Genomic DNA, 115343 nt, shown 5'->3' on the forward strand with positions numbered 1-115343 from the left:
TAGCTTTGCTTTATTTGCATATTCGTCTTGATTTTGACCAACGTATTTTTGCCAATAGTCAAAATTTCAACGAATTTGATCGTACTTTGGTCACATTGGGCTTGCTCAAACAGACCAAGACCCGTAGTGTCACAGAACGCGCTAAAGGTGCGATTCACTTGTGGTATAGGGCTTTCTTTCCAACCTTAGCTCAGCTGGGATTGTGGCTTATTTAGGAGATCGTCTTGAGGATTACAGAGTTCTACGTTCAGCTTATGAAATGAATAGGTTTTAGTGTTTTAAAAATATCATAAAAAAAGTGCGGTCAAATTTAACGGTATTATGTAGCAGTTGCACAAAGCCCCAAATTTAAACAAAATCGCACAAAAAATTATTATAATCTAAATTTTAGAGATGTGGATATAAACAATATCTTGATAAGATAAATCTCAGTGAGTTTAGACTCTAAATAGTTTTTGTTCATTCTATCAGTATGGAAAGGTGTATTATGAAAATCAAGGTGATTTTATTAGGTGTGATGGGGTTATTGCTATCTAACATTGTGCTAGCTAATCATGAAATTAAATTTGATGATATTTGGAATTTTAAAATTTCCGTTACTGAAATGAAAGGGAATAGAAAAATTCACTTAACTGGTTTATTAGGAAATAGTGCAATGGGAATATCAGATAGCAAAATAACAATTCATGATGATGAATTAAATATTGTTTTGTTTGAGGCATTAGCAAAGGGTAAGTATTCAGGTGATTTGAATAAAGAAATTATCATTGAAAAACCTATTAAGAAAATTACTTTTGGTTCTGATAATAAAGTTATATGGCAAAATTAAGCGGGTTTCTTACTTTTGAATCATTATAAATCAATAATAGTTTCTGAGTTAGACTTGATTTTCGAACTGCTTAAAGTAAAAGTGACTTAACTAAGATAGAGAATATATAATAATGAACGAATTAATTAACATTTACATGAATAATGGATTCAGCTTATTTAAACAGGGAGAAAATACAGTCATCATTCCAATAAAATTATCTATTAGGGTTTTAGCTATTCTTGATGGCTTGAATCTTTTTATTCTAGGTGGTGACATATATCGAAAAGCAGATGATAATTTTGAACATACATACGATAATTGGTATTACGATGGCAATGTTCAAAATGAAAGTGTCATGACTGCTAGAAAATATTTGGATAGTCTAAGAAATCAGGAACTGTACGTATCATTTGTTTTAAAATAAATAAAACTAATAAGATACTAAAAATTTCTTAGTGTAGAACAAACGACCTTTACTTCAAGTGTAGTTTAGACTCGAAGTTTTGAATAGCTTTAATGTTAGATTTAGTGCCACCAAGTGCAAATGAACTTTGCCAAGCAGCCCGTAAATTAGACCGCTTGCAAACAGAAAATAAACAGGTACTCGTAGCTTGTGAATTAGGTTATGGGCGCAGTGCTGCGGTCGTGCTGACATGGTTGTTAGCGACTAATAGAGCAACTAACCTCGAACAAGCGATAAATACAGTCCGAATGGCTCACCCTAAAATGGCTATTTCTCATAGGGGTTTGCGAGCGGATTGAGCTGGCAAGTCAGCAATTTCATCTAGAGACAAAAAATGGAATTTGAACAAACTACAATTAAAACAACGGTATATTTTTTGGCAACCGCACGTTATATGGCACTACTAAATTTAGTTTTGTTGATAGCAAGCCTAATTAAAGAGCATTGTATTGTTTTCAATCTGTTATTAGCGGTAGCTTTGCTTTATTTGCATATTCGTCTTGATTTTGACCAACGTATTTTTGCCAATAGCCAAAATTTCAACGAATTTGATCGTACGTTGGTCATATTGGGCTTGCTAAAACAGACCAAGGCACGTAGTGTCACAGAACGTGCTAAAGGCGCGATTCGCTTGTGGTATAGAGCTTTGTTTGCCACCTTGGCTCAGCTTGGGTTATGGCTTATTTAGGAGGAAGTATGCAATTTTTCTCACGTTTATTCGCACGGCTAATTGATAGCGGATTATGTTTTTTCGTATCTTTCCTCACAGGAATTCGCCCGCAATCAGAAAAACAATTTCCTTTCACCCCTAATAAAAAAGTTTATTACGCCAATCATAGTAGCCATGGAGATTTTATGCTGGTGTGGGTATCCCTTCCGCAAGCATGCCGAATGGTTACTCGCCCAGTGGCTGCACAGGAGTATTGGCAGAAAAATGCTTTACGCCGTTTTATTATTCATCAAGTTTTTAATGGTGTGCTGATTCCTCGCCAGAGTGAACATCCTGAGCAGGCTGTTCAAACGATGAGTGATGCTTTGAAGCAGCATTCGTTAATTCTGTTTCCAGAAGGCACTCGAAATACCGATGAGTCCCAGCAATTGTTACCCTTTAAATCCGGCATTTATCATCTTGCTCAGCAAAATCCAGATGTTGAGTTTGTACCAATTTGGATAGATAACATTAATCGCGTGTTACCTAAAGGTAAGTGGTTGCCGATTCCGTTATTGTGCGACATACATGTTGGCGAATCGTTAAAATTAGCTGAAAATGAAGAGAAGCAGGCATTTCTCGAACGTACGCGTAATGCGTTGTTAGCGTTAGATCCAAATGCTAAAAAGGAGAGTGAAAAATGTTAGCTCAAGCCAATTTTATTTTTGTTGTCGTATTCGGTTTGTTAATTATTGCCAGCGCTATCGGTAAATTACTTACTCGAAAATATGGCGAAGAAAATAGCACGATTACTAACCTAGTCGCGCGCATTAACGCTTGGTGGGTGATGACAGGCGTATTATTTATCGCTTTCCTATTTGGCAGAATTGGCGCGACCATTCTGTTTTTCTTAATTTCTTTTATTGCATTGCGGGAATTTATGACTGTGATTTATCGCAAAAGCTGTGACTATTACAGTATGGTGACTTGCTTTTATCTATTATTGCCGATTCAGTATTATTTCGTGATTGAGCAGTGGTATGGCATGTTCTCTATCTTTATTCCGGTTTATGGCTTTTTGTTGTTGCCGATTGTGGGTAGTTTTAGCGGTAATACAGAACAATTTCTGGCGCGTATGGCTAAAACACAATGGATGGCGATGAGTTGTATTTTCTGTATTTCGCATGTACCAGCACTGTTGTTTCTTAATTTAGAGAATTTCTCCCCTGAAAATAACATTTTATTAGTGATTTTTATGATTGCGACCGTGCAATCTAGCGACGTATTGCAATACATTTGGGGAAAATTAGTCGGTGGACCAAAAATTATGCCAAGGCTTTCTCCTTCTAAAACGATTTCTGGTACAGTTGGAGGCATCCTTTCTGCAACGTTGGTTGCAATGCTCATGGCGCCGATAACCCCATTTACTTATTGGCAAGCTGGATTGATTGGGTTGATCGTCTGTATCATGGGCTTTTTAGGCGGGTTAGTCATGTCTGCTATTAAACGCGATCACGGGGTAAAAGACTGGGGTAAAATGATCAACGGACATGGTGGCATGCTTGACAGAATGGACTCTGTTTGTTTCTCAGCACCAATTTTCTTCCATATCATTCGCTATTTCTGGAATGGATAGATGTGGTTCAAATCATTTTTTTAATCAGGCAAAGAGGGAAATGCGCAAACATTTCCCTCTTTCGTTTAACCGCTGATTATCAGTGCAATGAGTAAAAGTAGATAAGTTAAAAATTCAAACATACCGATTTGTTTTACATTCCAACTTAGGCTTGGCACGATAATACTGCGCCCGAGCGCAAATAAGTAAACCGCAAAAAGTGCGATAAAGCCGATTTCCCAATAAAGGTATGCGAATACTAAATGTAGTGCAATGCTAAGCTCCATATATAGCGGATTTTTCCGTTCTCTTACCATACTTTTAATATAAAAAGTTGTGGCAATAAAAAATAGGCTAGGATGGAGTAGATAGTGAAAATTCAGCGTATCGCTAGCTAAAAAGCCATTTGCAATACCAATAATGCCAAAAGTCAGGATGCCGGCAATATCATTGAGTAAATTTCGTTCATCTCGCTTTTTCGCAAAATAAAATTGAATGAGTCCTAGTGGCAGCATTGGCAGAATAAAATAGAGGAGTCGAGGTTGATAGAAAAGGGCAGGTAATGCACTTATTAGGCTTAACGCAAAATAAATAATTGTCCATTGACGGTTTCTAGCGGTCGGTTTTTTACTAATATTTGCAAAAAAAGGATAAGAGAATAAATAAAGTAAAAACCAAGAAAGACCGAAGGAAAGATGGTAAAAACCAGCCTGGTGATGTTCAGCAAATTGTGCGTATAAAAATGGTAAGAGAGCCATGACCAACGCACCGTGTTGGTTGGAAATAACCGGTTTAGAATACTGCATAATGAGAATGATGATTGATAATATTAGTCGGAATTATGCGTAAAAAAAAGCGGTTTTTCAACCGCTTGTGATAAGTTTTTAAGATTAGAATAATTTGCGAGATGCTTCAAATAGCTCTTCTTTAAATGGACGACGCATATTTTTGATAGCGTCAACGATATCATGGTGAACCAATTTCTCATTTTGGATGCCCACACAACGACCGCCGTAACCTTGTAGTAATAATTCCACCGCATAAACGCCCATGCGAGAAGCTAAAATACGGTCGAAAGCACAAGGTGAACCACCACGTTGGGTGTGACCTAATACGGTTGCACGAGTCTCGTGTCCAAAGCGTTCTTCGATTTCGCGTGCTAATTGGTGCACATCAGTCATCAACTCAGTAATTGCAATGATAGAGTGGCGTTTACCTTTTTTAAAGCCATTATCAATGTTACGCATGAGCGATTCTTTATCTAACCCTTTCTCTGGTACGACAATGTATTCACAACCGCCGGCAAGCGCTGCACTAATAGTTAAATCGCCACAATGACGACCCATGATTTCAACAATAGAAATACGTTGGTGCGAGCTTGATGTATCACGTAAACGGTCGATTGCTTCAAGCGCGGTTTCTAATGCGGTTTGGTAACCGATAGTGTAATCAGTTCCCACAATGTCGTTATCAATCGTGCCTGGTAATCCAATGCAAGGATAACCAAATTCTTCAGTTAATAATTTTGCGCCCATGTAAGAACCATCGCCGCCGATAACTACTAATGCATCAATATTATGTTTTTTTAGTGTTTCTACCGCTTGTTTACGAACTTCGTATTCTCTAAATTGTGGAAAACGTGCTGAACCTAAGAACGTACCGCCGCGGTTGATGGTTTCTGATACTGAGCGACGGTCAAGTGGAATAACATGCCCTTCACATAAACCATAATAGCCGTCTTGTATGCCACAAACTTCTAAACCTTCGTTTAGAGCAGCACGAACAACACCGCGAATAGCAGCGTTCATGCCAGGTGCATCACCGCCGCTAGTAAGTACGGCAATCTTTTTAATTTCTTTAGCCATGGGAATATCCTCAAAATTTAATTTTCAAAATATTAGTAAATTGGTGCAATCAATACCTTGTTCGTATTAGGCATTTTAGCATATTTTCGGCTTTTTTTAACTTAAGACGCTAAAATATCCAAGGCCTGATCTAAGGCATTAAAAAAGGCATTGAGATCAGCTTCATTATTGTAATGTGCCAAAGAAAGTCGTAGCGTGCCACTTTGTTTTAAGTAATGTAGATACGGTTTGGCGCAATGTTCTCCTACACGAATCGCAATCTGCTGTTCAGCGAGAATGGCAGCAATATCTGCATGATGCTGATGTTTAAAAATAAAGCTGATAGTCGGGCTATGTTGTGAGCCAATGATTTGCAAATCAGCATAATTTTTTAACCGCTTGTAAGCTTGCTCAACTAGCATATAAAGCGATTGATTGAGCATTTCAAAATCCCACTCATTGAGCCAAGCAAGTACGGCGCCAAAGCCAATGATTCCAGCAATATTCGGCGTGCCAGCTTCTAATCGATAAGGTAATTCTGCTAAGGTGAGCTGTTCAGTTGAAACAGAGGTCAGCATTTTTCCGCCATAAAAAAGCGGTCGTAATTGATTTAAACTTTGCCATTTGCCTGTAAGCACGCCCACTCCGTTTGGGCCATACATTTTATGTGCCGAGAACGCATAAAAGTCGGCATCTAATCGCTGTACATCGACTTTTTCCGAACAGACGGCTTGAGCAATATCAAGTAAAATTTTTGCTTTTGAATTAGCGCGAATAATCGGAATAAGCTGTTCAACAGGTTGGCGCACACCAGTAATGTTCGACACTAAATTAAAGGCAACCAATTTAGTTTTCTCAGAAAGGGCTGCTTGTAGCGTGCTTTCATCAATTTGATAGGCGGCATTAAGTGGTAACACAATCAATTTTGCTTGTTTGCGTAAACAAAGTTGCTGCCAAGGAATGAAGTTAGCATGGTGTTCGGCAACAGAAATAATAATTTCATCGCCAGCGTGAATATTCTCTTCTAAGCCTTGAGCAACAAGATTAATTGCATGCGTGGTACCACTTGTCCAAATCACTGCCTCACGTTTTTCTACGTTAAAACGTTGTGCGACTAAGTCGCGCGCGTGTTCATATTGTTGGGTTTGAGTATAGTCGTATTGGCTGCGATGTACCGAACCAGCAGATGCATAAAACGCAGCGGTGCTATCAATTAACACTTGTGGTTTTAAGGTTGTCGCAGCTGAGTCTAAATAAGTCCAATGAGCTGATTGACTAAAAAAAGGAAAATGTTGGCGAAATGTTGTGTTCATAATGCCTCTCTATGGGCGTTGCTGTTTGCGATAAAGTCGATTGCAAGGAATACCATCGCGATTGCCATCCATATCTTTTGCATGACAAGCTTGGAAATACCGATTCGCGCTGTCAAAATCACGAAAATCATTACAACTTAATTTAGCTTGGCAGTTGATGGCTTGTGGACGCGTATTGATTGTTGAAAGGCTATTTTCTAAAGTAGGTTGAGCTCTTTGTTGTTTACGCCAATCGCTAGGTGAAATAGGATTTGCATCTTGCCATAAGCCGATTCTATTTTGCCGAGCATTGGCTTCTGCTTGTTCATAAATGGGTAGGCTTTTTGAATAAGCCCAAGCCATTCCTTTTTCAACTAAAATAAGGTTGATATTTTGGTTACTCTCGTAAACTTCCGCTAACAAGCGGTCATATTTATCGTAACCTTTGCTAATGACTTTTACATGCTTTTTAAAGACAAGTTCTGCGAGCGTTTGTTTTGCTCGATTTCCGAAAGCTTGACGAGATTCAGGGGCATCAATATGTAGAAGTCGAATTTTAATAGGTTTCCGTTCAAAAAGACAAGTGAGGGTATCGCCATCACTAATGCCAACGACTTTACATTCAAAACTTCGACTAGGCGCTTGAGCAGCACAATGTGTAGAAAAAAATAAACTGAATAATAGAATAAAGGTGTGTAATTTTCTCATAATGGTATGCAGAAAAAATGTGGGCAAATGCGCCCACATTTTAATGGATATTGCCAAATTAGGCGATTTCTCCTTTTTTCAAGCGTTGGAAATAATCGCGGGTTTCACCAATAATCACTTTACGTAATGCTACTAAAGCAATGAGGTTCGGGAATGCCATTAAGCCATTAACAATGTCAGCAATCGCCCAAATGGTTTCAAGTTGTAAAAATGGTGCGAAGGCAATCAGTAAAATAAAGAGCATACGATAGAATTTAATCCCTTTAGTGCGACCGCCTGTGAGGTAAACTAAGCAACGTTCGCCGTAATAACACCAACCTAAAATGGTGGTAAATGCGAAGAAGACTAAGCCAATACTAACAATCGAGCCACCTAATTGGCTGCCAAGCCCTTGATTAAAGGCAATGTTCGTGAGTTCTACACCTTTTGCAGTACCTTGCCATGCACCAGTAATAACAATCACTAAACCGGTTACGCTACACACAATAATGGTGTCTAAGAATGTTCCAGTCATCGAGATTAAGCCTTGGCGTACTGGTTCTTTCGTTTGTGCTGCAGCTGCTGCAATTGGGGCAGAACCTAAACCGGCTTCATTAGAGAAGATACCGCGCGCGACCCCAAGTTGAATCGCTTTCATCATAGTAAAACCAAAGGCGCCACCTAATGCGGCTTGTGGATCAAATGCCGCTTGTACGATAAGCGAAATTGCACTTGGAATTTTTTCTGCATTGAGCGCAAGAATAGTAATACCAATCACCACATAAGCTACCGCCATAAATGGCACCACAACCATCGCAATTTTAGAAATTCGTTTTACCCCACCTAGAATAATGGCTGCGACAACTAGCGTCAGGACGATAGAAATCAGTGGAATAGGTAAATGAAAGGTCATTGAGATAGATTCGGTAATCCCGTTGACTTGTGGGAAAGTTCCGATACCGACTAATGCTACCATCACACCAAAAAAGGCAAACATTTTTGCTAGCCAACGCCATTTTTTACCCATGCCCATTTCAATGTAATACATTGGGCCACCCGCAATATAACCAGCACGATCTTTGCCACGGTATTTAATGGCGAGTACACCTTCAGCATATTTCGTTGCCATGCCAAATACGGCAATTAGCCACATCCAAAAAAGCGCACCCGGGCCACCTTGATAAATGGCTGTTGCTACCCCAACGATGTTACCTGTGCCAATAGTGGCTGCAAGCGCGGTAGAAAGGGCAGCAAAAGCGGAAATATCGCCACTTTGTCCTTCGCCTTTTTCTGGCTTAAACATATAAATGAAAGCTCTAACAAGCTGAGTGATCTGAATGCCGCGTAGCGCGAAAGTCAAATAAATTCCAACACAGGAAATTAAAATGAGTAATGGTGCACCCCAAATAAAACTGCTGATGGCGCTAAGCGTATCATGCAATGACATGTAGTAAGTTCCTCGTAATGATGGGTAATCCCTTTTATACAAGGAAAGAAAAGCGACGCAAAGCGGTCGATTTTTGCAAAAAATTTGCAAAATCTTACCGCTTGCAAGTGAATGGTACTTTTCTCCCCTGTCCTTTTGCCTGAGCGTTTCATTCAAAGCCATGAATTTGCGCCTTCGGCGTCCATTTTCGCTCTATGTTTTGATTAAAATGAGCGATTGGATCTCTCCAAGGGTTCGTCCAGTAACTGTCCTTACATATTGCTATGCACCTGAAAGATTTTACCTCGTCGGTTAAGCGTTGATTCGCTTATCTCCAGCTACCTTCATCCGAACGTGCTTTTTCAATAAAAAAGCGTTGCTTATTTTAGCAACGCTTTGTTAATCGTCAAGCGGTTAATGCATTTTGTTTTGTATCTCTTCGGTATCACTTAACAAAATGGCATAACGGCGAGTAGTTGGATTAGATTCAAGCCCCATTTTTAGCGCCATAGTCAGTGGAACGGAAAGTAGCATACCCACCGTACCCAGTAGCCAGCCCCAGAAGAGTAAAGAGAGGAAGACCACTAAAATTGAAAGCCCAAGTCGTTTACCCATGATTTTAGGCTCAATGATATTCCCGATGAGCACGTTAATAACTACAAGACCAACTAGCACAATAATTCCTTCAGTAAAGCCATTAAGTAGTAAGGCTTGAAGAATAATAGGAATGGCAGCCAAAATAGAACCAATACTTGGAATATAATTTAATAAGAAGCCCAGCACCGCCCACAAGACTGCATATTGCACGCCGACAATAGTGAGCAACAACCAAATACAAATAGCGGTGAGTAAACTCATGGTAGTTTTTACGCCTAAATAACCTATCACGCCGTTAAGTACCTGATCGATATAAAATTTTTCATTGGAAAGATCATCATCCGGACTCATTGCCACTGCAATTTTATATTTTGAATTAGGTGAGTCAATCAGCATAAAAATGACTACCAACAAAATAATAAAAATGTTTGAAAGTGCACTAGAAAAACCGAGTAATAAGCGGCTGACCCAGTTCATCACATTGCTTGGATCGAAATGTTGAGCAATGTCGTTAGGATGAATATTGAATGGAATATTAAAACGTTCTGCCAGTTCGGCTACGCTTTGTAAGCGGGTAAGCAATAACGTTTTATATTGCGGAATAGAGGCAGTAAATTCTGTAATAGCTGCGTTAATCATGCCTGCTAAGAAAAAGAAAATCAGAATAATTAAGCCTAAAAGTAAGCCGATGGCAATACCAAGCGGGATGCCGCGTTTGGTCATTTGCTTGATAATTGGCGAACAGATAATCGCAATAAAAAGCGATAATAAAAACGGGATGATAATTTCTCCTGAGAGTTTAACCCCCGCAAGAATGATAATAATAGCGGCAATTGCCACTAAAATGTTTGTGAAAGAAGTTTGCTGTTCCATAATGTTTAGCAAGGTAAAAAGGGAACATCATTATAGCAGAGCGTTTTCAACAAGCGGTTAGATTTTAAGAACATTTTGCAAAAAAAACAGCGCCCGAAGGCGCTGCGATAGAGAGAGATTATTCGGCTTTTTGTTTGATAGTGGCATACACTACGCCAGTTATTAAAGAGCCAATTGCAATGGCTGCTAAATACATCAGTGGTTGCGAAACAAATGGAATCACAAATAAACCACCGTGCGGCGCTTGTAGTGTAATCCCTAAACTCATCGAAAGTGCACCTGCGGTTGCGCCCCCTAAAATAGAAGAGATAATAACGCGTACTGGATCTGCTGCCACAAACGGTAACGCCCCTTCTGAGATAAAGCATAACCCTAACACGAATGAAGCTTTACCCGCATCTTGTTGGTTCGTATTGAATTTTTTGCGTGCAAGTAAAGTGGCAATCGCCATTCCGATTGGTGGCACCATACCTGCGGCCATTACGGCTGCCATTGGCATATATTGTTGAGAAGCAATTAATCCCACACCGAATGTATAAGCGGCTTTATTAACTGGGCCACCCATATCAGCACACATCATCGTCCCTAAAATGATACCGAGAATGATTGCGTTAGTTTGTCCCATGGTATTTAACCAGTGTACTAACGCATCCATTAACGATTTAACTGGCGGATTGATGAGGTATATCATAGCTAAACCGACAATTGCAGAGCCTAATAATGGCAGAATTAAAATCGGTTTAAGCGAAGTTAAGCTTGGTGGAAGTTGGATAATTTGGTTAAGGAATTTCACTGTGTAGCCTGCAAGGAAGCCCGCTACGATACCGCCTAAAATCCCTGCGCCTGCAGTTGTTGCCAGCATACCGCCAATTAAACCAACCGCTAAACCTGGACGGTCTGCAATGGAGAACGCAACATAGCCAGCAAAAACCGCAATCATTAAGTGGAAAGCAGCGCCGCCACCAATATCCATTAAGGCTTTTGGTAAACCAGCAAAGTCGTCAGTTTTGAATGCCTCAATACCAAACATAAATGAGATAGCAATTAACAAACCACCTGCCACGACTAATGGCAACATGTGCGATACACCCGTCATTAAGTGTTTGTACACGCCTTTTTTCTCTTCGGTTTTGCTTTCAGCTGCCGCTTGTTGGCTTTCACCTTCGTAGATTTTGGCTTCTTTAAAGGCTTTATCAAACTCTTGTGCAGTTTTTTTCAACGCTAAACCGGTTGAAGTGCGATACATTAATTTGCCTTTAAATTTATCTAATGGCACATCAATATCTGCTGCAACAAAAACTAAATCTGCTGCTGCAACTTCTTCTGGGCTGATTGGGTTACCCGCACCCACTTGTCCGCGGGTTTCCACTTTTACCGTCCAACCTTGCGCTTTCGCATAGTGTTCAATCGCTTCTGCAGACATAAACGTATGCGCCACACCTGTTGGGCAAGCTGTCACGGCTACAATATTTTTTGTGCCACTTGCAGAAAGCGTATTGTTGCTTGTGGCATTAGCAAAAGTTTGCGGATTTTCGACCGCTTGTTTTAAGGCTTGTTCAGGATTTGCAAAAGCCGTATTGAGATCTAACACCGCACCTTGTTTGCCTGCAGCTTGGGCAGGAATATGTTCATCAAATAGCACCACGAAATCAGCTTGTTGGCTTTCAACAACCTGATGACCTTGTTGCTTCGCTGCCGCTGATAAGACTTCAGTTGCTAAGAAGCGGCGAGCTTGTCCTAATGATTGAGGGAAAATAAATGAAAGATTCATTCTGTGTTCCTTGCTTTAAAATTTAAATATTTTTTGAAATAACGGTGATTTCAGTTTGCGCAAAAATAGTATCAAGCGCTTTACGATCTGAAATGCCCACATTACTTTGTGAAACGGCAAGCGCTGAGGTTGCGCTGGCAAAGCGTAAGGTTTTCTCTTTATCCCAACCTTGGGCTAAACCATAAATAAGCCCTGCAACCATCGAATCTCCCGCGCCTACTGTGCTGACAACATTTTCACAGCGTGGCGGTTTGGCTTGCAGTACTCCTTCGTGATTTAACCAAAGTGAGCCTTGTTCACCCATAGAGATAATCACATTTTCAATGCCGTGCTGGCGTAGTTGTTCGGCGGCTTCAATAATTTCTTTACGGCTATTGAGTGGGCGACCGACCCAAACTTCTAATTCACGACGATTAGGTTTCACTAACCACGGATGCGCTTTTAAGCCTTCAGTTAATGCAGCGTTAGAGCTATCTAGCACCACTTTTAAACCTTGCTGATGTAAAGATTCTAACCATTGTGCAAATTGTTGTGGACTAATTCCACGAGGTAGAGAGCCGCACACCGCAACTAAATCAAATTGATCTTTCCATGTAGCAGATTGTTCGATGAATTTCTGCCAATCTTGGGCGCTTACTTCAAAACCGAGGAAGTTTAAATCAGTCACATCAGCTTCAGTTTCGGTAATTTTGACGTTAATACGGGTTTTCCCGCCAATGCGATAGAAATGATCTGTTAATCCATTTTGTGCAAAATTTTGCACGAAATCGCCTTGATTCTCTTCACCTAAAAAACCTGTCACAGTAGGCGGTGTACCTAAATCAGCTAATACTTTTGCTACGTTAATCCCTTTTCCAGCAGGATAAAGCCCAAGGGTTTCCACGGTATTCACTTCGCCAATTTCAATACGTGTTAGTCGACCAACCAAGTCAAAAGCAGGGTTTAGCGTTACGGTTGCAATACGTTGTGTCATACACGACTCCTTATTCACCTAAGCCAGCGTCGATTGCTGCACCAATGCCATCAAGTGCCGCTTGCGCATCTTCACCGGTAGCTACAAAGCGAAGGGTAGTGCCTTTTGTTGCGCCAAGTGCGACGATTTTCATTAAGCTTTTGGCACTAACAAGCGGTGAGTTTTTATCAAGATTTTGCACTTCGATTTTGGCTTGATATTTTTTCACTTCATTTACTAATACCGCACTTGGACGAGCGTGTAAACCGTGTTCATTTTTAATCACGAAGCTTGCATCCAGGCTATCGCTATTTGCATTTTGTACGTGATTTTCGACCGCTTGTGTGGCGACAGGTGCTGCGCTTACTGCTGCTGCACCACCTTCAATGCTATCTGGTGTTTCAGGTACATAAGAAACGCTTTCGCCTAAACCACTTTCAAAGGCTTTTGCAAGGGCTTCAATTGCTTGTTGAGCGTCTTCGCCTTCAGCAACAAAGCGTAAGCGAGCACCTTTTGAGGCACCTAATGCGACGACTTTCATTGTGCTTTTTGCGTTTGCAGGAGTAGTGCCACGGTCAAGATTTTCTACATTGATTTTAGCAGTGAACGGTTTTAATGTTTGAACTAACACCGCACTTGGGCGAGCGTGTAAGCCGTTTTCATTGCGTACAGTAAAGGTGCCAATAACTTGTCCGCTAGCTTGTGCAGGCGTAGCAACTTCAACAGATTGTCCATTAAAAATCGCGATGATTTGTTCAGCATTTGCTTGCGTTAATTGTTGGCGTACTTCTGGTTTTAGCAATAGGGCGATGGTGCTTTCTAAGCTATTATCTACTGCAGCTACGCTAATTAAGGTTTTTCCGTTAGAGGCACGCGCTAGGGCAATACCGTTAGCTAAATTGCCTTTAGCACTATCAATAATGTAGAAGTTTTCTGCTAATGATAATGGTTCAGCCGCAATGGTGTCGCTGATATAGCTTGAGGCAACATAGCCTTGTTCTTGTAATTTGCCTGCGTTAATCGCAGCAAGGGTGAGTAAGCTGTTTGTTTCTACGTTTAAAGAAAGCGTTTGAGGGGAGAGAGTTGGTAAACTTTTTTTACCGCTTAGAATATCAGCAAAGGTTTGGATATCTTGGGTTTTGGCTAATTCAGCGGCGGCATCTTCGTCGCTTAATACAGTAGTCAGTTGGCGTAGTAAGGTTAAATGTTCATCTGATTTGGCTGCAATGCCGATGACAACATAAGCTGTATTTCCATCACCCCATTGTACCCCTTGCGGGAATTGAATGATTTGCACCCCAGTTTCTTGAACTAAATGACGAGTGTCTAAAGTTCCGTGCGGAATAGCAATACCGTTACCTAAGAAAGTGGAGGTTTGTTGTTCGCGTGCAAACATCCCATCCGCATAGCCTTCAGCAACATGGTTGTTAGCAACCAAACCTGCGGCAACTTGTTTAATCGCCTCTTCTTTATTGGCTGCACTGCCATTTAAACGGATATTTTTTGCCGATAAATTAAGCATTTTAGCTCCTTATTTAAGCGTAGGTTTAAAAATAATCACTACGGGGGATTGTACCTCATTTTAGCTAAACCGTTCTAGCAAAATAAAAAAAGATTCTCCTTATTTACATTAAATGCTTAAAGGAGAATCTTCTTTGTAAAATTTCAGTGAATGGTGTGTTAAAGAATTTCGTTTGGACTGAAGAAATAGGCAATTTCGCGTTTTGCAGAGGCTTCAGAATCAGAACCATGCACACTATTTTCTCGTCCGCTAATAGCATACAGTGCACGGATAGTTCCCGCTTGGCGTTTTTCAGGATCGGTTGCACCCATCAATTCACGATAATGGCTGATTGCATTTTCCCCTTCAAGTACGACTGCAACAATAGGGGCAGAAATCATAAATTCGATCAGGGGTTCAAAAAATGGTTTCCCTTGATGTTCGGCATAGAAACCTTCTGCTTGAGCTTGATTCAATTGCACTTTTTTCAGGGCTTTAATGGTTAAACCGTTCTCTTCCAAATGGCTTAAAATTTTGCCGATTAAGTGACGTTTTGTGGCATCTGGTTTAATTAAACATAGTGTTTGTTGAATCATAAACTTTCCTTTTAAAAATATGAGATAAAAAACGGCTCATTTTTCGTCATTTGCAAAAATGCCGAAAAAATGAACCGCTTGTTAATTTTACTGAATCGCTGTTTTCGCTTTGGCAGCTTTTTTCACTTTCACTGCTTTATGAGGCAGAATTTCGATCCCCATTGGTGGTTGTTCAAGTGCAATAGCAAGCACTTCATCGATAGTTTCAACCGGATGAATGCTGAGTGCGGCTTTCGCATTGTCTGGGATTTCTTCCAAATCTTTTTCATTTTCTTTTGGAATAATCACCGTAGTAATGCCTCCACGATGCGCGGCTAATAATTTCTCTTTTAGCCCGCCAATTGGTAGGACTTTACCACGTAAGCTAATTTCGCCAGTCATTGCCACTTCTTTACGCACAGGGTTACCTGTTAAGCTAGAAATAAGCGCGGTACACATTGCAATACCTGCACTTGGGCCATCTTTAGGTGTCGCACCGTCTGGTACATGAACGTGAATATCGCGTTTTTCGTAGAAGTCTTCAGCAATGCCTAGTTTATCTGCTCTTGCGCGAACGACTGTCATTGCAGCTTGGATAGACTCTTTCATCACATCGCCTAATGAGCCTGTGTAAGAAAGTTTACCTTTACCTGGTACAGAGGCGGTTTCAATAGTTAATAAATCTCCCCCAACTTCTGTCCAAGCTAAGCCTGTCACTTCACCAACGCGATTTTGGTTGTCCATTTTGCCGTAATCAAAACGTTTTACGCCCAAGTAATCGCCAACGTTATTTTCGTTAACCGTAATTGATTTTAATGTTTTATCTAACACTAATGCTTTTACCGCTTTACGACAAATTTTGGCAATTTCACGCTCTAAATTACGTACGCCTGCTTCACGCGTGTAATAACGAATAATGCTTAAAATGGCGCTATCTTCAATCTTGAGTTCGCCTTTTTTCAAGCCGTTATTCTCTCGCTGTTTTGCAATTAAGTGATCGCGTGCAATATGCATTTTTTCATCTTCGGTATAACCTGAAAGACGAATCACTTCCATACGATCTAATAATGCTGGTGGAATGTTCATTGAGTTAGACGTTGCCACGAACATAACATCAGATAAATCGTAATCCACTTCTAAATAGTGATCATTAAAGGCTTTATTTTGCTCTGGGTCTAACACCTCTAATAAAGCAGAAGCAGGGTCGCCACGCATATCTTGTGCCATTTTGTCGATTTCATCGAGTAAAAATAGCGGGTTTTTCACGCCAACTTTTGCCATTTTGCTCATCAAAGAACCCGGCATAGAACCGATATAAGTACGGCGATGACCGCGAATTTCAGCTTCATCGCGCACGCCACCCAGTGCCATACGTACATATTTACGGCCGGTTGCATTCGCAATAGATTGTCCTAATGAAGTTTTCCCCACTCCTGGTGGGCCAACTAAGCAAAGAATTGGGCCTTTTAATTTATTTAAACGGCTTTGTACTGCAAGGTATTCTACGATGCGTTCTTTTACACGTTCTAAACCATAGTGGTCTTGATCTAACACAGCTTGTGCTTTAGTTAAATCTTTTTTCACTACTGATTTTTTATGCCACGGCATTTGTAAAATCCAGTCGATATAACCACGAATAACTGCCGCCTCTGAAGAGCTTTGAGGCATCGCTTTTAGTTTTTTGAATTCGTTATCGACTTTTTCAAATACTTCTGCCGGCAATTTAGCTTCATCAATTTTTGCTTTAAGTTTATCTAGTTCACTTTGTTCAACATCTTCGCCATTGCCAAGTTCTTTTTGAATCGCTTTAATTTGCTCATTCAAATAGTAGTCGCGCTGATTTTTTTCCATTTGTTGTTTTACGCGATTACGGATACGACTTTCGGTTTCCAATGAATCCATTTCAGTCGCCATGGCGACTAATAGCTGTTCGAAACGTTTACCTAATTCCGTTTCTTCTAAAAGCTGTTGTTTTTTCTTCACCGGTGCAATTAAGTTAGCAGAAATAGTGTCTGCCAAGCGGTCATTTTCGGTAATTTTTTGCAATTTCGGCAAAATTTCCGCTGGGATTTTTTTATTGGATTTAATGTAGCTTTCAAACTCACTTAAGGTGGCTTTTGCTAAGGCGTTGATTTCGTCTTCTTCTAAGTTAATTTCAGTATTAAGTGGTTGAACCTCTGCCCATAAACCATTTTCATCATCGTGACCTTTCACAATTTTGGCGCGAGTTTGACCTTCAACTAACACTTTAACCGTGCCATCTGGTAGGTTGAGCATTTGAATAATGTTAGCCACCACGCCTACAGTATAAATATCATCTGTTGTTGGGTCTTCAGTTTGAGCATCTTGTTGAGATACCAAAAAAAGTTGTTTGTTAGCATCCATCGCTGAGCGAAGAGCTAAAATAGATTTTTCTCGTCCGACAAATAGCGGCATCACCATATAAGGAAATACCACCACATCCCGCAAAGGAAGAAGCGGTAATTCAATTGTTTTTTTCTTTCTTGGTGCCATAAATTTGCTCTCTTATTTCTATATTCCAAAATGATAATTTTCCAATTATGGGGCTTAAAATTGGAAATACAAGGGAAAATTACGATATTTATTTTATTGCAATAAATCCGATTTTTACACTTGACTTTAATAGAGTTTGGTCGCAGAATTTAACAAAATTTTAATCTTCAGGGCAGGGTGAAATTCCCGATCGGCGGTAAAGTCCGCGAGCTAATAAAACGTTAGCAGGAACTGGTGAAATTCCAGTACCGACAGTATAGTCTGGATGGAAGAAGATAAAAGCACCGCGCAAGCGGTGGTTTTCTATGTCTTTTTTGCAAGCCTTGAGATCGTTTGATTTCAAGGCTTTTTATTTAAGCATCTCTTTTTTAGGGCGTGCAATACACGCTCGATCCTGCCTTGAAAATAAAGGGTGTATTTCTTATGCCTAATCAACATATTTCACGTTTAAGAGAATAAGAAAATCTATGACTGACGCTGAATATATGCGACGCGCCATCAGCTTAGCTGAAAAAGGACGTGGCTGGACAAATCCTAATCCATTAGTAGGCTGTGTGATTGTTAAAAATGGCGAGATTGTTGCACAAGGGTATCACGAAAAAATTGGTGGTTGGCACGCAGAGCGTAATGCGATTTTAAACAGCCAAGCTGATTTAACGGATGCAACGGCATACGTGACTCTTGAGCCTTGTTGCCATCACGGGCGCACGCCACCTTGTTCAGATTTGTTGATTGAGCTTGGCATTAAAAAGGTTTTTATTGGTTCTCAAGATCCTAATCCGCTTGTTTCCGGCAAAGGTGCAAAACAGTTACGTGCAGCGGGCGTTGAGGTGATTGAAGATTTTCTTCGAGAAGAGTGTGATCAGTTAAATCCTATTTTCTTTCACTACATTCAAACTAAACGTCCTTATGTTTTGTTGAAATACGCGATGACAGCTGATGGCAAAATTGCCACAAGTACAGGTGAATCAAAATGGATTACTGGTGAATTAGCCAGAGCTAAAGTACAAGAAACGCGCCATCAATACCGTGCGATCATGGTGGGTGTAGAAACGGTGCTGGCTGATAATCCAATGCTAAATAGCCGCATGCCAAATGCACGTCAACCTGTGCGAATTGTGTGTGATAGTCATTTACGTACGCCATTAGATTGTCAGCTAGTACAAACAGCAAAAGATTATCCAACGATTATTGCAACCATTTCGGATAATTTGCAAAAAATTGCAAAATTTGAACCGCTTGGTGTGGAAGTGCTTCTCTGTAAGGCAAAAAACAGGCGGGTAGATTTGTTGGATCTTTTGCAAAAGCTCGGTGAAAAACAAATTGATAGCTTGCTGATAGAAGGCGGTGCTAGCTTGAATTTCAGTGCGTTAGAAAGCGGTGTAGTTAATCGAGTGCATTGCTATATTGCGCCGAAATTAGTGGGCGGAAGAATAGCAAAAACGCCGATTGGTGGTGAGGGAATTAGCGATTTATCTCAGGCCGTGAAGTTAAAGATGAATTCAATCGAAATGGTAGGAGAAGATGTTTTGATTGATTATGAAGTTATTCACTCTCTTTAACAAAAAAGGACGGGAGATTTGGCAGAAATGAAAGCGAAGCTCATAAGAAAAATAAGCATCGTAATCAAATCTCCCCTAACCTCTCTTTTCTAAAGAGGGGGACTTGATAGGAGAATAAATGATGTTCACAGGCATTATTGAAGAAGTAGGAAAAATTGCCCAAATCAATAAACAGGGCGAATTTGCAGTAGTCACGATTAACGCAAGTAAAGTGCTTGGTGATGTGCATTTAGGCGATAGCATTGCAGTAAATGGCGTTTGCTTAACAGTCACGAGTTTTACGCAAAATCAATTTACGGCTGATGTGATGTCAGAAACGCTTAAGCGAACATCATTGGGCGAATTAAAACCTAATAGCCCAGTAAACCTTGAGCGGGCAATGGCAGCTAATGGACGTTTTGGTGGACATATTGTTTCAGGTCATATTGATGGCACGGGCGAGGTAGTGGAGATTATTCCTGCGCATAATTCCACTTGGTATCGCATTCAAACAAGCCCAAAATTGATGCGTTATATTATTGAAAAAGGTTCAATTACCATTGATGGAATTAGCTTAACGGTGGTGGATAGCGATGAAAATTCATTCCGCGTTTCCATTATTCCTCACACGATTGCGCAAACCAATTTAGGTAGTAAAAAAGTCGGCAGTATCGTGAATTTAGAAAATGATATTGTTGGCAAATATATTGAGCAGTTTTTAATGAAAAAAGAGCCAGAGAGCCCGCAAAGTAAAATTACAGCAGATTTCCTGAAAAATGCAGGGTTTTAGGAAAATAAAATGCAAGCCTTAATGTTGATTGATGTGCAAAATGCATTTTTAGATTCGAAATGGGGAAAGCGGAATAATCCGAATGCTGAACAAAAAATGCTACGATTGTTGCAACATTTTCGAGCAAAAAGACAAAAGATTATTCATATTCAACACATTTCAGATAATCCAAATTCGCTGTTTTATCAAGGTGAAACCCAAGCCTTTCAAACGGGGTTTGAACCACAAAATGATGAAGTAGTTTTTCAGAAAAAGGTAAATAGTGCCTTTATTGGTACTCATTTGTTGGATTATTTGAAAAGCCAAGGCATTACGGAGCTAGTCGTTGCGGGTTTAACTTTACCGCATTGCGTTTCTACAACGATCCGAATGGCAGCTAATTACGGCTTTTTAGTAAAACTGATTGAAAATGCGACCGCTTCCTTCCCGTTAAAAATGCCTGATGGTGAAGAAATTGATGCCGAGCAAATTCATAAAATCAATATTGCAACGCTAAATGAAGAGTTTGCGGTGATTTTATCCACTGATGAACTGATTGATTGCGTAGAATCACATAATATTTAAAGAAAGAGAGAAAAATTATGTTTCAATTTTCAACTGTAGAAGAAGCCTTGGAAGCAATGGCACAAGGTAAAATTATTTTAGTGACCGATGATGAAGATCGTGAAAATGAAGGCGATTTTATCTGTGCAGCAGAATTTGCGACACCGGAAAATATCAACTTTATGGCAACATACGGCAAAGGTTTGATTTGTACGCCAATTTCGCAAGAAATTGCGGATAAATTAGGGCTTCCGCCAATGGTCGCTAAAAATACGGATAATCATGAAACTGCATTTACGGTTGCCATTGACCATATTAGTACAGGGACAGGAATTTCTGCATTTGAGCGTTCCATTACCGCCTTAAAAATGGTCGAAGATGGTGCTAAACCTTCAGATTTCCGCCGTCCGGGTCATATGTTCCCACTGATCGCCAAAGAAGGTGGCGTATTAGTGCGCAATGGGCATACTGAAGCGACTGTTGATTTGGCTCGTTTAGCAGGGTTAAAACACGCAGGACTTTGCTGTGAAATTATGGCAGAAGATGGCACCATGATGACTATGCCAGATTTGCAAAAATTTGCGACAGAACACAATATACCGTTTATTACGATTGCGCAGTTACAAGAATATCGTCGTAAATATGATTGCCTTGTAAAGCAAGTTTCAGTCGTGAAAATGCCAACCAAATATGGCGAATTTATAGCGCATAGTTTTGTTGAAGTAATCTCAGGCAAAGAGCATATAGCTTTAGTCAAAGGTGATATTTCAAATGGCGAAAATGTATTAGCGCGTATTCATTCTGAGTGTTTAACGGGTGATGCTTTTGGTTCACAACGTTGTGATTGCGGTCAACAATTTGCTGCAGCGATGGCACAAATTGAACAAGAAGGTAGAGGTGTATTACTTTACTTACGCCAAGAAGGTCGTGGGATTGGGCTCGTCAATAAATTACGTGCCTATGAATTGCAAGATAAAGGCATGGATACCGTTGAAGCGAATTTAGCGTTAGGATTTAAAGAAGATGAGCGCGAATATTATATTGGCGCACAAATGTTCCAACAGCTTGGCGTAAATTCAATTCGTTTATTAACGAATAATCCAAGTAAAATTGACGGCTTAAAAGAGCAAGGTTTAAACATTGTTTCAAGAGAGCCAATTATCGTAGAACCAAACAAAAATGACATTGATTACCTGAAAGTAAAACAGGTAAAAATGGGACATATGTTTAACTTCTAAACAATAGCTTACTTAATTAAAGTGGCAAATAAACAAATTTTATTTCAATAAGGAAACTTTCAAAATGGCAAAAATTACAGGCAATTTAGTGGCAACTGGCTTAAAGTTCGGTATCGTAACGGCTCGTTTTAATGATTTTATTAACGATAAGTTATTAAGTGGTGCAGTCGATGCATTAGTGCGTCATGGCGCATCAGAAGATGATATCGATACTGTTTGGGTACCTGGTGCATTTGAAATTCCACTAGTGGCGAAAAAAATGGCAGAAAGTGGTAAGTATGATGCAGTGATCTGTTTAGGGACAGTTATTCGTGGTTCAACTACGCACTATGATTATGTTTGTAATGAAGCAGCAAAAGGCATTGGCGCAGTGGCATTACAAACTGGTGTGCCAGTGATGTTTGGTGTATTAACCACAGAAAGCATTGAACAAGCCATCGAACGTGCGGGTACCAAAGCGGGTAACAAAGGCGCAGAATGTGCATTAGGCGCGGTAGAAATGGTAAATGTGTTAAAAGCACTTTAATTAAGATGAACACAAAAGACAGGCTTGCCTGTCTTTTGTTTTTTTTGCGCATAAATTTGCAATTTTTTCGAAAAATTTGACCGCTTGTAGTTTGAAGGAAAAGCGCAATCAGTCAGTGGATTCATCAAAAAAAGAAACCCACGATATGTTTAATATCGTGGGTTTTGTTGTTTAAAAGACCGATGAAAATTTTATTCACATTTCCTTACTATGTAGCAAGATTTTTATTCATTATGCAGATAACTCATTATGCAGATAACCATCCTAAGTTTTTTTAGAAGAATCTTAGTCTTAAAAACGGCGCTAGAATACACTAAGGTCCAACCACTTTGGGTCAATTTGTGCAAAGAATGGTGAGTGAAAGTGTAAATGTTTGCGTAAGTTTTATGGTGTGTTTGGAGCTTATGTCAGTAATGTGGTCTTTTTTAACAATGCGGAGACAAAAGCGTGTATTTGTAAATGAGCAAAAATTTTTCCTTTCAAACAAAATTACCAAGAGAAATTTTCTGGCTTTAAGGATAAGGCACGCCATTTAATGGGATTTAGTATATAATAAGCCAATTTTGCAGTAGCAAACAGATTTAATGAAAGGACAGGATAAATGACTCCAGTAATTGCTCTAGTGGGCAGACCTAATGTGGGAAAATCCACATTATTTAACCGTTTAACCCGCACACGTGATGCGTTGGTAGCGGATTTTCCAGGGCTTACCCGAGATCGTAAATACGGACATGCCAATATTGCCGGCTTTGATTTTATTGTGATTGATACTGGCGGTATTGATGGTACAGAAGAAGGTGTAGAAGAAAAAATGGCAGAACAATCGCTACTAGCGATTGAAGAAGCGGATGTGGTACTTTTCTTAGTAGATGCTCGTGCCGGCTTATTGCCAGCTGATATTGGCATTGCGCAATATTTACGTCAACGTGATAAAACGACAGTTGTAGTCGCAAATAAAACTGATGGAATTGATGCGGACTCACACTGTGCGGAGTTTTATCAATTAGGTTTAGGCGAAGTAGAACAAATCGCAGCAGCGCAAGGCCGTGGTGTGACTCAGTTAATTGAGCAAGTGTTAGCGCCATTAGGCGAGAAATTAAATGCCGATCAAGCGGTCGAAAATGAAGAGGATTTTGCAAATGAAGAAGAAAATCCGACCGCTTCTTTAGACGAATGGGATAACGATTTTGACTTCGAAAACGAAGAAGATGCTGCATTATTAGATGAAGCGCTTGCCGAAGAGCAAGAAAGTGTGTTGGATAAAAACATCAAAATTGCCATCGTTGGACGTCCAAATGTAGGTAAATCTACGCTAACTAACCGTATTTTAGGTGAAGAGCGCGTGGTGGTTTATGATATGCCCGGCACCACACGAGATTCGATTTATATCCCAATGGAGCGCGATGGTCAGCAATATACGATTATTGATACCGCGGGTGTACGTAAAAGAGGGAAAGTAAACTTAGCGGTTGAAAAATTCTCAGTGATTAAAACGCTTCAAGCTATTCAAGATGCGAATGTGGTGTTGTTAACAATTGATGCGCGTGAAGGTATTTCTGATCAAGATTTATCACTACTTGGCTTTATTTTAAATGCAGGTCGCTCATTAGTGATTGTAGTGAATAAGTGGGATGGGTTATCGCAAGATATTAAAGATCAAGTGAAGTCTGAATTAGATCGCCGTTTAGATTTTATTGATTTTGCACGCGTGCATTTTATCTCTGCTTTACATGGTTCTGGCGTAGGGAATTTATTTGAGTCTGTACAAGAAGCTTATGCTTGTGCAACTCAGAAAACCTCAACCTCAATGTTAACGCGTATTTTAAGAATGGCTTCAGATGAGCATCAACCACCATTGGTTAATGGTCGCCGTGTGAAATTAAAATATGCACACCCAGGCGGTTATAATCCACCAATTATTGTGATTCACGGTAATCAGGTAGATAGATTAGCCGACTCTTACAAACGTTATTTATCGAACTATTTCCGTAAGAGTTTGAAAATTATTGGTAGCCCAATTCGTATTCAGTTCCAAGAAGGGAATAACCCATTTGCGGGCAAACGTAATAAATTAACACCAAGTCAGTTACGTAAGCGTAAACGTTTGATGAAATTTATTAAGAAGTCAAAAAGATAGTAGAAAGATGGGCTGTTAGCCCATCTCATAAATGCATAAAGAGAACATTATGATGATGCAATACTCTCCAAAATTTAATCATGCAAAAGTGTTGGTGTTAGGCGATGTGATGTTAGATCGCTACTGGTTTGGTGGTACGAATCGTATTTCGCCAGAAGCGCCAGTGCCAGTGGTAAAAGTACAAGAAATTGAAGAACGTGCAGGTGGTGCGGCAAACGTGGCAATGAATATTGCTGCGCTTAATGTGCCAGTAGCTTTACATGGAATTATTGGCCAAGATGATGCGGGACGGGCATTGGATACATTGTTAAACAACCATCATATCCAAAACCATTGTGTAGCGGTAAGTACCCATCCAACGATTACCAAATTACGTATTCTATCTCGCCACCAACAGCTTTTGCGTTTGGATTTTGAAGAAGGTTTTCATAATGTTGATAGCACAGATTTACTTGCAAAACTTTCGCAAGAAATTACCGCTTACGGTGCGTTGATTTTGTCAGATTATGGTAAAGGTACATTAGAAAGCGTACAACAAATGATTCAAATTGCACGCCAGGCGAATGTGCCAGTGTTGATCGATCCAAAAGGTACCGATTTTGAACGTTATCGTGGGGCAACACTTTTAACCCCAAATATGTCTGAATTTGAAGCGGTGGTAGGGCATTGCCAAAGTGAAGATGAGATTGTTGAAAAAGGCTTAAAAATGATTGCCGATTTTGACTTGTCAGCTTTATTGGTAACGCGTTCTGAAAAAGGGATGACACTTATTCGTCCAAATCAAACGCCATTTCATCTACCTACACAAGCTAAAGAAGTTTATGATGTGACCGGTGCAGGTGATACAGTAATCAGCGTATTAGCCACAGCAATTGCAGATGGCAGACCTTATGAAGAAGCGTGCTATTTAGCGAATGCCGCTGCAGGCGTGGTGGTAGGTAAATTAGGTACTTCAACAATTACCCCAACCGAGCTAGAAAATACTATTCATCATCGTGAAGAAACGGGTTTTGGTGTGATGGATGAAACTACGTTAAAAGCGATTATTGTTGAAGCAAAAGCGCGCGGTGAGAAAATTGTCATGACAAATGGCTGCTTTGATATTTTACATCCAGGTCATGTTTCATATCTTGAAAATGCGCGTAAATTAGGTGATCGCTTAATTGTAGCGGTAAATACAGATGAATCCGTTAAACGCTTAAAAGGCGAATCTCGTCCAATTAATGACTTGAACGCAAGAATGGCAGTATTAGCTGGTTTAGCTTCTGTTGATTGGGTCGTTCCATTTGCAGAAGATACTCCGCAACGCTTAATTGGTGAAATCTTGCCAGATTTATTGGTAAAAGGTGGCGATTATAAACCGGAAGAGATTGCAGGTAGCGAAGAAGTGTGGGCAAATGGTGGAGAGGTTAAAGTATTAAACTTTGAAAACGGTTGTTCAACTACCAATGTGATTAAGAAAATTCAATCTTTATAGAAAATTGAACCTTTTATTCTACAATGCTTCTAAACAAGCAAATATTTTAGGTCATTACAAAAGGAAACTAGCATGAAATTAACTTCAATCAAATCATTGATGATTGCGATGATTGCGACTTTAGGAACAGTACAATCAGCATCGGCAGAAAGCGTGATGGCGGTTGTAAATGGTAATATGATTATGGAAAGCCAAGTGCTTAAAGCATTAGGTAAGAAAGCCAATACAGAAGAAAACCGTAAAGCAGCATTAGAAACCATCATTGATGATACTCTAGTACAAGAAGCGATTAAAAAATCTGGTGTAAAAGTTGACTGGAAACGAGTTGACCAAGCCGTTGAAGAAGTTGCTGCGCGTAACGGGTTAACTTATGGTCAATTATTAGACGCATTAGATTATCAACGCATTAGTTTAAGCCAATTCAAAAATCAAATTGCACAGCAAATGATGATGGAAGCGGTACGTCATGATGCGATTGGTCAATCTATTCAAGTTGCACCTGAACAAGTTCAAGCGCAAGCACGCGATATGCTAGAAAAAGATAAAGCAGCGGGTAAAGTACAAAAAACCACAGGTCAAGAGTATCGTATTAGCCATATCTTGATTAAAACAACCCCAATTTTAGATGATGTTCAGGCTAAGGCAAAATTGACCCAATTAGTTGCAGACATCAATGCTGGAAAAATAAGTTTTGAAGATGCAGCGAAAGCAAATTCGGTTGACTATGCTTCAGCGGCAGATGGCGGTGATTTAGGTTTCAACTTCTTAGATATTTACGATCCAAATTTTGCGCAGGTTGCTGCAAAAACAAGTAAGTCACAAATCAGTGCACCATTTAAATCACAATTTGGTTGGCACGTATTAAAAGTAACGGATTTGCGTGAAGGTGACCGTACCGAAGATGCTTATGCGCAAAAAGCTTATGAGCAATTAGTAAATCAGCAAGCGCAAGAAGCTTCTAAAGACTGGGTAAAAGCCTTACGTAAAACGGCTGAAATCCAGTATGTTAACGGAAAATAATCATATATTTTGGCACAAATTCGTTTGTGCCTTTTATCATTTTAAATTAAGAAACACATAATGAGCCATTCTAATTCTAAAAAGCATTTAGGTCATACCGCCCGTAAACGTTTTGGGCAAAACTTCTTACATGATATGAACGTGATTCATAACATTGTTTCAGCTATCAACCCACAAAAAGGACAATTTTTATTAGAAATCGGCCCGGGTTTAGGGGCATTAACTGAGCCAGTGGCAGAACTTGTTGATAAACTTACGGTGGTGGAGCTAGACCGAGATTTAGCAGAACGTTTACGTCATCATCCATTTATCAATCAGAAATTAACCATTATTGAGCAAGATGCTTTACGTTTTAATTTCCGTGAGTATTTTGAGAGTTTAAATTTAGGTGAAAATGAAGGTGTACGTGTATTTGGTAACCTACCTTATAATATTTCAACGCCATTGATGTTTCATCTGTTTAAATTTCACGATTTAATTACCGATATGCACTTTATGTTGCAAAAAGAGGTAGTAAAACGTTTATGCGCAGCGCCGAATAGTAAAGCTTATGGCCGTTTAACCATTATGGCGCAATATTATTGCCAAGTGATGCCAGTTTTAGAGGTTCCACCAACGGCGTTTAAACCTGCGCCGAAAGTAGATTCTGCGGTAGTGAGATTGATGCCTTATAAGGAGTTACCACATCCAGTAAAAGATATTTATTGGTTAAATCGTGTGACCACACAGGCCTTTAACCAACGCCGTAAAACTTTACGCAATGCGCTTTCAACCTTATTTAGTGCAGAGCAGTTAGAGGGATTAGGCGTTTCATTAACAGCACGCGCAGAAAATCTCAGTATTGCTGATTATGCGCGTTTAGCAAATTGGTTGTGTGATAACCCACCTGAATCGTTAGAGGCTCTTGAGCCTATTGATGATTTGCAAGATGCTTAACATTTAGAATAAAAAATCGATCAAGCGGTGAAATTTGTAAACTTTTTTGCAAATTTCACCGCTTTTTTGTAAATCTCATGGATAATCTTCCGTCTAGGCAGGCTAAAAGCTGATTTTCTAGTAGAAATTGAATAAAATAATCTGATTATTATTTTGTTTTTGGAATAGGCTTCAATTATGCGCTGTACTTCTTTTTTTCGTCTTCTTTTAGGGATTATGTTGAGTGGCTTTATGCTTAATGTACAAGCTGAAGATCTTTCTCAAATTCAACAACGGATTAAACAGCAGCAATCTAAAATTAACGAAAACCGTCAAAAGCGCAATGTATTGCAATCTACGCTTAAAACCCAAGAAATTGAAATGGGTAAGGTGATCAATAAATTAAAAGATACAGAAACCTCACTAGCAGATATTCGTGCAGCCATTAAGCGTACAGAACAAGAAATTAAACGCCTCGAACAGCAAGAAAAAAAACAAAAAGAGAAATTAAAAGAGCAGCTAGACTCTGCTTATCGTTCTGGTATTCATCCTTCTGTTTTAGAACGATTGATGTCTGAGCCGGCAAAAGATGCGGATCGAATGGCTGCCTATTATGAGCATATCAACCAAGTGCGTATTGATGCCATTTATGAACTTCGTCGCACACAAGCAGAATTGAAAGCACGTCGAGATGAGTTACAAGGCCAGCAAAAAGGTCAACAAACTCAGTTAACAGAGCAGAAAAAACAAGAAAAAGATTTAAAGAAAGTACAAAACGAACGTGAGCTTACTTTAAAATCGATTGATAAAGTCCTTGAGCAAGACGAAAACCGTTTAGATAGCTTAAAAGCAAATGCCGAGTCTTTAAAACAACAAGTGGCTAATGCAGCAAGAGAAGCTGAGCGTCAAGAAAAACAAGATTTAGCGGCACTAGAGGCGAAGAAAAATAAAGAAGAAAACCGTAAAGCGACTGAGCAAGAAAAACAGCAAGTTCGTGCGGGTTCTGGCTTAAAAGGTGGATATAGCATGCCGGTTTCAGGCAAAGTCGTACAATCGTTTGGCAATGGTTGGACAGGTGTGGTGATTTCAGCCAATGCGGGTACGCCTGTAAAAGCGATTGCAAGCGGGCGAGTTATTATGTCTGACTGGTTGCAAGGTTATGGGAATATGGTTGCGATTGACCATGGAAATGGTGATATTTCACTTTATGGTTATAATCAGAATTTAAGCGTGCGTAAAGGAAGCCGTGTTGCTGCAGGCCAAACTATTGCAACGGTAGGCAATTCAGGCGGCCAAACTCGTTCAGGGCTTTATTTTGGGATTACCCGCAAAGGCAGTCCAGTTAACCCGATGAAATTGGTGAAATAATGGCGATATTTAAGGCTGACAAGCGGTCGTTTTTCGCGATAGTTTTGCTGATGTTTATTGGCTTTTCTACAGCGAGCTTCGCGCAATCTGTAGGGAAATTGGCGATTGTCATTGACGATATCGGTTATCATCCAAAAGAAGATGTCGCAATTTTGGCTTTACCAAAAGCAGTTAGTGTCGCAATTATTCCTAGCGCACCTTACGCACTCTCGCGCGCAAAAGAAGCGCATAGCCAACAGCGTGATATTTTGATTCATTTACCGATGCAGCCGCAAAATCCGAATATTCCAATTGAGGCTGGTGCATTAAAAGTTGGGGCAAGCTATGCAGAAGCAGAGCAGTTACTTAAGCAAGCAAGACAACAAGTGCCTTATGCGATTGGATTAAATAATCATATGGGTAGTGGCGCTACGGCAGACTTAGCAACGATGATACGCTTTATGCAAGCATTGAAAGCAGAGCAACTTTTCTTTTTAGATAGCAAAACTGGTAAAAGTGTGGCTTATCAAACCGCACAGAAACAAGGCATTTCAGCGTTAGAACGACACATTTTTTTAGATGATAGTAACGAATTAGCTGACGTTACGCAGCAATTTCAGCGAGCAATACAATATGCTCGTCAACACGGTGTGGCCATTATGATTGGGCATCCGCGCAAAAATAGTGTTGCCGTATTGCAAAAAGGCATTGCTGAACTGCCTTCAGATATTCAACTGGTCAGCATAGGGCATCTCTGGCGCCATGAAAAAATTGAACCGGTTAAACCTTTTATTGTCATTTTTGAGGGTGCGCCAGCACCAACCTCGATTGCGCCATTTAATAATGTTACGCCTTTATTACGCGGCATTCCAAAAGAATAATCCTTATAAGGAACAGAACGTGAATATGAAACTTCGTTTTTTAACTCTTTGTTGTTTGATGGCTTGGAATCAACTTAGTTATGCCGAGGAAGCCCCAGTATCTGAAGAGGATTCGGTCGCTTCCGCTGAATTGGAAGAAGAATCTGATGAATCAAGTGAAACGGAAGAGGCGTCTACGTCAGAAACTGAAGAGAGTCAGGAGCAAAATAATCAACAAAGTGATGAAGAGAAAATAGAAGCGCAAGTTGATGTAAGCGTTGAAGGTATTAAGAATAAAGATAAAGCTGCTTGGAATAACGTTAAGGTTTATCTTGGTCAAATTGCGAATGAATATGCTGATGGCTCAGAGCGTCATCAGTATTTGGTGCAAACAGCAGTAGATAAAGGCTTGCGTGCCTTGGGATATTACAATACACAATATCATTTTGAGCTAGTGCCGCGCGCGGGCAAAAAATCATTATTAAAATTGAATGTGATTTTAGATGATGAAAAAGTCAAACTTGATGAAGTAGATATTCAAATCCAAGGCCAAGCTAAAGAAGATTCAGAGTTTGTTAAGCTAGAACAAAATGCACCGAAAAAAGGTGCGGCGTTAAGTCATGAAGCTTATGATAGCTTTAAAAGTAATATAGAAAATCTCGCTTTTAGAAAAGGTTATTTTGATGGCCATTGGATTTACCATCGCCTAGAGGTTTATCCACAAGATCATCAAGCAGACTGGCGCTTAGGCTATGATAGTGGCGATCGTTATCATTATGGAGAAATCCGTTTTACAGATAATCAGATTCGAGAGGATTACTTACGTAATATTTTAAAAGTAAAAAGCGGTGATCCATACGATACCAATGATCTTTCTACAATGGCCAGCGACTATTCATCAAGTAACTGGTTCTCTTCTGTATTAGTAGAACCGACCATTCATGAAGAAAATAAAACTGTAGATTTAAACGTACTATTTTATCCGAAAAAGAAAAATAGTATGGAAATTGGGTTGGGTTTTGAAACTGATGTTGGCCCACGTTTACAATTTAACTGGAAAAAGCCATGGATTAACAGCCGTGGGCATAGTTTAGAAAGCAAAACCTATATATCTCAGCCAGAGCAACGTTTTGAGTTAGGTTATAACATTCCATTGCGTTCTGATCCGTTACATTACTACTATCAAATCTCTGGTGGGATTGAGCGCGAAGATGATAACGATACTAAAACAACGGCAGCTAATTTAGGGTTTCAACGTTTTTGGACGCGAGAAACTGGTTGGTCTTTCTCACTAGGTGTGAAAGCTCGTTATGATAGCTTTACGCAAGGTAATGATTCATTTAAAACGTTGCTCATTTATCCGACCGCTTCATTAAATCGTACTCGCAGCGATGGCAACCGTTTTCCATTATGGGGAGATAGCCAAAAACTCACCGTTAACTGGGGAACAAAAGCGTTAGCCTCAGATGTGAATTTTTATAGCTACAAAGCTTCAACGGCATGGGTAAGAACCTATGCTAAAAATCATCGCTTTTATTTAAGGGGTGAAGTTGGCTATATTCATTCAAACGATTTCCATCGCATTCCACCTGCATTACGTTATTTTGCCGGCGGTGATATGAGCGTACGTGGTTTTGGTTATAAAGATATTACACCAAAAGATCCTAGAAACGGTAAAAAAATTGGTGGTACTCACTTAGCAACTGGAACACTTGAATATCAATACCAAGTGATACCAAATTGGTGGGCTGCAATTTTCTATGATACTGGTTTAGCGGCAAATAATTTTAAACGTTCAAATTTACATTCTGGTGCAGGTGTTGGCGTACGTTGGGCTTCGCCAATTGGGGCAGTAAAATTTGATCTTGCGAGTCCGGTAAAATCACCTAATAACGAATCTGGTTTGAATTTTTATATCGGCTTAGGTTCGGAGCTTTAAGATATGAATCAAGAGAAAGAACAGAATCATGAAAACGCACCTGCTGTAACTGAAGAATCGAAAACGGCAGCATCTGGTGTGAAAAAAGGTCGGAAAAAACGTTGGTGTTGCCGTATTGGTAGCGCTTTGTTATTAGTTGTGCTTACCCCTATCGTTTTTTTAATGACGGGCTTTGGTCAGCGTACAGCTATTGAATGGGCTGATAAATCACTTGATGCTTTGAGTATTGGTGTTGTTGAGGGCAGTATTCAATCTGGGCTAACTTTATCTGATGCGCAATATGAAATGGATGGCGTCAATGCAAAATTAGGGCAGGCTAATTTACATATTGATTTTGGTTGCTTATTGTCAGGTAAGGTTTGTTTAGAAACGGTAGCGTTGAAAGATGCACATATTGCTGTTGATACCAGTAAACGTCCACCTGCTCAAGAAGAACCTGATAATAGTGAACCCTTTACTGAATTAAAGCTTCTATTACCGATTGCATTAAACCAGCTTTCGCTTGATAACATTCAAGTTGAGGTTGATGGCATGAATATGCAATTAGGACATTTTCATTCTGGTATTAGTGGCGAAGGACGTAAACTCAGTTTGCATCCTACCGCCTTAAACGATTTTGTTCTTTCGCTTCCACAAGTGAATGAAACACAAGTGGTTCAAAAAGAAGAAAAAATTGCAAAAGAGGCAGAAAATTCGACCGCTTCTCAAACGAAAACGGATTGGGAAGAGTTAAAAGCACAGCTCTCTAAACCGTTATTGACGAAAGCTAGTCAAATTCGTTTGCCATTAGATTTTGAAATTCCTCAACTTGAGGTTAACCAAGTTCGTATTGAGCAACAAACAAAAGCGGAAAAAGCAGAATCCCTTTTTGTGTTACATAGCTTGAAGTTACAAGCTAGTGCCAACGATCAAAATGTGACTTTACAGCAGCTTAGTGTTGATAGCGATCAGGGAAAAATTGAAGGGCAGGGAAAATTAACATTAGCGGATCAATATCCATTAGATATGCATCTTCATGCTGATGTCCCAACATTAAAGGCGTTTGGCATTCCAGCCAGCAAAGCTGATTTGGCATTAAGTGGCGCTTTGTTTGATGAAACGAAATTAAACCTCAGTACGCAAGGGGCGGCGGCTTTAACGCTTGATGGCGGTGTGAAGTTAGCTGAACCTCGTACACCATTGCACCTTACTTTAAAAAGTGAAGGCATGCAATATCCGTTCATGTCAGAAAAAGGACAAGAACCGCTTAAGTTACAAAATCTGAATGTATCGCTCTCTGGCGATTTATTGGATTATCAGCTCTCTACAGCGGTAAAAAGTAGTGGGATGAATTTACCTCCAGCGGTTTTGAACTTAAAAGGTAAGGGCACGCTAACACAATTTAATATTGAAGATTTGAATCTCAATGCGCTAGAAGGGAAAACTCAGCTGACAGGTTTAGTGGATTGGGCTGACGGCGTAAGTTGGCAAAGTCAGCTAAATCTTAACGGTGTAAACAGTAAATCTCTAGTGCCTGATTGGGCTGCGGTATTAAATGGTCAGCTAGAATCAAGTGGTTATGCTGGACGAGGTAAAAATGGTGAAGAGTGGCAGGTTGATGTTAAGAAAGTTGATCTGAATGGATTACTGAATCAGCGCCATTTACAGTTAAAGGGGCAGTTAAGTTCGCAAACGAATAACTTGTTTAATGTGCCTGGGTTAGATTTACAGTATGGTGAGAATCATATTGCAATGAGCGGTCACTTAGGGGATAAATCTGACTTTAATGCACAAATTAAAGCCCCTAATTTACAGGGGTTAGTGCCGAATCTAAAAGCTGAAATGAACGGTAATGTAAAACTTTCAGGCAAAATTGCAGAACCGAATGTCGATTTAGATTTAGTTGCTAAAAATGTAAGTTTTGATGCGATGAAATTGCAGAGTTTAACGGCTAAAGGGCAAGTTAAAACAGAAAAAAACATTCAAGGGGATGTCAATTTAGATCTTCGTCAATTTAGCTATAACGATATCAAATTAGATCAGGCACAACTTGCTGTTAAAGGAAGTGAAGGAAATCATCAGCTACAACTGACCTCTAAAGGGAATCCTGTTGGGGCGAATTTGCAAATTTCTGGAAAATTTGACCGCTTGCAAGAAACGTGGAGTGGGCAGTTAACTCAGGCACAAATTCAAACAACGGATTATGGTAATTTCCACGCGGATAAACCGGTTGCGATTACGTATCAAAATAAGTTGGTTAGTGCGAATATTTCAGCACATTGCTGGCAACACAATCAGTTAAATCTTTGCTTCCCAACGGCATTTACTGCAGGAGAAGAAGGCAAAGTGCCATTTGAACTACGCCGTTTTGATTTAGCTTTTGTGCAACAATTTTTAGATAAATCGAGTCAGATTACTGGTCTCGTGAATGCTAAAGGTGAAGCCGCATGGTTTAAAAATAAAGCGCCAGTCGTGGATGTCACTTTAAACAGCGAGAGTTTGAAATTTGTTCAGAAAATGGAGGGTGGTAGTGCTTTCCCATTAACGATTTCCCCACTGAAAGCGACAGTGAAATTGGCTGATAACAATCTGAATTTAAAAACAGATCTCAAATTAGAAAATAATGGTCGAATTGCGACTGATCTGGTCATGAAAGATTTAAGCAAAACCCGCGGATTATCGGGAACGGTTAATATTGATCAGATTTCGCTAAAATTGATTAAACCATTGCTTACAGGGGGCGAGCGAGTTGATGGGCTTATCAATGCGCGCTTAACTCTAGGCGGGTCGGCTACTGCACCGTTATTACATGGGCGATTAGGTTTAAGTGAGTTACGAGTTAAATCAGCAACCATGCCGTTTGATGTAACAGGCGGAAATTTAGATCTGAATTTCAATGGCACAAGTTCAACGCTGAATGGACGCGTACAAACGACAGAGAGTGAACTCTTTTTAACCGGTAATGCCAACTGGCAAGATCTTTCTGCTTGGCGTACTGAAGTTCATGCTAAGGCAAACCGTTTTAGAGTGAATGTGCCAAATATTGCTAAGGTAGAGTTTTCTCCAGATATTAGTGTGACTGCAACACCAAAAGAGCTTATTTTAGGTGGAGTCATTGATATTCCTTGGGCAAGAATCGAAGTGGAAGAATTGCCAGAAAGTGCTGTAGGAGTAAGCAGTGATGAAGTGATTATGGATGGCTCGGCAAAAACAAAAGTGCCATTCTCTCAACGTCAGTTACCGGAGCAAACTTCAAGTGGCATGGCAATTAAATCGGATTTAAAAATTAACATCGGAGATGATGTTAGCTTAAATGCTTATGGATTGAAAACCCATCTCAATGGGACAATTGCGGTTCGTCAAGGTAAACAAGGGCTGGGCTTATATGGCCAAGTGAATTTATTGAAAGGCCGTTTTGCTTCTTTTGGGCAGGATTTATTGATTCGTAAAGGTGTCATTCAATTTGCAGGCTTACCATCACAGCCAACGTTGAACTTTGAAGCGATTCGTAACCCAGAAGCGATGGAAGATCCAAGTGTAACAGCAGGGGTTAAAGTCACAGGTATTGCAGATAACTTGAATGTAAAAGTGTTCTCTGACCCGCAAACTTCGCAAGATCAGGCGCTTTCGTATTTACTGACAGGTCGCTCATTAGAAAATAGTGGTGAAGCCGGCTCAAGTAACTCAATGGCTGCTGCATTATTGAGCATGAGCCTTTCAAAAAGTGCGAAAACGGTGGGTAAAGTCGGCAGTACATTTGGCTTAAATGATTTAAGTGTAAGTACAGCAGGGATTGGCGATAATACCAAAGTTGAAGTAAGCGCTAGCTTAACACCGAAATTCCGAGTGAAATATGGCGTGGGTATCTTTGCACCATTGACGGAATTAACATTACGTTATACGCTTACGCCGAAGCTTTATTTACAGTGGGTTTCTAGCGTTAACCAAGCGGTAGATTTAATGTACCGTTTCGAATTTGATTAGTTTTTAGCACAAGTTCTAATGAGCTTGTGCTTTCTATTTTAATAATTATGGAAAAACAACGACAAAAGCAATTACAAAAATGGCTCAAGCTACAAAGCCGTATGATTAAAAAGTTTATTCATCTTAATGTTCTCTTTGGCTCACTTAGCGCCCTGCTAATGATTGGACAAATGTGGCTTTTAGCGACTATTTTGCAAAAAGTGATGTTAGAAAATATTGCTTCTAACACGTTAATGACAGAGCTAGGTTGCTTGATAGGCTGTTTTGCTGGTCGAGCTTTACTCATTTGGGCGCGTGAACGTGTCGGTTTCCATGCCGGAAAAACCTTACGGCATGCATTACGTCGCCAGATTATTGAAAAGCTTACTGATATTGGCCCAGTTGATATGCGCCAAAAACCAGCAGGAAGTTGGGCGGCACTTATGCTAGAACAGGTGAATAATTTGCATAATTTCTATGCGCGCTATTTGCCTCAGCAGTATCTTTCGTTAGTCGTGCCACTGGTGATTTTAGGCTTTGTTTTTCCGCTGAACTGGGCGGCTGGTTTAATTTTATTTGCTACCTTACCTTTGTTACCGGTGTTTATGGCGTTAGCGGGGATAAAAGCAGTGGAAGCGAATCAACGTAACATTGGTATTCTTTCTAAAATTAGCGGGCAGTTTTTAGATCGCTTAAAAGGGCTAGAAACGATTCGATTATTTGGTCAGGCCGAACAACAAGTTAAAGAAATTCACGAAAGCACAGAAGCCTTCCGATTAAGTACGATGGATGTGCTAAAAATGGCTTTCCTTTCTTCAGCCGTTTTAGAATTTTTCACCGCTATCTCCATTGCGGCTTCGGCGGTCTATTTCGGTTTTGTCTATTTAGGTGAGCTAGATTTTGGGGATTATGGATTAGGTGTGAGTCTTTTCACGGGCTTTTTCTGTTTAATGTTAGCGCCAGAATTTTATCAACCACTAAGAGAACTTGGCGTTTATTATCACGATAAAGCAGCTGCGATTGGGGCAGCAGATAGTATTGAGGCATTTTTATCCGCCCAATCGCCAATGAACAAGCGGTCAGATTTGCAAAAAGATTTACCAAATCAACCGCTTGAGATCCAAGCTCACGGTTGTGTGGTGCTTTCTCCGCAAGGCAAACCTTTAACGGCACCATTAGATTTTGAGCTGAAAGCAAATCAACATATTGCTTTAGTTGGGCAAAGTGGTGCGGGGAAAAGTTCGTTACTGAATATGCTGTTAGGTTTTTTACCTTATCAGGGATCGGTTAAAGTGAATGATGTGGAGTTGTCTGAACTGAATTTAGCGCAATATCGTATGCGTCTGGCTTGGGTTGGACAGAATCCACAATTGATTCAAGGCACACTTGAAGAGAATGTGTTGCTAGGTAATCAGAATGTAACTCCTGAACAATTTGAAGAAGCGTTGAAACTTTCTAAAGCAGATGAATTTGTTTATCGGTTGGGTTTAGATAAAGTAATTCAAGAAGAAAATAGTGGGATTTCTGGCGGGCAGGCTCAGCGAATTGCTATTGCGAGAGCATTATTACGTCAAGCAGATTTATTGTTGCTTGATGAACCAACCGCTAGCTTGGATATGCAATCTGAACAGCAGGTTTTAAGCGCACTGGCAAATTTAAGCGAACAGAAAACTACGCTAATGATTACTCACTGCATTGAAGATTTAAAACAATGTGATGAAATTTGGGTCATGAAGCAAGGGCAGATGGTACAAAAAGGCGATTATCAAAGCCTTGAGAATGCAGGTTATTTTGCGGAGTTATTAGCAGAGTAGAAGAAATGGGGCTAACAGATGTTAACCCCATTTCTTTATCGGATAATACCGCGAGTTGAGCGTTTGAAGAAATCCACAAAAGCTTTTGCTGCAGGTTCTTTTTCAGCAATTTGTTCGATTTCTGGTAAGGCTTCTTCAACCGTTTTGTTACTGCTATATAAAAGCTTATAAACTGCACGGATTGCATGCATTGCTGGTTTATCAAAACCACGGCGTTTTAGTCCTTCAAAGTTAATGCCAAAAGGGCGAGCATGGTTGCCTTGTGCCATCACGTAAGGAGGGACATCTTGGCTAACCATTGAACCACCACCAAGCATCACATGTGCGCCAATAACTGCAAATTGGTGAATAGCTGACATTCCGCCGACAATGACAAAATCATCAAGGGTAACATGGCCTGCAAGTGTTCCGTTATTTGCAATAATACAACGATTACCGATGCTACAGTCGTGAGCAATGTGGCTGTTAATCATAAAGAGGTTATCATCGCCAACACGGGTAATTCCACCACCTTGAACGGTACCACGGTGAATGGTCACGCTTTCCCGAATACGGTTACGGTTTCCAATAATTGTTTTAGTTGGTTCGCCTTGGTATTTTAAATCTTGGTTGATTTCACCAATGCTTGCGAATTGGAAGATATGGTTATCTTCACCAATTTCAGTAATACCATCGATGACAACGTGGCTATGGATTTTTGTTCTAGCGCCGATCTTGACATCTTTACCAATAACACAAAATGCCCCGATCTCTACTTTCGCGCCGATTTCAGCCCCATCTGCAACCATTGCAGTAGGGTGAATGATGGCAGTTGAATCAATTAAACGCATAATTTCCCCCTTATTGGGTTATTTTCTTGCACACATTAAATCAGCTTCACAAGCTAATTTGCCATCTACATAAGCTTTACCAGTAAATTTGGTAATGCCTCTTTTTTCTGTTAAAAATTCAACTTCAAGTACAAGTTGATCGCCAGGCACAACAGGGCGTTTAAAACGCGCATTGTCAATCGCAGCGAAGTAGTATAATTCGCCTTCTTTCATTTTTCCGTAGCTAGCAACAGCAAGAATACCGGTTGCTTGTGCCATTGCTTCTAAAATTAACACACCTGGGAAAATTGGTTTTGCAGGGAAGTGACCGGTAAAGCAAGGCTCGTTTACAGTCACATTTTTCACTGCTCTAAGCCATTTGCCTTCTTCGTAATCAGTCACGCGATCAACTAATAAAAATGGATAACGATGCGGAAGCATCTCCATAATTTCTGTAACTTCAATGATTTTTGGTTGACGGTTTTCTTGTACTTCAATAGTCATGTAGATTTAGACCTCACAATTTGTTTATTCACTTAAACGCTTTTCGAGAGCCTTTAAGCGTTTGTTCATTTCATCAATATTCAAGGTAAGCGCAGCCGTTTTACGCCATTCTTTATTGGTTTGTGCTGGAATACCAGAAGAATAAATTCCTTTTTCGGTAATTGGCTTCATCACCATACACATTCCCGTAATAATGGCGCCATCGCAAATTTCCATATGGCCGTTGATAACGCTTGCCCCACCAATTTGACAGAATTTGCCCACTTTAAGGCTACCAGCCATAATCACGCCACCAGCAACCGCGGTGCCGTAACCAATATGCACGTTATGGGCGATTTGGCAAAGGTTATCAATAATCACATTATCTTCAATGACAGTAGGATCAAGCGCGCCACGGTCGATACAAGTGCATGCACCAATTTCAACACGGTTGCCAATGATTACTCCACCTGTTTGTGGAATTTTGATCCATTGGCCTTTTTCATTGGCATAACCGAAGCCATCGCTACCGATGACGGCTGAAGATTGAATTAAACAGTCTTCACCTAATTGCACACCATGATAAATCGAAACATTTGCCCATAATTGTGTTCTTGCACCAATACGGCTTCCTTTACCAACAAAGCAGCCAGCACCAATGACAACATCATCTCCTAGCACAACACCGCTTTCAATCACTGTATTCGCACCAACAGAAACATTGTGACCTAATTTTGCATCGCTTGAAATAACTGCAGAAGGGTGGATTTGTGAAGCAGCTTTTGGCGTGCTATCCATATATTGAGCCAGTTTTGCATAAGCCACATAAGGATTATCTACGATAATCAAGTTTTGCTCTGGCGCACAAAATTCAGCATCTGCAGGGCTGACAATAATGGCGCCAGCTTGGCAAGCGGTCAAATTTTCACGATATTTTGCATTAGAAATAAAAGTGATTTGCGAAGACTGCGCTTTGTTTAAAGCTGCAATGCTATCAATAGCCAAATCGGCGTTACCTTTTAAAGTACCGCCGATATGCTCCGCTAATTCAATTAAACGGAATGTTGCCATTATTTTTTCGCTTCTTCTGTCGCTTGAGGTTTTGCTTCTTCAGCTGCTTTTGGCGCTTCTGCAGCAGGTTGTTCTTCAGCTTTAGGCTCAGGCAGTTTAATTTCTGGATGTTTTGCCTTAATAGCATCTAATACTGCTTCAGTGATGTCTTTGCTTTCATCTTCAGCATAAAGTGCAACTTGTGGTTGAAGTACTAGGGTGTAACCTTTCGCTTTTGCTACTTCTTTGATGGTCACATTAATTTCATCAACGGCTTGTTTTTGCGCTTCTTGTGGGTTTAGACCACCTGAGTTTTTATTAGCATCTTCGATTTTCTTTTGGAAAGCTTCAGCTTTTTGTTGGAAAGCTTCTGCTTTTTTCGCAAAAGCAGCTTCACGTTTTTGTAACGTTTCTACTTTATTTTGGAAACCTTTTTGGCTTGCCATAATTTTATCTTGGCGAGCTTGGATTTCTTTTGCACGTAAACGAGGTGCATCTTTTTCTAATTGTGCAACTTGTTTTTTCAATGATGCTTCTAAATTGCCTTGTTCAGCTTTTAATTTTTTCGCATCAGCTTCAATACCTGCGCGTTCTGCGGTTAAAGCTTTGTTTTCTTCCGCTAGTTTTTTATCTTCTTCAGCAAATTGTGTTTCATTGCTTTTCATGAAAGCGTCAAATTTTGCGGCTGCATCTAATAATACAGGGTGGTTTTGTAAAATATAACCAGGATCTGCAAAACCGATAGTGTCTGCTGCTTGTGCGATACCTGCTGTCATAAACGCAGCTGAAAGAGCCGCAACTTTAAATAATTTTTTCATATAATTATCCTCTAAAAAGTAAATAAGGGGCGGTTAAATTGTTTTTGCAAAAATTTTATCAAATTTAACCGCTTGAAAATTAGAATGTACTACCAATGCTAAATTGGAATTGCTCGATTTCATCTCCAGTATATTTTTTAATCGGTTTTGCATAAGAGAATGAAAGTGGACCGATTGGTGACTGCCATTGGAAGCCAATACCTGCAGAAGCACGAACACGTTTGTAATCGCTAAAGTCCGGTAAGTTTGGATATTTAGCGGCTTTCCATTTAGTTGTCCATACGCTAGCTGCATCTACGAATAATGAAGTACGAACATTATGTTGGAATTTCTCACTAATAAATGGCGTTGGTACAATAAGTTCAACACTTGCTAATGCCATTGCATTACCACCAACTACGTCTTCACTGTTTTCGGTAAAGGCACGCGTATTTTGTGAATAATAAATCGCTTTCGGGCCAATTGCGCCATAAGAGAAACCGCGTAATGAGCCAATGCCACCTGCAGAGAAGAGCTGGTAGAATGGTACTTTTTTACCGCCGTAACCGTTAGTATAAGATGCGCCTAATTTGGTTGAGATAACCCATTTATGCTCACGGTTAAGTGGATAGTAATTACGGAAATCTGCATTCACACGATAGTATTTATTGTCAGAACCTGGAATAGTAATTTTTCCACCAATACCTGCTGAGGTACCTTGTGTTGGGAAATAACCACGGTTTAAGCTGTTATAGTTCCAACCTAGTGAGAAATCGAAGTCATCTGCTTTAATTTTGCTGTAATAACTGGTGTTTTTATCGTACTTAAAGCCCATTGATTTAACATATTTCTCACGGGTATATTCACGACTTACGTTGTTTAATTTGTCATGTGTGTAACCTAAGCCTAAGTAGTAAGAGTTGTTTTCATCTACTGGGAAGCCAAGCGTACCATTGATACCATAAGTTTTACGTTTATAAGCTGCAGAAGTGCTACTATCTGAGTTATCGTAGTCTTCATAGAAAATGTTTCCACCAAGGCTTACACCATCTTTGGTAAAGTACGGTTCGGTATAACCTAAGTTCACGCTAGTGCCGTAGTCGTTACGTGTGCCACTTAAACTGATAGTTGAACCTAAGCCTAAGAAGTTGTCTTGTTTAATACCAGCTTGGTAGCTAAAGCCACTTTCTGTACCATAACCTACACCGAAGTTGATAGAACCTGTATTACGTTCTTTAATTTTATATACAACATCAACTTGGTCATTGGTTTCTGGCACATTCTGCATTTCCATTTCAACGCTATCATAGAAACCGGTACGTTCTAAACGGCTCTTACCAAGAGTTACGGCAGAAGTCGATAACCATGCCCCTTCTTGTTGACGCATTTCACGGCGTAAAGTTGAGTCAGCGGTTACATCATTGCCTTCAAAGCGAATTTTACGCACGTAAGTACGTTGACCCGCATCAACAACGAAGCTAATTGCGACAGTTTGGTTTTCATCATCAAATTTTGGATGAATATCCACTTTTGCAGCACCAAAACCGTTCTCACCAAGAATGTCTTTAATGCCATCTTGAATTGCAACTAATTCATCACGACGGAATAGATCGCCAGTTTTATAATCTTTTAATAACGCATTAAGTTTGTTATCAAGGTGCGCAGTGTTACCTACAATACGGATATTGCTCACTTTGTATTGAGCGCCTTCATGAATTTTATAGGTTAAATCAACCTCTTTTTTATCATCAGAGAATTTAACATCAGTATCCGTTAATGCAAATTTTGCATAACCGCGGTTAAGATAATAGTTGCGGATAGTTTCTAAATCTTTGTTGTAGGCTTGTTGTTCAAATTTGCTACTTTCGAAAATATTCCACCAAGAAACATCAGGCTGTACTTCAAGTGGCTCTGTTAATTCTTTTGAACTAAATGCTTGGTTGCCTTCGAAATTAATGTGCTTAACGTAAGCAACATCGCCTTCGTTGAATTTGAATTTAAGATTGATACCACCGTTTTCTGCTTGGGTGGTTTCAGTATCAATAGTAGCTTGATAACGGCCAATGGCGCGGTAATGATCTAATAATGCTTGTTTAAATTCATTGACTTTCTCAGCATCATAGACTTCGCCTTTCGTGATTAAGTTTGCTTTTAAGTTTTGCTCTAAAGCATCTTTAGGAATGGCACCGTTACCGTCTAAATCAACAGAATTTAAAATAGCACGCTCTGCCACTTTAATGACTAAAGTATTACCTTCACGTGTAGCTTGAACGTTTTGGAAACGATTTAAAGAGAACAATTGACGAACGACATTTGAAACGTCTGCATCTGTTGCAGTTTGTCCAACTTTTACTGGTAAAGAAGAGATAATCGCTTCACCCGTTGCAGGTTGAACGCCATCAACACGAATATCTTTTACAACAAAAGGCGCAGCAATAGCGACACCGTTAGCAAGTAAAAGTGAAGAAAGTAATAATTTTTTCATTGAAATTATCCTATAAACGATTTGCAAAATTACGCGCGGATTTGACCGCTTGTAACCTAAATTTAAAAGTGGATGACATCATTGATAAACGTAAATGCCATCAAACTTAATACCAAAACCATGCCAATTTGTTGATATGTTAATTGAACACGGCGGGAAAGCGGTTTACCTCTAATTGCTTCGCTGGCTAATAGAACCAATTGCCCACCATCTAAAGGTAAGATAGGGAAGAGATTCATAACACCAAGATTGACACTAATGAGTGCCATAAAACCTAAATAATAAATCCAGCCTGACTCAGCGCTCATACCTGCACCTTTGGCAATGGAAATTGCGCCGCCCATATTCTTTACAGAAATATCACCTGTGATTAAATTCCCAATAAAACTACAAATAGTTTTACTTAGCGAATAAACTTTCTCAAGGCTTTTGCTCAATGCTTCAAGAATACCATACTTTAATTCTGTACGATACTTGTCTGCAAGCAGTTCGTAGCTTGGGACAATGCCGATTAAGTAGCGTTCACCTTTTTTTTCTGGTTGGATGACAAACGTCATTTTTTCGGTTTCACGTTCAATTTCTAGTTCAACCGGTTCGCCAGTTTGAATTGCTTTAACCAATGTTTGCCACTCAAAAGGCTCATGGTTTATCGCCAAAATAGTATCATTAGCTTTAACCCCTGCTTTTTGCGCCGCAGAATCAGCTTGAACTTCTTTAATGACAGAGGTAATTTTGTTACCTTTTGGTCGAATCCCAATACTTGTAAGCGGATTTTCTTTGGTATTATCAATTTGCCAATGAGATAAATCCAATTCGAAATGCTGTAAATTAGCATCATCGATTAAGTGCCCAACTAGCGAAACTTTTTTGTGTCCAACTTCACTTAAAAGCGCTAAGGTCGCATCGTTCCAATCTCTTACAGGAGAACCAGCAATTTCTGTGATTTCAAGATCTTCCGGTAATTGCGCTGTAGCAGCAATACTGTTTGCAGAGACTTCAGCAATCACGGGTTTTACAGTTGGAAGACCATTTACAAAAATCAACCAATAGGCCATTAAAGCGAATAAAAAATTGGCTAATGGCCCGGCAAAAATAATGAATGCACGTTGAGCAATAGATTTTTGCGCTAAAGATTGATGCGCTTGCCCGTTAAATTCCGGCTCATCATTATACATTTGTACATAACCGCCTAGCGGAATAAGTGAAAATGCAAATTCAGTACCTTGTTTATCAGTTTTTTTGTAGAGCACTTTGCCAAAGCCGATGGAAAAGCGAATCACTTTGACACCACAGCGTCGGGCTGCCCAAAAGTGTCCGTATTCATGAACGAATACCAAGACACAAATTAAAATAAAAAATGCAATTATGGATGTCATTGAGCTTAAAGTACAAAGAAGAACATCGTTGCAAAGAATGGAATTGCAGCGGTTAGGCTATCAATTCTATCTAAAATTCCACCATGTCCTGGAATTAAATTACTACTGTCTTTAATGCCGGCTTGGCGTTTAAACATACTTTCTGCCAAATCACCTAAAATAGAAATCGCAACAGTTGCTACTGAAACTAAGATAAAGTAAGTTGTATTGAATTCACGCCCAAAAACATCAGTAGAGGCAAATTTTAAGAATGCAAAGGCAATAATAGAAGAAGTTAATAATCCGCCTAATGCACCTTCCCATGATTTACCTGGAGAGACTTTAGGGGCAAGTTTGCGTTTACCAAAAGCACGGCCGAAGAAATAAGCACCTGAATCAGCGCCCCAAACTAGCAAGCACACATAAAGCAATAAGTAAGTCCCTTGATATGGTGCTTGGTTGTAATGGTAGAAGCGTAAAGCTAAAAAGCCGATTAAAAACGGTAGTAAAGTGGCTAAGCCAAAAATAAATTTTGCGACAACAGATTTCATCCATAATGAAGCTGATTTTGGATACGAAACCACGAGAGCTAATGCAAAAATCCACCAAATACAGCCGATAAAGAGAACGGGTGCTGTTCCATCCGTAATAAATTTAGTGGCATTGATGTAATTGGTATTAGCCAAAATTAACAGTAATAAAATTGCCCCTGTTACTAAAGCAATCAACATACGTGAAACGGGGGTTTTAAACCCAACAAATTGAGCCCATTCCCACATACCTAATGATACGACCACTGTAACAATAATGGTTAATGGGAGTGGTGATAATAAGAAAATAGCGGCTAATACAGCAATTACCATAACGATGGCAGAAAGTATGCGTTCTTTTAGCATTTTTTAATATCCTTGTTAAAAATTAGCAGCCACCAAAACGGCGCTCGCGTTGTTGATAAGCAACAATCGCTTCGCTGAAGGTGTTGTCGTTAAAATCTGGCCAAAGCACAGGCGTAAAAAATAGTTCAGCATAAGCAATTTGCCAGAGCAAAAAGTTGCTAATACGTTGTTCACCACTAGTGCGAATCAATAAATCAACTTGCGGTTGGTTACCTGTTACCAACATTTGTTGAAAACGTTCAGGGGTAATCTCATCAGCATTGATTTCGCCTAGTTTCACTTTAATGGCAAGTTGCTGAGCTGCTTGAGTAATATCCCAATAGCTGCCGTAATTAGCCGCAATATTTAGTGTTAATCCGGTATTGTTGGCGGTTAAAGTCTCAGCTTCGTTAATGCGTTTTTGTAAACTTTCGCTGAACCCTTTTTTATCGCCTAGAATTTTTAATCGAATTTGATTTTTGTGCAGCTTTTTGACTTCGGAATCAAGCATTTTCATAAACAAGCTCATTAGTGCAGAAACCTCTGCAGCTGGTCGACTCCAGTTTTCACTACTGAAAGCGTATAAAGTTAACACTTCAATACCGTGTTTTGCTGCAAAACTTACGGCTGCACGAACGGCTTTCACGCCGTTTTGATGGCCGAAAACCCGCATTTTTCCTTGTTGTTTTGCCCAACGTCCGTTGCCATCCATAATAATGGCGACGTGTTTAGGCATATTTTGTGGGTCAAAATTCACCGTTTGCTCGCTTTGCTGACTATATCAAAAAATGGCTGTAACTATAACATAGGATAGCCAAAGAAGATAGAGAGGGCGGCAGATTCCTCAAGGTACCTGCCGAATGAAATGGGTTAAGCCTGATCTTTTTGTTGGCGAAGTGTAATAAATTGCGCTAAATCGACCGCTTGTAAGAATGGATTGATACTAAGCTCTTTTTCTAACGTAGTGGGTAACGTTGGTTGTTTTCGTGATTGTAGAATTTCCGCTCGCTCTTGTGCTTCAAATAATGCACAACTTGGTGGCATAACCTTTTCAGCAAAACGTAAATTGCTGATAGTGTATTCGTGTGCGGGAAAAATTTCGACAAAACTTGGTAGCGCTTTAAAGCGTTGAAGAGTATCAAATTGTGCTTGGTAATCGCCAGTAAAAACGCGTCCGCAACCGCCAGAGAACAGCGCATCCCCACAGAATAAATATTCGTTACCAAATAGATAGCTAATTTGTCCTTCAGTATGGCCAGCACTATCAATAATACGAACATCATAATCAAATAATGTTAAATGCGTTTCAGGTACCACGATTTCAGTTGCCCAGTTGGCACATTCTTCGGGGCCATAAATAGTTAAATGAGGATAATGAGCTTTGATTTCATCTACGCCACCCACGTGATCGCTGTGATGATGGGTAAGCAAACAAGCGGTCAAATTTAGTGAATGTTTTGCAAGGTAATCTAGCACAGGACGTGCTTCACTAGGGTCAACAATTATTGCTTGGTCGTTTTGCTGAATCAGCCAAATATAGTTATCACTGAGCGCTGGAATCGGAGTAATTTGTAACATAAATTTGCCTCGAAATAAGAAAAATCGCTTTATGGCAAGCCATAAAGCGATAGAGATTATTTTAAAAAGAGTGCAGCTGCACCGCGTGTGCCACCACTGTCGCCATGAATGGCTTTTTTAATCACAGGAACTTTAGCACTACGCATTAAATAAGGTGGCAGCACTTTTGGTAAAGCTTCATAAATATGGTCGAAGTTTGAAAGTCCACCACCGAATACAATCATATCTGGATCTAAAATGGTGATAAGCTGAGCAATAGAAATTGCCATCAGTTCAATGTATTTCTCAACAAATGCGACGACTTTTTCTTCTTTTTGGTAAAAACGCTCAATGATTTCTTTTGCTGAAATAGCTTCGCCAGCTAGATCTCTAAAGAGTAATTCAAAGCCACGCCCTGACATATAGGTATCTAAGCAAGCACGATTACCACAACCACATTCATAAATAGGGGCTTTATCCCAACCTAATAATTTTAGTGCATGGTAGCTTAATTGAGTATGGCCAACTTCTCCAGCCATGCCGATTCGTCCAGAATGAATTTTACCATCAAACACTAAGCCGCCGCCAAAACCAGTCCCAATAATTAACCCTAAAACGGTTGAATATTGTTGGTTATTTTCATCCCAAGCTTCAGAAAGGGCAAAGCAGTTAGCGTCGTTTTCAGCACGAACTTCACGACCTAAACGTTGGCTTAAATCTTTGAGAATAGGCTTACCATCAGCCACGCGAATATTGGTAATTTCAGCAATATCATTTTCACGGTTAACAAAACCAGGAATACCTAAGCCAACAGAACCTTTTTCTCCGAATTTTTCATCGGCATTACGCACGAGCTTTTCGATAGTAAATAGCCAATCTTCATAATTACTTTGTGGTGTAGGCACTCGTTCGCTATAAAGCTTCTCAAGCTGTTCGTTAAATACGGCTAGCTCAATTTTTGTGCCACCAATGTCAAGTCCGTAATAAATACTCATAATTCGCCTCGTTTTTTAAAAAGTGTGAATTTTTCTGCTAAAGGTATTCCCCATGTAAAGAGTACACAATGAAAGCCCCAAGCTAATAAAGTACTAATAAAAAGATCAATCGGGTAGTGCATACCAAATCGTACACGACTAATAAGCATTAGTGCTGACCAAACCACAATGATTCCCTGTGCTAAGCGAGCTGCTGGTGTTTTAATATTTAATAATAAGCCAACAAAAAGCAACATCCAAGAGACTGAAAAAATAGTATGACCAGAAGGGAAAGAATAACCGGTTTCGTTTTCTCGATGATGTACAATCAATGGGAAATCATGAGTTTGCTGTTGATAGTATTGAGTCACTAAATTAGCGCGTTCATCTCGAGTTAATTCATAAAATTGTTCAACGCGTTCAGGTGTTCCCATCATGCTGACAACGTAAGGTCTTGGTTCAGCAAATGTTGCTTTGGCGACCGTTTTAATGGCTTGCGTGCCAACCATAGAGGCTACACAAACTGAGCCAATTAACAGCCAGCTATAGCGTTTAGCAGAAAGCTTCATTAGCCAAAGTGTAAAAATCACGCAAGTAATTAACGCATAAGGCACAGATCCACTTTCAGTAAGAAAGTACATGAAGGTATCAAACCCTGCAATGAGATGGTTATCATTTTGCCAATGCCAGTCACTAAACCAAGTCGCAAGTGGAATACATAACATCAATGCAGTATAAAAAGAGAGTTTGTTAATCATAAGGATGTTAATAAAGTATAAAAAATGGGCGTAGATGCGATGCATTTGCCCATTTTATTGAAAATTAAATTGATTTTGTTGCTTTCGGAAGCGTGATTTTCTTCTCTTCGCTTTGGCGATAAAGGACTAAAATATGGCCGATAGTTTGTACATTGATGGCTTTGGTTTCACGCACAATCGCATCAATAATAAGCTGTTTAGTTTCGCGCTCAGCACCGGCAATTTTAACTTTGATTAGTTCATGGTGATCTAAAGCATTTTCAATTTCAGCTAATACGCCTTCAGTTAAACCGTTGCCACCCAGCATGACCACTGGGCTTAAATGATGTGCCAGTCCTTTTAAAAATTGTTTTTGTTTTGTAGTAAGTGTCATTGACATAAAGTTGCCTTTTAAATAAAGAAATTGTCATAGAAAATAGCACAAAGTCGCTATTTTTTAAAGTAGAATAGCAAAAATTCATTAGATGATAGGAAGATAAAATGCCGACATTAAGTGTTGCTATGATTGTAAAAAATGAAGCGCAAGATTTAGCGCAATGTCTTGAAACTGTAAAAGGTTGGGTAGATGAAATTGTAATTTTAGATAGCGGCAGTCAAGATAAAACAGCAGAAATTGCGGCACAATTTGGTGCAAAGTTTTATACCAATACAGATTGGCCTGGTTTTGGTAAACAACGCCAGCTTGCTCAGCAATATGTCACCAGTGATTATGTATTATGGCTAGATGCGGATGAGCGAGTCACGGAAACTTTAAAAGAGAGTATCTTACAAGCGGTCAAAAATAACAAACAAAATGCAGTTTATCGTCTTGCGCGTTTAAGTGAAGTGTTTGGACGGAAAATTTATCACAGTGGTTGGTATCCAGATTATGTTGTGCGTCTTTATCCAACAAATTTAGCTGGTTATGGTGATGAACTAGTGCATGAAAAAGTACATTATCCAAAAGGCACAGAAGTAATTAGCTTAAAAGGCGATTTGTTGCATTTCACTTATAAAAGCATTCATCACTATTTAGTGAAATCAGCGAATTATGCGCAAGCATGGTCAATTCAGCGTGCTAATCAAGGTAAGAAAGCCAGTCTTTTTGATGGCGTAACGCATGCGTTAGGATGTTTTATCAAAATGTATTTCCTTAAAGCAGGCTTTTTAGATGGGAAGCAAGGATTTCTGCTTGCAATCCTTTCCGCGCATTCCACCTTTGTAAAATATGCAGATTTATGGTTGCGTACGAAAAATAAGCGTTAGTCAAAAAGAAAGCCAATCAGGTTAAAAGCTGATTGGCTTTTGTATTATTTATATTCTTGATGATATTTCTTTTTCATCTCATCTAATACTGCAATGGTTTGTTTTGCTTCATCTAGCTTGCCTTGTTGGGCTTGAGAATCGGCTTTTTTAACAACATCAATCACTTCTTGAATGCCTGCTTGATAACCTTTTAAGCGGTTAGCATCCTCTTCAGCTGAAAGGCTAATTGGCGTTTTATTTTGCGCTTCTTGTGCTTGAGTCACAAAGATTTCTGCTGCTTGATGAAAAGCATCTGGGTTTTCAGCTTGAGTTAATGCGTTGAGTTGTTTTTTCATTTTAAACATTTCAGTCATCACGCCAGTTGCGAAGCTAAATGTAGATGCGCTCATTAACAGCGCAACGAGAAGAGTTTTGAATTTCATCATGTTTCCTATAGTTAAAGAGTGACATAAAATCGCATTTTAACCATCTATTGCTTGATAGAAAAGCCTATTTCTTAGAAAATAGACACTTTTACACTTTCCCACAAGGAAAGTCCTGACTTGTTATCAGAAGAGAACTCAAATGACTTTAAAATACGCTAAACCTGAACTGCTTTCACCGGCAGGAACATTAAAGAATATGCGCTATGCGTTTGCTTATGGGGCAGATGCGGTTTACGCAGGACAACCTCGTTACAGCTTACGTGTGCGTAACAATGAATTTAATCACGCTAACTTAAAAATTGCGATTGATGAAGCACATCAACTCGGTAAAAAATTCTATGTGGTTGTCAACATTGCACCACACAATTCAAAACTTAAAACTTTTATTAAAGATCTACAAGTTGTTGTAGATATGCAGCCGGATGCCCTAATTATGTCAGATCCGGGTTTGATTATGTTAGTGCGCGAACATTTTCCACAAATGGATATTCACCTTTCTGTGCAGGCGAACGCAGTAAACTGGGCAACGGTAAAATTTTGGAAACAAATGGGACTAACCCGCGTGATTTTATCGCGCGAGCTGTCATTAGAAGAAATTGAAGAAATTCGCCAACATGTACCAGATATTGAATTAGAAATTTTCGTTCATGGTGCATTATGCATGGCGTATTCTGGACGTTGTTTACTTTCAGGTTATATCAATAAGCGTGATCCAAACCAAGGCACCTGTACTAATGCGTGCCGTTGGGAATATAAAATGGAAGAAGGCACAACTGATGAAGTCGGCAATATTGTGCCAAAAGAGAGCGTGCAGAAATATGCGCCTGAAATTGAGGTGACGAATGTCGCACCAACCTTAGGTGAAGGCGCAACAACAGATAAAGTTTTCCTTTATACTGAACCGAATCGTCCTGATGAGCAAATGACTGCCTTTGAAGATGAACATGGCACTTATTTCATGAACTCAAAAGATTTGCGCGCGGTGCAACACGTTGAGCGTTTAACTCAAATGGGCGTCCATTCTTTAAAAATTGAAGGGCGTACAAAATCTTTCTACTACTGCGCGCGTACTGCGCAGGTTTATCGTAAAGCCATCGACGATGCGGCCGAAGGTAAACCGTTTGATACCTCTTTGTTAGATACTTTAGAATCTTTAGCGCATCGTGGTTATACCGAAGGTTTCTTACGTCGTCATACACATGATGAATATCAAAATTATGAATATGGTTATTCAATTTCAGAGCGTCAGCAATTTGTGGGCGAATTTACGGGTAAACGCAATGCAGAAGGCATGGCGGAAGTGGCAGTAAAAAACAAATTCCTTGTGGGTGATTCAGTTGAGATGATGACGCCAAAAGGCAATGTAGTATTTAAAATTGAACGAATGCTAAACCGTAAAAATGAATCCGTAGAAGCGGGCTTAGGGGATGGGCATTTCGTTTTCTTAGATGTGCCTGCGGATATTGAGTTAGATTTTGCACTATTGATGCGTAATTTAACTGACACCAATACGCGTAACCCGCATAAGGGCTAGATTTCAACAAGCGGTCGGATTTGTAAAATATTTTGCAAATTCGACCGCTTGCTGATGAGCCTTCCAACATCAAGTTATCATTTGATATTTTTAGTTATTTTACCTCACGGAGTTTTGTATGAGACGCTTTTTATTAGGATGTTTTTTAACCTTATTTTCCTCCACCATTTTTGCTCAGTTGAAAACGGATTTAGTCTTATTAAATTTGAAAGGGCCTGTCAAGAAATGGGAAACAAAATCGATCAATCCTAGTAACGCTTCGGTTTTGGAACATAAGATTACTTACTTTAATTCGCAGGGATTTAAAACGAAAGAAGAAACGCTCGGAAACTTTGCTCTGGTGCAGAGCTTTGTGTATGACGAGCAAGGACGTTTAGTCAAATCTTTTTGGAATGGAGATAGCGATGAGATCGAATATCTTTATCGCACTAATGCAGACGGAACATTAACGGTAACGCAGAAATGGAAAGCTAAAGATATTCCTAATGCAATCATCTCTGAAAATACCTATGATAAAAATGGCTTGTTAATCATTGAAAAAACGGCAGATGAATCTTGTGAAGAAAAGTGTGAGAAGCTTGAAAATGGTATGAATAAATATAGCCATCATTATGATGAACAGGGCAATCTTGTAGAAATTAAAAATGAGATTTTTGATAATGAATCCATCAAATTTACCAATAAATATGTTGATGGCAAATTAGTTGAACAAACCGAAACCAGCTATGGCAGCAAAGAAGTCAGGACTTTTGATGCCAATGGACATCTAATCAAACTTGAAGATTTTCCGCCTCATGGCTTTGGCGATGGTAGTTCGTCTTCTATAAAAGTTTGGAAAAATACCGTAGATAATTACGGTAATGTGCTAAAAATTGAGACGTTTGATGAGAGCAATAACTCTAGCAGCACAATTGTTGAAAATTCATATGAGTATTATTAGTTCAAAATAATCTGATAATGAATTTGGATAAAATTTCAGTATAATTGATCTTATTTTCTTTTATTTCGAGCGGCTTATGCTAAATCAACAATTTTCTCTTGATCGTATTTTATCTGGGCTAATTGCGCTCTTTTTTGTGTTGATCCTTCAAGCAAAATGGAGTTATAGCGTCTTACCCATCCTTTTAGCATTGGTTGGCGTGTATTTTTATGTTAAGCAACCTTCCAAGCGTCCAAACTTTGATCGAATGGATAAATGGTTGATTGGTAGCATCTTATTTTATTTTGCGCTATTTGTGGCTTCATTGTTGATTCATGGCGGCAAAGTGAGAGAGCTAGATTTAGCAAGCCGCACCTTGTTATGTGTGCCTATTATTATGTTGTGCTATCAACGTATATTAGCGCAGAAAATGATTGTACAAGGTATTGCAGTAGGTGGAATTTTTGCTGGGATCATTGCTAGTTGGCAAGTATTTGCACAAGACATTGAAAGACCATTTCCTTCTTTTATGCATATTCAAGCGGGTGATATTGCGATGTCGCTTGCGATTTTTGCTTTTGCCAGCTTATTTTATTTTCTCTCGCAAAAACAGAAAATTGGTATTGCACTTAGCCTTTTAGGCATGCTTGGTGCGTTATTAGCCAGCTTTTTAACTACTGCGCGTGGCGCTTGGATTGGCGCACCTGTCGTTATGCTATTGATATTTTGGTGGAACCGCAAAATGGTTTCTAAATGGATTTCAGTGGCAGTACTTGCGGTGGTATTAGTCTGTGGTGTTGCAGCAAATAATGTTATCCAGAAACGTTATGCTGAAGCAGAACAAGATATTGCCGCATATATTGAACGCAATGATGGCAATACTTCCTTAGGTGCGCGTTTTGATATGTGGAAGAGTGCTTGGCTTGGCATTCAAGAAAAACCGATTTTTGGTTGGGGGCTAGAGGGCGTAAAAGAGATGCGCCAACAGCACTTACAAGAAGGTCGAATTTCTGCCTATGCGGCGCAATTTGCGCATGCTCATAACCAATTTTTACATGATGCCTCAGTACGTGGCCTGTTTGGTTTTAGCGCATTATTACTTGTTTTCTTTATGCCATTGATTGCGTTTTGGCGTAACTTGAGAACGGCAGCGCAAGGTAGCCTGAAACAGCTTTGGAATATTCTAGGAGCGAGTCATATTTTATTAACGATGAGTTATTGTCTCTCACAAGCCTTTTTTATGCATAATTCTGGCACTATGTTTTATTTCACGACCTTAGCGCTCTTTTGGGGTTTGCAAAAAAATGCAGAAAATCGACCGCTTGCGGAGCGTCAGTAATGTTGCGCTATTGTTATACCTTACTGAGTTATCTTATTCAGCCACTCATTTTATTTTTTATGTGGCGAAAAAGCTGGAAACAACCGGAATATCGGGCGCGTTTAGCTGAGCGTTATGGTTTTTATGGCAATGTAATCCCGCCATCAGCGAAAGGGGTGGTTATTCATGCTGCTTCGGTAGGAGAAGTGATTGCCGCGACCCCTTTAATTAAAGCGGTTCAAGCAAAATATCCTCAGTTAGCGGTAACTATTACCACTGTTACACCAACGGGTTCAGAAAGGGTTAAAGCCGCATTTGGCAATTCAGTTTCGCATTTTTATTTACCTTATGATCTGCCAGGTGCGATAGAGCGTTTTATTACTTTTATCGATCCTAAATTGATGATCGTGATTGAAACAGAATTATGGCCGAATCTGATTCGTCGTTTGTATCAGCATCACATTCCATTTGTTTTGGCTAATGCCAGACTATCTCCTCGTTCAGCCAAACGTTATGGTTGGGTGAAATCGGGTATCCATAATATGCTGCATGAGATCTCATTACTCATGGCACAAGATAGCGTAAGCGCCGATCGTTATTTGGCATTAGGTTTCCCGCCTGAAAAATTGGTGACAACGGGTAATCTGAAATTTGATTTAGAAATCGATGAGGCACTGCGTAAAACAGTGATTGATACAGCACATGAACTAAACGTGCATTATCGTCCTATTTGGATTGCAGGCAGTACCCATGAAGGTGAGGAAAAAATTATTTTAGAAGCGCATCAAGCGTTGCTAGAAAAACATCCTAATCTTGTCTTGATTTTAGTTCCTCGTCATCCAGAACGGTTTGCTGATGTGGAAACGTTAATTCAAAAATCTGGTTTAGCTTATGTGAAACGCACTGAACAAACAGTCCTTTCAGGAAGCACCCAAGTACTTTTAGGCGATACAATGGGTGAGATGATGTTACTTTATGGTTTATCGAAAGTGGCTTTTGTTGGGGGCAGTTTAGTAAAACATGGTGGGCATAATCCACTTGAGCCGATTGCTTTCGAGTTGCCTGTGATTTCTGGTGTTTATACTTATAATTTTCCAGAAATTTTTGCCAAACTCGCTGAGGTAAAAGGATTTGTTGAAGTCAACAGTGATACGCAATCGCTCGTGCAAGCGGTTGAATTTTTATTAGAAAATCGTGACGCGCGTAAAACAATTGCCACGGCAGGCTTTAGTGTACTACAAGAAAACCAAGGGGCATTAGAGCGCCATTTAGCTTTACTTGCGCCTTATTTAGAGAAGAATAATGAAAGAAATTAGTATTTATGCGGGAACATTTGACCCAATTAGTCATGGGCATTTAAATATTATTGAGCGTGCAGCAAGATTGTTTGATCAGGTCATTGTGGCAGTGGCGAAAAATCCGAGCAAGCAGCCGCTGTTTAGTTTAGAAGAACGTGTTTCTCTTGTGGAGCAAAGTTGTGCACATTTAACAAATGTGCAAGCGGTCGGATTTAGTGGATTGCTTGCAGATTTTGCTAAGCAGCATCAAGCAAAAACCTTGATCCGAGGTATTCGTGGTAGTGATGATGTGGAATATGAAATTCAGCTGGCACAGCTAAATAATCAATTAGCAGGGGAATTAGAAACGATTTTTTTTCCACCTTCAGTCACTTGGCGCTATCTGTCATCAACGATGATTCGAGAAATTTACAAACATCATGGCGATATTGCTCCTTTTGTGCCAGAGGTAGTGATGCAAGCATTAGTGAATAAGGAAAAATTATGAGTCAAGATAAGCAAAATTTAATCTGGATCGATTTAGAAATGACAGGGCTTGATCCAGAAAAAGAACGTATTATTGAAATTGCGACTATTGTAACGGATAAAGATCTCAATATTTTGGCGGAAGGCCCTGTACTTGCCGTGAAGCAATCGGATGAATTATTAGCAAAAATGAGTGATTGGTGTGTAAAAACGCATACGGAAAATGGCTTAATTGAGCGCGTTAAAGCGAGTAAATTAACCGAACGCGCCGCTGAATTGCAAACGTTAGACTTCCTCAAACGCTGGGTACCTAAAGGGGCTTCCCCTATTTGTGGCAATAGTGTCGCGCAAGATAAACGCTTTTTGTTTAAATATATGCCCGACCTTGCAGACTATTTCCACTATCGCTATTTAGATGTGAGCACATTAAAAGAGTTAGCGAGTCGCTGGAAGCCGGAGATGTTAAAAGGCTTTAAAAAGCAGAATACGCACTTGGCGTTAGATGATATTCGAGAGTCAATTAACGAATTAAAATTTTATCGTGAACATTTTATTCGTTTAGATTAAACCAAATTAAGATATGATGGTCCAAAAGTCGATGCGTTGCTCTGTTATTGTGATGCATTCGGCTTTACCATGAACAAGAGAGATATAATGAAAGATTTTCTTTCTTTTTCTTTTCCGGAAGAAGCCCAATTACTTACCTTTGGCGAGCATTTAGCCGAAGTTTTTAAAGCCTATTTAGCAGAAGATAGTACGCACTCATTAGTAGTTTACTTAAACGGTGAATTAGGGGCGGGAAAAACGACACTGACGCGCCGTATTGTGCAAAGCTTTGGTCACCCAGGTAATGTGAAAAGCCCAACTTATACGCTGGTAGAAGAGTATGCGCTCCCACCATATCATTTGTACCATTTTGATTTATATCGCCTAGCCGATCCCGAAGAATTGGAGTTTATGGGCATTCGGGATTATTTCCGTGCGCAGACATTATGTTTATTAGAATGGGCAAGTAAAGGCGAGGGTATGATTCCATCGGCTGATTTGATTATTCAAATCGATTATGAAGGTGAAGGACGCCGAATTACACTTAATCCACAAACTGATGTGATTGCACAACTGCTTGCAAAATTATCACCAAATTAGACCGCTTGATCGTTAAGTTTTTATTAGGACATAGAATGAATAGTTTTAAAAACCGTTTTTTTATGATGTTATTTGCCTGCTTGATTAGCGGGCTAAGTATTGCCAAAACCGTAGTTGCAATTGATGCTGGGCATGGTGGAAAAGACCCAGGCGCAATTGGGAGTACGCTTGGGATTAAAGAAAAAACGGTAACACTTGCCATTGCTAAAGAATTAAAAGCGTTGTTAGATGCCGATCCCAATTTTAAAGCAGTAATGACGCGTAGTGGTGATTATTTCATTCAACTACCAGAACGTACTGAAATTGCGCGTAAACATAAAGCGAATTATCTAGTTTCTATTCATGCGGACTCATCTCCAACTTCTTCGAGTATGAAAGGTGCTTCAGTTTGGGTATTATCTAATCGTCGTGCGAGCGATGAGATGGGAAAATGGTTGGAAGAGAGTGAAAAACAATCGGAGCTATTAGGTGGCGCAGGCCGAATTTTATCTAACAATAATGAAAAATATTTTAATCAGACCGTGTTAGACCTTCAGTTCTCACACGCTCAACGTTCAGGTTATGAATTAGGGAAAACTGTCCTTTCTCGCTTGTCTCCATTTGTGAGTTTGGCTAAATCTTCTCCGCAGCATGCAAGCTTAAGCGTATTACGTTCGCCAGATATTACTTCTATTTTGGTGGAAACAGGTTTCTTATCAAATCCTGCGGAAGAACAAAAACTGGCTAGCCCAACTTATCGCAAGATGATTGCAAAATCAATTTATTATGGTTTAGTTGCATATCGTAACCGCCATTTAGGCATTTCGAATCCGAAAGGCGTTAATGTTTTGGATACGGAAAAAACTGAAAAATCAGAAAAAGCGGATAAAAAAGAGAAAGTAAAAGAAAAAGCTAGCGAAAAAGAAACAAGCAAAGATAAGAAAAATAATGAAAAATCTACTCGTGAAAAATCGACTGATAAAAATAGCAAAGTAGAAGATAAGAATGTAAAAGAAAAAGCCAAAGTAAATAAAGACGAGAAAAAAGAGGAAAAATTAGAGCGTAAAGAGATTAAAAAATCAACGAATGGTTACCATGTTGTTGCCCAAGATGAAACGCTTTACTCTATTGCTAGAGCTTATAACACGACACCAGAAAAGTTAAGCCAGCTCAATAATATAAAAAATAACCAAATTACCGTAGGCAAAAAACTGAAAGTAAAATAGTCGCTTGAGAATATTAGCCTAATGCGAAAAATTAGGGTAAAATACGACAATTTTTTTAATTCGGTATGCTTGCCGATAAGACCTTTAGGAATCAATTATGAGTGAAAAATACACTAATGAAAAATATGTGGTAACTTGGGACATGTTCCATATGCACGCCCGTAAATTAGCGGAGCGTCTTTTACCTGCAACGCAATGGAAAGGTATTATTGCGGTAAGCCGTGGCGGTTTATTCCCTGCAGCTGTTTTAGCGCGTGAATTAAGTTTACGTCACGTAGAAACTGTGTGTGTAGCAAGTTATGATCATGATAATCAAGGTGAATTAAACGTGTTGCACGCAGCCCAAACTGATGGTGAAGGTTTTATCGTAGTTGATGATTTAGTGGATACAGGTAACACTGCGCGTGAAATTCGTAAAATGTATCCAAAAGCTAAATTTGTAACAGTATTTGCAAAACCAGCTGGTGCACCATTAGTGGATGATTACGTTATTGATATTCCACAAGAAACTTGGATTGAACAGCCGTGGGATTTAGGTATTACCTTCGTTCCACCTCTTGCGAAAAAATAATCAATAAAAAGGTGAGGTGCAACTTGTTGCACCTTTGTTTTTAGTTGGCATACTACAAGTAGGTTTATATGCGTTTAGGTAATCTTTATATTCTTTCTGCCCCAAGTGGCGCCGGCAAATCTTCCCTTATTAACGCTTTACTTGCCGATTTGCCTCGTCATGAAGTCCAACTTTCTATTTCTCATACCACTCGCCAACCACGTCCAGCAGAAGAAGATGGCGTACATTATTATTTTACTTGCCATACAGAATTCGAATCACTTATTGAAAAAGGCCATTTTTTAGAGTGGGCAGAAGTTTTTGGGAATTATTATGGTACATCATTACCGATGATTGAGCGCTCGCTTGAACAAGGGATTGATGTCTTTTTAGATATTGATTGGCAAGGCGCGCGTCAAATTCGAGAAAAAGTGCCGAATGTCAAAACTATTTTTATTTTGCCTCCTTCTCGCGAAGAACTTGAACAACGTCTTATCGGGCGTGGCCAAGATTCTGCTGAAACTATCAGCAAACGTATGGCGGAAGCTGAGTCAGAAATGAGTCATTATGATGAGTTTGACTATGTCATTATCAATGATGATTTCAATCAAGCATTAAGTGAATTAAAAGCCATTTTAACCGCAGAACGTCTTAAATTAGTGCCACAAAAAATTCGTCATCAAGCGTTAATTAACCAATTATTGGCAAAGTAAGCGGTCGTTTTTCTGGCAAGATTTACAAAATTTTTAACAACAGTAGGGATAACATGAAATTATCAAAATTAGCTTTTTCTGTTGTGTTAGGGCTTGCTGTTTCTGCATGTTCTAACCAAATGAGCAAAGATGGTTCGTTAGAAGCTGCTCAACAAGATTATCAAAACTATGAAGAAATTACCAAGCAGTTCTCAATCAATGAACAATGGTGGCGTGGTTATAACGATAGCCAATTAAATAGCTTAGTCGATGAAGCCATTGCTAATAACTTGAATTTAGCGAAAAGTGCGATTGCAGTAAATAAAGCGTTATACAATGCGAATTTAGTGGGTGCAAATTTAATTCCAACCTTTAGCGGATCAGGTTCTGCTTCCGCAGCAAAAGGTTTGGGCAGCAGCTCAAATGAAAGATCGGTTGGCACTTCAACCATTACTAATACTGCAACCTTTAGCTTAAGTTATACTGTTGATTTATGGCGTCGTTTAGCTGATACAGCAAGCGCGGCTGAGTGGGAACATAAAGCGACGATCGAAGATTTAAAATCAACGCGTTTATCGTTAATCAATTCTGTGGTGGCAACCTATTATCAGATTGCGTACTACAAAGATGCGATTGCAGTGACAGAACGTACGATTAAGAACTACGAAAGCATTGCCAATATTTTAAACAATAAATTAGCCGCAGGTGCAATCGATCCATTAGCCGTAGAACAAGCACAGCAAGCAACGCTTAATGCGCGTAATAATGTGATTAGTTTACGTGCAAATTTAAAAATTGCAGAGCAAACCTTGCGTAACTTGTTGAATTTAAAACCAAATCAACCGTTACCAGCGAAATATCCAAGTATTTTGAGCGTGAAATTACAAGGTGTGGATACGAATGTGCCAGTATCGGTGATTGCAAATCGCCCTGATGTGACGGCGGCACTTCAACGTTTACAAAGCCAATTTAACACGCTAACTGCAACAGAGAAGAGTTGGTTCCCAACATTAACGTTAGGTGCTTCTTTATCAAGTAGTGCTTCAAAAGTGCGTGATGTGGGCGATAATCCAGTCGGCAGTGGTGTTATTTCATTAAGCCTACCATTCTTAGATTGGGCGCGTGTGCAAAATAACATTAAAGTATCAGAGCAAAATTATTTAACAACCCGTGCAAATTACGAGCAAACCGTAACAACTGCGTTAAATGAAATTGATCGTTACTACTACACTTATCAGCAATCACGCAATAGCTTAGCGACTTTACAAAAAGTACATGAGCATAATAAGAAAATTACTCAGTACTATAAAAATCGCTACGATGCGGGTTTATCAGAATTCCGTTTATGGATTGCGGCGATGAATACAGAGTTGAATTCACAACTTTCGATTTTGAACCAAAAATATACCATTTTAACGAACGAGAATTTAGTTTATCAGGCAATGGCTGGCAAATACGCTCGCTAAAGCGAAAAAAGAAGGCGAAAGCCTTCTTTTTATTTTTATGATTATTTAGATTTTGCTGCTTGTTCTTGTGCGCGTTGACGTCGAATTTCTTTTGGATCAGCAAGCAATGGTCGATAAATTTCAATACGGTCGCCATCATTTACCATATCAGTTAATTTAACCGAACGACTAAAAATCCCTACCTTGTTTTTCCGTAAATCAATCTCAGTATATTTCTCTAACACGCCTGATTGCAAAATGACATTTTGCACAGTAGTTGGTGCGCTAAGTGTGACTTTCTTTAAGAAATAACGATCAGGATAAGCGTAAATCACTTCTACAACACATTTTTCTTCCGACATCTTTTTCCCTCTTTACAAGCGGTCATATTTTACTGAGATTTTGCCAATCAACCAACAAGCTATAACGAAACTGTTTTAATTTGAATATAAACAGATTGCCCAATGGTTAATGCCATTTCATCAAACGACCAAAGGCTAATGCTTGCCCAAATCGTTTCTGAACCAATTTTTACTGCGATATCAACGCGATCTTGTTGTTCTTCAATCTCAACAATTTCACCTTTGAGAATGTTACGAATTGAGCTATATTGCGGTTTTTCTAAGACTATTGAAACGTCTTTACTTGCAATAGTCAGGCGAAGTTTTTCCCCGAATTGATAACGTGGCAATACGGGAATCCAAAGGTGTTGCTGCGCAATCGCTAAACCTAACATATGATATTCAGGCTGATGTTGGCTAATCGGTAATTCCAATAAGCTCATTTTTTGTGAATCGGGCTGCCAATCGGCAAAAATTGGGCTATGCCATACATGATTAACCGTGTCAAAAGCAACGATTTTACCACGTTCAATCAGAATCAGTCTGTCCGCTAAGCGAACGATCTCATCTAGGCTATGGGTAACATAGAGAATGGGGATTGCTACACTTTTAGCTAACGTCGCTAAATAGTCAAGTAACTCTTTTTTACGAGGCAGATCGAGTGCAGAAAGTGGTTCATCCATCAGTAGAATATCGGGCTGACTTAATAGCGCGCGACCAATGGCGACCCGCTGTTTTTCTCCACCGGATAAACCAGCAGGATAGCGAGCTAATAAAGATTCAATACCCAGCAACTGGATGATTTGCTTAAAGTGTGCATTATCTGCATACTTCACACCATACTTGAGATTTTTCTCAATGGTGTAATGGGGGAATAATCTTGGCTCTTGAAAAACATAGCCAATCTTACGTTTTTCAGGTGGCAAATTGATACCTGCTTGGCTATCAAATAACACTTTTTCACCAAGTGTAATACGGCCAGAATCTGGGTGACTAAGTCCGGCGACTAAATTGATTAAGCTAGATTTTCCTGCACCCGAACGCCCAAAAATTGCAGTCACACCTTGTGCAGGAATTTCAAGATTGGCTTCAAGCGATAATTCGCCTAATTGTTGGGTAAGATTAAGCTTGAGCATAGCGTTTTTGTCTCTGAGCAAGCCATTCTGAAGCGAATAAGGCTAATAGGGAAATACCGATCGCAACCAGACAAAGGCGAGCGGCTGCAAGTTCGCCATTCGGCGTTTCAATGAAGGTAAATAGCGCGGCTGGAATAGTTTGCGTTTGATTCGGTATGTTGGATACAAAGGTAATTGTTGCGCCAAATTCACCTAAAGAGCGAGCGAAACCAAGAACCGCACCTGCAATAATGCCAGAAAATGAAAGTGGTAAAGTTAGCGTAAAAAAGACCTTTAATGGGCTGGCACCTAGCGTTCTTGCTGCTTGTTCTAATTTAATATCTACGGCATCTAATGCTAAACGAATTGAGCGTACCATCAACGGAAACGCCATTACCATTGAGGCTAATACGGCACCTTTCCAAGAAAAGCTGAAAGAGAAATTGAACCACTCCCATAAGAATTGACCAATTACGCCGCGTTTTGCCATTGAAATAAGCAGTAAATAACCAATCACAACAGGCGGAAGAACTAATGGCAAATGGACAATGCCATTTAGTAAATTTTTACCCCAGAACTCTTTTCGAGAGAGTAACCACGCAATAGCAATGGCAAAAGGTAAAGAAAAAATGACCGCTATACTGGCAATTTTCAAGCTCAACCAAATTGCGGCAATTTCTTGTGGACTAAATTCAAACATAAGGTAAAAAGCCCTTGCAAGCTTGCAAGGGCATCTCAATTATGGCAATGGATAGAAACCAGCGGCTTCAAATTTTGCTTTTGCTGCTGGCGTTTTGAGGAAGTCTAAGAATTTTTTCGCTTCAGCTTTATCGCTCACCGTCGCTGCTGGATAAACCACTTCACCATAGCTTTCTTGTGGGAAGGTCGCGATAACTTTGACTTTATCTGCTGAAACTTTCGCATCTGTTGAATAAACAATACCTAATGGCGCTTCACCGCGTTCAACAAAAGAAAGTGCATCACGCACGTTTTTCGCACGCGCTAAGCGAGGTTCAACATCAGCCCAAAGTTTGTAGTGTTCTAATGCTTTTTTCGCATATTTACCTGCTGGAACGTGTTCTGGATCACCAACGGATAAATAGCTATCTTTTAAGATTGCTTTAAAATCTACGTTTTCAACTTTGGTATCGTTTAATTTACTAGACGCTGGTGCAATGAGAACCAAGTCATTTTTCACTAAATTTGCAACGTTTTTAGTTTTTGCAGGTTGTTTTTCTTTTACATAGTCCATCCATTTTAGGTCAGCAGAAATAAACACATCTGCTGGTGCATCTTGCTCAATTTGTTTTGCAAGTACAGAAGAAGAAGCAAAAGAGAAGGTTACTTTGTCTTGAGGATTGGCTTTTTCGAAATCTTTATTGATTTCTTGTAAGACGTTAGTCATTGAAGCTGCAGCAAAAACAGTAATATCTTCAGCAGCGGCTAAGTTAGCTGAAAAAGCAAAAATACCCGCTAGGGCAAGTTTATGTAATTTTTTCATGTGAATTCCTTAAGGTTGAGGATGAGAATTATAAGTTCAGGGATGACTAGCTAACATTAGCAAAAGTTATTCTCATCTATCCGTGGCAATGAATGCTAGCTTCGTAATCCCACACCTTTTTCCATCAGTGAAAAGGCAACTGAGTATAACACAACGATAAAAAGAAGTAATACGCCAAAAGTGTAAATAACAGGCACATCACTTACGCCTAAAAAGCCGTAACGGAAGCCGTTTACCATATACACAATTGGGTTAAACTTAGATACCGTCTGCCAAAATTCAGGTAACAAAGAAATGGAGTAAAACACCCCGCCTAAATAAGTCAGCGGTGTTAAAACGAAGGTTGGGATAATCCCCACATCATCAAAAGTTTTCGCATAAATGGCATTGATAAAGCCCCCTAATGCAAAGGCAATAGTAGTCATCATCAGCGTCAGTAAGATTATCGCCCATGAGTGAATATCAAAGGAAACAAAGCAGAGCGACACGAGCATCACTAAAATGCCAGCTAACCCACCACGCATCATGCTGCCAATAATATAGCCCCAAATAATGTCATGGCTAGAAAGTGGTGAGACAAGCAGTTCTTCATAAGTCCGCGTAAATTTGCTTAAAAAGAAGGAAGACGCGGTGTTGACATAAGAGGCGGTAATGGCTGTCATCATCACTAAACCGGGGGCAATAAACTGCATATAGCTAACGCCATTCATTTCACCAATACGTCCACCAATCAGTTTCCCGAAAATTAAGAAATAAAGGGTAGTGGTAATAATAGGTGGAACTAAAGTCTGTTTCCAAATGCGAATAACCCGGCGGGATTCTCTGCCGGCAAGTGTTAGAAATCCAGTTAAATTCATACTAATCTGCCATATTTATAAAGAGTTCTTCTAAGCGGTTTGCACGGTTGCGCATGCTTAATACCTCAATGCCTTGCTGGCTAAACTGTTCGAACAGTTTATTTAGCCCTTGTTGGCGTTTTACTTCTACTTCAAGTGTGTTTTCATCAAGCCATCGATGAGCGTATCCATCGATTACAAGCGGTCGATTTTCTGCATTTTTTTGCACATCTAACACGAAAAATTCATTTTCTAAAGTCGCTAGCAGCGCTTTCATTGTGGTGTTTTCAATGAGTTGACCATGCTGAATAATACCGATGTGACGACAAAGATTTTCCGCTTCTTCCAAATAATGGGTGGTAAGAATAACCGTAGTGCCTTGTTCGTTGAGTTCACGCAAAAATTGCCACAGCGAACGACGTAGCTCAATATCTACCCCAGCAGTTGGTTCATCTAAAATCAATAATTTGGGCTCGTGCATGAGCGCGCGAGCAATCATTACACGGCGTTTCATCCCACCAGAGAGCTCACGAGTTAGATGCGTGCGCTTTTCCCAAAGATTTAGTTTTTTGAGCCATATTTCAGCACGTGTTAAGGCTTCTGATTTATTGATGCCATAAAATCCCGCCTGTTGTACCAAAACATCAATCACGCGTTCAAACTGATTAAAGTTAAACTCTTGCGGTACTAAGCCAATTTGTTGTTTTAGCGCAGCTTTGTCACTGTCTAAATCATAGCCAAAGACCTTTACCTGACCGCTAGTTTTATTAACCAAGGCACTAATGATGCCAATGGTGGTGGATTTTCCTGCGCCGTTATGGCCAAGCAAGGCATAGAAATCTCCCTGTTCTACTGTGAGATTGATTCCTTGCACCGCTTTTACGCCGGTAGGATAAGTTTTAACAAGATCGATAATTTCTAGTGCTTTCATAAAAATGCAATCATAAATAATTTGGCAAGATCATAACGGGCAGAGTAAAGCTGTCAAGTTTTGCCCGTGAGTAAATTTTTCATTTTGCGATGATAAGAAGTTTTAAATAATAAAAAAGTGCGGTAAAAATCCACCTTTTTACCGCACAATTCTGCTATTTAGCCGTTTCTATTTGGTAGCTTATCTGTTTCAGTTCACATTCAGGCTTTTTATTTCCTTGAAGAAGATTTTCCCAATTTTCATGATGAAAAATTGAAACATCGACTTGGTTATTTGAAAAATTGGTCAATTTTAACTGTGAATAAGCATCTACACATTTCGCTAACGAAAGCGTTTCTTGGTTATTGGTTGGTCTGATTTCTCCAACTAGTGTGATGATTTTCCCTTGCGGATCGGTTAGCGCGTGCTGTAAATAAAATGGAAATCCATTGAGGGATAAAATAGCTTGGTCATGATACGTTGGTGTAAATATCAATCTAGACGTATTAGATACGCTTTTATGTTGTAATTTATTAACTGTATCAACGTATTCTACTTGTCCTTTAGCTGCTTGGATTGGGTTGTTTTCAAGCCATAACACACTTTCAGCAGTTGTACACTCAGTTAATGCAAAATTATGGTAAGCCAGCGTATTATCAGCTGGTTCTAAAAGATGCATAAAAGAAGCATTGCTATTTTTGCTACACGAGAAAGCGCCGAGTTTTGTATTATCATCTGCAAGTTTAGCCCAAACTGCAGAAGGTGTACTTCTAAACGAGAACAGATTCACTTCTCCCCAAGAAAAAGGGTTTTCTTGGCTTACCACTTCCTCTAAATATGGATATTCAGGCGACCAATCTACCTCCGCATTATCATCTAAATGCGTGAAAATGTTTAAGATTGGATGTCCTTTCATTTCACCTACTTTAGTGGTTTGTAATTTCTTAAGCGGATTAGCAGAGTAAGTGAGCGAAGTTTTGATTGTCTCTGGGCAAGATTCAGCAAAATCATGACTAAACTGCTTAATGACATGCAAGGTTGCTTGTTCATTGTAGAGATCGGTTAAAAGCACATCAAATTCGGGGGATTTAATGACACATTGAGCGATTTTAGTGTTGTTTAACCCAGTCTGATGTTTTGCTGAACCAATAAGAATCATCGGCTTGCCTTCTTGGTTTAAAATCAGCAAGAGATCGTCGGCAATCCATTCTTCTCCGATTCTGACGTATCCTTGAGGTCTCGCCGTCCAATAAGGATTCGGTAAGCTATTTAACTCTGCAAGTTTGGTGGTTATTTTATCTTTATAGATTGGAAGCCCTGAATTGTAATAAAGCATAAAATCTTTAAGCTGAATCTGATGCTGATTTAGCATCAAGGAGAATTCTGCTACTTTACATTCAGCAAACTTAAATGCTTCAGCAGGTAGGCCTTTTTCTACATCTTCTTGCATTTTCCTTTTAAAGCCTAGTTCATGTGTGCATTTTATGCCATGAGGTAATTCTTGCGGTTGAGTTAGGCTTATCACGTTAATCTGATTGTAGCCGTATGCTCGGGGTGCTTTTAAAGAAGTCAGCTCAAACTTCCCCCATTTAAAGGTGGGTTGATTGCCATATTCATCTTTTAAGTTATCGGTTTTGACATAAAGCGTATAGTCATATTCCCCAATCTCTGCATTGGGTGGAAGATCTGTTAAGGCTTCAATTAATTGATGTTCACGTTGAATTTTCTCTTCCTGTACGATTTTCGCATCTCGATATTCAGTCCATTGTGTATATCCCCAAGGAATACTTATGGTTGGAATCATTAAAAGGGCTTTTGCTTTGACTGTTAATGGCTTGTCACTCATTAAGGTGATAACCGCATATAAACCAAAGTAGATAACAAGGTAAAGTACGTAATAGCCCAAAAGCCACCAAGCAAAAAAGGTGATGATATCTCCAGAGAGGTAGGATTTAATCAAAAATGCCACTAAAACAAAGAATATTCCAACAATAATTTTAATCATCATATTAACTTTTACGGATTACGGAAACGGTATGCGATGTTCAGATTATGCGGAATAGATGAAAAATACAAGCGGTCGGATTTACAAAATATTTTGCAAATCCGACCGCTTGCATTAAGGCTTATTCCTCGTAAGGGGCATCAGTCAGTGTTTTTAAGAATGCTTCGAGTGCATCAATTTCGGCATCGGTAAGTGGCTTACCTTTCAGTGCATCATGACTGACCGTTGGTGCATATTCTGCTTCTTCCCATGGCTTGCCGGTTTCTGGGTTAGTGGTTCGCTCAGGGTTATTTTTGCTATCTAAAAAGAGAAGCACTGTGCGTAATTCTTTAAACACACCGTTGTGCATATAAGGAGCAGTCACGGCAACATTACGCAGCGTTGGCACTTTGAATTTGCCTTTTTGACGTTCATCGCCTTTCACCATTGGATTATCTAACAAGCCGTTATCGACCCAATCTTCGCCTAACTGATTATGCGCTAATAACGCTTTATTTTTCGGAACACCAAGATTGAAGTAACGATAATTAGTGAAAGTTTCTTCTTTATGATCTTTTGCTTGTAGTTGGTGGCAACTGCTACAATTGGTTTTTTCTTGATCGAAAAAGAGTGCTTTGCCTGAGGCTTCTTGTTCAGTTAATTGGTATTCACCCACAAGCGATTTATCGTATTTTGAACTAAATTGTGCAAACAGATCTAAGTGTTGAAACTCAGCCAACGCTTTTTCCATCAAAGCATAAATTTGATTTTCATCTTTGAGAATCTCGTTACCAAAATTTTTGGTAATGAATTTTTCATAAGCAGGATTTTCTGTAATGCGTTTTGCCACAGCTGCTTTATCAGGCATTCCCATTTCAACAGGATTTACAGGAGGGCCACCGGCTTGTTCTGCTAAATCTTTCGCTCGGCCATCCCAGAATTGCCCACCCACATAGTCTTGCAGTTTTTCATCAAAGTGGAAATCTGGTGAGAATTTTGCATAAAGTGCAGTTGGAGAGTTACGGTTGCCGAATTTTGTTGGGTCATCACCTTGTGAAACCATTTTACCAATATCATTATCGCGTAAATCCGCAAAAGCCGCATCTGGCATATGGCAGGTTGCACAGCTTTGCGTTTTGTTAAAAGAGAGCGATTTGTCAAAAAACATCTTTTGACCTAAACCAAGTAAAACAGGATCGAGTTTTTTCGGTGCAGCGGTTTCTGCTAGGGCTAAAGTAGGTAAAAGTAAAAGAGGGAGTAATCGCTTTTTCATTGTGCCTCCAAAAATAAACTTGGCGTTAATATACTCCAAAATAACACAAAAATGAAAAAGCAACATTAGCAAAACTGAGGTAGATCAACAAGCGGTCGAATTTGGTTGAGCTTTTGCAAATTGCTTAACAAATTCGACCGCTTGTCTTTAGGGGATAGATTAGTGGCGGAAATGGCGCATGCCAGTTAATACCATCGCCATGCCATGTTCGTCTGCTGCATCAATCACTTCTTGATCGCGCATTGAGCCGCCTGGATGGATTACGCAGGTAATGCCAACTTTTGCTGCTGCATCAATACCATCACGGAATGGGAAGAAGGCATCAGATGCCATCACACAACCTGCAACTTGTAATCCTTCATCTTCTGCTTTAATGCCAGCAATTTTGGCAGAATATACGCGGCTCATTTGTCCTGCACCAATGCCGATGGTTTGTCCGTTTTTCGCATAAACAATCGCATTTGATTTGACATATTTCGCTACTTTCCAGCAGAAAAGTAAGTCTTCAAGTTCCGCTTGGGTTGGTTGGCGTTTAGAAACTACTTTTAAGTCTTCAATAGAAACGGCACCTTGATCGGCTTCTTGAACTAATAAGCCACCGTTGACACGTTTGTAATCTAAGCGTTTTTGGGCTGCGCTAAACTCGCCACAAGCTAGCACGCGGACATTTTTCTTTTTCGCTAGGGCTTCTTGGGCTTCAGTGGAGATACTTGGTGCAATAATCACTTCGACAAATTGACGTTCAGCAATCGTTTGTGCCGTTTTGCCATCTAATTCACGGTTAAAGGCAATAATGCCACCAAATGCAGAGGTTGGATCGGTTTGGTAAGCGCGGTTATAGGCTTCTAAAATATCGCTACCAATTGCCACGCCACAAGGGTTTGCGTGTTTAACAATCACACAAGCTGGCTGGCTAAATTCTTTCACACACTCAAGTGCGGCATCAGTATCGGCAATGTTATTGTAAGACAGCGCTTTGCCTTGTAATTGTTTGGCGGTAGAAACAGAAGATTCTTTTAGTTCTGGCTCTACATAGAATGCCGCATTTTGATGTGCGTTTTCACCATAGCGCATGGTTTGTTTGCGCACGAAATTTAAATTTAATGTGCGAGGGAATTGTCCACAAGGTTGGGTTAAATCTTCCTCTTCAGCACCTTGATAAGGGGGAACTTTTTGTCCAAAGTAATTCGCAATCATCGAATCATATTGCGCAGTATGTTCGAACGCTTTAATGGCGAGGTTAAAACGGGTGGCTAAGGTAAGTTCGTTTTGATGTTGATCCATTTCTGCAAGAATGGCAGAAAAATCATGATTATTCACTACAATCGCGACATCTTTATGGTTTTTCGCAGCAGAACGCACCATAGTTGGCCCACCGATATCAATATTTTCTACGGCATCTTCTAATGAGCAATTCGGTTTTGCAACAGTGGCTGCAAAGGGATAAAGATTAACTACCACCATATCAATGCGTTCAATGCCATGTTGATTCATGATCGCATCGTCTGTACCACGACGACCTAAAATGCCACCATGTACTTTCGGATGAAGTGTTTTTACACGACCATCCATCATTTCCGGAAAGCCCGTGTAATCTGATACTTCAGTAACCGGTAATCCTGCATCAGCTAATAATTTTGCAGTGCCGCCGGTGGAGAGTAATTTTACACCGCGCGCCACGAGCCCTTGGGCAAAATCGACAATACCTGTTTTATCAGATACACTTAATAACGCTTGTTGAATCGCCATTTTTCATTCCTTCAATGAGAGTTAAAGTTAAAATAAAAACCGGCAAAATTATAACGCAAACGTTTGCTTTTTTGTAGCAACTTTGCCAACAAGCGGTGATTTTGCTAAATTTTTTTGCAAATCAGCGAATCCATCACATCTATTTTAGGCAAGGAAGAGTAAATGATTTATCACGACACGGCTGTAGCCGTTTTTATTTATCAGAATGAGCAAGGTGAGCAATTAGGTAAGCTTTGTTATCGATACATTAAAGAAAACACGATTGATGCTTTTCATACAAAGGTGAATGAGGCTTATCAAGGGCAAGGGATTGCAGGCGAACTTTATCAGGCGTTAATGGCTTTTGTTGAACAAGAAGGATTACGCGTAAAACCAAGTTGCAGCTATATTGAAGTAAAAATGCGCCGTTCACATCCACAGTGGATGGCATAAATAAAAATAGGGCAATTAGCCCTATTTTTATGATTATTCATTGTAAAGTGCCATATAGAATTGCTGCTCAAAATTGACTAGCGGTGCACGTTTGGTTTTGCTTTCTAGCTCGCCGGTTGAATAACCGTTAATAAATTGCACGAAAGCAATGCGTTGCCCTTTAGCATTTTTCATAAAGCCTGCAAGGTTATATACGCCTTTCAGTGATCCCGTTTTTGCCATGATATTTTTAGCGAGTGGCTCTGCAGAAATTGAACCTCGTCCTGAAATCGTGCCATCTACGCCGGCTATCGGGAAAGTTTCAAACAACTTTAAATTAGTTTCATTTTGCGCAATATATTCTAACGCTTTGAGCATGGTTTCTGCGCTGACTTGATTATGACGGGAAAGACCAGAACCATCAGCCATCACACTATTATTAAAATTCACACCCGCTTTAGTTTTCAATAAATTACGCACGACAAAACTGCTTAGTTGGAAAGTCGCTGGACGGTTTTGTAGATGATTTGCCACACGTCTAAATAATGCATCAGCAATTTGGTTATCTGATTTTTTCATCATTTTCTTGAGCAAAGTTTGCAGCGGTTCGGAAAGATGCTCCGCTAAAATCGTTCCTTTTTGCTCTCCCAAAGGCGCTTGGATTTTGCCGTTAAATTCAATGCCGGCTCGGCGCAGATAAGTCGTAATGAGATTAGCGCCATAATTGGTTGGGTCTTGCACAGAGAAGCTCAACCCAAACGGTTTATTTTGGCGAGCAAGACAACCTTTGATTTGATAGCGGTTGTTATCATGAACCACGACATCTAGTTGGCAATAAGGTGCATCATTTTTATCCACCACATAAGCGCTACTAAATACCTGAACGGGATAAGCACTCGGGACATCCACTTTAGCAAATTCGCCAATCGGCTGGTCAGCATTGAGATTCACATAAAAGCAGTTGTGATCGACATTTATCGCAGCGGGCGGGGCATTAAAACACATGGTTAAATCATTCCAAATCCAGCCGGAAGCTTTGTCATGGCTAGCAAACACGGCGGTATCTAGAATCAAATTGCCTTCAATTTTTCCAATGCCTTGTTTTTTTAATTCGTAAATCAATTGCGAAAGTTGACCGCTTGTCAACTCGGGATCTCCGCTAAATTTAGCAATCAAATCGCCTTTTAAAACGTTATTCTCAATTTTTCCATTTGTCAGTAGCGCCGTTTGAAAGCGAAAATCTTCAGGAAGCGCGAGCTTAGCAGCTAGCGCCGTAAACACTTTTTGCGTGCTGGCTGGTAGCATAAAGAGATCACTTTGATATTGGGTAATAATTTCGTTAGTGTCTAAATTTTTCGCAATAAAGCTAGCAGAAGTGCCTTTAGGTAAGGCTTGGATTAAACTTTCAGGTTGGATTTGTGCGTTTGAAAAAGAAGTAAATAGTGCACTAATGAGTGCCAATGAATAACGGATTTTAGGGAACATAATCAGGGAAGATATTGCTATTTTTAATAAAAAATGAATAATAGCGGTTTCACTTTTATTCGTAAATTATAAATTTGTAAACCGCTCATTTTGTAGGGGTTTTGTCTTAAGAGGATCTAATATGAAACAAATTCCTATGACTGTTCGTGGTGCAGAAAAACTGCGTGAAGAGTTAGAATTTTTAAAAAATGTCAGACGTCCAGAAATTATCAATGCGATTGCTGAAGCGCGCGAGCATGGCGACTTAAAAGAAAATGCTGAATATCATGCTGCGCGTGAGCAACAAGGTTTCTGCGAAGGCCGTATTCAAGAAATTGAAGGAAAATTAGCCAATTCACAAATTATTGATGTGACGAAAATGAACAATACGGGCAAAGTTATCTTTGGTGCAACGGTATTACTCTTGAATGTTGAGTTAGACGAAGAAGTGAGCTACCGCATTGTAGGCGACGACGAAGCAAACATTAAAGAAGGCCTAATTTCCGTGAACTCACCAATTGCACGTGGTTTAGTCGGCAAAGAAGTTGATGATTCGGTTATCATTGAAACCCCAGGCGGCAAGGTTGAATTTGACATCATTGATGTACAATATATTTAATGAAATAACTCCCTTTAGAAAATGGTGCTAAGTCACATTTAGAAAGTGTTACTAGCCAAAAGATAGAGAAAAAGCCATTAAAATGACGAAAATACTGAGGTTTTTCGTTGTTTTAATGGCTTATTTCTATGTTTAAATGGGCTTTAAAGGCGATTTACATTTATAGCTTATCAATCATTAAATGCTAGCCAATTATCTGTTTTATTTTCCTACATATAGTCCAAATTGAGAATTTTCGCAAAATATAAAGAAAAACCGACCGCTTGTATCACCATTATTGGGCTATAGCTTGGCGAATTTGCTCTGCATTTAAATGGCCAGGAACGGTTTTTTTAATGTTTAATGCTTGATCTAAAAATAGGTTAAATGGATAACCAGGCAAATTGGTGCGCTTGATGATTTCGCCTTTTTCATCAAGGAAGACTTTAATATTTTTATAGTCTTCTAAACCTTTATACCATTCAATAAAATCCGCTGTGGCTTTTTCGCCTTTTTGAGTAGGCGAAACAATTGTGATGACTTCAAAATTTCGATCTTTTGCTAGACTTAAATCTTCAATTTCGGCTAATCCTGCCAAACAAGTTGGGCACCAAGAAGCCCACATTTTGATATAAAGTGGTTTGCCTTGATATTGCTCTAATGTAACTGGTTGGTTGTTTAAATCTTTTAAGGAAATGCGTGTTAAGTCCGTTTCAGCAAAGCTATTAAGGCTAAATGCCATCAATATCATTGAGAGAAATTTTTTCATTTTTTGTCCTTTTTCGTTTAGAAATATACGTTAAGTTAAAAGATTATTGATGGATGGTTTTTATTAAATATCCATAACCTGCGTTTTCCATTTCAGCTAGTGGAATAAACTTAATTGAAGCGCTGTTAATGCAATAACGCAGCCCTCCTTTGTCTTTTGGACCATCATCAAAAACGTGTCCTAAATGTGCGTTACCACTGCGGCTAAGTACTTCAGTGCGTTGCATATTAAAGCTGTTATCGGTTTGATAATGCACCACATCTTTGGCAATTGGTTTGGTAAAACTTGGCCAACCACAGCCAGATTCAAACTTATCATTTGAAGAGAATACTGGCTCTCCTGTGGTGATATCGACATAAATACCCGGTTTGAAGTTATCCCAATATTCGTTACTAAATGAACGTTCGGTGTGTTTACGTTGCGTGACAGAATATTGTAATGGTGTGAGCTTAGCTTTTAGCGTTTCATCACTTGGTTTTGGATAATCCTTTTCGTTAATTATCGGTTCATCTGCTTGGTGAATGTCGATGTGGCAATAGCCATTCGGATTTTTCTTCAAATAATCTTGGTGATATTCTTCCGCCATCACATAATTTTTAAGCGGCTGTACTTCAACTTGGATTTTGCTTTTATATTTGCTTTGAAGCTGATTTAAGGCTTGCTCAATCACAGATTTATCTGCAACATCCTGATAATAAATTCCCGTGCGATATTGCCGCCCACGGTCGTTACCTTGTTGGTTAAGGCTGGTTGGATCAATCACTTTAAAATAATATTGCAATAATTTATCGAGTGAAATCTGGTTGGCATCATAGGTTACTTTCACAGTTTCAGCATGATCAGTTTTCCCTACTAGCGGATAACTCGTTTTATCGGTATGACCGTTTGCATAACCTGAAACCGCGTCTTTTACGCCATAAATGCGTTCCATATAGGCTTCTATACCCCAAAAACAGCCACCCGCAAGATAAATTTCATGGATATCTTGCGCTTTATTTGCCATAGTTTGGGTACCCATTGATTGTGGCGCTATGTTGGTTTCAGTCGCCATTACAGACGAATGGGCAAATAGCGCCGAGAGAAGAATAAATAGTGCAGAATGTTTCATACGCTTTCCTTTTATCGTTGAATTAACTAGATATAGCATTAGACGGTGAAGCGTGGTGAATCTGACAACAATTTTGCAAAATTTTTAAAAATTTTGACCGCTTGTTGACAGCTTAGGGAAGGCAACGTCTATTTTTCTTGGTTTTCAAGCTGTTTAAATGTACGCATCATTTGGCTTAATTGATGGCAATTTCGTTGAAATTGACGGCAGTGAGGGCAAATCAGTAAATGCACTCGTAAACCGAGCAGTTCATCTAATGCTAATTCGCGTTCGTGTGCATCAGAAATCAGGCGGGTAGCTTGGCGACAACGCATAATGTCTCCTTAAAGTTTTTGGGATAAACAATGTTGCAATTGCAATCTTGCTCGATAGAGCAGGGTATAAAGATTTGCAGTGCTTAGTTGCGTTTGCTGGCAAATTTCTTCTGAATTAAGCTCAAGAAATTCGCGCATCATAAAAATTTTTGCCTGTTTGGCGGGTAAGAAGTGAAGGCAAGTTTCAAAAATTAACCAAAATTCTTTGGTATAAATTTGTGTTTCTCCATCAGGTAGGCGAGTTGGCATATAAGCCGAATTCCAATGATCATGCTCGTCAAAAAACGTATTAGCTGAAGTCTCATCCTCATTCGCTAATTCGCTTTCTAACACCCAGCGCTGCTTTGTTCTTAAATAATCAATAATTTTGTTTTTAAGAATTGCAAACACCCATGTTTTAAATGCAGCTTCATGTTTGAACGAGTCTAAATGGCTAAAAGCACTAAGAAAAGCCTCTTGAACCACATCTTCAGCAAGCTCAGTATTATGGAGTTGTAATTGCGCAAATTTCAGCATTTGATGGCGAATTTGAGTCAGTGCGTGCTCTGAAATTGCAGTGTTCATATTAAGTCCGTTAAATTTTTTAGAAAAATAAGCAAATTTTCTTCTTATTTTATGAAAGAAGCGATTCTTTTTTCTATATTATTACCATTAAATCAGAGTTTGTCCTTAAATATTGAAATGTTTTTACCATTCCAACACTGAAGTGCGGTAAATTTTGGCAAGGTTTGTGAATGTTATCAATTCACTTTTAATGCTATATATTTTTAAACATAATGGGTTTTGCTAGAAATTGATAGTCTGTTAACAGAAAAATCCCTCATTCTGGTTATTTTTCAAAAAATAGTTAAATTTCTATTTATCTTTATATATATTTGTATATAATGAATGCGATTCTAAATAATAAATTGGTGTTATTACAAACACACTATTGGCTAGCGCATTCCCACACTCCTTTTGCGCTAGCCATTTTTTTATATTGCTTTTTATCTCTCACTTTTCTTAGAAATAACGAATATTTTTGATAGAATGCAAAATTATATTTTAACTTATATAGCGATTGTGCTTTATAGCTAAAGGTGAAAAAATGAAATGGGATGTGATTTATAAGTTTTGCTTGCTGTGTATCCTCATTGTAGGATTAGCAGGGATGTTGTTCAGCGGCTTAGGGATTTATTTTCAGTGGCCTATTCAAGGTCTCTTTCAGTGGCATTTAGGTTCTGCCTTCCTCTTGATTTTGGGCGTGGCTTTACACTTTTTCAATCGTAAAAATAAAGCGGTCAAAATTGTGCAACAATTTACAGATTTGATCACACATAACCGCTACCCTACTTATTGCAATTTAGATCGTTTGATCATGACGTTTGAGCATTTTTCAATTCTACAAATTGCGGAGCAACTTCAGCTCAACCCTTCGATTTTATTCACCGAATTAGCTAACGGAAAAATAAACTTCAGCGATGCTAACCGTACTTTGCGAGAAAATTTCCCTCATAATGATGAAAAAATTTTCGCAGCAGTGACTATTGCATTGAAGTTACGTTTCAACCCTAAGCTAAAATAAAAATCGGGCAACTTGTAAAACAGGTTGCCCGTATTGTTTTGATGTAAGAAAATTTTTTCTTATTTTCTGGCTTCAAGATGTTGCTCAATCAGTTGCATAAAAGCTTGTCCAAAACGTTCTAATTTACGTTCACCAACACCGTTAATATCTAACATTTCAGCCCGAGTGGTTGGGGTAAATTGAGCCATTTCTTCTAAGGTTGCATCGTTAAATACCACATAAGGTGGAATATTTTCTTTATCTGCAATTTGTTTACGCAAGAAACGCAGTCTAGCAAATAAATCTTTATCATAGCGAACACTGGCTTGTTTTTGACTAAATGCAGTAGCAGAAAAGGTTAATCGAGGCATTGCCAGTTCTAAAGCCACTTCGCCTCGTAATACAGGGCGGGCTTCTTCCGTTAATTGCAGGGCCGAATGATGCGCAATGTTTTGGCGAACTAGCCCCAAATGAATAAGTTGGCGAATGACGCTAATCCAATATTCACGACTTTGCTCTTTACCAATGCCGTAAACCGATAAGCTGTCATGTTGATGCTGGCGAATTGAAACATTATTCATTCCACGTAGCACTGCAACAACATGATGAATGCCAAAAGTTTGCCCCGTACGATAAATGACGGACATCACTTTTTGCGCATCTAATAAGCCATCGTATTTTTTCGGTGGATCAAGACAAATATCGCAATTTTTGCATGGTGCTTGACGGGATTCACCAAAATAGTTAAGTAGCACTAAGCGACGACACGTTTGTGATTCAGCAAATGCGCCAATAGCTTGTAATTTATGCTGTTTAATATCACGTTGTTCACTTTCTGGCTCTTCAAGTAAAATTTTTTGTAGCCATGCATAATCAGCGGGGTCATAGAACATGACTGCTTCAGAGGGGAGATCATCTCGCCCTGCACGGCCGGTTTCTTGGTAGTAAGATTCAATGCTACGCGGTAAATCAAAGTGAACGACAAAACGCACATTAGATTTGTTAATCCCCATTCCAAAAGCGATGGTCGCTACCACCACTTGTACGTTATCGCGTTGAAAAGCATTTTGTACGGTTTCACGCTGTTGTACGCTCATTCCGGCATGGTATCCCATTACAGAAATATGACGAGCACTTAATTTTTCTGTGATTTCTTCAACTTTTTTCCGACTATTGCAATAAACGATGCCACTTTTACCTTTTTGTGCGTTAATAAATTTTGCCAACTGTTCCATGGGTTTAAATTTTTCTTGCACAGTATAACGAATATTTGGGCGGTCAAAACTGCCTAAATAAGTATGAGGATCGTTAAGGCGAAGATGGTGCAAAATATCCGCACGTGTAGTTGGATCAGCCGTCGCTGTTAGTGCCATCAACGGAATATTTGGGAAAGTTTTGCGTAAATTACCTAATAAAGTATATTCAGGGCGGAAATCATGCCCCCATTGTGAAACACAGTGCGCTTCATCAACAGCAATAAAGCTGACTTTACAATAGGAAACTAAACGAAAAAATCCCTGCGTCATGACCTTTTCTGGAGATAAATAGAGTAGTTTTAGCTGACCAGAAAGAGCCTTTTGTTCAACTGCTTGTTGTTCTTCCTGCGTTTGCGTAGAGTTTAAATAGGCGGCTTCAATGCCATTGGTAAGCAGCTGATCAACTTGGTCTTTCATCAAGGAAATGAGAGGAGAAATGACCAAGGTTATTCCCTCTAGGCATAGGGCAGGGACTTGATAGCAAAGTGATTTTCCTCCACCAGTTGTCATAATGACGAGGCAATCCCGACCAGCAAGAACGGCATCAATGACCTCTTGTTGACCTTGGCGGAATTGCTGATAACCGAATACATTTTGTAGTACGGTTTGTGGCGTGGAGAATGTTTGCATTTAATTAAAATAGGTAGGTTATTCTGTTTGAAATTCAGCTAGTATTGAGCTGATGAGCTTATTAAAACTGTGCTAAATTCTTGCTTATTTCAACGAACTATTAAGAAAAGCTGATATGTGAATAACTAACACAACCGCTTTTCTTAATATTGACTGATTATGAGAATTTAACTTCTTCTCCGTGTCTTGCAAAGGCTTCTTCTAAATGCGTCCATAATGAGCGTCCTTCAGCGGTTTTCCATTCATTATCGATATATTTAAAATGGAAGCCACCGAGTTTGCTGGCTAGCCAAAGTTCTAGCATTGCTTCCTGTTTATTGATGATGATTTGCGAGTGATCATCAAAGGTTAAAGTACATACTGAGCCTTGAATTTCGGTATCTACTGATAATCCTTCATCATCAATTTTTTCTTCAATTTCTTGCCAAGTTTGTTCAACTAATTGATGGAATTGTGCTACGTTCATGTTAGGTTCCTTTATTTAAAATCAGATTTTTTCCCAAATACTTTTTTATACAATTGGCTTAGTGGGCGTTTTATTTCTCTTATTATTTTTGATAATAGGCTGCGTTTTTTGGCTTTAGCTTGTGTGCACCATTGCCCGCCCTCTCTATTCATCATACCTAAAGTATAATTTTGTGGATTGAGTAGGCAGTCCTGAATACAAATAGCGGGTTGCATTTGCCAAACCTGATAATCAGGTTGTGTTAATAGCGTTTTAAATAATAAGTTATCAATTTCAATATCATTAATTGATTTGATATGTTTAACAAGAAAATCAATCCCTTTTTTAGTCACAATATAACCGCTGGTTCCAGGATTTACGGCGGTAAGTTGATAAAATTTTCGCCCTAAATAAGTTTTGCTTGGAAATAGTTTAGTCAGAATAGTTTCAAAGTTTCTCTCAATTTTAACAATATCCACCGTATTATCGACATAATTCAAGTTTAGGAATTGACTTGCATTTTCGCCCAGATGAACATCATCTTCAAAAATACAAATGTAGTTTAAGTTTTGTGATTTTGCTAAGTGGAATAGGGCAATATGACTTAATGCACAAGCAATCTCTCCTCTGGTTAATGGACTTTGTGAAATATCAATGCCTAGCGATTTTGCTGTTTCTTCCATGTTATCTGGTGTAATCGCATCAAAAAACGAAAAAGAAATGCCTTGTTTACCAAATTCTTGTTCGATATGTGCTCTACGTGAATGTGCGTTAGTTAAGCTGATAACATAATTATGTTGAGGAAGCGTCATCTGTTCACCTTTTGCAAAAAATCTAAAAATTCAACCGCTTGTTAGGCAATTTCCGGAAGGTCGGTCATTGCCCAGCGAGGTTTGACGCTCACGCTTAAATCGGTATGCTCCCCATGTTTTAAGCGTAGGAAACCTGTATAGGCAATCATTGCGCCATTGTCAGTACAAAACTGCGGGCGCGGGTAGAAAACTTCCCCTTTGAGATTTTTCATCATTTCGGCTAAATCTGCACGGAGTTGTTTATTTGCACTTACACCACCAGCCATAACTAAACGTTTATAGCCCGTTTGTTGTAAGGCGCGTTTACATTTAATGATAATAGTATCTACCACTGCTTGTTGAAAGGCGTGGGCAATATCACAACGAGTTTGCTCATCAAGGTTGCCTTCGGCATTTAAATTGGCGTTGATAGTATTTGCTGCAAAAGTTTTTAAACCAGAGAAGCTAAAATCAAGCCCTGGTCTGTCAGTCATTGGACGTGGAAATATAAAGCGATTTGGCGTGCCTTGTTCAGCAAGTTTTGAAACTGCAACACCAGCAGGGTAGTCTAATCCCAGAAGCTTTCCTGTTTTATCAAAAGCTTCGCCCGCCGCATCATCAATAGATTCGCCGAGTAATTCATATTGACCAACACCATCTACTTTGACTAATTGAGTATGGCCGCCTGAGATAAGTAATGCCACGAATGGAAATGGCGGTGGATTATCTTCTAACATTGGTGCTAGTAAGTGCCCTTCCATGTGATGAACCCCTAGCGCAGGCACTTGCCAAGCATAGGCAAGCGAACGAGCAATAGTGGCACCAACTAATAACGCGCCAACTAAGCCAGGGCCAGCAGTATAGGCAATGCCATCAATATCTTTGGCAGTTAAGTTAGCCTCTTTTAATGCAGCATCAATTAATGGCAAGGTTTTGCGAATATGGTCGCGAGAGGCAAGTTCTGGTACAACACCACCGTAATCAGCGTGCATCTCTATTTGACTGTAAAGTTGGTTAGCGATTAAGCCTTTTTCTTCATCAAAGATCGCAACACCAGTTTCATCACAAGAGGTTTCAATACCAAGGATTTTCATATTATGACTCATTAAAAAAGCGGAAAGGGGCGAGTATCATCGCCCCTATGCTGGTTAACTTTCACTAGAATTGTGAACTGTATTCAGGTTTTTTCGCACTTGGGAAAGTTTTATCTTTATATGCTTGAATTAACCCTTCGGTTTTTTCTGCTGAATCTGCCATATTCATTTTTTCAAAGGCTTTTTTCATCAGCGGTAATGCTTCTTTCGTTGGTTGACTATCTGGATAGTAGCGCAACATTTCTTCTACGCGGTTTACTACCGCTACAGAAGCATCGCGATCATCATAGAATTTCACGATAAGTAATTCATGTTCTGCGAGACGATCTTTTAAATAAGCCATCCAGTTTTGTGCATCTGGTACATATTTACTGTTCGGGAAACGTTGTACGATAGTTTGGAAGCTACCATAAGCATTACGAACATTTTCTACTGCACGCGCTGCTGAGTTTACACCGAAGAAGTTTTGGATAAAGTTATCGCCTAAACGAGCATTTGAAAGTGCAGCTAAATAAACCACATAATCTAAACTTGGGCTATCCGGATAAGTACGCACGAAACGTTCTGCTGCATCTAAAGCTTTGTAATATTCACCAACTTTATACTGTGCGTAAATTAAGCTTAATTGAGTTTGTTCGCCATATTCTGATTGTTTTGAACCAATTGCTTCTAAGTAGCGAATCGCTGAATTGTAGTCGCCTTCTTCTAAATAAGTTTGCCCTTTGGTGTAAAGGGTTTGAGCAGAAGCTTCTTCTAATTCTTTATTTGCACTGTTAGAACAGCCAACTACAAGAAGTCCTGCTAAAACTAAGCTGGCAAGAGATGTCAATTTACGCATAGTAATTTTACCTATAAAAAAGTGTCTATGATCAAAAGTTAATGTACAATGGTCAAGTTTGACTCATGGCACTTTGCTAAGTTCATACGAATAGCGCTATTTTATAGAAGCTATTCAAATAAGCAACAGACAAATCGGATTTATCAGTAAATGACCCAACAAATGATTTTAACGGCAGAGGTTTCTGCTGATTTATTAGGCGCCCGTTTAGATCAGGCTTTGGCGCAGCTTTTTCCGGATTATTCTCGTTCACGTTTGAAGGTGTGGATTGATGATTCTCGAGTAAAAGTGAATGGAAAAATAGTAAATAAAGCACGTGAGAAAGTTTTCGGTGGCGAGCAAATTGAAGTAAACGCAGAAATTGAAGAAGAGATTCGTTTTGACCCACAAAATATTCCACTAAATATCGTTTATGAGGATGAGGATATTATTGTCATCAATAAACCGAAAAATTTAGTGGTTCACCCGGGCGCGGGCAATCCTGACGGAACAGTGTTAAATGCGCTTTTATATCATTATCCACCGATTGCGGAAGTACCACGCGCAGGAATTGTGCACCGTTTAGATAAAGATACGACTGGATTGATGGTTGTTGCCAAAAACATTCCTGCACAAACACATTTAGTGACCGCATTACAAAAACGCCAAATCACCCGAGAATATGAAGCGGTGGCAAGTGGTATTATGACACAAGGTGGGAAAGTCGATGAGCCGATGGCGCGCCACCCAACCAAAAGAACGGCAATGGCGGTTCATCCAATGGGAAAACCTGCGGTAACGCATTATCGAATCATGGAGCGTTTTCGTAATTACACGCGACTACGTTTGCGTTTAGAAACAGGACGCACGCACCAAATTCGTGTGCATATGGCGCATATTGCTCATCCATTATTAGGTGACCAACTTTATGGTGGACGACCACGCCCACCTAAAGGCGCTAGCGAAGAGCTATTATCGGTATTACGTGGTTTCCAACGTCAAGCGTTACATGCAGCTATGTTAAGATTAGCCCACCCCATTACTGGTGAAATGATGGAATGGCATGCACCGTTACCAGAAGATTTTGTTGAACTGATTCAGGCATTGAAAGCGGATTATGAATTATATAAAGATCAGCTAGATTACTAATCAAAGAAAAATCCCTTGTAAGTAACTTACAAGGGATTTGCATTTTTAGCTTTCTTCATCTTCTTCAAGCCCATAATCTTCATGAGCAAGGACATCACAGCCATATTGTTCTAATTTATTTCTCGTAAAGTTAGAACGTGCGCCTGAGCTAGCGTTATTTAAGCTAATCACACCAATAGTTGCTTTATTGCACTGATGTTTATTTACAAAGACTAAGTTATAACCCGATTCTCGGATATAACCAGTTTTGTTAATTGCAGCATCAAACATTTCTTCACGAACTAAGCGATTAGTATTTTGCATAAAGACGTTCTGACGCCCCGCTCTAACATAAGTTGCTTTCGTATTAGAAAGCATTTGAATTTGCGGTTTATTCATAGAGTATTTAGCCAATTTTACTAAATCCATTGCGCTAGAAATATTCGCGCTCGATAAGCCAGAACTGTCATGAAAACGAGTCGAATTCATGCCTAGCTGCTTCGCTTTTTGGTTCATTTTTTGGATGAACTGTATGCGACTCATCCCAGCAGAACGTGAAAGCGCATGAGCTGCGTAGTTATCAGAATGTACAAGCATGGCTTTTAACAATTCATTACACGAAATAGGGGTGTATTTTGGTAATTTTGTCCCTGTGCCCTTGATGTAATCGAAATCTTCATCAGAAATAGAGGCAGAACAATTCGGATTCTTATTATTTTCTAAAAACACATTAGCCGTCATTAGTTTCGTTACGGATGCAATGGGCTGTACGTTATTTGGCGCACGGCTTTCTAAGATTCGATCGTGAGTAAAGTCATAAACGACATAAGATTGCGCCATGGAAACCGCAGGGAATACTGCCAGCGCACAAAGTAATTTTTTAAACATAATTCTTTTTCGTTGAGCAAAATAAAGGCGCTATTCTAGATCAAAATAGCGTCATATTCCATGCTTAAAAAGGGGATTTACGTTTAGTTTTTTAGCTTTACATTTGCCAATGTTTGGCAACAAACGGCAAAATAGTAGTTAAAGCATCAGAAATTGAGATGAGGGATAAATTCATTTGTTCCGCTTTTGTTTTTGCTAGCGGTGGCATAAATGCCAAATGGCGATCTTCTGCATTAATTGGCCGCCAACGTTGTGGCTGAGCAGAGAGGCGACTTGGATAAAAGCCGATAGTTGGCACATTCAAGGCACCCGCAATATGGAGTGGGCCAGTTGAGCCAGCAATAAAAAGATCTGCACAAGCAATAGCGAGACTAAAGTCTGCCAAACCTTCATTTTTATCATAAATTGCTGCTTTTTGATGAAGTTTAGCTGCCAGTTGTTGCGCGCGTTCACTTTCACCTTTTCCTGCAGTTAATATGACTTCACACGGATATTGCGCACAAATTTTATTGATCAATTCAGCATATTGTTCCAAGGTAAGGCTACTTGCAGAACCACCAGTCGAACTATGCACGAAAAGCCATTTACAAGCGGTTGAAATTTGCAGATTTTTTGCTAATTTGGCTTTTTGAGCTTCAATTTCATCTGCACTAAATTGCAAATAAGGTGGGGTTGGTTCAATGACTTTAATACCTTGCTTAGTCAGAAATGCACGCGCTAAATCTAAATTATATTCGGATTCAGCTTTCGCAGATTGTGAGCGACGCTGAGTTAATCGGTGGTTATATAAAAATTGAAAAATTTTGGTCGCCGGTGCTAAACGGAATTTAATGCCACTTTGCCAAGCTAATTTCGCATTATGCCAGTCAGAGACAAAAGAAATCATCGCATCAAATTTCTCTGCTTTAATGGTATTAAGAAGCTGCTTAAATGCTGCGAAATCTTTTTTATCAGCACAATCTACAATGACATGATCAATAGACGGACAAAGCCTTGCAAGTGGCTCCGTATAGCTCGGTACAAGCGCAGTAATTTCAATATCTGGCAGAGATTGTTTAAGCATCGCAAATGCTGGAAAACACACCATAAAATCGCCGATTTTATCGTTACGGACGACAAGAATTTTTTTCATATTATTCATTTCGTTATCTTTTTCTTCTAGAATTATTTCAACCATTCAACATAAAAGCCGATAAATTCGCGTAAGCTGGAATAACCATCACCAAAAGCGAAAAAATAAGGGCTGCTACTTTCAATTTGTGTGAAACCTGCTTTGCGATAGAGCATTTTAATTCGGGTTTGATGAAAGAATTGTGACACGGAAATAGCCGAATGCCAGCCCTTTGGTTGCATAATGGCTAAGCTGTTTTTTACTGTCAATTCTGTGTCATTGCCATAATTATCCACAATAATTGCTGACTGAGGAATGCCTTGTGAAAGCAAGTATTCCTGCATTTTATCCCCTTCCCAGAAACCTTCTTTGCCAAAACCACCACTGACAATAATTGCGGGCACTCGTTTGGCTTGGTATATAGCAACAGCTTGATCAAGGCGCGCTTGTAAGCGAGTAGAGAGTGTTCCATCTTCATTGACTTTATTGCCAAAAACAATGGCTACATCAGCATTGGTTTGGTGATCAGTTAAACCATCAATGGTAGCGTAAGTGATGTGCGCGCCTAGCCAAATGGCGAAAGCAATGAGTGGATATCTAAATTTATAAAGCAATTTTTTCATAAAGTCGTTTAACAAGCGGTCGAATTTTAAAATGGATTTGCAAATCCAGAATAGCTCAAATTTTAGATGAAATTTCTCTTTTTTTCTAATAGAATAAACCAGTTTTGCCATTCGCAAACGTTTGCGGGTGACTTTTCATTCATCATAAAAAAATATAGGAATTCGTATGTCAGCAACAATTTTAGAATCTCTCCCATTAGGTCAAAAAGTGGGTATCGCATTCTCAGGTGGTTTAGATACTTCAGCAGCATTGCTCTGGATGCGTAAAAAAGGTGCTGTGCCTTATGCTTATACGGCAAATTTAGGTCAGCCAGATGAAGATGATTACAACGCAATTCCGAAAAAGGCGATGGAATATGGTGCAGAAAATGCGCGTTTAATTGACTGTCGCTCACAATTAGCCCATGAAGGGATTGCCGCAATTCAATGTGACGCATTCCATATTTCAACGGGTGGTATTCCTTATTTCAATACGACGCCATTAGGCCGTGCAGTAACCGGAACCATGTTAGTTGCGGCAATGAAAGAAGATGATGTCAACATTTGGGGTGATGGTTCAACCTTTAAAGGTAATGATATTGAACGTTTCTATCGCTATGGCTTATTAACCAATCCAAAATTAAAAATCTATAAACCTTGGTTAGATAATCAATTTATTGATGAGCTTGGCGGACGTTTTGAAATGTCTCAATTCTTAATCGAAAATGGCTTCGATTATAAAATGTCTGTAGAAAAAGCTTACTCAACGGATTCAAATATGCTTGGCGCAACTCACGAAGCAAAAGATTTAGAAGAATTAAGCACTGGCATGAAAATTGTTAAACCAATTATGGGTGTTGCTTTCTGGGATGAGAAAGTTGAAATTAAATCTGAAACTGTATCGGTTACCTTTGAAGAAGGGGTACCGGTAGCATTAAACGGTAAACGTATTGATGATCCGGTTGAATTGATTCTTGAAGCTAACCGCATTGGTGGTCGCCATGGTTTAGGTATGTCAGACCAAATCGAAAACCGTATTATTGAAGCAAAATCTCGCGGTATTTACGAAGCCCCAGGAATGGCATTATTACACATTGCTTATGAGCGTTTAGTGACGGGTATTCACAACGAAGATACGATTGAACAATATCGTATTAACGGTTTACGTTTAGGTCGTTTGTTATACCAAGGTCGTTGGTTTGATCCGCAAGCGTTAATGTTACGTGAAACCGCACAACGCTGGGTAGCAAAAGCTATTACAGGTACGGTGACACTTGAACTTCGCCGTGGTAACGACTTCACGATTCTTAATACTGAATCACCAAACTTAACTTATGTCGCAGAACGCCTAAGTATGGAAAAAGTGGAAGATGCACCGTTTACCCCAAGTGATCGTATCGGTCAGTTAACTATGCGTAACTTAGATATCGTAGATACACGCAACAAGCTTGCTGTTTATACCGATACAGGTTTACTTTCAGCGAATAACCAAGTTGTGCCGCAATTAGGCAGCAAATAATAAGCTTATGATCGCTTATCGCCCTAAATGAAAATTTAGGGCGATTTTTTATTTTTAGCTTGGCAGATATGATGATTTTATTCAATAATGCTGGTGATATTCTAATTTCACAAGGAGATTTAAATGTTCAAAAAAACATTGTTAGCCTCAACTGCGGCATTGAGTTTAGTCTTAACAGCCTGTAATGATCCAAAAGAGGCCAATAAAGAAAACTTTGGCAAAGCGATTTCAGAATACCTTGATACACAGCCAGCAGTTTGTATTGCTTATCCAAAGTCAAGTTTTAAATTACCAATAGAGTCATCATTAAATAACGAGGAACAAGTCGTTTATCCTATATCTGGCCAATTTAAATCGTTATATGAAGATAGTGTTAAACAAGCAACTTATTTGGCGGAAAAAGGGTTGTTTACGGAGGAAACACAATCAATTAGTGTAAAAGATATATTGGGTGGATCATCTACTGAAAGTGCAAAAGTTTATTCTCCAACAGAGAAATTAAAAAGTTATTTGGTGATAAAAGACAGATTTTGGGGAAATAAACTTTGCACAGGGAAAGTGACTTTAGATCAAGTTGGGATATTCACAGAACCAGCTGAAGCAATGGGAATGAAATTTTCTCGTGTAGATTATACAGTTAAAGTGAGCGATTTAGCAGACTGGGCTGCTGATCCAAAATTTTCTGAGCTATTTAAAGGTCGTAGCGCTAATAAAGTTGAAGGTCAACAAAGAATGGCATTGATTCTAACTAGTGAGGGTTGGAAAAGTGAACATTTGATGAAAGGTAAGCGGTAATATTAAGTAGTCATTTTGCAAATATCTGGCAAAAACAGACCGCTTGTAACATAAAGCCCCGAATGCGGAAGAGCACTTCGGGGCTTTTTCCATTTAGTCGCAAGGTAAGATTTTGATAGCTAAACCACCGGTTGAAGTTTCGCGGTATTTTGCATTCATATCTTTACCCGTTTCATACATGGTTTCAATGACTTTATCTAAAGTCACGCGGGGCTGAGAAGTTAGGCGTAGCGCCATGCGGCTAGCGTTGATTGCTTTGACAGAGGCAATAGCATTACGTTCAATACATGGCACTTGAACTTGACCACCCACAGGATCGCAAGTTAAACCCAGGTTATGTTCCATGGCAATTTCTGCCGCAATACAAACTTGATCTGGTGTGCCTCCCATAATTTCAGTTAAGCCCGCTGCAGCCATAGAACAAGCCACACCCACTTCGCCTTGACAGCCAACTTCAGCGCCAGAAATTGAGGCGTTCATTTTATAAAGCGACCCGATAGCACTGGTTGCGAGAAGGTAGCGTTCAATAGTTTCTGCATTAAGTGGCGCAATAAATTGTTGATAGTAGGCAAGTACTGCTGGCACAATCCCGCATGCGCCATTAGTTGGGGCTGTTACGACTCGTCCCCCAGCGGCATTCTCTTCATTGACTGCGAGAGCAAACATATTTACCCAGTCGATAATTTGCATTGGATCTTGGTTAAATTTACTGGTTGCCTCTAATGTACGACGTAAAGAAGGGGCGCGACGCACGACTTTTAAGTTGCCTGGTAATAAACCTTCTGTATGTAATCCACGTTGAATACAGGCTTCCATCGTTTGCCAAATATGTGCTAAATAAGCTGAAACCTCTTCTTTTGGTCGAAGAGCTATTTCGTTACGCCACATTAAACTTGAGAGGGGCAATCCTTCATTTTGGCAATGTTTTAACAGATCTTCAGCGTGCTTATATGGAAAGGGTACTTGGATGTCAGATTGTGTCGCTTGATTAAAATGTTCATCATCAACGATAAAGCCACCACCAATCGAATAGTAGGTTTTTTCTAGTAATAATTGACCTTCAACAAAAGCACTGATTTTCATTGCATTTTCATGACGAGGTAAAAATTCATAATGAAACGGCATATCTGCATAAAAATCAAAAGCGATAGATTTTGCTTGTTCAGGTTGTGCTTCATTAAGGGTTAATTGGTGATTTTGCTTTAAAGTGTTTATCACTTGGTCGATACGATCAATTTCCACATAATGCGGTAAATAGCCCATTAAGCCCATAATGATAGCCGTATCTGTGTTATGTCCGCGCCCAGTCAGCGAAAGCGAACCGTAAACATCCACCAACAAGCGGTCAGTTTTGGCTAATAATTTGCAAGCGGCAAGTTCATCAATAAACGCTTTTGCGGCTTTCATTGGGCCGACAGTATGGGAACTAGAAGGGCCAATGCCCACTTTAAACATATCAAAAACACTAATCATAGACATCCATTTAAAAGAAAAATGAAGACAAACAAAAAGGGCGGTATTTTACTGCAAATTTCTATTTTATGCAGAAAAATACGTAGGTTTTTATTCTGTGCTAGAGAGATTTTTGCTAAAATCAAGCAAGGAATTTAGGGCAAATTAAGCTCTGTTTAAAAAGGCGTAGCAAATACGCCTTTTCTCTTTATAACCTCATTTAATTAGGAAGATGTTGTGCAATTAACTCCGCCGCCACTTAGCCTTTATATTCATATTCCTTGGTGTGTGCAAAAATGCCCCTATTGCGATTTTAACTCGCACGCGCAAAAAGGCCTGATTCCTGAGGCGGAATATATTCAACATTTGCTTGCAGATTTGTCGCAAGATTTAACCGCTTACCAAGCCGCAATTGGGCATCGAAAAATCCACTCTATTTTTATTGGTGGCGGAACACCTAGCCTTTTTTCGGCAGAAGGCATCGCTTATTTATTAAAAGAAGTGGAAAAACGCATTGCTTTTGAACCGCATATTGAAATCACGCTAGAAGCAAACCCAGGAACGGCAGAAGCAGCGCGTTTTTTAGGATATGCAGAAGGCGGCGTTACCCGTATTTCAATGGGGATTCAAAGCTTTGAACCAGAAAAATTATTGAAGCTAGGGCGTATTCACGATAGCCAAGAAGCAATACAAGCGGTCAAATTTGCGCAAGATTCTGCAAAATCAGGGCTTAAGAGCTTTAATATTGATTTAATGCATGGTTTGCCAAATCAATCGGTGCAACAGGCGTTAGCAGATTTAGAAACAGGCATTGCGTTAAACCCGCCACATCTTTCGTGGTATCAGCTCACCATTGAACCGAATACCATGTTTTATTATCGTAAACCGACTTTGCCGGATGATGATGCATTGTGGGAAATTTTTGAACAAGGACATCAGTTGCTGACTCGCGCAGGCTACGAACAATATGAAACTTCTGCTTATGCGAAAAAAGGTTTTCAATGCCAACATAATTTAAATTATTGGCGTTTTGGCGATTATTTAGCCATTGGTTGTGGAGCACATGGAAAAATTACTTTTCCAACTGGCGAAATTTATCGTTTTAGTAAAACGAAGCATCCTAAAGGTTATATGCGTGGCGAATATCGTTACCACCAAGAACAAATTGAATTTGCAGATCGTCCTTTTGAATTTTTCATGAATCGTTTTCGTTTGTTAGAAGCTGTGCCAAAATCGGAGTTTGAGGCTTATACTGGCTTAAACGAAACAGTTGTTCGCCCTACAATGGATTGGGCATTAACACAGAATTACATCACAGAAAATGCGAGCCATTGGCAAATTACTGAGCATGGTAAGCTCTTTTTAAATGAATTATTAGAGGCCTTTTTGGCGGATTAAGCTAAAATAGTACAAAAAAAAGTGTGGAGAGAAAAATGAATCGATTAACAGTAGGTGCAAAAGCACCAGAATTTAGTTTATTAAATCAAGCAGAACAAAAAGTCAGTCTTGCAGAATTTACAGGTAAAAAAGTCTTGGTTTATTTCTATCCGAAAGCTTTAACGCCGGGATGTACTACACAAGCCTGTGGTTTGCGCGATAGCCAATCTGAATTAAAAGCATTAAATGTAGAAGTTTTAGGTATTAGCCCTGATTTACCGAAAAAATTAGCCCAATTTGCAGAGAAAAAAGCGCTAAATTTCACTTTGCTTTCTGATCCTGATCATCAAGTCGCAGAGGCTTTTGGTGTCTGGGGTGAAAAGAAATTTATGGGAAAAACCTATGATGGTATTCATCGCATCAGTTTTTTAGTTGATGAAAAAGGTGTGATTGAAGCAGTATTTGATAAATTTAAAACTAGCGAGCATCATCAAATTGTGGTGGATTTCTTAAAAGGAAAACAGCATGGCTAACAAGGCAATTTTTTTAGATCGAGATGGCACAATTAATGTCGATCACGGCTATGTACATAAAATTGATGACTTTCAATTTATTGAAGGCGTAGGTAAAGCATTAAAACAGCTACAAGATAAAGGTTATTTATTGGTGTTGGTAACTAATCAATCTGGTATTGCGCGTGGTTATTTTTCAGAGGCACAATTTCATCAACTGACTGAATGGATGGATTGGTCTTTAGATGAAGATTATGGTGTAGTGTTAGATGGTATTTATTATTGTCCGCATCATCCTGAAGGAAAAGGCGAGTTTAAAGCAGAGTGCGATTGTCGCAAGCCGAAAGCGGGAATGTTTTTAGAGGCGATTAAAGATTTAAATATCGATCCTAAGCAATCTTATATGGTAGGCGATAAATTAGAAGATTTATTAGCTGCAGAAGCTGCGGGCGTGAAAACTAAAGTGTTGGTCAAAACGGGTAAGCCTATGATAGCTGAAGGTGAGGCAAAAGCAGATTTAGTGTTAGATAGCGTGGTTGATTTAGTTCGCTATATCAAATAATTCAGAAAAAAGATTCAAAATAAAAGGAGAGAGTGTGAATTACGAAGATAAAAGTTTATTAGGTTTAAAATTAGGGCAAAAAACTGACTATAAAACAACCTATGACCCAAGTTTATTACAAGGTGTGCCAAGAAAATTAAATCGTGATGGATTAGGCATTACTGAACACCAACCGTTTGATCGTGGTGCTGATATTTGGACTTGTTATGAGCTTTCTTGGCTCAATTCAAATGGCTTACCACAGGTGGCGATTGCAGATGTAGCAGTAGATTTTCGTAGTGAAAATTTAATTGAATCAAAGAGTTTTAAGCTTTATTTAAACAGTTTCAACCAAACCAAATTTGAATCAATTGGGCAGGTTCAACAAACGATTATGCAAGATTTAAGTCAGTGTGCAAGCGGTCAAGTTTCAGTAAAAATTTGCAAATTATCTGATTACCGTGGACAGCAAATTGTCGATTTTGCTGGTGAATGCATTGATGAACAAGATATTACCATTAGCGATTATAGCTTCTCTAATGACTATCTGTCAGATGTTGCTGAAGGCGAGGTAGTGGAAGAAACGTTAGTCAGCCATTTGCTTAAATCTAATTGCTTAATTACCAGCCAACCAGACTGGGGAAGCGTGCAAATTCATTATCAAGGCAAGCGATTAAATCGTGAAAAATTACTGCGTTATTTAGTTTCTTTCCGGGAACATAATGAATTTCATGAACAGTGTGTAGAGCGTATTTTTACCGATTTAATGCAGTTTGCTAAACCAGACAAGTTGACTGTTTATGCTCGTTATACTAGACGTGGTGGATTAGATATCAACCCATTTCGTTCTAACTTTGAAGATTTACCGCAAAATTTAAGAATGGCTCGTCAGTAATAGAGTGTGATAGAAAAAAGTGTAATTAGAAAATAAAAAACCAAGCATAAGCTTGGTTTTTTTATATTGGGATTAGGTAATTAGTGTTTTTGCTTTAAGGTATTTAACGTGGTTAATCCTTTATCACAGCTTTTTTGTTGTAAATCAGATTCCATCGCTAAAATTTGTTTTTTAGTTGCAGAAAGTTTGTTTTTCATTTTTGCCACTTGCGTGTGCGTACCTGGTTGTCTTTCAGCTTCACGCACTAAACTATCTGCAATGTTAAACATTTGTTGACATTGCGCTGGAAGTTTTGCGCTAACAGCTGGTTTACTCATTGTTAATGAAGAAGTTTTTACTTCTGCATGTGCCAAACTAAACAAACAAGAGCTTGCAAAAACAGAGAAGATAAATTTTTTAAACATTAGGCTTTACCTTTTATAATTATAGCTAAAAAATATTTGTTTTCTTCTCATTAGCAAGAAAACGGAACGAGATTAACAAAAACTAAACAGCTTGTCATTAAAAATATGTAAATTTTAGGATCTTTTTGATCTAAAAATAAAAACCAAGGAAAAGAGTAAGGTATATTTTAACCTAAAAAAAATGATAATTTTGTGAGAAAGATCTCAAAAATATAAAAAGTGGTCGGTGCAGCTATTCTTTCTTTGTCTATTTCGGAGTAGAATATCTAATGAAACTTTTTTAATACTCCATATTTCATGTGGTATTCTAGTTTCTTTTATTATGTCTTATGGGTAGTTATTTGACTTTTCAAATAACTAATCGTTCATTTCTTTTATAAAAGAAGGGGTTGGAGATGTTAGACTTTGTTGAACTCTCTCGTTTGCAGTTTGCCTTAACTGCACTCTATCACTTCTTATTTGTGCCACTTACATTAGGTCTTTCTTTCGTCCTCGTTGTGATGGAAACACTTTATGTAACCACAGGTAAAGAAGTTTATAAAGATATGACTAAATTCTGGGGTAAGTTATTTGGTATTAACTTTGCTCTAGGGGTAACAACTGGTCTTACGATGGAATTCCAGTTCGGAACTAACTGGTCATATTATTCTCACTATGTTGGTGATATCTTCGGTGCACCTTTAGCATTAGAAGGTTTAATGGCATTCTTCTTAGAATCAACCTTTGTTGGTTTATTCTTCTTTGGATGGGATCGTCTTACTAAGAAAAAACATTTATTAGCAACATATTGCGTCGCATTTGGTTCAAATTTCTCTGCGATGTGGATTCTTGTTGCAAATGGCTGGATGCAAAACCCGGTAGGTTCAGAATTTAATTTTGAAACTATGCGAATGGAAATGACAAGCTTCAGCGAATTATTATTAAATCCGGTAACACAAAGTAAATTCTTACATACCGTAACAGCAGGTTATACCTGTGGCGCAATTTTTGTATTAAGTATTAGCGCTTATTATATTTTGAAAGGTCGTGACTTAGGCTTTGCTAAACGTTCATTCTCAGTAGGCGCAGGCTTCGGTTTGTTTGCTATTATTGCCGTTTTAGCAATGGGTGATGAATCAGGTTATGAAATTGGTAAAGCTCAACCAGTTAAATTAGCTGCAATGGAAGCTGAATGGGAAACTCATCCTGCGCCAGCGGCATTTAATGCGATTGCAATTCCAAATTCACAAGCTCGCCAAAACGATTTTGCAATTCAAATTCCTTATTTAGGTGGTTTAATTGCAACACGTTCTTTAGATACACAAATCAAAGGTTTAAACGATATTCGTAAAGAAAATATTGAGCGTGTACGTGAAGGGGCGAAAGCAGTTGTTTTATTAGAAAAATTAACTTCAGGTAACTATAGCGAAGAAGATAAAGCAGCCTTCAAAGCAGTACAAAAAGATCTTGGTTTTGGCTTATTATTAAAACAATATGCGCCAGATGTTGCTAATGCAACTGAAGAGCAAATTTTAAAAGCTGCAGATGCAACTATTCCAAAAGTAGGTCCTAACTTCTGGGCATTCCGTGCGATGGTTGGCTCTGGTATGTTAATGTCAGTGATTATTGGTTTAGCCTTCTTATTCAACTTCCGTGGTACAGTAGGCAAAAATAAACTGTTCTTAAAAGCAGTATTATGGTCTATGCCATTACCATGGATTGCGATTGAATCAGGCTGGTTCTTAGCAGAATATGCGCGCCAACCTTGGGCGGTATATGAGTTATTGCCAACCGGTATTTCAGCATCACACTTAAGCGTTGCAGAACTTTGGACAGCAATTGGCTTATTATGTGGCTTATATACTATTTTCCTCGTAGTAGAAATGTATTTAATGTTCAAATTTGGTCGTCTTGGCCCAAGTGCATTAAAAACAGGTAAATACTACTTTGAGCAATCTGCGAAATAAGGAGTAGATAATGTTAGATTATGAAGTTCTCCGCTTTATTTGGTGGATTCTAATTGCAGTTTTATTGATTGGTTTTGCAATTACTGATGGTTTTGATATGGGTGTATTAAACCTATTACCAGTTATCGGTAAAAGCAATACTGAACGCCGTGTGATGATAAACTCAATTGCTCCGCACTGGGATGGTAACCAAGTTTGGTTATTAACTGGTGGTGGTGCGATCTTCGCAGCGTGGCCAACCGTTTATGCGACCTCTTTCTCAAGTTTCTTCCTTGCGATGATTCTTGTATTAGCCGCATTATTTTTCCGTCCAGTAGGTTTTGAGTATCGTGCGAAAATTGATTCTCCAAAATGGCGTAATGCTTGGGACTGGGCGTTATTTGTTGGTGGTTTTGTACCTTCACTTATTTTTGGTGTAGCATTTGGTAACTTATTACAAGGTTTACCATTTGAATTTAACCAATTCCATCAAGTGCAATATACTGGTACATTCTTAGGCTTATTAAATCCGTTTGCTTTATTATGTGGTGTGGTTAGCTTATTTATGTTAACTACTCAAGGCGCAACTTGGTTACAAATGAAAACCACTGCAGATTTACGTAACCGCGCACGCGGTATTGCTCAATTAGGCGCAGCAGTTACACTTGTTGCATTTATTGTAGCAGGCGTATTCTTATACTTTAAAGATGGTTATGTAGTAACTAGCGCATTAGATCATAATGCTCAATCATTATTGATGAAGAAAACTGTCGCTTTAGAGTCTGGCGCTTGGTTTAAAAATTACCAAGAAATGCCAGTGCTTTGGATTGTTCCTGGCGTTGCGGTATTAGGTGCGTTGTTAACGATTTTAGCTTCTAAAGCAAATCGTTCAGGTACTGCATTCTTTGGTTCATCATTAATGCAAATTGGTGTGATCTCAACTGCAGCAGTTTCAATGTTCCCATTCATTATGCCTTCAATTTCTCACCCAGAAATGAGCTTAACAGTATGGGATGCAACAGCGAGTGAAAATACATTAACAATTATGTTCTATGCAGCATGTTTCTTTGTACCAATTGTTTTACTCTATACCCTTTGGTCATACTTCAAAATGTTCGGTCGTCTTGATGCGAAATTTATTGAAGATAACAACCATACTGCATACTAAGGAGCAAATATGTTTTATTTAACTTGGTTTTTTGGTATGTTTCTCGCCATCTATTTTGCTGTATTTGTTACGGCAAAAATTGAGAAAACAGGGAAATTTGACGAATAATCTATGATTAGTACGTTATATAACCTTACAGCAAAGGGCTTGTTAAAAGCCCTTTCTTTTATTTTAGCCAGTGCATTATTTGTAATGTTTATCACAAATTCGACCGCTTTTGCCTCACATTTTGGTGGCAAAGTACCGTATTTAGCCTTATTAGCTTTTTATGGTATGGCAATTTTATGGATTCATGGCATTGGATTTGAAATCAAAAGTCCAGTCTGGCGAGCAATCTTTTTACCATTAATGGGCTACATTATCGTGATTACTGCGATAATCTACCTTCAATTCTTCTAAAAGCACTTTGGTGCTTTTATTTTTTTAAAGAAAAGTAAAATCTTATTGCAGAACAATTCTTATCTCACTAAAATAAGAGATTGTTTTCGCCTAAATTTGGGGCGCTTGATATTGGGAGCGAAAATGCATTTTCCTATCCGAGTTTATTATGAAGATACAGATGCAGGTGGCGTGGTTTATCATGCGAACTACATCTGTTTTTTTGAGCGGGCGAGAACGGAATTCTTACGTCAAGGTGGGTTTTCACAACAGGCATTATTAGCAGAAAATTTTGCTTTTGTAGTTAAAACGCTGACGATCGATTATAAGTTTCCGGCACGTTTAGACGATCTCTTAAGTGTTCAGACAACGGTTAAAGCTGTAAAGAAAGCAACAATTATTTTTGAACAAAATTTGTTTAAAGCGGACATATGTTTATGTTCAGCTGAAGTAACAGTTGCCAGCGTTGACTTAATTAAAATGAAACCGAAAGCAATACCTCAAGCCATTTTGGATGCGTTGCAAGCGGTGATAAATCAATAAAATATTACAAATTTGGAGTTTTAAATGGAAGCAACTAGCTTTGACTTGATCTCATTATTTGCTCAAGCAAGTATTGTGGTTAAGATCGTGATGCTTATTCTTATTACTTTCTCGGTGTTATCTTGGGCGGTAATCATTCAACGTAGCCGTTATTTGAGCAAAGCGAGCAAAGATTCTTTAGCGTTTGAAAATAAATTCTGGTCAGGCGAAGATTTGCATCGTTTACATGAAGGTTTAGAAAATCGTCGTGATGGTTTAAGCGGTTCAGAACAAATTTTCTACGTTGGTTTCAAAGAGTTTATGCGTTTACAACAAGTAAGCCCAGATGCACCAGCAGCAAACATTCAAGGTACAAGCCGTGCAATGAATTTAGCGTTAAATCGTGAAGTAGAAACATTAGAAAGCTACATCCCATTTTTAGGAACAGTAGGCTCAATTAGCCCATATATCGGCTTATTTGGTACTGTTTGGGGGATCATGCACTCATTTATGGGATTAAGTGCAGTAAAACAAGCAAGCCTTCAATCTGTAGCACCGGGTATTGCAGAAGCATTGATTGCAACAGCAATTGGTCTATTTGCAGCAATTCCTGCGGTAATGGCTTATAACCGTTTAAGTTTACGTGCGAATAAATTAGAGCAAAACTACGCTAACTTTATTGATGAATTCACGACAATCTTACATCGTCAAGCATTCTCAAAAAAATAATAGCGTTTTAGAAATTTGTAAATTAAATAAAAAATCTGACCGCTTGCGGTCAGATTTCAAATAACGAATAAAGAGGAAAATATGTCTTATCGCCGTAAACGTAAGGACATTAAATCTGAAATTAACATCGTCCCTTTCTTAGATGTATTGTTGGTTTTATTATTAATTTTTATGGCAACTGCACCGGTTATTAGCCAGAGTGTGGAAGTTAATTTACCTGAAGATAAACATAGTCAATCCGTGACGAATGAAGATAAAACGCCAGTAATTTTACAAGTTTCGGGTGTTGGATTATATAAACTCAAAGTTGGCGGAAATTTTATGACGGGTGCTAATGGGGAAGAATTAGCTGAGCAAGAAGTTATCGCTTTTGCAGGTCAAGAATTCCAAAAAGATCCAAACACTATGTTCCTCGTTGCTGGTGATGCAACAGTTCCGTATGAAGAAGTGATTAAAGGAATTGTATTACTGAAAGATGCAGGCATCGAAAAAGCCGGTTTAATGACTCAAGGTAAATAATTAAGCAAGGATAAGGTGTGAAATCACAGCAAAATGATAAATTTGAGCTTGCCATTATAGCTTCCCTATTGCTACATGCTTTATTGATTGGGTTGTTGCTTTTAGGCTCATTTTTTACCAATACAAAATTACCTGAATCAGCCGGTGGCAATGGTGGCGAAGGTGAAGAATTTGAAGCTGTCATGGTAGATACTGGGCAAGTAGCAGCTGAGTATGGTCGTTTAAAATCGGAAAGACAAGGTAAGCCAGCAACGAAAGTTGAGCCTAAAGAGCAACCTAAAGAAGAAGTTGTGGAAGAAAAACCGAATGAGCCAACACCAGAAGAAATTGCTGAGGAAAAAGCCAAAGAACAACAGCGTGTTCAGATGATTGAACAGCAAAAACAACAAGAAGAAGCTAAAAAGCAAGAAGCGAAGCGTCAGCAAGAGATTGCTAAACAAGAACAGCTGAAAAAAGAAGAGCAGTTAAAACAAGAGCAATTAAAACAAGAGCAGCTTGAAAAGGAAAAAGAAGAGGCTACGCGTAAAAAAGCAGCTGAGGCAGCGAGATTAAAAGCAGAAGCAGAGGCAAAACGTTTAGAAGCTGCAGCAAAACAAGCAGAGGAAGAGCGTAAAGCTAAAGAAAAAGCTGAACAACAAAAACTTGAAGAACAGAAAAAATTAGAGCAACAAAAAGCTGCTGAGGCTAAAGTGAAAGCTGAAAAAGAAGCCAAAGAAAAAGCCGAAAAAGAAGCAAAATTAAAAGCTGAAAAAGAGGCAAAAGAAAAGGCAGCGGCAGAAGCTAAAGCGAAAGCTGAGAAAGAGGCTAAAGAAAAAGCCGAAAAAGAAGCCAAACTGAAAGCTGAAAAAGAAGCAAAAGAGAAAGCGGCAGCAGAAGCTAAAGCAAAAGCTGAAAAAGAAGCCAAAGCTAAAGCAGATGCAGAAGCTAAAGCGAAGGCAGATGCAGCAGCAAAAGTGGCTCAAGCTAAAAAAAATCAAGATCTTGATGATTTCTTATCCGGTGGCAATATTGGCGGTGGCGGTTCAAGTAATGGCGGAAATAAAAATTCTGCAGGCTTAGCTGGCAACGGTAATGGTAAAGCGGTAGGAGATGGGCAAGGAACTGCAGATCGCGGATATGAGCGCTTAATTAAACAAAAATTAAGCAGAACATATAAAGTTGATCCTAGTTTTGCTGGTCAGGAATGTAAGGTAAAAATTAATATTGATCGAGATGGCAGAATCTCTAGCCATCAAGTGCTTTCAGGGCCAGATAATATTTGTCGTGCGGCGGTTGCGGCGATTGTTCAAGCACAGAGTGTGCCAAGAGCGAAGGATGATGCAACCTATAACACCTATAAATCGCCAACGATTAAGTTTGGGCTTAAAGTTTTATAATCACCAAGAGGTTGAAAAATGAAATTAAAATCTCGTTTAGCGAGTGTATTTGGTGCGATAAGCATTTTATTTAGCAACGTTGTTGTTGCTGAATCTGATGTGGTTATCTCCGTTGATGAAGGCGTAAGCATGGCGCAACCTATTGCGGTTGTTCCATTTGCTGGTGGTTCTGGTTCTGCGGATGTTGCACAAATTGTGGCGGATGATTTACGCAATAGTGGTAAATTTACTCCAATTGAACGTTCAAAATTACCAGCTCAGCCAAGTTCTGCGGCTGAAGTTGTTTCTCAACAATGGACAGATATTGGCGTAGATATGGTTGTGGTTGGACAAGTTAGTCCTGCCGGTGGTGGCTATAATGTTGCTTATCAATTAGTTGATGCATTAAGTAATCCAGCAGCTGTGTTAGCTCAAGGTTCATTTAATGTTCCTGCAGCACAAATTCGCCAAGGTGCACACACTGTGAGTGACCAAATTTTTGAGAAAATTACTCAAATCCGCGGTGCTTTCAGAACAAAAATTGCTTACGTTGTGCAACGCGGCGTATCATCTTACGAATTACGCGTATCTGATTATGATGGATTCAATGCATTTACTGTTGTAAAAAGTAAAGAGCCATTGATGTCACCAGAGTGGTCACCAGATGGTAGCCGTCTTGCTTATGTAACCTTTGAGAATAAAAAAGCACAAGTTGTGGTACACGATTTGCGTTCAGGTAGTCGTCGTGTTGTGGGGGCTTTAAAAGGACATAACGGTGCGCCGGCATTTTCACCAGATGGTTCAAGAATTGCTTTTGCGTCTAACCAAGATGGCCAATTAGACATTTATGTTGTTAGTGCAGGTGGTGGCTCACCAAGTAAATTAACTGCAAATGCAGGTAATAATACCGAGCCAAGCTGGTCTCCAGATGGTAGTACAATTTACTTTACCTCAGACCGCTCAGGTTCGCCACAAGTATATAGAATGAGTGCATCAGGTGGTGGTGTAAGCGCAGTAGGTGGAGGAAGAACCTATAACGCGAAACTTTCATCAGATGGCAAAAATTTAATCATGATTGCAGGTGATAAAGTTGTAAAACGTGATATGGCTTCGGGTGGCACAGAAGTTTTAAGTTCTACGTTCTTAGATGAAAGTCCAAGTATTTCACCAAATGGCATTATGGTTATTTATAGCTCTACCAAAGGTACGAGTAAAGTGCTACAATTGGTGTCCGCAGACGGTCGTTTTAAAGCTAATCTGCCTGGTGCAGGAGGGCAATATAAGTTCCCTGCTTGGTCACCGTATTTAACTAAACAATAATCTTTCTCTTAGGAGTAAAAAATGAAAAAACTAGCTAAAGTTTTAATGGTAGCGGCACCAGCTTTCGTATTAGCTGCATGTAGCTCATCTTCAGACAACGCAGCAGCAAACGCAGGTGCAAACGCAAATGCAGCTGGCCAATTCGGCGGTATGTCTGCTCAAGATTTACAAACTCGTTACAACACTGTGTACTTCGGTTTTGATAGCTATGCAGTTGAAGGCGAATATCGTCAATTATTAGATGCACACGCACAATTATTAAATTCAACTAAAGGCAGCGTAACTGTTGCTGGTCACGCTGATGAACGTGGTACTCCAGAGTACAACATCGCGTTAGGTCAACGTCGTGCAGATGCAGTGAAAAGCTACTTAGCACAACAAGGTGCTTCAAACGTTTCAACTGTATCTTACGGTGAAGAGAAACCAGCCGTTTTAGGTCATACTGAAGCAGACTACGCGAAAAACCGTCGTGCAGTGTTAGAATACTAATTTAAAGCTTAAAGCTATTATTTAGTAGGATAAGAAATAAAGCCCTGAGTTACTCAGGGCTTTATGCTTTTTATATAAAGATAACTATTATTTAATAGATATTTCAGATTTCTAAAATTGATGATAATCCCTGTATTTATAATGTTTAATCTTAATATTTAAGCGATTTTTAAGAAAATTACGTTAAAATAACCACATTACAAAAACAGAAGGAAACTTTATGCAATATATTGGAAAAATTGTGGGATTTATTTTAGGTTATCAAATCTTCCATAGCTTTTTTGGTGCTTTACTTGGTGCTTTCTTAGGGCATCTTGCAGATAAGAAAATTTATGAGCTTGGTTCAGTCAGCTCAAGTGTCTTTGGAAGTGGTTTGACTCGCCAGTCTATTTTTACTCAAACAACATTTGCAGTATTAGGGCATATTGCTAAAGCTAAAGGGCGTGTAACTGAAGATGATATTCATCTCGCACGTCAATTGATGGCGCGTTTGAAATTAGATGAAACTGCACAAAAACAAGCGCAAAAGGCTTTTTCTTTAGGTAAAGAATCCAGTTTTCCACTACGTTTAGTGATTCAAGAATTCAGAGAAGCCTGTGGGCAGCGTGTAGATCTTCTACGCTTTTTTGTGGAAGTTCAAATGCAAGCCGCTTTACAAGATGGCGAATTAGATGCTAACGAGCAGCAAATTCTTTTCACTATTGCAGAAACAATGGGAATCTCTCGTTTTCAATTTGAACAGATGATTGCAATGGTAATGGCAGCACAACAATTCCGTTCAGGTGGATTCCAGTATGAATATCATCAAGGTGGTTATCAGCAGCAATCTCAGGGCGGTTATTATAGTGGTCAAAATCAATCTTACTCTAATAGTGCACCAAGCATTGATGCCGCTTATAAAGTATTGGGCGTGAGTGCTGATGATGATCAAAATACGGTCAAACGCGCTTACCGTAAACTGATGAATGAACACCACCCAGATAAATTGGCTGCTAAAGGTTTACCAGATGAAATGATGGAATTAGCGAAAGAAAAAGCCCAACAAATTCAAGCGGCTTATGATTTAATTTGTAAATCAAAAGGATGGAAATAAGGTATGTTAAAGCGACATCTGATTCCGTTAAGCCTAGCAATATTGATTACGCTGATTGCGTTTTGGTCAGGATTAACACCAACGGATAGAGCTGTATGGTATGCTGAAGTTATGCCAATTTTTATCATTTTTGCGTTATTGGTGCTGACTTACCGAAAATTTCAGTTTAGTGGTTTAGCGTATATTTTGATGTCGTTTTGGATGATTTTACATCTTATTGGTGCAAAATATACCTTTGCTAATGTCCCTTTTGAATGGGGAAGTGAGTTATTAAGCCCATTATTAGGTGAAAATCGCAACCATTTTGACCGAGTAGCGCATTATGTTATTGGGTTTTATAGTTTTCCGATGGCTGAATGGCTATTACGAAATCGTAAATGCGGATTAGGTGTGGCATGTTTTTTTGCCCTATTTTTCATTATGGCTGTTGCAGCAAGTTATGAGATTATTGAATGGCAATATGCGGTGATTGAAGGCGGGAATGCGGGTGTCGAATTTTTAGGTTCCCAAGGAGATATTTGGGATGCACAAAAAGATATGCTTGCTGATACTTTAGGGGCGTTAACGGCATTAGTGATTTATTTGATTGCGCGCCCAGATCTAGCTTTGCGAGATGAAGATGCATAATAACGTTATCCCTAAAGTGATTCTTGCACCAATGCAGGGGGTTTTAGACCCTTTTGTGCGTCAGTTGCTTACAGCGGTGAATGATTATGATCTCTGTATTTCTGAATTTGTACGCGTAGTTGATCAAAAATTACCTAAAAAAGCATTCTATCGCCTTTGTCCAGAATTGCATCAAGGCGGAAAAACACCTTCTGGTACACCAGTACGCGTACAGTTATTAGGGCAACATCCACAATGGTTAGCAGAAAATGCCCAGCTTGCGATTGAATTAGGATCGCATGGTGTTGATTTAAACTGCGGATGTCCATCTAAAACCGTTAATGGCAGTCATGGTGGCGCTTCATTATTAAAAGATCCAACGTTAATTTATCGAGCAACGAAAGCAATGCGTGAAGCTGTTTCGGCTGAACAGATTGTGTCGGTTAAAGTTCGTTTAGGTTGGGATTCTGTAGATCACTGTTTTGAAATTGCCGATGCAGTAGCACAAGGTGGCGCAAATGAAATCACCGTGCATGGCAGAACGAAAATTGATGGGTATCGTGCCGAGCGGATCAATTGGAAAGCAATAGGTGAAATACAACAACGGCTCTCAATTCCAGTTATCGCCAATGGTGAGATTTGGGATTATGATTCTGCAAAAAAATGCCAAGAAATGACCGCTTGTAATCAACTAATGATTGGACGTGGCGCGCTCAATACCCCGAATCTTAGTCGTGTCGTGAAATTTAATGAACCGAAAATGCCTTGGCAATCTGTATTAACACTGCTTTTTCAATATGTGCAGATGGAAAATAGCCAAGATTCTGGTTTTTACCATGTTGCTCGTATCAAGCAGTGGCTACATTATTTAGATAAAGAATATCCACAGGCAAAACAATTATTTCAGATGCTCAAAACTGAACATGGCTATGAAGGCTTAAAGCAACATATCATGACGGCGATTGAGCATTGGAGCGAAAAAGATGACTAAACGTATTTTTGAAGAAACAGAATCAGATTTTAATCCAACCCTCAAACCTAAACAGGAATTCTCAGCAGAGGCGTTTGAGGTTTTTGAAGACACGGAAACGGAAGAAGTTGAAGAGGCGGATTTATCGTTTGAAGAAGTGGTTCGCCCAAATCGCTTTTGGATTCGTGTGCTATTAAGTGCGTTGGTGCTTTTCTGTGTTGCTGTGATTGCACAAAGTGTGCAGTGGCTTTGGGATAGTTATCAAAGCCATGCTTGGATTGCTTTAGCATTTGGCATTGTTTTCTTTTTATTGAGCTTAACGGGTGTTGGTGTCATTATTCGCGAATGGCGCAGATTGGTTTACCTGCGTCGTTATCAACAGCAACAGGCAATGAGTGAGCAAATCCTTCTTGAATCATTAAGCTCTACAAGCGGTGAAAATGCTCAAACATTTTGCAAAAATGTGTTAGAGAATATGCGCCATTTACCGCAAATTGCACAAGCAGAGCAGCGTTGGCAATCTCAGCTAAACGAAGCTTATGATGCAAAAGAAGTGCTTTATTTATTCAGTGAAAACGTGCTCACGCCGTTAGATCAACAAGTAAAAAAGCTGATTTCTCGTAATGCAACGGAAAATGCGTTACTGGTTGCGGTTAGCCCATTAGCGATGGTGGATGTGTTATTGATTGCTTGGCGAAATTTTGCTTTAGTGAACAAAATTACGAAAATTTATGGTATGGAATTAGGCTATATTAGCCGTTTGAAATTATTTAAATTAGTGCTCACTAATATGGTTTTTGCTGGGGCAAGCGAGATTGCAAGCGATGTAGCTGCTGATTTTCTGTCTCAAAATATGCTGGCAAAATTATCCTTGCGTGCCACCCAAGGCATTGGCGTGGGGGTGTTAACAGCCCGATTAGGAGTAAAAGCGATGACGTTTTGCCGCCCGATTGCTTTTCAAGAGAACGAGAAACCTAAAATATCAACTATTCGTGCGCAACTGCTTACTAGCGTAAAAGAGATGGTTTTTAGCAAGAATCGTGAACAAGCAGAAGAGATTGTTCGATAATCTAAAATAAATTGCCCCAATCAAATGAGATTGAGGCAATTTTTTATATCATAGCGGTTTACGATTCTTGCATGCTTACAATCACACGTAAGCTATCTAAGCGCCAAGTCGCTTGACTTAGATGATGCAATGTTTGCGATTTTTGTGCCTCAAGCAATGCAATTTCATCAGCTCGGATATTTTTATTAACCGCTTGTAAGGCCGTTAAGCGGTGTAATTCCGCACTTAATGCGTTATCAGCAAGTTGCTTCGATTCTTGCATCATCGTTTGTGCTTGTGGTTGAACACGTTGTTCACTGATGGCAATAAGTTTACGAATATCATTTTTTGCCATCGTTACAATTTGATTCGCCATTTGTTTATTGACCGGTTTTAACTGTTTTTCAAGCCCAGTAAAAGAAACCTGTGCAGCCATATTATTACCTTTGTTATCGAGCAACACGCGAATTGGTGTTGGAGGTAAAAAGCGGCTTAGATTTAGTCCTTTAGGGGCTTGTGTTTCTAAAACATAGATGGTTTCAAGTAACAAGGTGCCTGGTGGTAAATGCTTGTTAATCAATAGTGAAACGGCACATTTGCCAATATCGCCTGAAACAATCAAATCAATTCCGTTGCGAATCATTGGGTGATCCCAAGTTAAGAATGCCAATTCTTCTCGCGTTAAGGCCAGTTCGCGATCGAAGGTGACGGTTGTTCCATCTTCTTCGATGCCCGGAAAATCGGGAACAAGCATATGCCCGGTTGGGGTAATCACAATAGACTGCTCGCCTAAGTCTTCTTGTTCAAGCCCAATCACATCAAACAGATTTAGGGCAAAATTCACCAAATGAGGATTATTATCTTCTGCCTGAATAGCTTGTGCTAAGGTTTGAGCTGCTTCTCCACCATTTGAGTTGAGTTCTAATAAACGATCGCGACCTTGCTCTAAAGCGATTTTCAACTGTTGTTGACGAGCACGGGTTTTTGCAAGAAATTCTTCAAATCCGACCGCTTGTGGTGTGCGTAAATAGCTTTGTAACGTTTCACCAAATTCACGGAATAAGGTTGAACCCATCGGGCAGGTCTCTTCGAAGGCATTTAACCCTTGATGATACCAGCTGGCAAGTACCATTTGCATTGTGTTCTCAAAGCAAGGGACATAAATTTGAATATCCTGTTTTTGCCCAATACGATCTAATCGCCCAATACTTTGTTCTAGTAGATCAGGGTTGTCCGGCAAGTTAAAGAGAATTAACTGACTTGCAAATTGGAAGTTACGCCCTTCAGAACCGATGTTAGAACTGATTAACACTTGCGCGCCATCTTCTTGTTGGGCAAAGTAAGCAGCCGCTTTATCGCGCTCAACAATGGACATTTTTTCATGGAATACCGCAGAGCGAATTCCTTCGCGCTCACGAAGCGCTTGTTCTAATGAAATTGCAGTTTGTGCTTGTTTACAAATCAGTAGAATTTTCTCTTCACGGTGATTTTTAAGAAAGCTGATTAACCATTCAACGCGTGGATCAAATTCCGTCCATTTTGCCGCAGGATTCATACGTTGGAAGAGACTTTCCGGATAAAGCTGTTCTGCGATGGTTAAGTCGCCCATCATATTCATTACTTTCAAAGCATTAGCATATTGCGAAGGCATTTCTAAGGTAATTTGATGATAAATGCGATGAGGGAAGCCTTTCACACCTTGACGGGTATTTCTGAATAATACTCGGCTTGTTCCGTGGCGATCGATAAGCTCGCTAATGAGCGATTGACGCGCTTGCAAGCGGTCAGATTCTGCAATATTTTTACCATTGATAACCTTAAACATTGGCTCAGTATCTTCTTCGCTTAAAAGTTCAGCAATACTATTTTGTTCTGCCGCAGTCAGTGGTTTATCGTTTAATAAAGTGGCGACCGCATCAGCAACGGGTTTATAGGCTTGTTGTTCAGCAACAAAGGCTTCGTAATCGTAGAATCTATCGGGATCTAATAATGCTAAGCGAGCAAAATGGCTTTCTTGTCCAAGTTGTTCAGGTGTAGCCGTCAGTAACAAAACAGAAGGAATCTGTTTTGCAAGTTTTTCCACTAATAGGTAAGCCTCACTTGGCGTATCAACCGACCAAGCAAGATGGTGTGCTTCATCCACAATTAGCATATCCCATTCGCAGCCGAGAAGTTGTGCTGCTCGATGGGGATGACTTGCTAACCATTGAATTGAGGCAATCACTAAAGATTCGCTTTCAAATGGATTATCAGCTGGGGTTTCATCGTCTTCGCTTCTATCAAAATCAGCACAGCGTTCTTCATCAAATAAAGAGAATTTAAGATTAAAACGGCGCAACATTTCAACTAGCCATTGATGTTGTAGGCTTTCTGGCACCAAAATAAGCACGCGTTCAGCTCGGCCAGCGAAAAGTTGTTGTTGCAAAATCATTCCAGCCTCGATGGTTTTACCTAAACCAACTTCATCAGCAAGTAACACGCGAGGAGCTAAGCGTTGCCCAACTTCTTTGGCAATGTGTAATTGATGCGGAATGAGACTTGCACGAATGCCACGCATACCACGATGCGGCGATAAAAACTGCGCTTGTTGATGTTGTAGTGCTTGATAGCGTAGGGCAAAACGGTCAGCACGATCAATTTGAGCAGAGAAGAGGCGATCTTGTGGTTTGCTGAAAGTGATTTTGTGATCTAGCTGCATTTCAGGTAGCACGGCTTCTTCTTCGGTATCGAGTCGTTTTCCTAAATAGATACTAAAACCTTGATTGTCGATAACTTGCTCAACAACTAACTGCCAGCCCTCGCTGCTACGGATGCGATCACCTACTTGAAATTGTACACGGACGAGCGGTGAGGCATTAAGTGCATAAATTCGTTCTTCTTCAGCAGCTGGAAAAGCAATAGTCACACTGCGATTATCTACGGCTTGAATAATGCCTAACCCTAATTGGTTTTCTGCTGAAGAAAGCCAGCGTTGTCCAACGACAAACATGATATTCTCCTTTTTATATATAAAATTGAAGCAAAGTTTCTTCCGAGTAAGTAAGCTAGCTATTTTAGCAAATCCAACACTATTTTTCTGCCAGAAAACCAAGAAAAAACCGCTTGTAATGTTGTTTATACAACGTTACAAGCGGTTGCTTTCCGAGTCTAAAATGCAAAATTAGTGTTTGTATAAAAAACTACATGCAACTAAGGTTGCTTTAGACAATATTTTCATAGAAATCCTTCTTTATGAAAATTAAGTGAACAAAAATAAAGTCTTTAAAGTTATTTAAACAATAACCGTCAAAAAATAGGACTGGGTAAAAATAATAAAGTTCAGCAATGCTCATCGGAGCAGCTGGTGTTTCCTTTTTTATATTTAGTCAGCTTTTCGCTATAATACCTAGTAAAAGAGTTTCGAATTAAGAAAAATGGCACAATTTTATTCTGAAAAATTTACAAAAAAAGCGAAAAAAACGACCGCTTGTCGCCAAGTAAAAATCCAATCATTAGATTATCAAGGCTTAGGCGTGGCAAAAATTGAAGGTAAAACGTGGTTTATTGAAAATGCATTGCCTGGTGAAGAAATTGAGATGCGCCTTATTGATGAAAAACGCCAATATGGACATGGAAAAGCGGTAAAAATTCTCAAAAAATCCAGTGAACGCCAATTACCCAGTTGTGCGGTGTATGATGAATGTGGTGGTTGTCAAATGCAACACATTCCTTTGGCATTACAACGCGAAACTAAGCAAAAAGCCCTATTTCAACGGCTTCAAAAACTGCAAAATACGCCAATTGATTTTCAACCAATGATTGTTGGTGAACCGAAAGGTTATCGCCGCCGTACTCGGTTAAGTATTGCCTTACAAGCTGGAAAAGTGGTGATGGGATTTCGCCAACAAGGTTCAAACCATATTATTCCATTAACGGAATGCGAAGTGCTATTGCCTAGCCTTTCTGCGCTTTTGCCAAAATTAAGCGAACTTTTAACTGCTTGGCAAAATAAAAAGGCGTTAGGTCATATTGAATTGGTTCAAGCAGATAACACCATTGCAATGCTATTTCGTCATGTTGGTACTCTTTCTGAAAAAGATGCAGCAGCCTTAAAGATTTTCGCAGCGCGCGAAGAGTTAAGCCTTTTCGTGATGATCAGCGAACAACAGATTGAGCATTGGTGTGGGCAATCTCCTTATTATGTGGTTAGCGGTTGTCAGATCGGTTTTTCGATGAGAGATTTCATTCAAGTAAATGCTGAGTTGAATGCAAAAATGGTGTCTCAAGCACTGGCATGGTTGGTGCCGAGCAAAAATGACCGAATTTTAGATTTATTCTGTGGTGTGGGTAATTTTACTTTGCCACTTGCTAAAATGGCAGGGCAAGTCGTTGGTGTAGAAGGCGTCATTGAGATGGTGCAGCAGGCAAAACAAAATGCTGAATTTAATCAATTAGAGAATGTGGCTTTTTATCAAACGAATTTAGATGAGCCGTTTATTGAGCAGCCTTGGGCGCAAGAACCCTTTAATAAAGTTTTATTAGATCCAGCCAGAAATGGGGCATGGTTTTGTTTAGATCATCTTTGTGCTTTGGCGCCTGACCGGATTTGCTATGTTTCTTGTAATCCTGCAACACTTGTGCGTGATGCACAAAAGCTTATTGAGCAAGGTTATCGCCTTGAAAAAGTCGCGATGATTGATATGTTCCCGCAAACGGGGCACTTGGAGTCTATTTCTGTTTTTGTGAAAGCAGCATAGGCAAAGTTTAAACGTATTATCAAAGGAGTAGAAATGTCAGAAATTGTTCGTTTAACACAATTTAGCCATGGCGCTGGTTGAGGTTGTAAAATTTCGCCTAAGGTTTTAGGGACTATTTTACACAGTGAACTAGAAAATTTTATCGATCCAAATTTATTAGTGGGCAATGAAACTGCTGATGATGCTGCCGTTTATGATATTGGAAACGGAACGGCGATTATCAGCACGACGGATTTCTTTATGCCTATTGTCGATGATCCTTTTGATTTTGGACGTATTGCGGCAACAAATGCGATTAGTGATATTTTTGCAATGGGTGGTAAACCTATTATGGCGATTGCTATTTTAGGTTTTCCCGTGAATAAATTACCGGCAGAAGTGGCACAAAAAATTGTTGAAGGTGGTCGTTTTGCTTGCCGACAAGCGGGCATTGCTTTGGCGGGAGGGCATTCTATTGACTCGCCTGAGCCTATTTTTGGTTTAGCGGTAACAGGTATTATCCCAACTGAGAAAATTAAGCGAAATGCGAGTGCTGAAGTAGGCTGTCAATTATTCTTAACCAAACCATTAGGGATTGGTGTGTTAACGACGGCTGAGAAAAAAGGGTTGTTGAAAGCAGAACATCAAGGCTTAGCGCGTGATGTAATGTGCCAAATGAACCTAATCGGTGCAGAATTTTCGCAACTGGAAGAAGTAACCGCAATGACTGATGTCACGGGCTTTGGTTTATTGGGGCATCTTAAAGAAATTTGTGAAGGCTCGAACGTGCGTGCAGTGGTTGATTTTGCGCATATTCAAACCTTAGATGGGGTAAAAGCGTATATTGCGCAAGGTGCCGTGCCTGGTGGTACACAACGTAATTTTGACAGTTATGGGCACTTACTTTCTCCAATCACCGATGAGCAAAAAGCAATTTTGTGTGACCCGCAAACTTCTGGGGGGCTATTGATTGCCGTTCAACCGCAAGCGGTCGAAAAAGTGCAAGAAATTGCAAAATTAGCCAATACGCCGTTGATTCCTGTTGGCAAATTAGTGGCAGCTGATAGTGGCAAACCGTTAATTGAAGTGCAAGCATAATCGCAATAAAAATGGCTAGGAAATCCTAGCCATTATTTTGCTATGCATTTAGCATTGTTTCTAAAGTTTCTTGCGCTTCAAGCCATTGCATTTCAATTTCTTCGACTTGTTTTTTCGCCTCAACCTGTTTTGCCAATGTTTCAGTCAGTTTTGCTTTATTTTCCGCCTCATAGATTTCGCTAGATGCCAGTAAGGCTTCTAATTCGGCTAAACAAGCGGTCGCTTTTTCTAAATTTTTTTCCAATTGGCTAATCGTTTTACGCAATGGTGCTGTTTGTTGACGCAGTTCCGCTTCCTGTCTTTTTTGCTCTTTACGATCTTGCGCAGAAATACCACCACTTGTATTTCCTGTTATTTCGTTAGTTTCAGCTGGTTTTGTCGCTAATAATAGGGCATTTTGTTCATTCAGCCATTTTTGATAATCCTCTAAGTCGCCTTTAAACTCTTCGACTTTGTGATCGTGCACCAAGTAGAATTCATTGACGGTTGAACGGAGTAAATGACGATCGTGCGAAACCACCACTAATGAACCTTCATAATAAGTCAGCGCATCGGTTAGGGCTTGGCGCATTTCTAAGTCTAAATGGTTGGTTGGCTCATCTAATAACAGCAGGTTTGGTCGTTGCCATACAATTAAAGCTAATACTAAACGCGCTTTTTCACCACCAGAGAAAGAGGTAACCGCTTGATTGACTTTATCTCCTTTAAAATCAAAGCCACCTAAATAGTTGCGTAATTCTTGTTCAGTTTTTTCAGGTGCTAATTTTTGTAAATGCCACAATGGGCTTTCATCAAAACGCAGGGTATCGACTTGATGTTGTGCAAAATAGCCTAATTGAACGCCTTTAGCTAATTGAATGTTACCGCTTAATGGTGGGATTTCTCCTGCTAATAATTTAATTAACGTTGATTTCCCTGCGCCGTTTCGTCCGAGCAAACCAATACGAGAGCCAGGAACAAGGTTTAATTTTACTGACTCTAATACGATTTTATCTGCATAGCCTGCACTGACTTTTTCCATCATGAGCAGCGGGCTAGGCAGTGAAAATGGTGGTTTAAATTCAAATTCAAATGGAGAATCCGCATAAGCTGGCGCAATCAATTCCATTTTTTCTAAAGCTTTAATACGGCTTTGTGCCTGTTTAGCTTTAGTCGCTTTAGCTTTAAAGCGATCAATAAAGCTTTGTAAATGGGCAACTTTGCGTTGCTGTTGTTGAAAAGCGGCATTTTGTTGGGCAATTTTGGTCGCACGCTGAATTTCAAACGAGGTGTAATTTCCTGTGTATTCGTGAAGTTGTTGATGTTCAATATGAATGACGCGATCAATAATGGGGTCAAGGAAATCTCGGTCGTGTGAAATTAAAATTAAAGTACCTCGATAATTAGTTAGCCATTTTTCCAACCAAATGACAGCATCTAAATCCAAGTGGTTAGTCGGTTCATCTAATAACAATAAGTCAGAACGGCAAATCAACGCTTGTGCTAAATTTAAGCGCATTCGCCAACCACCAGAAAATGATTTTACCGGTAACGTAAGTTGTTCAGTAGAGAAGCCTAAGCCGTTTAATAACGTCGCTGCACGCGCTTGGATTGTCCAAGCATCAATGGTATCTAGCTGGGCATGAAGTGTGGCGATTTTATTCCCATCATTTTCATGGTTTGCAATCTCAAGTTGCTCATTTAACGCGGTATATTCTCGATCACCTAAAATAACATAATCAATCGCACTGCAATCTAGCGCGGGCGTTTCTTGATTTACCCACGAAATTGACCAGTTTTTAGGAAGTGAAACTTCACCGCCTTCAGGCTGAAGTTCGTTTTTAATGAGGGCAAAAAGAGAGGATTTCCCACAGCCGTTTTTGCCGACTAATCCCACTTTTTGACCGGTATGAATAGTTGCTGAGGTTTTGTCTAATAAAACAGAAAGCCCCCTTTTGAGGGTTAAATCGGTAAAAAATATCATAGTGAAAGCGGTTAAATTTGAGCGGTATTTTGCAAAATTGTCACAAAAATAATGATGTTAAAAAGGCGTGCATTGCACGCCTTACAATGAATGATGCCTTAAGTACGGCTGATTAAGCACTAATGACTTCTAAGCCACCCATATATGGACGTAATACTTCTGGTACGGTAATTGAGCCGTCTGCATTTTGGTAGTTTTCTAACACCGCAACAAGGGTACGACCAACCGCTAAACCAGAACCATTTAAGGTGTGAACAAAGCGAGTTTTCTTATCGCCACGAGATTTGCAACGTGCTTGCATACGACGCGCTTGGAAATCCCACATATTTGAACAAGAAGAGATTTCACGGTAAGTATTTTGTGCCGGTAGCCACACTTCTAAGTCGTAAGTTTTGCAAGAACCAAAGCCCATATCACCTGTGCAAAGGAGCACTTTACGATAAGGTAAGTTTAATAATTGTAATACTTTTTCTGCGTGTCCAGTCAGTTCTTCTAACGCTTCCATAGATTTTTCTGGCGCAACGATTTGTACCATTTCTACTTTTTCGAATTGGTGCATACGAATTAAGCCACGAGTATCACGACCGTAAGAACCTGCTTCTGAACGGAAACATGGTGTATGCGCCGTGAGTTTTAGAGGTAGTGATTCTTCATCAATAATTTCATCACGCACAAGGTTAGTTACTGGAACTTCAGCTGTTGGAATTAAGCTAAATGAACGTTGAACTTCATTTGGGTCTTGTCCAGTTAATGGTTGAGTGTGGAATAAATCTTCGCCGAATTTTGGTAATTGACCGGTACCAAATAAAGAGTCATGGTTTACTAAAAATGGTACGTTGGTTTCTAAATAGCCGTGTTGTTCGGTGTGTAAATCTAACATGAATTGAGATAATGCACGGTGTAATTTCGCAATTTTACCCTTCATCACGACAAAGCGGCTTGCAGTTAATTTTGCCCCTGCACCAAAATCTAAACCATTTAATGTTTCACCTAATGCCACGTGATCTTTCACTTCAAAATCAAATTGGCGAGGCGTTCCCCAACGTAAAACTTCTAAGTTTTCTGAATCATCTTTACCAAGAGGCACTTCTTCTGCAGGTAAATTTGGTACAGATAACAATAAGGCTTTAATTTCAGCTTGAACTTGGTCTAATGCCACTTTTGCTTCATTTAATTCATTGCCCATGTTATCCACTTCTGCCAATAATGCAGAAATATCTTCGCCACGAGCTTTTGCTGCACCAATGTTTTTAGAACGTGCGTTGCGTTCTGCTTGTAGGGTTTCTGTTTTAACTTGTAGCGCTTTACGTTGTTCTTCTAATGCCTTAACTTGTTCAATATCTAAAACAAAGTTACGCTTAATTTTTAGCGCTTGAGCTACTTCATCTAATTGCGTTCTTAATAAATTTTGGTCGATCATAATGTTTCCTTAATTATGTAATTTAATCGTTAACCACGGTTCGCGTTTTTCATAATACGTTGTTTAGCAACTTGCCATTCGCGGTCTTTAATATCTTCACGTTTATCGTGTAATTTTTTGCCTTTTGCCACACCAATTTTCACTTTTGCCCAAGCGGCTTTCCAATAAAGGGAAAGGGCAACAACAGTCATTCCATCTCGGTTCACTTTACCAAAGAGTGAATCGAGTTCTCGTTTATTGAGTAATAATTTTCTGGTTCTAGTTGGGTCGGCAACGATATGTGTTGACGCCATATTCAGCGGGGTAATGGTTGCACCGAATAAAAAGGCTTCGCCGTTTCTAAAGGTAACATAGCTATCCCCAATATTAGCTTTACCGGCGCGCAGAGATTTCACTTCCCAACCTTGGAGTTCTAAGCCGGCTTCAATTTCTTCTTCAATAAAATATTCATGTCGTGCGCGTTTATTTAGCGCAATAGTATTTGAAGCAACTTTAGGTTTTTTTGCCATAATATTCAAACTTAATAAAAATAAATGAAATTCTACCTTAATCTAGCAGATCAGCCAATAGGAACTGTAAGGCAGCGTCCATTCGTAAATGTGCAATCGGCTGGTCAAATTCGACCGCTTTCGGCTCGAATTGGTCGAACTCAAATCGGTTAAATTGCCAATAACTTTTTGAGGGTAAGCGATTAGGCACATCTCCCGGATATAGCGTAATCAGTTTGCGGTCTTGGCTACGAATACCTCGAATCGCTTTAATTGCCACATCATTTTGTTTGGTAATAACAGGATCGGTTGCACGAATA

Annotated in this window: 110 protein-coding genes, 2 pseudogenes and 2 riboswitches (1 of these 114 running past the window's edge); of the genes and pseudogenes, 59 read left to right on the forward strand and 53 right to left on the reverse strand. The window is 39.4% G+C overall.

Annotated elements, in window-relative coordinates; genetic code table 11:
• The 7 genes and pseudogenes from HMPREF1128_RS00160 to HMPREF1128_RS00190 all read left to right on the forward strand — a co-directional run.
• A pseudogene (locus tag HMPREF1128_RS00160) lies at nt 1-215 on the forward strand (hypothetical protein); the annotation flags it as partial.
• A 272-nt stretch (nt 216-487) separates the two neighbouring features.
• On the forward strand, nt 488-829 hold the full coding sequence (locus tag HMPREF1128_RS00165; RefSeq protein WP_007523067.1) for a hypothetical protein: 342 nt from the start codon (nt 488-490) through the stop codon (nt 827-829).
• Between the two features lie 112 nt (nt 830-941).
• The gene (locus HMPREF1128_RS00170; RefSeq protein WP_010129362.1) at nt 942-1235 is read left to right on the forward strand and encodes an Imm40 family immunity protein; all 294 of its coding nucleotides are present in this window, start codon (nt 942-944) and stop codon (nt 1233-1235) included.
• 92 nt (nt 1236-1327) lie between these two features.
• Complete coding sequence (locus HMPREF1128_RS00175) at nt 1328-1573, forward strand: dual specificity protein phosphatase family protein (protein ID WP_007523235.1); 246 nt, start codon at nt 1328-1330, stop codon at nt 1571-1573.
• A gap of 35 nt (nt 1574-1608) precedes the next feature.
• Entirely contained in the window at nt 1609-1962 is a 354-nt protein-coding gene (locus HMPREF1128_RS00180) for a hypothetical protein (protein ID WP_007523106.1), read from the forward strand.
• 8 nt (nt 1963-1970) lie between these two features.
• Nucleotides 1971-2630, forward strand: coding sequence for a lysophospholipid acyltransferase family protein (locus HMPREF1128_RS00185; protein ID WP_007523244.1), 660 nt, complete (start codon nt 1971-1973; stop codon nt 2628-2630).
• Nucleotides 2624-3559: a phosphatidate cytidylyltransferase gene (locus HMPREF1128_RS00190; protein ID WP_007523112.1), complete on the forward strand. Its 936-nt coding sequence runs from the start codon at nt 2624-2626 to the stop codon at nt 3557-3559. Before HMPREF1128_RS00185 ends, HMPREF1128_RS00190 begins: the two co-directional genes overlap by 7 nt.
• Before the next feature lie 65 nt (nt 3560-3624).
• Here the strand turns inward: HMPREF1128_RS00190 and HMPREF1128_RS00195 are convergent, their stop codons facing one another.
• The 11 genes from HMPREF1128_RS00195 to lon all read right to left on the reverse strand — a co-directional run bounded on the left by HMPREF1128_RS00195 (nt 3625) and on the right by lon (nt 17570).
• Nucleotides 3625-4344: a YwiC-like family protein gene (locus HMPREF1128_RS00195; protein WP_029495218.1), complete on the reverse strand. Its 720-nt coding sequence runs from the start codon at nt 4342-4344 to the stop codon at nt 3625-3627.
• 84 nt (nt 4345-4428) lie between these two features.
• Nucleotides 4429-5403, reverse strand: a complete 975-nt coding sequence (gene pfkA / locus HMPREF1128_RS00200) for a 6-phosphofructokinase (protein ID WP_007523004.1) — start codon at nt 5401-5403, stop codon at nt 4429-4431.
• Nucleotides 5404-5504: 101 nt separating this feature from the next.
• Complete coding sequence (locus HMPREF1128_RS00205) at nt 5505-6695, reverse strand: aminotransferase class V-fold PLP-dependent enzyme (protein ID WP_007522972.1); 1191 nt, start codon at nt 6693-6695, stop codon at nt 5505-5507.
• Between the two features lie 9 nt (nt 6696-6704).
• On the reverse strand, nt 6705-7382 hold the full coding sequence (locus HMPREF1128_RS00210) for a thermonuclease family protein (RefSeq protein ID WP_035529867.1): 678 nt from the start codon (nt 7380-7382) through the stop codon (nt 6705-6707).
• Nucleotides 7383-7440: 58 nt separating this feature from the next.
• Nucleotides 7441-8808 (reverse strand): alanine/glycine:cation symporter family protein, encoded by a 1368-nt coding sequence (locus tag HMPREF1128_RS00215; protein ID WP_007523233.1) that lies wholly within the window; start codon nt 8806-8808, stop codon nt 7441-7443.
• A gap of 117 nt (nt 8809-8925) precedes the next feature.
• Nucleotides 8926-9048, reverse strand: a riboswitch (glycine riboswitch).
• 153 nt (nt 9049-9201) lie between these two features.
• Nucleotides 9202-10257, reverse strand: coding sequence for an AI-2E family transporter (locus tag HMPREF1128_RS00220; RefSeq protein ID WP_007523167.1), 1056 nt, complete (start codon nt 10255-10257; stop codon nt 9202-9204).
• Nucleotides 10258-10375: 118 nt separating this feature from the next.
• The gene (locus tag HMPREF1128_RS00225; RefSeq protein WP_007523100.1) at nt 10376-12028 is read right to left on the reverse strand and encodes a fructose-specific PTS transporter subunit EIIC; all 1653 of its coding nucleotides are present in this window, start codon (nt 12026-12028) and stop codon (nt 10376-10378) included.
• A 22-nt stretch (nt 12029-12050) separates the two neighbouring features.
• Entirely contained in the window at nt 12051-13001 is a 951-nt protein-coding gene (gene fruK / locus HMPREF1128_RS00230; RefSeq protein WP_007523253.1) for a 1-phosphofructokinase, read from the reverse strand.
• 10 nt (nt 13002-13011) lie between these two features.
• The gene (gene fruB / locus HMPREF1128_RS00235) at nt 13012-14502 is read right to left on the reverse strand and encodes a fused PTS fructose transporter subunit IIA/HPr protein (RefSeq protein WP_007523057.1); all 1491 of its coding nucleotides are present in this window, start codon (nt 14500-14502) and stop codon (nt 13012-13014) included.
• 158 nt (nt 14503-14660) lie between these two features.
• A complete protein-coding gene (gene ndk, locus HMPREF1128_RS00240; protein WP_007523274.1) occupies nt 14661-15077 on the reverse strand; it encodes a nucleoside-diphosphate kinase in 417 nt (138 codons plus the stop codon).
• An 87-nt stretch (nt 15078-15164) separates the two neighbouring features.
• Nucleotides 15165-17570, reverse strand: coding sequence for an endopeptidase La (gene lon, locus HMPREF1128_RS00245; protein ID WP_007523145.1), 2406 nt, complete (start codon nt 17568-17570; stop codon nt 15165-15167).
• Nucleotides 17571-17729: 159 nt separating this feature from the next.
• Nucleotides 17730-17851: riboswitch (FMN riboswitch) on the forward strand.
• Nucleotides 17852-18037: 186 nt separating this feature from the next.
• Here lon and ribD point away from each other — a divergent pair.
• From ribD to cydD, 14 genes are all read left to right on the forward strand, one after another.
• Nucleotides 18038-19132 carry a bifunctional diaminohydroxyphosphoribosylaminopyrimidine deaminase/5-amino-6-(5-phosphoribosylamino)uracil reductase RibD gene (ribD, locus tag HMPREF1128_RS00250; RefSeq protein ID WP_007522975.1) on the forward strand — a complete coding sequence of 365 codons (1095 nt, stop codon included), beginning with the start codon at nt 18038-18040 and terminating at the stop codon, nt 19130-19132.
• Between the two features lie 121 nt (nt 19133-19253).
• On the forward strand, nt 19254-19901 hold the full coding sequence (gene ribE / locus HMPREF1128_RS00255) for a riboflavin synthase (RefSeq protein ID WP_035529870.1): 648 nt from the start codon (nt 19254-19256) through the stop codon (nt 19899-19901).
• 9 nt (nt 19902-19910) lie between these two features.
• Nucleotides 19911-20465, forward strand: coding sequence for a cysteine hydrolase family protein (locus tag HMPREF1128_RS00260; protein WP_007523016.1), 555 nt, complete (start codon nt 19911-19913; stop codon nt 20463-20465).
• Nucleotides 20466-20482: 17 nt separating this feature from the next.
• On the forward strand, nt 20483-21682 hold the full coding sequence (locus HMPREF1128_RS00265) for a bifunctional 3,4-dihydroxy-2-butanone-4-phosphate synthase/GTP cyclohydrolase II (RefSeq protein WP_007523114.1): 1200 nt from the start codon (nt 20483-20485) through the stop codon (nt 21680-21682).
• Between the two features lie 64 nt (nt 21683-21746).
• Nucleotides 21747-22208: a 6,7-dimethyl-8-ribityllumazine synthase gene (gene ribH / locus HMPREF1128_RS00270; RefSeq protein ID WP_007523229.1), complete on the forward strand. Its 462-nt coding sequence runs from the start codon at nt 21747-21749 to the stop codon at nt 22206-22208.
• 601 nt (nt 22209-22809) lie between these two features.
• On the forward strand, nt 22810-24345 hold the full coding sequence (gene der / locus HMPREF1128_RS00275; RefSeq protein ID WP_007523046.1) for a ribosome biogenesis GTPase Der: 1536 nt from the start codon (nt 22810-22812) through the stop codon (nt 24343-24345).
• Nucleotides 24346-24394: 49 nt separating this feature from the next.
• On the forward strand, nt 24395-25822 hold the full coding sequence (hldE, locus tag HMPREF1128_RS00280; RefSeq protein ID WP_007523184.1) for a bifunctional D-glycero-beta-D-manno-heptose-7-phosphate kinase/D-glycero-beta-D-manno-heptose 1-phosphate adenylyltransferase HldE: 1428 nt from the start codon (nt 24395-24397) through the stop codon (nt 25820-25822).
• 72 nt (nt 25823-25894) lie between these two features.
• On the forward strand, nt 25895-26842 hold the full coding sequence (locus HMPREF1128_RS00285) for a peptidylprolyl isomerase (RefSeq protein WP_007523149.1): 948 nt from the start codon (nt 25895-25897) through the stop codon (nt 26840-26842).
• A 60-nt stretch (nt 26843-26902) separates the two neighbouring features.
• The gene (gene rsmA, locus HMPREF1128_RS00290) at nt 26903-27778 is read left to right on the forward strand and encodes a 16S rRNA (adenine(1518)-N(6)/adenine(1519)-N(6))-dimethyltransferase RsmA (RefSeq protein WP_007523006.1); all 876 of its coding nucleotides are present in this window, start codon (nt 26903-26905) and stop codon (nt 27776-27778) included.
• Nucleotides 27779-27994: 216 nt separating this feature from the next.
• A complete protein-coding gene (gene envC / locus HMPREF1128_RS00295) occupies nt 27995-29125 on the forward strand; it encodes a murein hydrolase activator EnvC (protein ID WP_407919953.1) in 1131 nt (376 codons plus the stop codon).
• Nucleotides 29126-29175: 50 nt separating this feature from the next.
• Nucleotides 29176-29985 carry a divergent polysaccharide deacetylase family protein gene (locus tag HMPREF1128_RS00300; RefSeq protein WP_007523121.1) on the forward strand — a complete coding sequence of 270 codons (810 nt, stop codon included), beginning with the start codon at nt 29176-29178 and terminating at the stop codon, nt 29983-29985.
• 19 nt (nt 29986-30004) lie between these two features.
• Entirely contained in the window at nt 30005-31903 is a 1899-nt protein-coding gene (gene tamA / locus HMPREF1128_RS00305; protein WP_035529834.1) for an autotransporter assembly complex protein TamA, read from the forward strand.
• A 3-nt stretch (nt 31904-31906) separates the two neighbouring features.
• The gene (tamB, locus tag HMPREF1128_RS00310; protein ID WP_007523269.1) at nt 31907-35866 is read left to right on the forward strand and encodes an autotransporter assembly complex protein TamB; all 3960 of its coding nucleotides are present in this window, start codon (nt 31907-31909) and stop codon (nt 35864-35866) included.
• A gap of 47 nt (nt 35867-35913) precedes the next feature.
• Nucleotides 35914-37659 (forward strand): heme ABC transporter permease/ATP-binding protein CydD, encoded by a 1746-nt coding sequence (gene cydD / locus HMPREF1128_RS00315; protein WP_007522997.1) that lies wholly within the window; start codon nt 35914-35916, stop codon nt 37657-37659.
• A gap of 35 nt (nt 37660-37694) precedes the next feature.
• Here the strand turns inward: cydD and lpxA are convergent, their stop codons facing one another.
• From lpxA to yhbY, 12 genes and pseudogenes are all read right to left on the reverse strand, one after another.
• Nucleotides 37695-38489, reverse strand: a complete 795-nt coding sequence (lpxA, locus tag HMPREF1128_RS00320; RefSeq protein WP_007523140.1) for an acyl-ACP--UDP-N-acetylglucosamine O-acyltransferase — start codon at nt 38487-38489, stop codon at nt 37695-37697.
• 18 nt (nt 38490-38507) lie between these two features.
• Nucleotides 38508-38972, reverse strand: coding sequence for a 3-hydroxyacyl-ACP dehydratase FabZ (gene fabZ, locus HMPREF1128_RS00325; RefSeq protein ID WP_007523127.1), 465 nt, complete (start codon nt 38970-38972; stop codon nt 38508-38510).
• 24 nt (nt 38973-38996) lie between these two features.
• Nucleotides 38997-40022: a UDP-3-O-(3-hydroxymyristoyl)glucosamine N-acyltransferase gene (gene lpxD / locus HMPREF1128_RS00330; protein ID WP_007523193.1), complete on the reverse strand. Its 1026-nt coding sequence runs from the start codon at nt 40020-40022 to the stop codon at nt 38997-38999.
• A complete protein-coding gene (locus HMPREF1128_RS00335) occupies nt 40022-40819 on the reverse strand; it encodes an OmpH family outer membrane protein (RefSeq protein ID WP_007523123.1) in 798 nt (265 codons plus the stop codon). Before HMPREF1128_RS00335 ends, lpxD begins: the two co-directional genes overlap by 1 nt.
• A gap of 79 nt (nt 40820-40898) precedes the next feature.
• Nucleotides 40899-43283 (reverse strand): outer membrane protein assembly factor BamA, encoded by a 2385-nt coding sequence (gene bamA, locus HMPREF1128_RS00340; protein WP_007523251.1) that lies wholly within the window; start codon nt 43281-43283, stop codon nt 40899-40901.
• Nucleotides 43284-43345: 62 nt separating this feature from the next.
• Nucleotides 43346-44659 (reverse strand): RIP metalloprotease RseP, encoded by a 1314-nt coding sequence (rseP, locus tag HMPREF1128_RS00345; protein WP_035529837.1) that lies wholly within the window; start codon nt 44657-44659, stop codon nt 43346-43348.
• Nucleotides 44660-44664: 5 nt separating this feature from the next.
• Nucleotides 44665-45534, reverse strand: coding sequence for a phosphatidate cytidylyltransferase (locus HMPREF1128_RS00350; protein ID WP_007523248.1), 870 nt, complete (start codon nt 45532-45534; stop codon nt 44665-44667).
• A gap of 22 nt (nt 45535-45556) precedes the next feature.
• A pseudogene (uppS, locus tag HMPREF1128_RS00355) lies at nt 45557-46279 on the reverse strand (polyprenyl diphosphate synthase); the annotation flags it as partial.
• A gap of 104 nt (nt 46280-46383) precedes the next feature.
• Nucleotides 46384-47091, reverse strand: a complete 708-nt coding sequence (gene gloB / locus HMPREF1128_RS00360; RefSeq protein WP_007522993.1) for a hydroxyacylglutathione hydrolase — start codon at nt 47089-47091, stop codon at nt 46384-46386.
• Nucleotides 47092-47147: 56 nt separating this feature from the next.
• Complete coding sequence (nagK, locus tag HMPREF1128_RS00365; RefSeq protein WP_007523136.1) at nt 47148-48065, reverse strand: N-acetylglucosamine kinase; 918 nt, start codon at nt 48063-48065, stop codon at nt 47148-47150.
• Nucleotides 48062-48802 (reverse strand): phosphatase PAP2 family protein, encoded by a 741-nt coding sequence (locus HMPREF1128_RS00370; RefSeq protein WP_007523012.1) that lies wholly within the window; start codon nt 48800-48802, stop codon nt 48062-48064. The genes nagK and HMPREF1128_RS00370 overlap by 4 nt, the downstream gene beginning before the upstream one ends.
• A gap of 64 nt (nt 48803-48866) precedes the next feature.
• Nucleotides 48867-49181 (reverse strand): ribosome assembly RNA-binding protein YhbY, encoded by a 315-nt coding sequence (gene yhbY / locus HMPREF1128_RS00375; RefSeq protein WP_007523209.1) that lies wholly within the window; start codon nt 49179-49181, stop codon nt 48867-48869.
• 101 nt (nt 49182-49282) lie between these two features.
• Between yhbY and HMPREF1128_RS00380 the strand changes: the two genes are divergently transcribed.
• Nucleotides 49283-50047: a glycosyltransferase family 2 protein gene (locus HMPREF1128_RS00380; RefSeq protein WP_007523094.1), complete on the forward strand. Its 765-nt coding sequence runs from the start codon at nt 49283-49285 to the stop codon at nt 50045-50047.
• A gap of 44 nt (nt 50048-50091) precedes the next feature.
• Here the strand turns inward: HMPREF1128_RS00380 and HMPREF1128_RS00385 are convergent, their stop codons facing one another.
• Entirely contained in the window at nt 50092-50469 is a 378-nt protein-coding gene (locus HMPREF1128_RS00385) for a cytochrome b562 (protein WP_007523267.1), read from the reverse strand.
• A 142-nt stretch (nt 50470-50611) separates the two neighbouring features.
• Here HMPREF1128_RS00385 and trhP point away from each other — a divergent pair, with 142 nt between their 5' ends.
• From trhP to tdeA, 11 genes are all read left to right on the forward strand, one after another.
• Entirely contained in the window at nt 50612-52006 is a 1395-nt protein-coding gene (gene trhP, locus HMPREF1128_RS00390; RefSeq protein WP_007523138.1) for a prephenate-dependent tRNA uridine(34) hydroxylase TrhP, read from the forward strand.
• Between the two features lie 118 nt (nt 52007-52124).
• Nucleotides 52125-52946: a hypothetical protein gene (locus tag HMPREF1128_RS00395; protein WP_007523216.1), complete on the forward strand. Its 822-nt coding sequence runs from the start codon at nt 52125-52127 to the stop codon at nt 52944-52946.
• Nucleotides 52947-53022: 76 nt separating this feature from the next.
• Nucleotides 53023-54264: an O-antigen ligase family protein gene (locus HMPREF1128_RS00400; RefSeq protein WP_007523069.1), complete on the forward strand. Its 1242-nt coding sequence runs from the start codon at nt 53023-53025 to the stop codon at nt 54262-54264.
• Nucleotides 54264-55559 (forward strand): lipid IV(A) 3-deoxy-D-manno-octulosonic acid transferase, encoded by a 1296-nt coding sequence (gene waaA / locus HMPREF1128_RS00405; protein ID WP_007523178.1) that lies wholly within the window; start codon nt 54264-54266, stop codon nt 55557-55559. The genes HMPREF1128_RS00400 and waaA overlap by 1 nt, the downstream gene beginning before the upstream one ends.
• A complete protein-coding gene (gene coaD, locus HMPREF1128_RS00410) occupies nt 55546-56028 on the forward strand; it encodes a pantetheine-phosphate adenylyltransferase (protein ID WP_007523103.1) in 483 nt (160 codons plus the stop codon). Before waaA ends, coaD begins: the two co-directional genes overlap by 14 nt.
• A complete protein-coding gene (gene orn / locus HMPREF1128_RS00415; RefSeq protein ID WP_007523173.1) occupies nt 56025-56573 on the forward strand; it encodes an oligoribonuclease in 549 nt (182 codons plus the stop codon). The genes coaD and orn overlap by 4 nt, the downstream gene beginning before the upstream one ends.
• 87 nt (nt 56574-56660) lie before the next feature.
• Nucleotides 56661-57152 carry a tRNA (adenosine(37)-N6)-threonylcarbamoyltransferase complex ATPase subunit type 1 TsaE gene (gene tsaE / locus HMPREF1128_RS00420; RefSeq protein WP_007523022.1) on the forward strand — a complete coding sequence of 164 codons (492 nt, stop codon included), beginning with the start codon at nt 56661-56663 and terminating at the stop codon, nt 57150-57152.
• A gap of 35 nt (nt 57153-57187) precedes the next feature.
• Nucleotides 57188-58357, forward strand: coding sequence for an N-acetylmuramoyl-L-alanine amidase (locus tag HMPREF1128_RS00425; protein WP_007523191.1), 1170 nt, complete (start codon nt 57188-57190; stop codon nt 58355-58357).
• Nucleotides 58358-58454: 97 nt separating this feature from the next.
• The gene (gpt, locus tag HMPREF1128_RS00430) at nt 58455-58928 is read left to right on the forward strand and encodes a xanthine phosphoribosyltransferase (RefSeq protein WP_007523041.1); all 474 of its coding nucleotides are present in this window, start codon (nt 58455-58457) and stop codon (nt 58926-58928) included.
• A 68-nt stretch (nt 58929-58996) separates the two neighbouring features.
• Nucleotides 58997-59620, forward strand: coding sequence for a guanylate kinase (gene gmk / locus HMPREF1128_RS00435; RefSeq protein WP_007523239.1), 624 nt, complete (start codon nt 58997-58999; stop codon nt 59618-59620).
• 53 nt (nt 59621-59673) lie between these two features.
• Nucleotides 59674-61065, forward strand: coding sequence for a toxin/drug exporter TdeA (tdeA, locus tag HMPREF1128_RS00440; RefSeq protein ID WP_007522979.1), 1392 nt, complete (start codon nt 59674-59676; stop codon nt 61063-61065).
• A gap of 41 nt (nt 61066-61106) precedes the next feature.
• On the opposite strand, the gene HMPREF1128_RS00445 is transcribed toward tdeA, so the two are convergent.
• The 9 genes from HMPREF1128_RS00445 to purH form a co-directional block, all read right to left on the reverse strand.
• Nucleotides 61107-61406 carry an RnfH family protein gene (locus HMPREF1128_RS00445; RefSeq protein ID WP_007523201.1) on the reverse strand — a complete coding sequence of 100 codons (300 nt, stop codon included), beginning with the start codon at nt 61404-61406 and terminating at the stop codon, nt 61107-61109.
• Between the two features lie 59 nt (nt 61407-61465).
• Nucleotides 61466-62521, reverse strand: a complete 1056-nt coding sequence (gene modC, locus HMPREF1128_RS00450; protein ID WP_007523277.1) for a molybdenum ABC transporter ATP-binding protein ModC — start codon at nt 62519-62521, stop codon at nt 61466-61468.
• Nucleotides 62508-63200: a molybdate ABC transporter permease subunit gene (gene modB, locus HMPREF1128_RS00455; RefSeq protein ID WP_007522985.1), complete on the reverse strand. Its 693-nt coding sequence runs from the start codon at nt 63198-63200 to the stop codon at nt 62508-62510. Before modB ends, modC begins: the two co-directional genes overlap by 14 nt.
• Nucleotides 63201-63239: 39 nt before the next feature.
• Nucleotides 63240-64001 (reverse strand): molybdate ABC transporter substrate-binding protein, encoded by a 762-nt coding sequence (gene modA / locus HMPREF1128_RS00460; protein ID WP_007523119.1) that lies wholly within the window; start codon nt 63999-64001, stop codon nt 63240-63242.
• Nucleotides 64002-64096: 95 nt separating this feature from the next.
• Nucleotides 64097-64858 (reverse strand): ABC transporter permease, encoded by a 762-nt coding sequence (locus HMPREF1128_RS00465; protein ID WP_007523083.1) that lies wholly within the window; start codon nt 64856-64858, stop codon nt 64097-64099.
• Between the two features lies 1 nt (nt 64859).
• Complete coding sequence (locus HMPREF1128_RS00470; protein ID WP_007523151.1) at nt 64860-65768, reverse strand: ABC transporter ATP-binding protein; 909 nt, start codon at nt 65766-65768, stop codon at nt 64860-64862.
• A gap of 154 nt (nt 65769-65922) precedes the next feature.
• The gene (locus HMPREF1128_RS00475) at nt 65923-67755 is read right to left on the reverse strand and encodes a hypothetical protein (RefSeq protein ID WP_007523098.1); all 1833 of its coding nucleotides are present in this window, start codon (nt 67753-67755) and stop codon (nt 65923-65925) included.
• 118 nt (nt 67756-67873) lie between these two features.
• The gene (locus tag HMPREF1128_RS00480) at nt 67874-69004 is read right to left on the reverse strand and encodes a cytochrome-c peroxidase (protein WP_007523282.1); all 1131 of its coding nucleotides are present in this window, start codon (nt 69002-69004) and stop codon (nt 67874-67876) included.
• A 159-nt stretch (nt 69005-69163) separates the two neighbouring features.
• On the reverse strand, nt 69164-70753 hold the full coding sequence (gene purH, locus HMPREF1128_RS00485) for a bifunctional phosphoribosylaminoimidazolecarboxamide formyltransferase/IMP cyclohydrolase (RefSeq protein ID WP_007522983.1): 1590 nt from the start codon (nt 70751-70753) through the stop codon (nt 69164-69166).
• A 162-nt stretch (nt 70754-70915) separates the two neighbouring features.
• Between purH and HMPREF1128_RS00490 the strand changes: the two genes are divergently transcribed.
• Nucleotides 70916-71185, forward strand: a complete 270-nt coding sequence (locus HMPREF1128_RS00490) for a GNAT family N-acetyltransferase (RefSeq protein ID WP_007523271.1) — start codon at nt 70916-70918, stop codon at nt 71183-71185.
• Between the two features lie 33 nt (nt 71186-71218).
• Here HMPREF1128_RS00490 and dacB read toward each other — a convergent pair whose 3' ends face one another.
• On the reverse strand, nt 71219-72649 hold the full coding sequence (gene dacB, locus HMPREF1128_RS00495; protein WP_007523102.1) for a serine-type D-Ala-D-Ala carboxypeptidase: 1431 nt from the start codon (nt 72647-72649) through the stop codon (nt 71219-71221).
• Nucleotides 72650-72770: 121 nt separating this feature from the next.
• Between dacB and greA the strand changes: the two genes are divergently transcribed.
• Complete coding sequence (gene greA, locus HMPREF1128_RS00500) at nt 72771-73247, forward strand: transcription elongation factor GreA (protein ID WP_007523000.1); 477 nt, start codon at nt 72771-72773, stop codon at nt 73245-73247.
• Nucleotides 73248-73521: 274 nt separating this feature from the next.
• Here greA and HMPREF1128_RS00505 read toward each other — a convergent pair whose 3' ends face one another.
• The 4 genes from HMPREF1128_RS00505 to HMPREF1128_RS00520 all read right to left on the reverse strand — a co-directional run bounded on the left by HMPREF1128_RS00505 (nt 73522) and on the right by HMPREF1128_RS00520 (nt 75981).
• On the reverse strand, nt 73522-73995 hold the full coding sequence (locus HMPREF1128_RS00505) for a redoxin family protein (RefSeq protein WP_007523101.1): 474 nt from the start codon (nt 73993-73995) through the stop codon (nt 73522-73524).
• Nucleotides 73996-74038: 43 nt separating this feature from the next.
• A complete protein-coding gene (gene msrB, locus HMPREF1128_RS00510) occupies nt 74039-75103 on the reverse strand; it encodes a peptide-methionine (R)-S-oxide reductase MsrB (RefSeq protein ID WP_007523288.1) in 1065 nt (354 codons plus the stop codon).
• Nucleotides 75104-75231: 128 nt separating this feature from the next.
• Nucleotides 75232-75417, reverse strand: a complete 186-nt coding sequence (locus HMPREF1128_RS00515) for a zf-HC2 domain-containing protein (protein ID WP_007523105.1) — start codon at nt 75415-75417, stop codon at nt 75232-75234.
• Nucleotides 75418-75426: 9 nt separating this feature from the next.
• Entirely contained in the window at nt 75427-75981 is a 555-nt protein-coding gene (locus HMPREF1128_RS00520) for a sigma-70 family RNA polymerase sigma factor (protein WP_007523258.1), read from the reverse strand.
• Between the two features lie 523 nt (nt 75982-76504).
• Here HMPREF1128_RS00520 and HMPREF1128_RS00525 point away from each other — a divergent pair.
• Complete coding sequence (locus HMPREF1128_RS00525) at nt 76505-76981, forward strand: hypothetical protein (RefSeq protein ID WP_007523081.1); 477 nt, start codon at nt 76505-76507, stop codon at nt 76979-76981.
• Between the two features lie 59 nt (nt 76982-77040).
• Here HMPREF1128_RS00525 and recQ read toward each other — a convergent pair whose 3' ends face one another.
• The 5 genes from recQ to HMPREF1128_RS00550 form a co-directional block, all read right to left on the reverse strand.
• The gene (gene recQ, locus HMPREF1128_RS00530) at nt 77041-78846 is read right to left on the reverse strand and encodes an ATP-dependent DNA helicase RecQ (RefSeq protein ID WP_007523284.1); all 1806 of its coding nucleotides are present in this window, start codon (nt 78844-78846) and stop codon (nt 77041-77043) included.
• A 157-nt stretch (nt 78847-79003) separates the two neighbouring features.
• Entirely contained in the window at nt 79004-79312 is a 309-nt protein-coding gene (cyaY, locus tag HMPREF1128_RS00535; protein WP_007523035.1) for an iron donor protein CyaY, read from the reverse strand.
• Between the two features lie 11 nt (nt 79313-79323).
• Nucleotides 79324-80103, reverse strand: a complete 780-nt coding sequence (locus tag HMPREF1128_RS00540; RefSeq protein ID WP_007523078.1) for a glycosyltransferase family 25 protein — start codon at nt 80101-80103, stop codon at nt 79324-79326.
• Nucleotides 80104-80144: 41 nt separating this feature from the next.
• Entirely contained in the window at nt 80145-81176 is a 1032-nt protein-coding gene (gene tsaD, locus HMPREF1128_RS00545; protein WP_007522989.1) for a tRNA (adenosine(37)-N6)-threonylcarbamoyltransferase complex transferase subunit TsaD, read from the reverse strand.
• A gap of 64 nt (nt 81177-81240) precedes the next feature.
• Nucleotides 81241-82014 (reverse strand): outer membrane protein assembly factor BamD, encoded by a 774-nt coding sequence (locus HMPREF1128_RS00550; protein ID WP_007523064.1) that lies wholly within the window; start codon nt 82012-82014, stop codon nt 81241-81243.
• 150 nt (nt 82015-82164) lie between these two features.
• Between HMPREF1128_RS00550 and rluD the strand changes: the two genes are divergently transcribed.
• Entirely contained in the window at nt 82165-83142 is a 978-nt protein-coding gene (gene rluD / locus HMPREF1128_RS00555) for a 23S rRNA pseudouridine(1911/1915/1917) synthase RluD (protein WP_007523008.1), read from the forward strand.
• Nucleotides 83143-83187: 45 nt separating this feature from the next.
• Here rluD and HMPREF1128_RS00560 read toward each other — a convergent pair whose 3' ends face one another.
• From HMPREF1128_RS00560 to HMPREF1128_RS00570, 3 genes are all read right to left on the reverse strand, one after another.
• A complete protein-coding gene (locus tag HMPREF1128_RS00560) occupies nt 83188-84009 on the reverse strand; it encodes a D-alanyl-D-alanine carboxypeptidase family protein (protein ID WP_007523134.1) in 822 nt (273 codons plus the stop codon).
• A 97-nt stretch (nt 84010-84106) separates the two neighbouring features.
• Nucleotides 84107-85141, reverse strand: a complete 1035-nt coding sequence (locus HMPREF1128_RS00565; RefSeq protein ID WP_029495207.1) for a glycosyltransferase family 9 protein — start codon at nt 85139-85141, stop codon at nt 84107-84109.
• Nucleotides 85142-85173: 32 nt separating this feature from the next.
• Nucleotides 85174-85854, reverse strand: coding sequence for a YdcF family protein (locus HMPREF1128_RS00570; RefSeq protein ID WP_007523087.1), 681 nt, complete (start codon nt 85852-85854; stop codon nt 85174-85176).
• Between the two features lie 55 nt (nt 85855-85909).
• Between HMPREF1128_RS00570 and argG the strand changes: the two genes are divergently transcribed.
• Both argG and HMPREF1128_RS00580 read left to right on the forward strand, forming a co-directional pair.
• Nucleotides 85910-87241 carry an argininosuccinate synthase gene (gene argG, locus HMPREF1128_RS00575; RefSeq protein ID WP_007523218.1) on the forward strand — a complete coding sequence of 444 codons (1332 nt, stop codon included), beginning with the start codon at nt 85910-85912 and terminating at the stop codon, nt 87239-87241.
• A 123-nt stretch (nt 87242-87364) separates the two neighbouring features.
• On the forward strand, nt 87365-88036 hold the full coding sequence (locus tag HMPREF1128_RS00580) for a hypothetical protein (RefSeq protein ID WP_007523037.1): 672 nt from the start codon (nt 87365-87367) through the stop codon (nt 88034-88036).
• Nucleotides 88037-88129: 93 nt separating this feature from the next.
• Here the strand turns inward: HMPREF1128_RS00580 and HMPREF1128_RS00585 are convergent, their stop codons facing one another.
• Entirely contained in the window at nt 88130-89509 is a 1380-nt protein-coding gene (locus tag HMPREF1128_RS00585; RefSeq protein ID WP_007523196.1) for an L-serine ammonia-lyase, read from the reverse strand.
• 216 nt (nt 89510-89725) lie between these two features.
• Here HMPREF1128_RS00585 and hemW point away from each other — a divergent pair, with 216 nt between their 5' ends.
• Genes hemW through queF form a run of 4 tightly spaced genes read left to right on the forward strand, consistent with a single transcriptional unit; the run spans nt 89726 to nt 92813 of the window.
• Nucleotides 89726-90886: a radical SAM family heme chaperone HemW gene (gene hemW, locus HMPREF1128_RS00590; RefSeq protein WP_007523211.1), complete on the forward strand. Its 1161-nt coding sequence runs from the start codon at nt 89726-89728 to the stop codon at nt 90884-90886.
• 35 nt (nt 90887-90921) lie between these two features.
• On the forward strand, nt 90922-91398 hold the full coding sequence (gene bcp / locus HMPREF1128_RS00595; protein WP_007523130.1) for a thioredoxin-dependent thiol peroxidase: 477 nt from the start codon (nt 90922-90924) through the stop codon (nt 91396-91398).
• Complete coding sequence (gmhB, locus tag HMPREF1128_RS00600) at nt 91391-91939, forward strand: D-glycero-beta-D-manno-heptose 1,7-bisphosphate 7-phosphatase (RefSeq protein ID WP_007523060.1); 549 nt, start codon at nt 91391-91393, stop codon at nt 91937-91939. The genes bcp and gmhB overlap by 8 nt, the downstream gene beginning before the upstream one ends.
• Before the next feature lie 34 nt (nt 91940-91973).
• Complete coding sequence (queF, locus tag HMPREF1128_RS00605; RefSeq protein ID WP_007523163.1) at nt 91974-92813, forward strand: NADPH-dependent 7-cyano-7-deazaguanine reductase QueF; 840 nt, start codon at nt 91974-91976, stop codon at nt 92811-92813.
• 80 nt (nt 92814-92893) lie between these two features.
• On the opposite strand, the gene HMPREF1128_RS00610 is transcribed toward queF, so the two are convergent.
• Nucleotides 92894-93217 carry a DUF5339 domain-containing protein gene (locus tag HMPREF1128_RS00610; RefSeq protein ID WP_007523026.1) on the reverse strand — a complete coding sequence of 108 codons (324 nt, stop codon included), beginning with the start codon at nt 93215-93217 and terminating at the stop codon, nt 92894-92896.
• A gap of 395 nt (nt 93218-93612) precedes the next feature.
• Between HMPREF1128_RS00610 and HMPREF1128_RS00615 the strand changes: the two genes are divergently transcribed.
• From HMPREF1128_RS00615 to HMPREF1128_RS00675, 14 genes are all read left to right on the forward strand, one after another.
• The gene (locus tag HMPREF1128_RS00615; RefSeq protein WP_010129290.1) at nt 93613-95163 is read left to right on the forward strand and encodes a cytochrome ubiquinol oxidase subunit I; all 1551 of its coding nucleotides are present in this window, start codon (nt 93613-93615) and stop codon (nt 95161-95163) included.
• A 10-nt stretch (nt 95164-95173) separates the two neighbouring features.
• Complete coding sequence (cydB, locus tag HMPREF1128_RS00620; RefSeq protein WP_007522995.1) at nt 95174-96310, forward strand: cytochrome d ubiquinol oxidase subunit II; 1137 nt, start codon at nt 95174-95176, stop codon at nt 96308-96310.
• A 9-nt stretch (nt 96311-96319) separates the two neighbouring features.
• Complete coding sequence (locus tag HMPREF1128_RS10180) at nt 96320-96418, forward strand: cytochrome bd oxidase small subunit, CydX/CbdX family (RefSeq protein ID WP_010129289.1); 99 nt, start codon at nt 96320-96322, stop codon at nt 96416-96418.
• Between the two features lie 3 nt (nt 96419-96421).
• Nucleotides 96422-96709, forward strand: coding sequence for a cyd operon protein YbgE (gene ybgE / locus HMPREF1128_RS00625; RefSeq protein ID WP_007523032.1), 288 nt, complete (start codon nt 96422-96424; stop codon nt 96707-96709).
• A gap of 123 nt (nt 96710-96832) precedes the next feature.
• A complete protein-coding gene (gene ybgC / locus HMPREF1128_RS00630) occupies nt 96833-97231 on the forward strand; it encodes a tol-pal system-associated acyl-CoA thioesterase (RefSeq protein ID WP_007523030.1) in 399 nt (132 codons plus the stop codon).
• A 24-nt stretch (nt 97232-97255) separates the two neighbouring features.
• Entirely contained in the window at nt 97256-97939 is a 684-nt protein-coding gene (gene tolQ / locus HMPREF1128_RS00635) for a protein TolQ (protein WP_007523286.1), read from the forward strand.
• Nucleotides 97940-98020: 81 nt separating this feature from the next.
• A complete protein-coding gene (gene tolR, locus HMPREF1128_RS00640) occupies nt 98021-98458 on the forward strand; it encodes a colicin uptake protein TolR (RefSeq protein WP_007523050.1) in 438 nt (145 codons plus the stop codon).
• A gap of 17 nt (nt 98459-98475) precedes the next feature.
• Nucleotides 98476-99834, forward strand: a complete 1359-nt coding sequence (gene tolA, locus HMPREF1128_RS00645; RefSeq protein ID WP_007523108.1) for a cell envelope integrity protein TolA — start codon at nt 98476-98478, stop codon at nt 99832-99834.
• An 18-nt stretch (nt 99835-99852) separates the two neighbouring features.
• Entirely contained in the window at nt 99853-101133 is a 1281-nt protein-coding gene (gene tolB, locus HMPREF1128_RS00650; RefSeq protein WP_007523153.1) for a Tol-Pal system beta propeller repeat protein TolB, read from the forward strand.
• Between the two features lie 21 nt (nt 101134-101154).
• Nucleotides 101155-101622, forward strand: coding sequence for a peptidoglycan-associated lipoprotein Pal (gene pal / locus HMPREF1128_RS00655; RefSeq protein WP_007522987.1), 468 nt, complete (start codon nt 101155-101157; stop codon nt 101620-101622).
• Nucleotides 101623-101842: 220 nt separating this feature from the next.
• Nucleotides 101843-102715, forward strand: coding sequence for a co-chaperone DjlA (gene djlA / locus HMPREF1128_RS00660; protein WP_007523104.1), 873 nt, complete (start codon nt 101843-101845; stop codon nt 102713-102715).
• Nucleotides 102716-102718: 3 nt separating this feature from the next.
• Entirely contained in the window at nt 102719-103342 is a 624-nt protein-coding gene (locus HMPREF1128_RS00665) for a DUF2238 domain-containing protein (protein WP_007523263.1), read from the forward strand.
• Complete coding sequence (gene dusC / locus HMPREF1128_RS00670) at nt 103335-104312, forward strand: tRNA dihydrouridine(16) synthase DusC (RefSeq protein ID WP_007523002.1); 978 nt, start codon at nt 103335-103337, stop codon at nt 104310-104312. The genes HMPREF1128_RS00665 and dusC overlap by 8 nt, the downstream gene beginning before the upstream one ends.
• Entirely contained in the window at nt 104305-105360 is a 1056-nt protein-coding gene (locus HMPREF1128_RS00675) for a YcjF family protein (RefSeq protein WP_007523142.1), read from the forward strand. Before dusC ends, HMPREF1128_RS00675 begins: the two co-directional genes overlap by 8 nt.
• Nucleotides 105361-105418: 58 nt before the next feature.
• Here the strand turns inward: HMPREF1128_RS00675 and rapA are convergent, their stop codons facing one another.
• Entirely contained in the window at nt 105419-108328 is a 2910-nt protein-coding gene (gene rapA, locus HMPREF1128_RS00680) for an RNA polymerase-associated protein RapA (RefSeq protein ID WP_007523176.1), read from the reverse strand.
• A 424-nt stretch (nt 108329-108752) separates the two neighbouring features.
• Here rapA and rlmD point away from each other — a divergent pair, with 424 nt between their 5' ends.
• Nucleotides 108753-110075, forward strand: a complete 1323-nt coding sequence (rlmD, locus tag HMPREF1128_RS00685) for a 23S rRNA (uracil(1939)-C(5))-methyltransferase RlmD (protein WP_007523075.1) — start codon at nt 108753-108755, stop codon at nt 110073-110075.
• A gap of 33 nt (nt 110076-110108) precedes the next feature.
• On the forward strand, nt 110109-111152 hold the full coding sequence (gene selD, locus HMPREF1128_RS00690) for a selenide, water dikinase SelD (protein WP_081466973.1): 1044 nt from the start codon (nt 110109-110111) through the stop codon (nt 111150-111152).
• Between the two features lie 40 nt (nt 111153-111192).
• On the opposite strand, the gene HMPREF1128_RS00695 is transcribed toward selD, so the two are convergent.
• The 4 genes from HMPREF1128_RS00695 to HMPREF1128_RS00710 form a co-directional block, all read right to left on the reverse strand.
• The gene (locus HMPREF1128_RS00695; protein ID WP_007523079.1) at nt 111193-113115 is read right to left on the reverse strand and encodes an ABC transporter ATP-binding protein; all 1923 of its coding nucleotides are present in this window, start codon (nt 113113-113115) and stop codon (nt 111193-111195) included.
• A gap of 112 nt (nt 113116-113227) precedes the next feature.
• The gene (serS, locus tag HMPREF1128_RS00700) at nt 113228-114535 is read right to left on the reverse strand and encodes a serine--tRNA ligase (protein ID WP_007523188.1); all 1308 of its coding nucleotides are present in this window, start codon (nt 114533-114535) and stop codon (nt 113228-113230) included.
• A 29-nt stretch (nt 114536-114564) separates the two neighbouring features.
• Nucleotides 114565-115044, reverse strand: coding sequence for an SsrA-binding protein SmpB (gene smpB / locus HMPREF1128_RS00705; protein ID WP_007523020.1), 480 nt, complete (start codon nt 115042-115044; stop codon nt 114565-114567).
• Nucleotides 115045-115081: 37 nt separating this feature from the next.
• On the reverse strand, nt 115082-115343 hold the end of the coding sequence (locus tag HMPREF1128_RS00710; protein WP_007523205.1) for a YcjX family GTP-binding protein. It continues 1148 nt past the right edge of the window; only the last 262 of its 1410 coding nucleotides appear in the window; the start codon falls outside the window, past its right edge; its stop codon occupies nt 115082-115084.

This window comes from Haemophilus sputorum HK 2154, assembly GCF_000287615.1.
Taxonomy (GTDB): Bacteria; Pseudomonadota; Gammaproteobacteria; order Enterobacterales; family Pasteurellaceae; genus Haemophilus_A; species Haemophilus_A sputorum.

Bases quoted from the DNA above. Each gene is read 5' to 3' on its own strand.
- HMPREF1128_RS00205 (WP_007522972.1), bottom strand. From the start codon at position 6,695: ATGAACACAACATTTCGCCAACATTTTCCTTTTTTTAGTCAATCAGCT.
- gmhB (WP_007523060.1), top strand. From the start codon at position 91,391: ATGGCTAACAAGGCAATTTTTTTAGATCGAGATGGCACAATTAATGTC.
- HMPREF1128_RS00615 (WP_010129290.1), top strand. From the start codon at position 93,613: ATGTTAGACTTTGTTGAACTCTCTCGTTTGCAGTTTGCCTTAACTGCA.
- HMPREF1128_RS00465 (WP_007523083.1), bottom strand. From the start codon at position 64,858: ATGAATTTAACTGGATTTCTAACACTTGCCGGCAGAGAATCCCGCCGG.
- HMPREF1128_RS00210 (WP_035529867.1), bottom strand. From the start codon at position 7,382: ATGAGAAAATTACACACCTTTATTCTATTATTCAGTTTATTTTTTTCT.
- HMPREF1128_RS00585 (WP_007523196.1), bottom strand. From the start codon at position 89,509: ATGATTAGTGTTTTTGATATGTTTAAAGTGGGCATTGGCCCTTCTAGT.
- fruB (WP_007523057.1), bottom strand. From the start codon at position 14,502: ATGCTTAATTTATCGGCAAAAAATATCCGTTTAAATGGCAGTGCAGCC.
- ribE (WP_035529870.1), top strand. From the start codon at position 19,254: ATGTTCACAGGCATTATTGAAGAAGTAGGAAAAATTGCCCAAATCAAT.
- HMPREF1128_RS00175 (WP_007523235.1), top strand. From the start codon at position 1,328: ATGTTAGATTTAGTGCCACCAAGTGCAAATGAACTTTGCCAAGCAGCC.
- gmk (WP_007523239.1), top strand. From the start codon at position 58,997: ATGCGTTTAGGTAATCTTTATATTCTTTCTGCCCCAAGTGGCGCCGGC.
- HMPREF1128_RS00695 (WP_007523079.1), bottom strand. From the start codon at position 113,115: ATGATATTTTTTACCGATTTAACCCTCAAAAGGGGGCTTTCTGTTTTA.
- lpxA (WP_007523140.1), bottom strand. From the start codon at position 38,489: ATGCGTTTAATTGATTCAACTGCCATCATTCACCCTACTGCAATGGTT.
- HMPREF1128_RS00265 (WP_007523114.1), top strand. From the start codon at position 20,483: ATGTTTCAATTTTCAACTGTAGAAGAAGCCTTGGAAGCAATGGCACAA.
- fabZ (WP_007523127.1), bottom strand. From the start codon at position 38,972: ATGACTATTGAAGTACAAGAAAACCGTCAACCAAAAATCATTGAAGTT.
- HMPREF1128_RS00490 (WP_007523271.1), top strand. From the start codon at position 70,916: ATGATTTATCACGACACGGCTGTAGCCGTTTTTATTTATCAGAATGAG.
- pal (WP_007522987.1), top strand. From the start codon at position 101,155: ATGAAAAAACTAGCTAAAGTTTTAATGGTAGCGGCACCAGCTTTCGTA.
- smpB (WP_007523020.1), bottom strand. From the start codon at position 115,044: ATGGCAAAAAAACCTAAAGTTGCTTCAAATACTATTGCGCTAAATAAA.
- djlA (WP_007523104.1), top strand. From the start codon at position 101,843: ATGCAATATATTGGAAAAATTGTGGGATTTATTTTAGGTTATCAAATC.
- HMPREF1128_RS00380 (WP_007523094.1), top strand. From the start codon at position 49,283: ATGCCGACATTAAGTGTTGCTATGATTGTAAAAAATGAAGCGCAAGAT.
- HMPREF1128_RS00565 (WP_029495207.1), bottom strand. From the start codon at position 85,141: ATGAAAAAAATTCTTGTCGTCCGTAACGATAAAATCGGCGATTTTATG.
- HMPREF1128_RS00180 (WP_007523106.1), top strand. From the start codon at position 1,609: ATGGAATTTGAACAAACTACAATTAAAACAACGGTATATTTTTTGGCA.
- dusC (WP_007523002.1), top strand. From the start codon at position 103,335: ATGCATAATAACGTTATCCCTAAAGTGATTCTTGCACCAATGCAGGGG.
- modA (WP_007523119.1), bottom strand. From the start codon at position 64,001: ATGAAAAAATTACATAAACTTGCCCTAGCGGGTATTTTTGCTTTTTCA.
- HMPREF1128_RS00165 (WP_007523067.1), top strand. From the start codon at position 488: ATGAAAATCAAGGTGATTTTATTAGGTGTGATGGGGTTATTGCTATCT.
- HMPREF1128_RS00385 (WP_007523267.1), bottom strand. From the start codon at position 50,469: ATGAAATTCAAAACTCTTCTCGTTGCGCTGTTAATGAGCGCATCTACA.
- HMPREF1128_RS00225 (WP_007523100.1), bottom strand. From the start codon at position 12,028: ATGAATCTTTCATTTATTTTCCCTCAATCATTAGGACAAGCTCGCCGC.
- envC (WP_407919953.1), top strand. From the start codon at position 27,995: ATGTTGAGTGGCTTTATGCTTAATGTACAAGCTGAAGATCTTTCTCAA.
- HMPREF1128_RS00195 (WP_029495218.1), bottom strand. From the start codon at position 4,344: ATGCAGTATTCTAAACCGGTTATTTCCAACCAACACGGTGCGTTGGTC.
- tsaD (WP_007522989.1), bottom strand. From the start codon at position 81,176: ATGAAAATCCTTGGTATTGAAACCTCTTGTGATGAAACTGGTGTTGCG.
- HMPREF1128_RS00445 (WP_007523201.1), bottom strand. From the start codon at position 61,406: ATGTCGGAAGAAAAATGTGTTGTAGAAGTGATTTACGCTTATCCTGAT.
- HMPREF1128_RS00475 (WP_007523098.1), bottom strand. From the start codon at position 67,755: ATGATGATTAAAATTATTGTTGGAATATTCTTTGTTTTAGTGGCATTT.
- HMPREF1128_RS10180 (WP_010129289.1), top strand. From the start codon at position 96,320: ATGTTTTATTTAACTTGGTTTTTTGGTATGTTTCTCGCCATCTATTTT.
- fruK (WP_007523253.1), bottom strand. From the start codon at position 13,001: ATGACACAACGTATTGCAACCGTAACGCTAAACCCTGCTTTTGACTTG.
- argG (WP_007523218.1), top strand. From the start codon at position 85,910: ATGTCAGCAACAATTTTAGAATCTCTCCCATTAGGTCAAAAAGTGGGT.
- coaD (WP_007523103.1), top strand. From the start codon at position 55,546: ATGAAAGAAATTAGTATTTATGCGGGAACATTTGACCCAATTAGTCAT.
- HMPREF1128_RS00215 (WP_007523233.1), bottom strand. From the start codon at position 8,808: ATGTCATTGCATGATACGCTTAGCGCCATCAGCAGTTTTATTTGGGGT.
- modB (WP_007522985.1), bottom strand. From the start codon at position 63,200: ATGTTTGAATTTAGTCCACAAGAAATTGCCGCAATTTGGTTGAGCTTG.
- tolQ (WP_007523286.1), top strand. From the start codon at position 97,256: ATGGAAGCAACTAGCTTTGACTTGATCTCATTATTTGCTCAAGCAAGT.
- HMPREF1128_RS00470 (WP_007523151.1), bottom strand. From the start codon at position 65,768: ATGAAAGCACTAGAAATTATCGATCTTGTTAAAACTTATCCTACCGGC.
- nagK (WP_007523136.1), bottom strand. From the start codon at position 48,065: ATGAGTATTTATTACGGACTTGACATTGGTGGCACAAAAATTGAGCTA.
- HMPREF1128_RS00285 (WP_007523149.1), top strand. From the start codon at position 25,895: ATGAAATTAACTTCAATCAAATCATTGATGATTGCGATGATTGCGACT.
- HMPREF1128_RS00350 (WP_007523248.1), bottom strand. From the start codon at position 45,534: ATGCTAAAAGAACGCATACTTTCTGCCATCGTTATGGTAATTGCTGTA.
- cydD (WP_007522997.1), top strand. From the start codon at position 35,914: ATGGAAAAACAACGACAAAAGCAATTACAAAAATGGCTCAAGCTACAA.
- HMPREF1128_RS00335 (WP_007523123.1), bottom strand. From the start codon at position 40,819: ATGAAAAAATTATTTAAAGTTGCGGCTCTTTCAGCTGCGTTTATGACA.
- recQ (WP_007523284.1), bottom strand. From the start codon at position 78,846: ATGCAAACATTCTCCACGCCACAAACCGTACTACAAAATGTATTCGGT.
- ribH (WP_007523229.1), top strand. From the start codon at position 21,747: ATGGCAAAAATTACAGGCAATTTAGTGGCAACTGGCTTAAAGTTCGGT.
- HMPREF1128_RS00220 (WP_007523167.1), bottom strand. From the start codon at position 10,257: ATGGAACAGCAAACTTCTTTCACAAACATTTTAGTGGCAATTGCCGCT.
- HMPREF1128_RS00540 (WP_007523078.1), bottom strand. From the start codon at position 80,103: ATGACGCTTCCTCAACATAATTATGTTATCAGCTTAACTAACGCACAT.
- HMPREF1128_RS00550 (WP_007523064.1), bottom strand. From the start codon at position 82,014: ATGCGTAAATTGACATCTCTTGCCAGCTTAGTTTTAGCAGGACTTCTT.
- HMPREF1128_RS00610 (WP_007523026.1), bottom strand. From the start codon at position 93,217: ATGTTTAAAAAATTTATCTTCTCTGTTTTTGCAAGCTCTTGTTTGTTT.
- bcp (WP_007523130.1), top strand. From the start codon at position 90,922: ATGAATCGATTAACAGTAGGTGCAAAAGCACCAGAATTTAGTTTATTA.
- HMPREF1128_RS00525 (WP_007523081.1), top strand. From the start codon at position 76,505: ATGAAATGGGATGTGATTTATAAGTTTTGCTTGCTGTGTATCCTCATT.
- rlmD (WP_007523075.1), top strand. From the start codon at position 108,753: ATGGCACAATTTTATTCTGAAAAATTTACAAAAAAAGCGAAAAAAACG.
- HMPREF1128_RS00300 (WP_007523121.1), top strand. From the start codon at position 29,176: ATGTTTATTGGCTTTTCTACAGCGAGCTTCGCGCAATCTGTAGGGAAA.
- rsmA (WP_007523006.1), top strand. From the start codon at position 26,903: ATGAGCCATTCTAATTCTAAAAAGCATTTAGGTCATACCGCCCGTAAA.
- HMPREF1128_RS00665 (WP_007523263.1), top strand. From the start codon at position 102,719: ATGTTAAAGCGACATCTGATTCCGTTAAGCCTAGCAATATTGATTACG.
- gloB (WP_007522993.1), bottom strand. From the start codon at position 47,091: ATGTTACAAATTACTCCGATTCCAGCGCTCAGTGATAACTATATTTGG.
- trhP (WP_007523138.1), top strand. From the start codon at position 50,612: ATGACTTTAAAATACGCTAAACCTGAACTGCTTTCACCGGCAGGAACA.
- cyaY (WP_007523035.1), bottom strand. From the start codon at position 79,312: ATGAACGTAGCACAATTCCATCAATTAGTTGAACAAACTTGGCAAGAA.
- tsaE (WP_007523022.1), top strand. From the start codon at position 56,661: ATGAAAGATTTTCTTTCTTTTTCTTTTCCGGAAGAAGCCCAATTACTT.
- ybgC (WP_007523030.1), top strand. From the start codon at position 96,833: ATGCATTTTCCTATCCGAGTTTATTATGAAGATACAGATGCAGGTGGC.
- ndk (WP_007523274.1), bottom strand. From the start codon at position 15,077: ATGATTCAACAAACACTATGTTTAATTAAACCAGATGCCACAAAACGT.
- tolR (WP_007523050.1), top strand. From the start codon at position 98,021: ATGTCTTATCGCCGTAAACGTAAGGACATTAAATCTGAAATTAACATC.
- HMPREF1128_RS00170 (WP_010129362.1), top strand. From the start codon at position 942: ATGAACGAATTAATTAACATTTACATGAATAATGGATTCAGCTTATTT.
- greA (WP_007523000.1), top strand. From the start codon at position 72,771: ATGAAACAAATTCCTATGACTGTTCGTGGTGCAGAAAAACTGCGTGAA.
- yhbY (WP_007523209.1), bottom strand. From the start codon at position 49,181: ATGTCAATGACACTTACTACAAAACAAAAACAATTTTTAAAAGGACTG.
- HMPREF1128_RS00675 (WP_007523142.1), top strand. From the start codon at position 104,305: ATGACTAAACGTATTTTTGAAGAAACAGAATCAGATTTTAATCCAACC.
- tdeA (WP_007522979.1), top strand. From the start codon at position 59,674: ATGAAATTATCAAAATTAGCTTTTTCTGTTGTGTTAGGGCTTGCTGTT.
- lon (WP_007523145.1), bottom strand. From the start codon at position 17,570: ATGGCACCAAGAAAGAAAAAAACAATTGAATTACCGCTTCTTCCTTTG.
- HMPREF1128_RS00515 (WP_007523105.1), bottom strand. From the start codon at position 75,417: ATGCGTTGTCGCCAAGCTACCCGCCTGATTTCTGATGCACACGAACGC.
- HMPREF1128_RS00505 (WP_007523101.1), bottom strand. From the start codon at position 73,995: ATGAAAAAATTTCTCTCAATGATATTGATGGCATTTAGCCTTAATAGC.
- HMPREF1128_RS00425 (WP_007523191.1), top strand. From the start codon at position 57,188: ATGAATAGTTTTAAAAACCGTTTTTTTATGATGTTATTTGCCTGCTTG.
- HMPREF1128_RS00570 (WP_007523087.1), bottom strand. From the start codon at position 85,854: ATGGCAAAACTGGTTTATTCTATTAGAAAAAAAGAGAAATTTCATCTA.
- rapA (WP_007523176.1), bottom strand. From the start codon at position 108,328: ATGTTTGTCGTTGGACAACGCTGGCTTTCTTCAGCAGAAAACCAATTA.
- der (WP_007523046.1), top strand. From the start codon at position 22,810: ATGACTCCAGTAATTGCTCTAGTGGGCAGACCTAATGTGGGAAAATCC.
- HMPREF1128_RS00580 (WP_007523037.1), top strand. From the start codon at position 87,365: ATGTTCAAAAAAACATTGTTAGCCTCAACTGCGGCATTGAGTTTAGTC.
- HMPREF1128_RS00260 (WP_007523016.1), top strand. From the start codon at position 19,911: ATGCAAGCCTTAATGTTGATTGATGTGCAAAATGCATTTTTAGATTCG.
- HMPREF1128_RS00520 (WP_007523258.1), bottom strand. From the start codon at position 75,981: ATGAACACTGCAATTTCAGAGCACGCACTGACTCAAATTCGCCATCAA.
- modC (WP_007523277.1), bottom strand. From the start codon at position 62,521: ATGCTCAAGCTTAATCTTACCCAACAATTAGGCGAATTATCGCTTGAA.
- HMPREF1128_RS00560 (WP_007523134.1), bottom strand. From the start codon at position 84,009: ATGTTTAAAAAATTACTTTGTGCGCTGGCAGTATTCCCTGCGGTTTCC.
- HMPREF1128_RS00190 (WP_007523112.1), top strand. From the start codon at position 2,624: ATGTTAGCTCAAGCCAATTTTATTTTTGTTGTCGTATTCGGTTTGTTA.
- HMPREF1128_RS00480 (WP_007523282.1), bottom strand. From the start codon at position 69,004: ATGAAAAAGCGATTACTCCCTCTTTTACTTTTACCTACTTTAGCCCTA.
- ybgE (WP_007523032.1), top strand. From the start codon at position 96,422: ATGATTAGTACGTTATATAACCTTACAGCAAAGGGCTTGTTAAAAGCC.
- ribD (WP_007522975.1), top strand. From the start codon at position 18,038: ATGACTGACGCTGAATATATGCGACGCGCCATCAGCTTAGCTGAAAAA.
- lpxD (WP_007523193.1), bottom strand. From the start codon at position 40,022: ATGGCAACATTCCGTTTAATTGAATTAGCGGAGCATATCGGCGGTACT.
- purH (WP_007522983.1), bottom strand. From the start codon at position 70,753: ATGGCGATTCAACAAGCGTTATTAAGTGTATCTGATAAAACAGGTATT.
- bamA (WP_007523251.1), bottom strand. From the start codon at position 43,283: ATGAAAAAATTATTACTTTCTTCACTTTTACTTGCTAACGGTGTCGCT.
- pfkA (WP_007523004.1), bottom strand. From the start codon at position 5,403: ATGGCTAAAGAAATTAAAAAGATTGCCGTACTTACTAGCGGCGGTGAT.
- HMPREF1128_RS00400 (WP_007523069.1), top strand. From the start codon at position 53,023: ATGCTAAATCAACAATTTTCTCTTGATCGTATTTTATCTGGGCTAATT.
- hldE (WP_007523184.1), top strand. From the start codon at position 24,395: ATGATGATGCAATACTCTCCAAAATTTAATCATGCAAAAGTGTTGGTG.
- orn (WP_007523173.1), top strand. From the start codon at position 56,025: ATGAGTCAAGATAAGCAAAATTTAATCTGGATCGATTTAGAAATGACA.
- tamB (WP_007523269.1), top strand. From the start codon at position 31,907: ATGAATCAAGAGAAAGAACAGAATCATGAAAACGCACCTGCTGTAACT.
- rseP (WP_035529837.1), bottom strand. From the start codon at position 44,659: ATGACATCCATAATTGCATTTTTTATTTTAATTTGTGTCTTGGTATTC.
- msrB (WP_007523288.1), bottom strand. From the start codon at position 75,103: ATGAAACATTCTGCACTATTTATTCTTCTCTCGGCGCTATTTGCCCAT.
- serS (WP_007523188.1), bottom strand. From the start codon at position 114,535: ATGATCGACCAAAATTTATTAAGAACGCAATTAGATGAAGTAGCTCAA.
- tolB (WP_007523153.1), top strand. From the start codon at position 99,853: ATGAAATTAAAATCTCGTTTAGCGAGTGTATTTGGTGCGATAAGCATT.
- rluD (WP_007523008.1), top strand. From the start codon at position 82,165: ATGACCCAACAAATGATTTTAACGGCAGAGGTTTCTGCTGATTTATTA.
- HMPREF1128_RS00185 (WP_007523244.1), top strand. From the start codon at position 1,971: ATGCAATTTTTCTCACGTTTATTCGCACGGCTAATTGATAGCGGATTA.
- HMPREF1128_RS00370 (WP_007523012.1), bottom strand. From the start codon at position 48,802: ATGATTAACAAACTCTCTTTTTATACTGCATTGATGTTATGTATTCCA.
- dacB (WP_007523102.1), bottom strand. From the start codon at position 72,649: ATGTTCCCTAAAATCCGTTATTCATTGGCACTCATTAGTGCACTATTT.
- waaA (WP_007523178.1), top strand. From the start codon at position 54,264: ATGTTGCGCTATTGTTATACCTTACTGAGTTATCTTATTCAGCCACTC.
- HMPREF1128_RS00395 (WP_007523216.1), top strand. From the start codon at position 52,125: ATGAGACGCTTTTTATTAGGATGTTTTTTAACCTTATTTTCCTCCACC.
- gpt (WP_007523041.1), top strand. From the start codon at position 58,455: ATGAGTGAAAAATACACTAATGAAAAATATGTGGTAACTTGGGACATG.
- cydB (WP_007522995.1), top strand. From the start codon at position 95,174: ATGTTAGATTATGAAGTTCTCCGCTTTATTTGGTGGATTCTAATTGCA.